103 protein-coding genes and 1 tRNA gene are annotated in these 115,343 nt (G+C 37.9%); 38 read left to right on the forward strand and 66 right to left on the reverse strand.

Going from position 1 to position 115,343, the window contains the following annotated elements; translation table 11 throughout:
- Positions 1 to 280 precede the first annotated feature (280 nt).
- The 7 genes from AC106K_RS25735 to AC106K_RS25765 all read right to left on the reverse strand — a co-directional run bounded on the left by AC106K_RS25735 (position 281) and on the right by AC106K_RS25765 (position 12,522).
- Positions 281 to 658, reverse strand: a complete 378-nt coding sequence (locus tag AC106K_RS25735) for a VanZ family protein (RefSeq protein WP_482448453.1) — start codon at positions 656 to 658, stop codon at positions 281 to 283.
- On the reverse strand, positions 633 to 1,010 hold the full coding sequence (gene gcvH / locus AC106K_RS25740; RefSeq protein ID WP_047098621.1) for a glycine cleavage system protein GcvH: 378 nt from the start codon (positions 1,008 to 1,010) through the stop codon (positions 633 to 635). Before gcvH ends, AC106K_RS25735 begins: the two co-directional genes overlap by 26 nt.
- Positions 1,011 to 1,116: 106 nt before the next feature.
- Complete coding sequence (sov, locus tag AC106K_RS25745; protein ID WP_482448455.1) at positions 1,117 to 8,196, reverse strand: T9SS outer membrane translocon Sov/SprA; 7,080 nt, start codon at positions 8,194 to 8,196, stop codon at positions 1,117 to 1,119.
- A gap of 6 nt (positions 8,197 to 8,202) precedes the next feature.
- On the reverse strand, positions 8,203 to 8,787 hold the full coding sequence (ruvA, locus tag AC106K_RS25750; protein ID WP_047098619.1) for a Holliday junction branch migration protein RuvA: 585 nt from the start codon (positions 8,785 to 8,787) through the stop codon (positions 8,203 to 8,205).
- Positions 8,788 to 9,016: 229 nt separating this feature from the next.
- Positions 9,017 to 11,305 (reverse strand): NADP-dependent malic enzyme, encoded by a 2,289-nt coding sequence (locus tag AC106K_RS25755; RefSeq protein WP_482448457.1) that lies wholly within the window; start codon positions 11,303 to 11,305, stop codon positions 9,017 to 9,019.
- A gap of 16 nt (positions 11,306 to 11,321) precedes the next feature.
- The gene (locus AC106K_RS25760) at positions 11,322 to 12,173 is read right to left on the reverse strand and encodes a BadF/BadG/BcrA/BcrD ATPase family protein (RefSeq protein ID WP_482448459.1); all 852 of its coding nucleotides are present in this window, start codon (positions 12,171 to 12,173) and stop codon (positions 11,322 to 11,324) included.
- Between the two features lie 85 nt (positions 12,174 to 12,258).
- A complete protein-coding gene (locus AC106K_RS25765) occupies positions 12,259 to 12,522 on the reverse strand; it encodes a hypothetical protein (protein WP_047098616.1) in 264 nt (87 codons plus the stop codon).
- Between the two features lie 363 nt (positions 12,523 to 12,885).
- Between AC106K_RS25765 and AC106K_RS25770 the strand changes: the two genes are divergently transcribed.
- The 4 genes from AC106K_RS25770 (at position 12,886) to AC106K_RS25785 (ending at position 16,937) form a co-directional block, all read left to right on the forward strand.
- Positions 12,886 to 13,344 carry a GtrA family protein gene (locus tag AC106K_RS25770; RefSeq protein ID WP_482448460.1) on the forward strand — a complete coding sequence of 153 codons (459 nt, stop codon included), beginning with the start codon at positions 12,886 to 12,888 and terminating at the stop codon, positions 13,342 to 13,344.
- A 3-nt stretch (positions 13,345 to 13,347) separates the two neighbouring features.
- Positions 13,348 to 14,076: a lysophospholipid acyltransferase family protein gene (locus AC106K_RS25775; protein ID WP_482448462.1), complete on the forward strand. Its 729-nt coding sequence runs from the start codon at positions 13,348 to 13,350 to the stop codon at positions 14,074 to 14,076.
- Positions 14,077 to 14,116: 40 nt separating this feature from the next.
- Entirely contained in the window at positions 14,117 to 15,886 is a 1,770-nt protein-coding gene (locus AC106K_RS25780) for an MFS transporter (RefSeq protein ID WP_047098614.1), read from the forward strand.
- Between the two features lie 91 nt (positions 15,887 to 15,977).
- A complete protein-coding gene (locus AC106K_RS25785) occupies positions 15,978 to 16,937 on the forward strand; it encodes a DUF3810 domain-containing protein (RefSeq protein ID WP_482448599.1) in 960 nt (319 codons plus the stop codon).
- 797 nt (positions 16,938 to 17,734) lie between these two features.
- Here the strand turns inward: AC106K_RS25785 and AC106K_RS25790 are convergent.
- The gene (locus AC106K_RS25790) at positions 17,735 to 19,918 is read right to left on the reverse strand and encodes a prolyl oligopeptidase family serine peptidase (protein ID WP_482448464.1); all 2,184 of its coding nucleotides are present in this window, start codon (positions 19,916 to 19,918) and stop codon (positions 17,735 to 17,737) included.
- Positions 19,919 to 20,192: 274 nt separating this feature from the next.
- Here AC106K_RS25790 and AC106K_RS25795 point away from each other — a divergent pair, with 274 nt between their 5' ends.
- The 4 genes from AC106K_RS25795 to AC106K_RS25810 all read left to right on the forward strand — a co-directional run bounded on the left by AC106K_RS25795 (position 20,193) and on the right by AC106K_RS25810 (position 25,629).
- A complete protein-coding gene (locus AC106K_RS25795) occupies positions 20,193 to 21,707 on the forward strand; it encodes a vitamin K epoxide reductase family protein (RefSeq protein WP_482448465.1) in 1,515 nt (504 codons plus the stop codon).
- Between the two features lie 95 nt (positions 21,708 to 21,802).
- Positions 21,803 to 21,967, forward strand: a complete 165-nt coding sequence (locus AC106K_RS25800; RefSeq protein WP_482448466.1) for a bacteriocin-like protein — start codon at positions 21,803 to 21,805, stop codon at positions 21,965 to 21,967.
- Between the two features lie 82 nt (positions 21,968 to 22,049).
- Entirely contained in the window at positions 22,050 to 24,242 is a 2,193-nt protein-coding gene (locus tag AC106K_RS25805) for a peptidase domain-containing ABC transporter (protein WP_047098610.1), read from the forward strand.
- Positions 24,243 to 24,330: 88 nt separating this feature from the next.
- A complete protein-coding gene (locus AC106K_RS25810; RefSeq protein ID WP_047098609.1) occupies positions 24,331 to 25,629 on the forward strand; it encodes an HlyD family secretion protein in 1,299 nt (432 codons plus the stop codon).
- Between the two features lie 626 nt (positions 25,630 to 26,255).
- Here AC106K_RS25810 and AC106K_RS25815 read toward each other — a convergent pair.
- From AC106K_RS25815 to greA, 7 genes are all read right to left on the reverse strand, one after another.
- Positions 26,256 to 26,329: transfer RNA gene (locus tag AC106K_RS25815), tRNA-Met, on the reverse strand.
- Between the two features lie 44 nt (positions 26,330 to 26,373).
- A complete protein-coding gene (locus AC106K_RS25820; protein ID WP_482448467.1) occupies positions 26,374 to 27,666 on the reverse strand; it encodes a TlpA family protein disulfide reductase in 1,293 nt (430 codons plus the stop codon).
- 61 nt (positions 27,667 to 27,727) lie between these two features.
- Positions 27,728 to 27,955 (reverse strand): signal peptidase, encoded by a 228-nt coding sequence (locus AC106K_RS25825; protein ID WP_482448469.1) that lies wholly within the window; start codon positions 27,953 to 27,955, stop codon positions 27,728 to 27,730.
- A 4-nt stretch (positions 27,956 to 27,959) separates the two neighbouring features.
- Positions 27,960 to 29,927 carry a T9SS type A sorting domain-containing protein gene (locus tag AC106K_RS25830; RefSeq protein ID WP_482448470.1) on the reverse strand — a complete coding sequence of 656 codons (1,968 nt, stop codon included), beginning with the start codon at positions 29,925 to 29,927 and terminating at the stop codon, positions 27,960 to 27,962.
- A gap of 74 nt (positions 29,928 to 30,001) precedes the next feature.
- Entirely contained in the window at positions 30,002 to 31,189 is a 1,188-nt protein-coding gene (clpX, locus tag AC106K_RS25835) for an ATP-dependent Clp protease ATP-binding subunit ClpX (protein ID WP_482448472.1), read from the reverse strand.
- A gap of 64 nt (positions 31,190 to 31,253) precedes the next feature.
- On the reverse strand, positions 31,254 to 31,643 hold the full coding sequence (locus tag AC106K_RS25840) for an HIT family protein (RefSeq protein ID WP_047098137.1): 390 nt from the start codon (positions 31,641 to 31,643) through the stop codon (positions 31,254 to 31,256).
- 59 nt (positions 31,644 to 31,702) lie between these two features.
- Positions 31,703 to 32,173 (reverse strand): transcription elongation factor GreA, encoded by a 471-nt coding sequence (gene greA / locus AC106K_RS25845; RefSeq protein ID WP_047098138.1) that lies wholly within the window; start codon positions 32,171 to 32,173, stop codon positions 31,703 to 31,705.
- 109 nt (positions 32,174 to 32,282) lie between these two features.
- On the opposite strand from greA, the gene AC106K_RS25850 reads away from it, so the two are divergent.
- The 4 genes from AC106K_RS25850 to AC106K_RS25865 all read left to right on the forward strand — a co-directional run bounded on the left by AC106K_RS25850 (position 32,283) and on the right by AC106K_RS25865 (position 35,709).
- Positions 32,283 to 32,738 carry a Rieske (2Fe-2S) protein gene (locus tag AC106K_RS25850; protein WP_482448473.1) on the forward strand — a complete coding sequence of 152 codons (456 nt, stop codon included), beginning with the start codon at positions 32,283 to 32,285 and terminating at the stop codon, positions 32,736 to 32,738.
- An 8-nt stretch (positions 32,739 to 32,746) separates the two neighbouring features.
- A complete protein-coding gene (gene dtd, locus AC106K_RS25855; RefSeq protein ID WP_482448474.1) occupies positions 32,747 to 33,199 on the forward strand; it encodes a D-aminoacyl-tRNA deacylase in 453 nt (150 codons plus the stop codon).
- Between the two features lie 11 nt (positions 33,200 to 33,210).
- Positions 33,211 to 33,804: a hypothetical protein gene (locus AC106K_RS25860; RefSeq protein ID WP_482448475.1), complete on the forward strand. Its 594-nt coding sequence runs from the start codon at positions 33,211 to 33,213 to the stop codon at positions 33,802 to 33,804.
- A gap of 240 nt (positions 33,805 to 34,044) precedes the next feature.
- Complete coding sequence (locus tag AC106K_RS25865; RefSeq protein WP_482448476.1) at positions 34,045 to 35,709, forward strand: S8/S53 family peptidase; 1,665 nt, start codon at positions 34,045 to 34,047, stop codon at positions 35,707 to 35,709.
- 210 nt (positions 35,710 to 35,919) lie between these two features.
- Here AC106K_RS25865 and AC106K_RS25870 read toward each other — a convergent pair whose 3' ends face one another.
- The 11 genes from AC106K_RS25870 to AC106K_RS25920 form a co-directional block, all read right to left on the reverse strand.
- Positions 35,920 to 36,432, reverse strand: coding sequence for a hypothetical protein (locus tag AC106K_RS25870; protein WP_482448478.1), 513 nt, complete (start codon positions 36,430 to 36,432; stop codon positions 35,920 to 35,922).
- Between the two features lie 146 nt (positions 36,433 to 36,578).
- Positions 36,579 to 37,118, reverse strand: coding sequence for a hypothetical protein (locus AC106K_RS25875; protein ID WP_482448479.1), 540 nt, complete (start codon positions 37,116 to 37,118; stop codon positions 36,579 to 36,581).
- Positions 37,119 to 37,231: 113 nt separating this feature from the next.
- The gene (locus tag AC106K_RS25880) at positions 37,232 to 38,602 is read right to left on the reverse strand and encodes a DUF4153 domain-containing protein (RefSeq protein WP_482448481.1); all 1,371 of its coding nucleotides are present in this window, start codon (positions 38,600 to 38,602) and stop codon (positions 37,232 to 37,234) included.
- 17 nt (positions 38,603 to 38,619) lie between these two features.
- Positions 38,620 to 38,937 carry a hypothetical protein gene (locus AC106K_RS25885; protein ID WP_482448483.1) on the reverse strand — a complete coding sequence of 106 codons (318 nt, stop codon included), beginning with the start codon at positions 38,935 to 38,937 and terminating at the stop codon, positions 38,620 to 38,622.
- A gap of 10 nt (positions 38,938 to 38,947) precedes the next feature.
- Positions 38,948 to 39,433, reverse strand: coding sequence for a Coq4 family protein (locus AC106K_RS25890; RefSeq protein ID WP_482448484.1), 486 nt, complete (start codon positions 39,431 to 39,433; stop codon positions 38,948 to 38,950).
- An 11-nt stretch (positions 39,434 to 39,444) separates the two neighbouring features.
- Positions 39,445 to 39,738: a hypothetical protein gene (locus AC106K_RS25895; protein WP_482448486.1), complete on the reverse strand. Its 294-nt coding sequence runs from the start codon at positions 39,736 to 39,738 to the stop codon at positions 39,445 to 39,447.
- A 5-nt stretch (positions 39,739 to 39,743) separates the two neighbouring features.
- Positions 39,744 to 40,583, reverse strand: coding sequence for a metallophosphoesterase (locus AC106K_RS25900; protein ID WP_482448487.1), 840 nt, complete (start codon positions 40,581 to 40,583; stop codon positions 39,744 to 39,746).
- A gap of 61 nt (positions 40,584 to 40,644) precedes the next feature.
- Complete coding sequence (locus tag AC106K_RS25905) at positions 40,645 to 40,935, reverse strand: winged helix-turn-helix domain-containing protein (RefSeq protein ID WP_482448489.1); 291 nt, start codon at positions 40,933 to 40,935, stop codon at positions 40,645 to 40,647.
- Between the two features lie 166 nt (positions 40,936 to 41,101).
- Positions 41,102 to 41,734, reverse strand: coding sequence for a hypothetical protein (locus AC106K_RS25910; RefSeq protein WP_482448490.1), 633 nt, complete (start codon positions 41,732 to 41,734; stop codon positions 41,102 to 41,104).
- On the reverse strand, positions 41,734 to 42,351 hold the full coding sequence (locus AC106K_RS25915) for a hypothetical protein (protein WP_482448491.1): 618 nt from the start codon (positions 42,349 to 42,351) through the stop codon (positions 41,734 to 41,736). The genes AC106K_RS25910 and AC106K_RS25915 overlap by 1 nt, the downstream gene beginning before the upstream one ends.
- A 145-nt stretch (positions 42,352 to 42,496) precedes the next feature.
- On the reverse strand, positions 42,497 to 43,261 hold the full coding sequence (locus AC106K_RS25920; protein WP_482448492.1) for an enoyl-CoA hydratase/isomerase family protein: 765 nt from the start codon (positions 43,259 to 43,261) through the stop codon (positions 42,497 to 42,499).
- A 366-nt stretch (positions 43,262 to 43,627) separates the two neighbouring features.
- On the opposite strand from AC106K_RS25920, the gene AC106K_RS25925 reads away from it, so the two are divergent.
- Positions 43,628 to 44,173, forward strand: a complete 546-nt coding sequence (locus tag AC106K_RS25925; RefSeq protein WP_482448493.1) for a phage tail protein — start codon at positions 43,628 to 43,630, stop codon at positions 44,171 to 44,173.
- Between the two features lie 38 nt (positions 44,174 to 44,211).
- Positions 44,212 to 45,033 carry a T9SS type A sorting domain-containing protein gene (locus tag AC106K_RS25930; RefSeq protein ID WP_482448494.1) on the forward strand — a complete coding sequence of 274 codons (822 nt, stop codon included), beginning with the start codon at positions 44,212 to 44,214 and terminating at the stop codon, positions 45,031 to 45,033.
- An 86-nt stretch (positions 45,034 to 45,119) separates the two neighbouring features.
- On the opposite strand, the gene AC106K_RS25935 is transcribed toward AC106K_RS25930, so the two are convergent.
- The 3 genes from AC106K_RS25935 to AC106K_RS25945 are packed head-to-tail and all read right to left on the reverse strand — an operon-like array spanning position 45,120 to position 49,318.
- Entirely contained in the window at positions 45,120 to 47,804 is a 2,685-nt protein-coding gene (locus AC106K_RS25935; protein ID WP_482448495.1) for a DEAD/DEAH box helicase family protein, read from the reverse strand.
- A 53-nt stretch (positions 47,805 to 47,857) separates the two neighbouring features.
- Positions 47,858 to 48,544, reverse strand: a complete 687-nt coding sequence (locus AC106K_RS25940) for an SMUG2 DNA glycosylase family protein (RefSeq protein WP_482448497.1) — start codon at positions 48,542 to 48,544, stop codon at positions 47,858 to 47,860.
- Positions 48,545 to 48,586: 42 nt separating this feature from the next.
- On the reverse strand, positions 48,587 to 49,318 hold the full coding sequence (locus tag AC106K_RS25945) for a DUF4241 domain-containing protein (protein WP_482448498.1): 732 nt from the start codon (positions 49,316 to 49,318) through the stop codon (positions 48,587 to 48,589).
- Positions 49,319 to 49,579: 261 nt separating this feature from the next.
- On the opposite strand from AC106K_RS25945, the gene AC106K_RS25950 reads away from it, so the two are divergent.
- The gene (locus tag AC106K_RS25950) at positions 49,580 to 50,266 is read left to right on the forward strand and encodes a CPBP family intramembrane glutamic endopeptidase (protein WP_482448499.1); all 687 of its coding nucleotides are present in this window, start codon (positions 49,580 to 49,582) and stop codon (positions 50,264 to 50,266) included.
- A gap of 48 nt (positions 50,267 to 50,314) precedes the next feature.
- Here AC106K_RS25950 and AC106K_RS25955 read toward each other — a convergent pair whose 3' ends face one another.
- From AC106K_RS25955 to AC106K_RS26060, 22 genes are all read right to left on the reverse strand, one after another.
- Positions 50,315 to 50,476: a bacteriocin-like protein gene (locus tag AC106K_RS25955; protein ID WP_482448500.1), complete on the reverse strand. Its 162-nt coding sequence runs from the start codon at positions 50,474 to 50,476 to the stop codon at positions 50,315 to 50,317.
- A 98-nt stretch (positions 50,477 to 50,574) separates the two neighbouring features.
- Positions 50,575 to 51,210 carry a transposase gene (locus AC106K_RS25960; RefSeq protein WP_482448501.1) on the reverse strand — a complete coding sequence of 212 codons (636 nt, stop codon included), beginning with the start codon at positions 51,208 to 51,210 and terminating at the stop codon, positions 50,575 to 50,577.
- Between the two features lie 125 nt (positions 51,211 to 51,335).
- A complete protein-coding gene (gene paaZ, locus AC106K_RS25965) occupies positions 51,336 to 53,831 on the reverse strand; it encodes a phenylacetic acid degradation bifunctional protein PaaZ (protein WP_482448502.1) in 2,496 nt (831 codons plus the stop codon).
- Between the two features lie 63 nt (positions 53,832 to 53,894).
- Positions 53,895 to 54,116, reverse strand: a complete 222-nt coding sequence (locus tag AC106K_RS25970) for a hypothetical protein (protein WP_482448503.1) — start codon at positions 54,114 to 54,116, stop codon at positions 53,895 to 53,897.
- A gap of 23 nt (positions 54,117 to 54,139) precedes the next feature.
- Entirely contained in the window at positions 54,140 to 54,733 is a 594-nt protein-coding gene (locus AC106K_RS25975; RefSeq protein ID WP_482448504.1) for an acyltransferase, read from the reverse strand.
- A 101-nt stretch (positions 54,734 to 54,834) separates the two neighbouring features.
- Positions 54,835 to 56,040, reverse strand: coding sequence for a 3-oxoadipyl-CoA thiolase (pcaF, locus tag AC106K_RS25980; RefSeq protein WP_482448506.1), 1,206 nt, complete (start codon positions 56,038 to 56,040; stop codon positions 54,835 to 54,837).
- Positions 56,041 to 56,150: 110 nt separating this feature from the next.
- Positions 56,151 to 56,564 carry a PaaI family thioesterase gene (locus tag AC106K_RS25985; RefSeq protein WP_482448601.1) on the reverse strand — a complete coding sequence of 138 codons (414 nt, stop codon included), beginning with the start codon at positions 56,562 to 56,564 and terminating at the stop codon, positions 56,151 to 56,153.
- 5 nt (positions 56,565 to 56,569) lie between these two features.
- The gene (locus tag AC106K_RS25990) at positions 56,570 to 56,881 is read right to left on the reverse strand and encodes a hypothetical protein (RefSeq protein WP_482448507.1); all 312 of its coding nucleotides are present in this window, start codon (positions 56,879 to 56,881) and stop codon (positions 56,570 to 56,572) included.
- Between the two features lie 98 nt (positions 56,882 to 56,979).
- Positions 56,980 to 58,113: a 3-hydroxyacyl-CoA dehydrogenase NAD-binding domain-containing protein gene (locus AC106K_RS25995; RefSeq protein ID WP_482448509.1), complete on the reverse strand. Its 1,134-nt coding sequence runs from the start codon at positions 58,111 to 58,113 to the stop codon at positions 56,980 to 56,982.
- A gap of 80 nt (positions 58,114 to 58,193) precedes the next feature.
- Positions 58,194 to 58,994, reverse strand: a complete 801-nt coding sequence (locus AC106K_RS26000; RefSeq protein ID WP_482448511.1) for an enoyl-CoA hydratase/isomerase family protein — start codon at positions 58,992 to 58,994, stop codon at positions 58,194 to 58,196.
- Between the two features lie 196 nt (positions 58,995 to 59,190).
- On the reverse strand, positions 59,191 to 60,990 hold the full coding sequence (locus AC106K_RS26005) for a right-handed parallel beta-helix repeat-containing protein (protein WP_482448512.1): 1,800 nt from the start codon (positions 60,988 to 60,990) through the stop codon (positions 59,191 to 59,193).
- A gap of 157 nt (positions 60,991 to 61,147) precedes the next feature.
- Positions 61,148 to 61,612 carry a 1,2-phenylacetyl-CoA epoxidase subunit PaaD gene (gene paaD / locus AC106K_RS26010; protein WP_212650433.1) on the reverse strand — a complete coding sequence of 155 codons (465 nt, stop codon included), beginning with the start codon at positions 61,610 to 61,612 and terminating at the stop codon, positions 61,148 to 61,150.
- A 3-nt stretch (positions 61,613 to 61,615) separates the two neighbouring features.
- Entirely contained in the window at positions 61,616 to 62,425 is an 810-nt protein-coding gene (locus tag AC106K_RS26015; protein ID WP_482448514.1) for an alpha/beta hydrolase, read from the reverse strand.
- A 6-nt stretch (positions 62,426 to 62,431) separates the two neighbouring features.
- On the reverse strand, positions 62,432 to 63,181 hold the full coding sequence (paaC, locus tag AC106K_RS26020) for a 1,2-phenylacetyl-CoA epoxidase subunit PaaC (RefSeq protein WP_482448516.1): 750 nt from the start codon (positions 63,179 to 63,181) through the stop codon (positions 62,432 to 62,434).
- Between the two features lie 90 nt (positions 63,182 to 63,271).
- Positions 63,272 to 63,553: a 1,2-phenylacetyl-CoA epoxidase subunit PaaB gene (gene paaB, locus AC106K_RS26025; protein WP_002981782.1), complete on the reverse strand. Its 282-nt coding sequence runs from the start codon at positions 63,551 to 63,553 to the stop codon at positions 63,272 to 63,274.
- Positions 63,554 to 63,664: 111 nt separating this feature from the next.
- Complete coding sequence (gene paaA, locus AC106K_RS26030; protein WP_047098169.1) at positions 63,665 to 64,603, reverse strand: 1,2-phenylacetyl-CoA epoxidase subunit PaaA; 939 nt, start codon at positions 64,601 to 64,603, stop codon at positions 63,665 to 63,667.
- 86 nt (positions 64,604 to 64,689) lie between these two features.
- Complete coding sequence (locus AC106K_RS26035; RefSeq protein WP_482448518.1) at positions 64,690 to 65,775, reverse strand: 2Fe-2S iron-sulfur cluster-binding protein; 1,086 nt, start codon at positions 65,773 to 65,775, stop codon at positions 64,690 to 64,692.
- Positions 65,775 to 67,091 carry a phenylacetate--CoA ligase gene (locus tag AC106K_RS26040; RefSeq protein WP_047098171.1) on the reverse strand — a complete coding sequence of 439 codons (1,317 nt, stop codon included), beginning with the start codon at positions 67,089 to 67,091 and terminating at the stop codon, positions 65,775 to 65,777. Before AC106K_RS26040 ends, AC106K_RS26035 begins: the two co-directional genes overlap by 1 nt.
- A gap of 288 nt (positions 67,092 to 67,379) precedes the next feature.
- Positions 67,380 to 68,123, reverse strand: coding sequence for a hypothetical protein (locus tag AC106K_RS26045; protein WP_482448519.1), 744 nt, complete (start codon positions 68,121 to 68,123; stop codon positions 67,380 to 67,382).
- Positions 68,071 to 68,649, reverse strand: a complete 579-nt coding sequence (locus AC106K_RS26050; RefSeq protein WP_482448521.1) for a TetR/AcrR family transcriptional regulator — start codon at positions 68,647 to 68,649, stop codon at positions 68,071 to 68,073. Before AC106K_RS26050 ends, AC106K_RS26045 begins: the two co-directional genes overlap by 53 nt.
- 5 nt (positions 68,650 to 68,654) lie before the next feature.
- Complete coding sequence (locus AC106K_RS26055) at positions 68,655 to 70,100, reverse strand: hypothetical protein (RefSeq protein ID WP_482448523.1); 1,446 nt, start codon at positions 70,098 to 70,100, stop codon at positions 68,655 to 68,657.
- Positions 70,101 to 70,105: 5 nt separating this feature from the next.
- Positions 70,106 to 71,239: an ABC transporter ATP-binding protein gene (locus AC106K_RS26060; RefSeq protein WP_482448524.1), complete on the reverse strand. Its 1,134-nt coding sequence runs from the start codon at positions 71,237 to 71,239 to the stop codon at positions 70,106 to 70,108.
- A gap of 277 nt (positions 71,240 to 71,516) precedes the next feature.
- Here AC106K_RS26060 and clpB point away from each other — a divergent pair, with 277 nt between their 5' ends.
- The 8 genes from clpB to AC106K_RS26100 all read left to right on the forward strand — a co-directional run bounded on the left by clpB (position 71,517) and on the right by AC106K_RS26100 (position 81,205).
- Positions 71,517 to 74,111: an ATP-dependent chaperone ClpB gene (gene clpB, locus AC106K_RS26065; protein WP_482448525.1), complete on the forward strand. Its 2,595-nt coding sequence runs from the start codon at positions 71,517 to 71,519 to the stop codon at positions 74,109 to 74,111.
- 344 nt (positions 74,112 to 74,455) lie between these two features.
- Entirely contained in the window at positions 74,456 to 74,995 is a 540-nt protein-coding gene (locus AC106K_RS26070; protein WP_482448526.1) for a hypothetical protein, read from the forward strand.
- A 26-nt stretch (positions 74,996 to 75,021) separates the two neighbouring features.
- Positions 75,022 to 75,666, forward strand: coding sequence for a hypothetical protein (locus AC106K_RS26075; protein ID WP_482448527.1), 645 nt, complete (start codon positions 75,022 to 75,024; stop codon positions 75,664 to 75,666).
- Complete coding sequence (locus AC106K_RS26080; RefSeq protein ID WP_482448528.1) at positions 75,645 to 76,430, forward strand: sensor histidine kinase; 786 nt, start codon at positions 75,645 to 75,647, stop codon at positions 76,428 to 76,430. The genes AC106K_RS26075 and AC106K_RS26080 overlap by 22 nt, the downstream gene beginning before the upstream one ends.
- On the forward strand, positions 76,427 to 77,068 hold the full coding sequence (locus AC106K_RS26085) for a response regulator (protein WP_482448529.1): 642 nt from the start codon (positions 76,427 to 76,429) through the stop codon (positions 77,066 to 77,068). Before AC106K_RS26080 ends, AC106K_RS26085 begins: the two co-directional genes overlap by 4 nt.
- A gap of 249 nt (positions 77,069 to 77,317) precedes the next feature.
- Positions 77,318 to 78,331 (forward strand): zinc metalloprotease, encoded by a 1,014-nt coding sequence (locus AC106K_RS26090; protein ID WP_482448530.1) that lies wholly within the window; start codon positions 77,318 to 77,320, stop codon positions 78,329 to 78,331.
- Positions 78,332 to 78,721: 390 nt separating this feature from the next.
- Positions 78,722 to 79,726, forward strand: coding sequence for a M43 family zinc metalloprotease (locus tag AC106K_RS26095; RefSeq protein WP_482448531.1), 1,005 nt, complete (start codon positions 78,722 to 78,724; stop codon positions 79,724 to 79,726).
- 93 nt (positions 79,727 to 79,819) lie between these two features.
- Positions 79,820 to 81,205 carry a phosphatase PAP2 family protein gene (locus AC106K_RS26100; protein WP_482448533.1) on the forward strand — a complete coding sequence of 462 codons (1,386 nt, stop codon included), beginning with the start codon at positions 79,820 to 79,822 and terminating at the stop codon, positions 81,203 to 81,205.
- Positions 81,206 to 81,243: 38 nt separating this feature from the next.
- Here the strand turns inward: AC106K_RS26100 and AC106K_RS26105 are convergent, their stop codons facing one another.
- Both AC106K_RS26105 and AC106K_RS26110 read right to left on the reverse strand, forming a co-directional pair.
- Positions 81,244 to 83,109: a M1 family metallopeptidase gene (locus tag AC106K_RS26105; protein ID WP_482448535.1), complete on the reverse strand. Its 1,866-nt coding sequence runs from the start codon at positions 83,107 to 83,109 to the stop codon at positions 81,244 to 81,246.
- 108 nt (positions 83,110 to 83,217) lie between these two features.
- Entirely contained in the window at positions 83,218 to 85,587 is a 2,370-nt protein-coding gene (locus tag AC106K_RS26110) for an outer membrane beta-barrel family protein (RefSeq protein WP_482448537.1), read from the reverse strand.
- A gap of 205 nt (positions 85,588 to 85,792) precedes the next feature.
- On the opposite strand from AC106K_RS26110, the gene AC106K_RS26115 reads away from it, so the two are divergent.
- On the forward strand, positions 85,793 to 87,121 hold the full coding sequence (locus AC106K_RS26115; RefSeq protein ID WP_482448539.1) for a sensor histidine kinase: 1,329 nt from the start codon (positions 85,793 to 85,795) through the stop codon (positions 87,119 to 87,121).
- Positions 87,122 to 87,178: 57 nt separating this feature from the next.
- Positions 87,179 to 87,877, forward strand: coding sequence for a response regulator transcription factor (locus AC106K_RS26120; protein ID WP_482448540.1), 699 nt, complete (start codon positions 87,179 to 87,181; stop codon positions 87,875 to 87,877).
- On the opposite strand, the gene AC106K_RS26125 is transcribed toward AC106K_RS26120, so the two are convergent.
- The 9 genes from AC106K_RS26125 to AC106K_RS26165 form a co-directional block, all read right to left on the reverse strand.
- Entirely contained in the window at positions 87,872 to 88,699 is an 828-nt protein-coding gene (locus tag AC106K_RS26125; RefSeq protein ID WP_482448541.1) for an endonuclease/exonuclease/phosphatase family protein, read from the reverse strand. The genes AC106K_RS26120 and AC106K_RS26125 overlap by 6 nt on opposite strands.
- A 66-nt stretch (positions 88,700 to 88,765) precedes the next feature.
- Positions 88,766 to 88,969 (reverse strand): hypothetical protein, encoded by a 204-nt coding sequence (locus AC106K_RS26130; RefSeq protein WP_482448542.1) that lies wholly within the window; start codon positions 88,967 to 88,969, stop codon positions 88,766 to 88,768.
- 2 nt (positions 88,970 to 88,971) lie between these two features.
- The gene (locus tag AC106K_RS26135) at positions 88,972 to 90,228 is read right to left on the reverse strand and encodes a S8 family peptidase (protein WP_482448543.1); all 1,257 of its coding nucleotides are present in this window, start codon (positions 90,226 to 90,228) and stop codon (positions 88,972 to 88,974) included.
- Positions 90,229 to 90,240: 12 nt separating this feature from the next.
- Positions 90,241 to 90,819 carry a hypothetical protein gene (locus AC106K_RS26140; protein ID WP_482448545.1) on the reverse strand — a complete coding sequence of 193 codons (579 nt, stop codon included), beginning with the start codon at positions 90,817 to 90,819 and terminating at the stop codon, positions 90,241 to 90,243.
- The gene (locus tag AC106K_RS26145) at positions 90,819 to 91,517 is read right to left on the reverse strand and encodes a hypothetical protein (RefSeq protein WP_482448546.1); all 699 of its coding nucleotides are present in this window, start codon (positions 91,515 to 91,517) and stop codon (positions 90,819 to 90,821) included. Before AC106K_RS26145 ends, AC106K_RS26140 begins: the two co-directional genes overlap by 1 nt.
- A 15-nt stretch (positions 91,518 to 91,532) precedes the next feature.
- Entirely contained in the window at positions 91,533 to 92,420 is an 888-nt protein-coding gene (locus AC106K_RS26150; RefSeq protein ID WP_482448547.1) for a DUF2589 domain-containing protein, read from the reverse strand.
- 177 nt (positions 92,421 to 92,597) lie between these two features.
- A complete protein-coding gene (locus AC106K_RS26155) occupies positions 92,598 to 94,535 on the reverse strand; it encodes a M1 family metallopeptidase (RefSeq protein WP_482448548.1) in 1,938 nt (645 codons plus the stop codon).
- 83 nt (positions 94,536 to 94,618) lie between these two features.
- Positions 94,619 to 95,500: an SDR family oxidoreductase gene (locus AC106K_RS26160; protein WP_482448549.1), complete on the reverse strand. Its 882-nt coding sequence runs from the start codon at positions 95,498 to 95,500 to the stop codon at positions 94,619 to 94,621.
- Between the two features lie 165 nt (positions 95,501 to 95,665).
- Positions 95,666 to 96,076 carry a DUF1573 domain-containing protein gene (locus tag AC106K_RS26165; protein WP_482448550.1) on the reverse strand — a complete coding sequence of 137 codons (411 nt, stop codon included), beginning with the start codon at positions 96,074 to 96,076 and terminating at the stop codon, positions 95,666 to 95,668.
- A 168-nt stretch (positions 96,077 to 96,244) separates the two neighbouring features.
- Between AC106K_RS26165 and AC106K_RS26170 the strand changes: the two genes are divergently transcribed.
- The 3 genes from AC106K_RS26170 (at position 96,245) to AC106K_RS26180 (ending at position 100,572) form a co-directional block, all read left to right on the forward strand.
- Positions 96,245 to 97,492: a sensor histidine kinase gene (locus tag AC106K_RS26170; RefSeq protein WP_482448552.1), complete on the forward strand. Its 1,248-nt coding sequence runs from the start codon at positions 96,245 to 96,247 to the stop codon at positions 97,490 to 97,492.
- A gap of 15 nt (positions 97,493 to 97,507) precedes the next feature.
- Positions 97,508 to 98,188, forward strand: coding sequence for a response regulator transcription factor (locus tag AC106K_RS26175; protein WP_482448554.1), 681 nt, complete (start codon positions 97,508 to 97,510; stop codon positions 98,186 to 98,188).
- Between the two features lie 89 nt (positions 98,189 to 98,277).
- Entirely contained in the window at positions 98,278 to 100,572 is a 2,295-nt protein-coding gene (locus tag AC106K_RS26180) for a GH92 family glycosyl hydrolase (protein ID WP_482448556.1), read from the forward strand.
- Positions 100,573 to 100,797: 225 nt separating this feature from the next.
- On the opposite strand, the gene AC106K_RS26185 is transcribed toward AC106K_RS26180, so the two are convergent.
- The gene (locus AC106K_RS26185; RefSeq protein WP_482448558.1) at positions 100,798 to 102,132 is read right to left on the reverse strand and encodes a dihydroorotase; all 1,335 of its coding nucleotides are present in this window, start codon (positions 102,130 to 102,132) and stop codon (positions 100,798 to 100,800) included.
- Positions 102,133 to 102,319: 187 nt separating this feature from the next.
- Between AC106K_RS26185 and AC106K_RS26190 the strand changes: the two genes are divergently transcribed.
- The 8 genes from AC106K_RS26190 (at position 102,320) to ribA (ending at position 109,402) form a co-directional block, all read left to right on the forward strand.
- Complete coding sequence (locus AC106K_RS26190; RefSeq protein WP_482448559.1) at positions 102,320 to 103,774, forward strand: lipopolysaccharide biosynthesis protein; 1,455 nt, start codon at positions 102,320 to 102,322, stop codon at positions 103,772 to 103,774.
- Between the two features lie 151 nt (positions 103,775 to 103,925).
- Positions 103,926 to 104,942, forward strand: a complete 1,017-nt coding sequence (locus AC106K_RS26195; RefSeq protein ID WP_482448560.1) for a sugar phosphate nucleotidyltransferase — start codon at positions 103,926 to 103,928, stop codon at positions 104,940 to 104,942.
- Positions 104,943 to 105,052: 110 nt separating this feature from the next.
- Positions 105,053 to 105,898, forward strand: a complete 846-nt coding sequence (gene lolB1, locus AC106K_RS26200; RefSeq protein ID WP_482448561.1) for a lipoprotein insertase outer membrane protein LolB1 — start codon at positions 105,053 to 105,055, stop codon at positions 105,896 to 105,898.
- Positions 105,895 to 107,457, forward strand: coding sequence for a murein hydrolase activator EnvC family protein (locus AC106K_RS26205; protein ID WP_482448562.1), 1,563 nt, complete (start codon positions 105,895 to 105,897; stop codon positions 107,455 to 107,457). Before lolB1 ends, AC106K_RS26205 begins: the two co-directional genes overlap by 4 nt.
- Positions 107,458 to 107,488: 31 nt before the next feature.
- Entirely contained in the window at positions 107,489 to 107,701 is a 213-nt protein-coding gene (locus AC106K_RS26210; protein ID WP_482448563.1) for a Sec-independent protein translocase subunit TatA/TatB, read from the forward strand.
- A 15-nt stretch (positions 107,702 to 107,716) separates the two neighbouring features.
- Positions 107,717 to 108,331, forward strand: coding sequence for a DUF4254 domain-containing protein (locus AC106K_RS26215; RefSeq protein ID WP_482448564.1), 615 nt, complete (start codon positions 107,717 to 107,719; stop codon positions 108,329 to 108,331).
- Entirely contained in the window at positions 108,328 to 108,786 is a 459-nt protein-coding gene (locus tag AC106K_RS26220) for a hypothetical protein (RefSeq protein WP_482448566.1), read from the forward strand. The genes AC106K_RS26215 and AC106K_RS26220 overlap by 4 nt, the downstream gene beginning before the upstream one ends.
- A gap of 19 nt (positions 108,787 to 108,805) precedes the next feature.
- Positions 108,806 to 109,402 carry a GTP cyclohydrolase II gene (ribA, locus tag AC106K_RS26225; protein WP_482448567.1) on the forward strand — a complete coding sequence of 199 codons (597 nt, stop codon included), beginning with the start codon at positions 108,806 to 108,808 and terminating at the stop codon, positions 109,400 to 109,402.
- 361 nt (positions 109,403 to 109,763) lie between these two features.
- Here ribA and AC106K_RS26230 read toward each other — a convergent pair whose 3' ends face one another.
- Positions 109,764 to 110,312, reverse strand: a complete 549-nt coding sequence (locus AC106K_RS26230) for a hypothetical protein (protein WP_482448568.1) — start codon at positions 110,310 to 110,312, stop codon at positions 109,764 to 109,766.
- A gap of 115 nt (positions 110,313 to 110,427) precedes the next feature.
- Between AC106K_RS26230 and AC106K_RS26235 the strand changes: the two genes are divergently transcribed.
- Together AC106K_RS26235 and bshA are read left to right on the forward strand one after the other, a co-directional pair.
- Positions 110,428 to 112,131 (forward strand): glycoside hydrolase family 3 protein, encoded by a 1,704-nt coding sequence (locus AC106K_RS26235; protein ID WP_482448569.1) that lies wholly within the window; start codon positions 110,428 to 110,430, stop codon positions 112,129 to 112,131.
- 26 nt (positions 112,132 to 112,157) lie between these two features.
- Positions 112,158 to 113,306 (forward strand): N-acetyl-alpha-D-glucosaminyl L-malate synthase BshA, encoded by a 1,149-nt coding sequence (gene bshA / locus AC106K_RS26240; protein WP_482448571.1) that lies wholly within the window; start codon positions 112,158 to 112,160, stop codon positions 113,304 to 113,306.
- A gap of 135 nt (positions 113,307 to 113,441) precedes the next feature.
- Here the strand turns inward: bshA and AC106K_RS26245 are convergent, their stop codons facing one another.
- Both AC106K_RS26245 and AC106K_RS26250 read right to left on the reverse strand, forming a co-directional pair.
- The gene (locus tag AC106K_RS26245) at positions 113,442 to 114,302 is read right to left on the reverse strand and encodes a hypothetical protein (RefSeq protein WP_482448572.1); all 861 of its coding nucleotides are present in this window, start codon (positions 114,300 to 114,302) and stop codon (positions 113,442 to 113,444) included.
- Between the two features lie 57 nt (positions 114,303 to 114,359).
- Complete coding sequence (locus tag AC106K_RS26250) at positions 114,360 to 115,232, reverse strand: hypothetical protein (RefSeq protein WP_482448574.1); 873 nt, start codon at positions 115,230 to 115,232, stop codon at positions 114,360 to 114,362.
- Positions 115,233 to 115,343 lie beyond the last annotated feature (111 nt).

Consider the following 115,343-nt stretch of genomic DNA (forward strand, 5'->3'; position numbering starts at 1 on the left):
TTTCGATTTTAGCAGAAATCCGGATCACTATTATTGATGATTCACCATTTATTACTTAATACTCATTGCTTATTGCGCATTTTACTAGCCCCGATAGGAGCGGTTACCCCACAGCATGGGTTGGAAAACTCAAAGGCCGAAGCACTGGAGCGCGCGGGAGCGAGGAGTATGAGTGGATAGCGGGAAATAGCTCTGAAATAAATTAGAAATGATGAACGGATGAGAGGCTTGTCTATTGAAAGGGAGAACATGAAACTTTTCAATAGTCCGAAAAGCATGATCAGAAAAAGCGTTTGATCAATATTTTGTAAGTATAGTAACCGATAAGGAAACCTATAGTATCAGCTACTACATCCAGAGTTTCCATAGATCTTCCCAGCCCCATCTCTTCCTGAAGAATTTCAGTAAGGAATGCATATATAAGTATGATCTGGAAAAAGTATGAAAATTTTATTTTGGGAAATGCAGCCATAAAGGAAAACCCGAGTGCTGCAAATATACTTAGGTGCAGAACTTTATCGATGCCGCTGAACATGAACCAATATTCATGGTTCTCTTCTCCGGGCTTGAGAAGCATATAAGTAAGAAATGCCCAATAAATGGGCAATATCTTACTAAATATTTTTGAAATCTTATCCAATGATAGCTTTGTAATCATCTGCAGAAAGTAACTCTGACTGATCTGCCCCATCAGCAATTTCCAATTTAATGATCCATCCGTCTCCATAAGGGTCTGTATTCAACAGCTCCGGCTGATCTTCTAATTCTGAATTAAATTCAATAACCTTTCCTGAAATAGGTAAGAATAAATCTGAAACAGTTTTTACCGCTTCTACACTTCCGAAAACATCTCCTCCATTCAAGTCATCATCTACTGTATCTACATCTACATAAACGATGTCTCCAAGTTCTCCCTGAGCAAAGTCTGTAATACCGATTGTAGCCACATTACCTTCAATCTTGATCCATTCGTGATCTTTCGTGTACTTTAATTCTGATGGTGTGTTCATTTTTTAATTTTTATTTTTACAAATGTATTCAAAAATATACTAGCTTCAAATATTGTATATAAAAAAAGTCCTTCAAAACTGAAGGACTTTTAGGTTTGTATCATTTTTAGAATCCACCACCGGAATCTCCGAATGTAAATGTTGCAGAAATCCCTGCTCTGATAGTAGATAATGGGAATGCTGTTGAGATCTTATACTTTGAGGTCATCTGTTCGTAGAATATTCTCAGGTTCAGATTCTCGGAAACATTGTAATCTGCAGAAAGTTTGATATTCATGAGTTTCTGCCCTCCTGTTACCTGGGAATCATTCAGCAGGATATTCATAATGGAAGTTTTACTGTCTCTTAATGAAATATCTCCTCTGATGTTAAGATCACTTCCTTTTCCTCTTGTTCCCCTACCTCTGATATTGGCTGTACCTAATCTGAAGTTTCTGACAATATATCCAAGTCTTACTACATATTCTGTATTGGAATCTTCGGTCAATGTCTGGTTTACCAATCCCAATACCATCATTCTGGTCTTGTTGTACTGCAACCCGAACTGCATATTGTTTCTCATGGTAACATCTATTCCGATCAATGGTGAGAATGATTCTACATATCCTACCTGAGCAAATGTATAAGGATTGATCTTATCTCCTCCATCCTTCAGAACGTTTCCAGCATTATCCACAGACTGGTAATATCCGCCCGCATTACCGTGGTAATCTATATTGCTCTGAATTCCTGTAGCTGTATACGTCGCCGTATAGCTATGAAGTACATCAAACTTCGTAAACTGCCCGCTGATAATCGGGATATTTTTCAACCCTGAATAGGTAATTCTCCAGTTTGGTAATGGGAATCCAGATTTTTTAGGGTTACCCATTGGTGTTACTGATTTTCCTTCCATAGCGGCTCTGAAAGCAGGAATCAATACATAAGCATTTCCAATACTGTAATGCTGAGCAAATCCATTATTATCTAATGCAGCCCCTGGCCCTCCTAGCTGTTGTGAAAGTGCTCTTGCATTTTCTCTCAGCGCCTGGTATACAGCCTGCCCCTGTTTGAATGATGTTCCCAACAACATGGTAGAGTTGGAATAGGTCACCATTTCATTAGCAAATGTAAAATCAGGATTCGGAACTCCACCATTGGTATAGTTGAACCCGGTATGGGTAAAGTTGCTGTTGTAGGTATGCAACACATTAAGATCAATTCTGAAATCATTAAGTGGCATCATCTGTAAATCGGCCCTCAATTCTTTGGTTGACATTCTTACATATGGATCTGTCATATATGGGGAATCGCTTACCCAACCGTTTTCCATCACTGTTCTTCTGATGTCCGCCTGCGATCCTAACAGGAATCCCATTGTAGGCCCTCCTAATGTCTGACCGTAACCATACCAGTTTGGTGCAGAAATTAACCCAGGAAGTACGGTACCATTGTTTTCATTATACGTTACATTCAGCTGCTTAAAAGAAGTCAGGAAGAATGCTGCGCTCTGAGGAATAGAAAGTCTGTTTTTGAATTTATACTTTTTATATCTGTATCTGTTTTTATCCCACTGTTTTGTATAAACATTGTTCAGGGAATCCATCTCCTGCTTACGCTTCTGAAGTTTGGCATTGATATTTTTAAAATATTTAAACTGTCCAAAGAACTTCGGAAGATCTGCTGATGCTGTAGCCATGATCACATTGGTGTTCTGACCTACAGATCCCAAACTCACCGGTCTGTTGGTCCCCGGCTCTACAAAGTTAAGCAATGAAGTGGATCTTGCATTCCAGTTATAGGTGAATCCATATCCCGCTTCAGCTTCAATGAAGTCTAAATAAGGTAAATACTGGAACGGAAGTTTATAATTCAACTGTACTCTGTGGTTATACAATACCGGTCTTCCTGATCTGAATACGTTTCCGAAGATCGATTTGCTATCCATTAAGTTGGCATCCAGGTTATCATTAAGGGTTCTGGTTGCAGAATTAATTTCAAGTTTTAATGATTTTGTGAAATTGAATCCTAACCCATACTGCCAGCCAAAAAAGAAGTTTCTGTTTCTGATAGCATCAAAATCTCCACCTGCATTTCCACTCAAAAGAGCTTCCACATTTCTGAATTCAAGCTCGTTGTAATTCCTGTCGATCTCCGTTCTGAAAGATAGTCTTGTAGGAATTGGGTTGATATTGAACTCTTTCACCCATCTCAGGTATTTTGCAGATTTTGCCGTATCACTGATCATCTTATTGAAAGGCTTCACCACCCACGGCTTGAATGTATAATTGTAATCAACAAACCCTCTCAGATATTGTCTGTAGTTTCTCTTGGTATAAATATCTCTGAAATAATCATCGTTATAAATAGCCGTTACCGAAACGTTTTCAATATCATAGAATTTAGGTTTTTTATTAGGATTTACTCTTTCCTTACGCATGTTCACTACTCCAATACTTCTCTGCTGAGTGTAAGTTCTTGCCACTTTCTTCAGCTGATCTCTGTTTGGAGCTTTGCTAAACTCAACATCGGTATCCAGAGGGTTGTACTTCGGATCTTCAATGGTCTGCGAGTAAGAATAATTCAATGGAATCTTCACCCCTGTTTTTTCAGGAAGGAACTTATCTACATTGATTGCAGTATTGATACTGAACGCAGACTGTGTAGACTGATTTCTCTCTGCCGGTTTTGAATCTATATTTCCAAAACCAACCGATGTATAGGACGCATTGGTATTAACGGTTGCAAAATCTCCTAAGTTGAAATTCAAGCTTGCGTTACCCGCGTACCCACCGTCATTTTCAATTTCAGAAAGACGGATTTCATTTACCCAAAGAACTCTGTCGATTGCTTTTACTCTATCTGCATTTCGAACCCCAATCATGATGGTTGTGATATTCCCTAAGCTCGGGCGCCCTTTAATGTAAATATTTTTATTAGGAACGTTGTATACAAGGTCTTGTGTTCTGTCTGTAATTTTTACCCCAGACTTATCTCTCCTTATTTTAGCATCTACGAAATCCTGAACATCAAATTCTACATTATTTTCCATCGGCCAGATTTCCATTGGAGCTGTTGCTGTAGATTTAGTCAGTTGCAAAGAGCTTTCATATTCATAATAGTTATCTGTAGCATCTGTACCAAAACGGATAAAGAATTTGGTTTTAGGATCCAATGTACCATCATCAGGATCTCTCTCGTTAGCATGAGCATGTACAAAAAGTTTCAATTTCTTGTATCTTCTCATATCCAATGTTGTATTCTTAAATACTCCTCTTGCTTCTCCTTTCAAACTCTTTACACTCATGTAAAGAGAGGCTTCATTCTGTCTCTGTGCTCCCGCATTTCCGCTTAACACCTGTCTGTCAATTCCCGGAGGCAATACATATGGAGGTTTATTTAAAGCATTCTCCTCAATGTTTACACTTCCTACTTCAAAAGTAGGATCTTCTACGGTTCCAGTTCCTTCTATATCTCCAGGAACATTAAAGCTGGAAATCTTACTGGTATATTTTCTCCAGTCTGATCTTACAAGATCCATCGTTGCAAATCTTAAAGTAGAAGTCTGCTCGAATCCTGTCAGCATTAATCTTGCAAATCGCACATTATTTAAAACAGATAATTCATGGGTTCCTTCACTTTTATCAAAATTAGAAACCGGAATTCTGAACAGGTACCATTTTACATCAGCAGACTGCCCATTCTGGAAATTTGCTTTTACTGTTTTAACGTCAACAATACCATTGTCTGAACCTATTGTAAGGCTAGCCTGATCCAGCTTGATCACATACTGGTTGTAGCTTTCTGTCTGATCAAGGTTATAATCCTTGTTTATATCTTCTGCATCCGGAGTCTGTGAAGCTACATTCAGTGAATTGGCTTCTGAGTTTCCTTCCGGGTTTCTGAAGTATTTGTAACGCTCAACTACAGAGGCCGCCTGACTTCCTGTAAATTTATCAGAAAGATAGAATACAAAGTCATCCACTGCCGGGTCTACGATATTGGTCACAGGGTTTACGAATGTATTCCCAAATTTCATCGCTTCCTGATCTGAGCTCAGACCATCATATCCCACATCCTGTCTTTTTCTATCATCTCCTTCTGTAGAGAATGCATACAAGATAGGTGGTTGTTTTGGCTGTGTACCCCAATTTGAAGTAGTGGTTGAAGATGGTGATCCCGGTGTTGGAAGCCCATTTTCATATAGCATTTTCCCGTCTTTCAGAATGTCTTCGGAAACGTTTCCTAAGTGTAATAAAAGTTTCGGGTCATTTCCTAATGTTTTACCGTCGGCATATGGATCCATCATCCAGAATTCCACATATTCGATATTGGAGGTAATAAAGTTCGGTACACTGATAGGTCTCATAATCCCCGCCCATCTGCTTTGTGCCAGCTCTGTTGCCGCATTTACGTTGTAAGGCCCTCTTTCTTTAGGGAAGTAAGAAATATCAAAGGTATTCGTAAAGGTTTGTTCTCCTGCTACGAAATCCCTGTTGTTATAGATCTCCGAATACTGAACTCTTCTTGATGCGTGGTTAGATACCGACTGTGGAGTAATACCTGAAGGCGCTTTTCCTCCTACTCCCCAGAATCTAGGGTCAATATTATACCATGACAATAGTCCTCTTCCATAGCCACTCGTTATATCGTCATTATTTGGAACGGAATTGAATGGTGGCAATGTGTTTTTCTCCGGTTTTGAAGCAAGACTCCATGCTGCCGGCTCTTTTAAAGAGATCTTAGATGTTGTCTGTTCGAAGTCGTCGATATAAGACTGGTTATTGGTTCCTTTATTCAGTCCCGGCAATAGGTAAGCTGCTTCCATCTTAAAGTTTAAGTTGGATGGAGCTTCTGTTTTTACCATTGGAAGTTTATTCGTCAATCTTGTAAGGAAAGGAGCCTGGTTGTTGTACATCAAATTGATCCCAGCCATTGTATTATTCACTGCTTCCTGCCCGAAATTCACCTTCTGGGTAAGCGGAGACTCTGAATAATTGATTACGGTTCCTCCTAAAACGAAGTTTTCATTAAATCTTCTTTCTAAGTTTAATCCTAAGAATCTTTTTCTTTGGGTATTAAAGGTCAATTGGTTTTCAAGTGAGATATTGATGGCCTGGCCGGACTGCTTCACATTTTCATTAATGATCGTCACCGTTCCAAGCATATAATCTACGGTATAGTCTACCCCTTCGGTAAGCTGTACTCCGTTTGCGGCTACTTTTACAGATCCTTGCGGAACGTTTACTGCTCCCAAAGAAATTCCCTGCCCCTGTACTCCTTTATAACGACCTTCTATGGTGTACCATTGAGGCAATGGTGACTGAGGCAGTTTTTGCTTATCATACAGGTCATGAAGAACATATTTAGGATTATTTCCTACGAGAGACTGCATATAATCTCCAAAAGGCTGTACTTTGGTGAAGATGATTCTACCCGTTTCCGGTCTTACTGTAATACCGTTTACAAAGTCAAAAATCCCGTCTCCTTTGCTCCCATCTTTATTATTCTGAATATCTCCGTTCATATTGAGACGGTCCCAATTCAGCAATTTCAATAGGTTAATATCTTTTACAGCAGGATCTGGAAGATAATTGATTTTACCTCCACTCTGTTGATCTCTATAGTATACATTCAGAATAAATCCATCCTGAGACACCTGACCGGCGTCTATAGAATAGATGTTCTTCATCATCAGCTTCCACATCGGAGAATCTGTATTTACCTTATTGTTTACTCTAAGTACTTTGGTAATCAGAACCGGGCTTTCTTCAGAAAATTCCCCTACTTTGTATACCTTACTGCTTCCATTCATTGTATATGAATATGAAACAGCCAAAAGCTGGTTGTCATTTAGCTTTTGATTTAATGAAATGTATCCTAACTGAGGCTGATATGTAAATTCATTGGCATTAAGCTTTCTGGCTTTTGTATTGAAAATAAACTGTTCTCCGTTATCGTATGGAGCACTCCCTGCAAAAGATTGTCCCTGAAAAATAGTTCCATAGTTTTTTCCCGGTTCTCTGGTTCCTGCAGCTTTGGATATTTCCTCATACAAATTATTTAGTGAGTTATCCGGAAAAGGTGTAGTTCCGGCAGGACCTTCTCCCAGGTCTCTGATCCCTATGATACTTTTCTGGTAAGCCAAATTACTGTTCCCCTGGTCCAGTACCCATACTTCCAGTCTGGTAATATTGATGGTAGAATTGATCTGTGGATAATTGAGTAAGGCATCGTCATATTTATTCAGGAAGTAATGTCCTAAAAAGTAGTGCTGATTATCTTCGTAATCAATCGCATTAACTTTAAAGTTATTGACAGCACCACCACCCTGTACTACAATATTCCGGGCCTCTCCCTGTTGCTGGGAAAGTACAACGGTACCAAAGGTTTTTCCAAGCTGGAATTCTGTTTTAACCCCGAATAGTGACTGAGAACCACGGATCAAACTGGTTGAAAGCGGCATATTTACGTTACCGAATTCTACCCTTTTGATGATTTTATCTTCTCCTCCGGCATTGGGTTTATCTACATCTCCAAGGCCTTTCTGCTGAAGATCTTTCCAGCTTCCTTTTGCCTGCCATACAAGATTCATCCTGTTTTCAAAAGCAAAACCACTCTGGGTATCATAATTAGCCTTCAACTGAAGGTTTTCCCCTACTTTCCCCAATAATCCCAATTGAATTCTCTGATCAATATCAAATGTAAAACTGGTCCTGTTCTGTGGCAGGATCATTGGGTTATCTATTTTCTGGTAAAGTCCGGCAAAATCAAGGGAGGCGTATCCTGAAGGAATGATTTCAATTTTGTTTCCTCCAAAGATGGTTTCGAAAAGCTTGTTGTTGATCATCAGAGAAGGAATAAGTCCTTTTTTCCTTGCATCTGATCTGTCTTTTCTGAACAGAAGGTTGTACTTATCAGATTTCTCCTTATAGTACGCTTTTGTCTGGGTGGCGAGCATATATTCTTTATACTCTTCCGGAGACATTGCGGTAGGAGGACCTGTAATGGTATTTCCTATTTTGGGATATACATAGTACATCCCGGTTTTTATATCGTAATAGGCATCATACCTCGTAGGGTCGGCCACTTCATATTGTTTTCTTATGATCAGTGTATCATTTTTTCCCTGCTGTGCAAAGGCACTTACAGACATACACAGGAACGACAGGAACAAAAATATGTTAAAATGCTTATTATTCGCCACCAAATGTTAAATGTTTTTTAAAATTTGTTTAACCAATTCTTCTACGGAGATGCTTGGATTTTGTTTTATGATTCTATCCGCAATCTTCTCACTGGTACGTTTAGGAATCCCTAAAACTTCTAATGCAGATAACGATTCTTCCTTGATTTTATTATCCGCCAGGACAGAAATATTCGCAGCCGGATCGCTGAATTTCTGTACTTTATCTTTAAGGTCGACAATAATTCTTTCGGCAGTTTTAGCACCGATTCCTTTAGCCTTCTGAATCAATGCACTGTTTTTGGAAAGTATTGCCAATGCAATCTCATCAAGGCTTAATGTAGACAGCAGAATAAGGGCAGAAACAGCTCCTACTCCATTAACGCTTATTAACAGATTGAACATTTCTTTTTCTGAACGTGTGTTAAATCCAAAGAGAAGATGAGCATCTTCACGGATGATCTGCTGAATAAATAAGAAGGTCTGCTGATTCAAAACCAACGTCTGTGAGGTCATTAAACTGATTCCCACATAGTAACCAACTCCTTGTACATTAATAACAGCGTAGGTAGGCGTAAGTTCTTGAACTGTGCCTTGTAAAGAAAATATCATTATTAATTTTTAAAACTCCCAAATATAGCAATTTAAACTAATTAATATTTTCATTTCACGCACGAATGCCTTTTAACTTAAATTTTAAATAAGAATTCAATGAATTAACATAAAAACAAAAGACTCCAAAATATGGAGTCTTTTTGTATATCAACACTGTATAAAGTGTCTTTTTCTAAATGAAAAGAAACTGAACCAAAATCACTGATTATCAGTTCTTCTCTTTTTTTTAAGCTTTTTTCTCTCTTCTCTGAGCATCAAGCACTGCAATGGTAGCAAGGTTTACAATCTCGTCTACGCTTGAACGCATCTGAAGTACGTGTACCGGCTGCTTTAATCCCATAAGGATTGGCCCGATCACTTGTGCCACTTTCATTCCTCTCAAAATTTTGTAAGAAAGGTTTGCACTTTCCAGATTCGGGAAAATGAAGGTATTGGCAGGTGTTGTTCCCAGTTTTGAGAAAGGATAATCGCTCAGGTGATCTGCATTCATGGCAAAATCCGGCTGAATTTCCCCGTCAACGATCATTTTAGGATATTTCTCGTGAAGGATGCTCACTGCTTTCGCTACTTTTTTGGAAGTTTCAGAGATTGCTGCAAAGTTTTCGAATCCAAGCATCGCAATTCTCGGCTCAATAGCAAAAGATTTTACTGTAAATTCTGCCATTTTAGCAATATTCACAAGATCTTCTGAGGTAGGGTTCTGATTGATGGAAGTATCTGCAAAGAAAATAGGTTTCTTTTCAGACAGGATCATCATCATCGCTGCTACTTTGTCTACTCCTTTGTCTTTTTCTATCACCTCTAAAACAGGACGCAATACGGAAGTATAGTTTTTAGAGAATCCTACGATAAGACCATCTGTATCTCCGTGTTTTAGCATCAAAGGACCGAAGTAATCTCTCTGACGAACGTATCTCTTCGCTTTGTACTCGTTCATTCCTTTTCTCTGACGAAGTTTCCAAAGGGTTTCTCTGTATTTTTTTCTGTTTTCTTTCTGATCATCATCGCTTGGATCAATGATTGGAACATCCAGACTGATTCCGTAACGCTCCATTTGCTCCTTGATGTATTTTTTATCACCTAAAAGGCTTGGATAAGCGATTCCTTCTTCATAAAGGATCTGAGCAGCTTTCAATACATTGTACTCTTCAGCATTTCCAAGGGTGATTCTCTTCGGATTAGATTTTGCACGACTCTGCATCATTCTCACCAATCTCTCATCTCTTCCCATTCTGTCTAAAAGCTGGTGCTCATACTCTTCAAAGTCAGTGATGGTTTTTCTTGCCACACCACTTTCCATAGCAGCTTTTGCCACAGCACTTGATACTTTGGTGATCAATCTGTTGTCGAATGGTTTTGGAATGAAATATTCTCTTCCGAACTGTAGATTCTGAACGTTGTATGCTAAGATTACAGCTTCCGGTACCGGCTCTTTTGCCAGATCAGCAATAGCGTGTACAGCAGCCAGTTTCATCTCTTCATTGATTCCTGTAGCCTGTACATCCAATGCTCCACGGAAGATATATGGGAATCCTAATACGTTGTTCACCTGGTTAGGATAATCACTTCTTCCTGTTGCCATGATAACGTCTTTACGGGTTTCAAGTGCAAGGTCATAAGCAATTTCCGGATCCGGGTTCGCTAAAGCAAATACGATAGGATTTTCGTTCATGCTCAGTAACATTTCCGGCGTCATCACATTTCCTTTTGACAATCCAACGAAAACATCAGATCCTTTCACAGCATCTTCTAATGTTTCAATATCGGTCTGAGCAATGAAATCTAATTTTTCAGGAGTAAGGTTTTCTCTCTTGTGATTGATTACCCCTTTACTGTCGCACATCAGAACGTTTTCTTTTTTCAATCCCAATGAGATATAAAGTTTGGTACATGCAATAGCAGCCGCTCCGGCTCCATTCACAACCATTTTCACTTTATCAATATCTTTATTGGCAATCTGCAATGAGTTGATCAAGGCAGCAGCAGAAATAATCGCTGTACCATGCTGGTCATCATGCATCAAAGGAATATTCAATTCCTCTTTCAGTCTTTGTTCTATATAGAAAGCTTCAGGAGCTTTAATATCTTCAAGGTTGATTCCTCCGAAAGTAGGGGCAATTCCTTTTACAATTTCAATGAATTTATCAGGATCTTTTTCGTCGATTTCAATATCAAAAACATTGATGTCCGCAAAGATCTTGAAAAGAAGTCCTTTTCCTTCCATTACCGGTTTTGAAGCTTCTGCTCCAATATCTCCCAATCCAAGTACAGCAGTACCGTTAGAAATTACCGCTACAAGGTTTCCTTTTCCTGTGTAATCGTAAACCGTTTCAGGTTTATCATGAATTTCCATACAAGGAACAGCTACTCCCGGAGAATACGCTAATGACAAATCTCTCTGAGAAGAGTGTGGCTTTGATGGAATGACTTCAATTTTCCCTTTGGGTTCTGCTTTATGGTAATCCAGCGCTGCCTGGCTAAAGTTTTTTTCGTCACGATTGTTGTTACTTGACATAAAATTTCATTTTTTGTTAAAGAATATATTTAATGTGGTAATCTACTAAGCTTTCAATTGGTTTCTGAACTACATGTCCCACATTTAAATCAAGTTCTGCGGCTACAGAACGGAGTATATTTTCATAATAATAAGCGATTGAACCGATGAAATTGATCTCGGCAGTTTTGGCTTCCTGATAAGGGAGTACCTGATATTCGAAGAAGTTTTTCATTTCCTCAAAAACCATATCCCTGAAGTAAGGATGATCTTTTCTTTCGATCACAAATTTGGTAAAGTTGGCCAGATAAGCATTCGGTCTCGGAGTGTGATACATGTTTTTCAGTGCATCTTCTACGGTAAGCTGATAGTCTGCTTCAAATTCACTGTGTAGATCTGCCGGCAGTTTTTTCATAAAATACCTGCGTACCAGTTGTTTTCCGATCGCACTTCCACTTCCTTCGTCCCCGATCAGGAAACCGAGTGAAGGCAGTTCTATCTTCAGATTTTCACCATCAAAAAAACATGAATTTGATCCTGTGCCCAGAATGCACACGATCGCAGGTTTTCCGCTGTATGCCGCATATGCCGCAGCCATCAGATCTTCTTTTACGATGATCTCAGCTTTCCCAAATACTTTTTTAAGTTCCTCTTCTATGGTTTCGCAGTTTTTTTTCACCCCGCATCCTGAGCCATAAAAAAAGACCTTGGTAATAGAGTTCTTTACCGATATAAGATTGCTATTTTTCTGTATCTCCGGAGCTATAAGCTCTCTGTTGATAAAATTCGGATTGAAACCGATCGTTTCTGTTTTCAGAAAAACTTTCTTGAAGTCATCAAGGATCACCCAATCCGTTTTAGTAGAACCACTATCTACAATAGCAACCATATTTTAGATTTTAATTTAAGGGTGCTAAATTATGAATTTATCTTCAATTAGCATTTAAAAACAACCTGGAAGCTGTCTAAAATCATTAATGTTTGATCTTTGTTTTTTTTTCGTTGAACTGCAGAAGCCAATCTTCAATTTCATCTTCCAGATAGGAAGCCTGCAGTACCATTGCATTGATAAAATCATCGGGAACGGGTTCATCGTTTGAGTTTTCAAGATTCCAAAGTTCATTGGACATATTTTCATACTCAGAATACACTCTTTTGAAGCGGGAATTTTCTTTCTCAAGAGCTTCAATATTTTTTTGCTGAAGCTGGAATTTTCTGTATTTGTTTTGAGATTTCATACAAATATTATTATCAATTAGGTCATAAAATGTCGGAGTATACGCTCTTAAATGCGCATTACAAGATAGAAAAAACCATCAACACAAGGAGTTGAAAATGAATTTATTATCAGGTCTTTATTACATCATTCTGAATATTAAAATTAGACATAATTTTTATTTAAAAAAATATTTTAACAACTTTTTTCAGTGTTTAACATATAGTTATAAATTTGCATACTCATATTGTAAAGTCTTCCCATTTTTAATGATTTAAAATCGTTATTAATAGTCGGAATACAACAGATTAGTTTCTTGTTTTAAATAAAACCTTCTAGTCTTCAGTACAATATGTGATATATTTTCAGGTTTTATATTAATTGAATGAAAGAAATACTCATACGCCAGAAACAGGTCCTGTTCTTCATTATCGCAGGAGGACTGAGTGCCATTGTAGAAATCGGCAGCTTTAAGGTATTCAGTACCTACCTTCCTCAGTTTTTCGCAAGAGAGACCAATTTTTATGGGGTACATTATCCTTTAAGTAATATTTTCTCCACCAGCTGCGGGATCATCACCAATTACTTTCTGAGCATCTGGTTTGTTTTTGAAAGAGGAAAACATTCCAAGAAAAAGGAATTTGCTTACTTTATGGTGGTTTCTTTTTTCTCCACTTTACTCAGTTTAGGATTCTTCCAGGTATTTTATAGTTTTATATTTAAGGATAATATCAATTTAATTTTTTATACCTTGAGTCCGGAAATGATCAGTAAAATTGCGGCAATCTTACTGGTATCCATTTTAAACTATTCGGTAAAGAAGAAAGTAATTTTTAACGGTTAGGCTGTGACAAAAATTTTAAATTATCTCTGGAGGTTCTGGCTGCTGCTATTGGCATTTGTTTTAACAATCACTCTCGGAATCCCCGTTTATATCCTGTCTTTTAATAAAAAGCATTACAAATTTGCTTATAAATTTGTCAGGTTATGGTGCTTCGGAATGTTTTACGGAATGGGCTTCCGGTATGATCTCATCAAACTTTCGGAACAGGAAAAAGACAAGAGCAAGGAATATGTTTTCATCTCGAATCATACTTCGATCATGGACATTATGCTGACCTGTATTCTTTTCCCCCACCACCCGATCTGTTTTGTTGGAAAAAAGGAACTTGTTAAGATTCCTATCTTCGGAACTATTTATAAAAGGGTATGTGTCATGGTAGACAGAGCCAGTGCGAGAAGCCGTGCAGATGTATACCGCAGATGTGCTGAGAAAATGGAAGAAGGAAACAGCATTGCCATTTTCCCTGAAGGCGGTGTCCCGGATGATACCTCAATTATTTTAGATGATTTTAAGGATGGAGCATTCATCCTGTCTTCGAAACACAAGTCTCCTATCGCTGCCTATACTTTTATCGGACTGAAGGAAATGTTTCCTTTTGACAGCTCTAAAGGCTACCCAGGAAGAGTAAAGGTCTATTTCAATGGAATTATAGAACCTACCGACTCCCCAAAAGACCTTAAAGAAGAGGCTTACCAACTTATTAAAAAAACGCTCACAGAGCACTCTATTTAAAAGAATTAATTATATTTGTTTGCGAAATTTTCAATAAAATATGTCAAAAACCAACCAGCCGACTAATTACCCGGCACTGTACACGCTTGTACTTGTATTTTTTTTCTGGGGATTCATTGCTGCCGGCAATAGTATCTTCATCCCTTTCTGTAAAAACTATTTCTCTCTCGACCAGTTTCAGTCACAGTTAATAGATTTTGCTTTTTATACGGCTTACTTTCTGGGAGCATTGCTGCTCTTTATTGCCAGTACCATAAAAGGCATTGATATTATCGGTAAATGGGGGTATAAAAAGAGTATTGTCTACGGACTGTTACTCTCTGCCATTGGAGCTGCTATTATGATTCTCGCTGTAAAGAGCAATGTTTACTACGGAATGCTGATCGGGCTTTTTGTGGTTGCATTAGGTTTTTCTATCCAGCAGACTGCTGCCAACCCTTTTGCCGTGCTTTTGGGTGATCCTAAAACCGGAGCGAGCAGACAGAATCTTGCAGGGGGAATCAACTCTTTCGGAACATCCATTGGGCCTATTATCGTAGGACTGGCTCTTTTCGGGACTACTGCTACGGTAGATGATGATCAGATCAAACATCTGGCTCTGGATAAAGTAATTTTACTGTACACTGCAGTAGGAGCTTTATTCCTTATTGCCGCAGGGATTTTTTATTTTTCAAAAAAATTACCTGACGGAATTTCTACTGAGCCTATGGAAAAGGCAGGAAAAGCAAGAAAAACACTGATTGCTATGACCGTGCTTGTTATTCTGTTTTTCATTCCTGTATTCAACAGTTACAATTCTGAAGAAGCAAAAGATATTGAAAAACTGGGCAATGAAATAACCATGTTTGAAAAACTGGCAAAGGAAGAAACCAAGCCGGCAAACGCTGCTGCTTATGAAGCTCAGATTGTGAAGACAAAAGCCAAGCTGGAAACCATAAAACATCCTTTGGAAAAAAAGAGAATGGTGTATCTGGGTGGCGCTTTACTTGCTGTAATCATCTGTCTTGTATTTGCCAATTCCAGTGCTAAGAAAAACTCTGAAGGATGGGGTGCTATGAGATACCCGCAGCTTGTATTGGGGATGATCGCTATCCTTGCGTATGTAGGGGTGGAAGTTGCCATAGGAAGTAACCTGGGAGAGCTTCTCAGTATGCCTGAATTCGGGGGCCATCAGTCTTCGGACCTTGCTCCTTATATTTCTATGTATTGGGGAAGTTTAATGATCGGTAGATGGACAGGAGCTATTGCTGTTTTCAATCTGAATAAGCAACAACAGACGATTGCTACAATCATTGTTCCTTTTATCGCATTTTCCGTAATTATCGGGATCAATACGATTGCGCAGAAAGACATGTCTCACCTTTATTTCTATGCGGTATGTGTGGCTATCCAGGTGATCTTATTCCTGATCAGTAAAAATAAACCGGCGGTCACGCTTATTATCTTCGGATTGTTTGGAACAGCGGCCATGATTACCGGACTATTGACTACTGGAAATGTTGCAATCTATGCTTTCCTTTCGGGAGGTCTTGCCTGCAGTATTATGTGGCCTTCTATTTTCACCCTGGCGATTACAGGATTAGGAAAATATACGGCTCAGGGATCTGCATTCCTTGTAATGATGATCTTGGGAGGAGGTATTATTCCGCCGCTTCAGGGTAAGCTTTCAGATATTATCGGTATCCACAGTTCTTACATTATTCCTGTATTATGTTTTGTTTACATTACATTATTTGCATATCTGGCTAAAAAATCTTTATTTAGACAGGGAATTAACGTTGACGTTTTAGAATCCGAAGGTGCTCACTAAGAATATACTACATATATATAAGAAGAAGAGATTTTGGGCAGGTTTATTACTTGCCCAATTTCTTTTATTTTACTTTTTCTCAAAGTCAAAACTGATGATTTCTTTCTTCGAAAGTTTTTTTGAAATCCAAAAGAAAATTCATCAGATGCTGTTCAGTTGGGTCTCCTTTTCTATGGGAGATGTTATCTATATTCTTTTGGGTATTTTTCTGTTGTTTTGTCTTATTTCTTTATTCAGAAAGAACAGCAGAAACAAGGCTGTGTTCAGACTTTTGGTAACGGTAAATATTTTCTATTTTATTTATCAGATATTCTGGGGTATGCTCTACTTTCAGACTCCTATCATCAAGAAACTCAGAACTCAGGAAGAGCCGAAAGTTGCCAAAGCTAAAGAATTGGCCCTCCGCTATCTCGAAAAGTGTAAAACTTCCAGAGAAGCCGTGCATGAAGACAAGAAAGGGGTATTTATGATTACAGACCTTAGATCTATACAGCAGGAAATTCTTCACCAACAGAGAAAACTGCCATCCTATATTTCAAGCAAAAAAGCACCACAGGTTTTAGCGATCAAACCTAGTCTGTTCAGGAATGTCATGAGTTTTACAGGTATTCTGGGGTATTACAATCCTTTCACTGCAGAAGCTCAATATAATTCTGAACTTCCTTCCACTTTTATTCCTTTTACAACGGCTCATGAAAGTTCTCATCAGCTTGGATTTGCCAGAGAACAAGAGGCTAATTTTGTGGGATATTTAATCGGGATCAGATCCGGCAACCCGGAATTGAAATACAGTACTGAATTTTTTACTTTAAAAAGTCTTTTAAGGTTTATTGTGGAAGAGGATCCTAAGTTCGTAAAATCAGTTCTTAACAGCTATTCTCCTGCCATGAAAAGAGACCGTGCTTATGAAAAGGCTTTCGTCTATAGCCATCAGGGCTGGCTGGATGATTTCTTCGGATTCACCAACAATCTGTTCCTGAAAAGTAACCAACAGGAAGGTTCTGTCACTTATTCCTATTTCATCGATCTCCTTCTGAATTACGAAAAATAGCTGATCAGCCTCAGCAATTGGGCGGCGTTCAGTTTTTGAATTAATATACTTTAAATCTCACACGAAAATTTTACAAACAATGACACACATGGCAAGGAAGCTAAGGTGGGATTGATCGTTTCTAAACTTACCCATAACTCTACAACAAAATTTCTCTCTTTTTCCCGCTGAAAATAAAGCACTGGGATCAATATCATTTTGTGTGAATAAAAAATCAGGATATAATTCGGAAAGGAGAAAATAATAAGTGTTTTTATCTTCAGATGACGGTTCTTTTACTTAATCATTAGGTATTGGACCTGGTACAAAATAGTCATAAAAAAAGAATCGTATCAGGCGATACGATTCTAAAAACACAAATGATGAAAAAAAATTTATTACCTTGACTTGTTCCCTCATTCAAGGCGATGTAAAAGTACAACATATTTTATAAATACAAAAACATTTATCTCCTTTTTTAAAACTTTATGAAAACTTTATGATTTTTTAAGTTTTTTTGAGTTCAGCACCCCCTCCCTTCAACTACAACCATTTTCCATATATCGTAGAATAATTATGTTAAATTCATATTTAACATAAAAATACAATACAGAAACAGTCATTTAATTGCAAAATAAACATTTTCATTTCCCCTTATTTTCCATAGTTGAAAAATTAGAGTTATCTGCATTTTATGATGACATATTTCTAAAATTTGTATTCTTTTAATTCCCCTCAAAATAGAGTCATTTTTCTGATTAAAAAATAATCATGTTATGGGGAAAATAGGGTATAAAAAAGCTTCATCTGAAAAGTTTTCATCTGACTTTAGCTTTAGGCTGGTAATCGGGATGTCCCAGTTGCCATAATGCGAATGTAAACATATCTCCTATATTGGCATACCGTTGTGCAATAGGTACATTGCCTGCATGGCCACCTTCAAAATCTATTTTCAATAATACAGGATTATAAGAAGTATTCGCTGCAATTAATTTGGCGGCAAACTTTGTAGGCATCCATGGTGTTACTCTCTGATCATTCAGACCTCCTGTTATAAAGGTGGCAGGATATTTAGTCCCTTTCTGGATATGCTGGTAAGCGTCCATTTCAAGTAATCCTTTAAATTCTTCCGGATTTTTCACAGAGCCAAATTCTTTAGGCTGGCTATTGACGGCAGATTCATCTCTCAGCATATTCGTAGCTCCTACTTCTACAATAACAGCTTTAAAAAGGTCCGGTCTTTCGGTCATTGCTCTTCCTACCGTAATCCCGCCTGCACTGGCTCCCCAAATAGCGACTTTTTCTTTTGAGGTATATTTTTCATTGATCAAATATTCCGTACAGTCTATCAGGTCTCTCCAGGTGTTCGGTTTTGTTGTTTTATAGCCTCCTAAACGCCATTTCTCTCCTTTTTCTCCGCCACCTCTTACGTGTGCAATAGCAACCAAACCTCCTTCACTCGCCCATAATAAGTACGTTCTTGCAAAAAAAGGGGTACTGCTTACTCCATAAGATCCATAGCTATCTATCAATAATGGATTCTGACCATCCTTCTTTATATTTTTATTATATATTAAAGAAACGGGAACTTCTTCACCATCTCTGGCTTTTATGGTAATTTCTTTAACTATGATGTTTTTAAATTCCGGGTATTCAGCAACAGGAGCAAGATTTTCAGGTTTAAACTTGTTGGTTTTTACATCATATCTAAAACGTTGTTCATCGTTCGCCCAACCGGAACATGTGATCCATATATCGGAGAACTCTCCGCCTTTGCTTTCCAATCTAATATTACCTGATGGAAAAGGAATCTGAATCTGTTGATCTTTCCCATCTTTGTATAAATACAGTTTGGCCTCTACTCCGTTTTTTGTAGTGGTATAATAAATTCCATCCTTCGTTATCCGATAGCTTTTAATTTCTTCCCCGTTTTTTTCCGGAATCAGAATCTCAGCATTTTTGAAATCCGGGTTTTTAACATCCGTCTTACAGAGTTTAATGAAAGGCGAATTATAGCCGGATTGGAAAATCACCTGATCTTTCTGTATGCTTAAGCTTTTTGCATTATCGCTTGGATCAGAGAATGGTTTCCAGTTATTCTTCCCTTCCACTAAATCTTTTTTCTTAATGATATACGTCTTTCTGTAAGTCTGATAGTCTACGATCATTCCTATATAATATTGCTGATCCTGATCAAAACTCAGGATCATAGGAAACTGATCCGCTTCTATCTTGAGCTCAGGGTTGTTTTTCGCAGAAAAGACCTCACGAATCGTGTTGGGATCTGTCCCTATTGTATAGAGAACCGTTCTTGTGTTTCTGTAGAAGTCCTTTGATTTAGGATCAGTCACCGAAAAAGCTACATAGATGAAGCCACTGTTGTCATCCAGCCATTTTATCCCATCAAAAGTAGCAGGAGCTGCATTGGTAATAATTTCGGGATGAATATGCCTTGTTTTGACATCTATAATAATGACATCGGCCATTTCATTCCCTTTTTCAGACATGGAAACCGCAATTTTATCACCATCCCAACTTGGGCTGATATGATTGATCACAAAACTGTGGTTAGGCTCATCGCTTTTGTATTCAGCAGGGTCGTACAATAATTTTTCATTTCCTGAAAAACCGTCCCGATAATAAAGTTTACTCACTTTTTCATCTCCGTTTTTCCTTAAATAGAAATACTTATTATTCTTAGATATTTCTAAGTCAGATACAGAATGTCCCTGCCTTTTATCTATTTCTAATCTTTTCTCTACATAATAATTCTTTTTAGGGATCAGATCAAGGACAGAATTGGTGTAAGCAGTCTGAGACTTCATCCATTCTTTTGTTGAAAGATTTTCCAGGTCTTCTAAATTTCTGTGTTCATCTGTGATCTTCATTCCAAAATATTCATCTGTCACAGGTTGGGAAGGCGCCGGATTGGTTTTTTGGGCATTGTAAAAAGCAGCAATAAGCAAAGGAAAACTCAAAAATAATTTTTGTTGATAACGCATCAATGTTTTTTTTATTTAATAATATCCTGTTTCAAGGATGATGTGACTGTAAAATTAAATATTTTCCTATCAAATAAATGCTAAGACCATAGAAAAACAGTCTATTCTTTAAAAACCAAACAACTTACAATTCTCCTTTTTTTTCATCAGATTCTGAAAAATAAAATATTGAAAGTCAAAACAAATCTACCAACTACCGTCTATATCTCACTAATAAAAGAAAAATTTTTTTGTATATTTAAAACATCTGTGTATTTTAGATAAAAATATTAATATGATTTTTGATAAACTAATTAACTACCTCAAACTTGATAAACAGGAGTTTATTTTCCAGTTTAATTCCCACCCCAATTATCCTTCTGCATTGGCATTTAGTGATACATTAAATTTTATGGGGGTAAAGAATGATGCTTATGAACTTGACAAAGAATATTGGGATGAATTGCCGGAAGAGTTTATCGCAATTGTAGAAAATGCTTTCTCATTGGTAAAAAAGTCAGGAAGTAGCTATGCCGTCTATTCAGAAAAAGCAAAAACTTTCGAAAAAGACGAACTTTATAAAAAATCTACAGACTTTGTTCTTTTGTTTGAAAAAACTGAAAAAGCAGAGACTAAATCGGTTTTCAATTTCAAGCCGGTTATGTATGGCATTTTTGTCGTGATCATTGCCTATTCTTTTATAAGCCAAACTATATTTGAAGCTATTTTCAATATTCTGTCACTGGCAGGGGTTTATATTTCGCTTGAAATTTTCAATCAGAAATTCGGAAATACCTCTACCGTGATCGGAAGTATATGTGGAGGCGGCGGAGCTGCTGCGGCCCAAAGCGTCAATTCCTGTGATAAGATCATCAAACAGGATAAAACCAGTATTTTAGGCCTGAAGTTCTCTGATTTTTCATTGATCTATTTTATCGGACTGGCTATTCTGGGATTATTTTTACCTGTAACCGCTTATATCGTTAAAGGTTTCGCTTTTGTTTCCGTGATTGCGATAGGATATTCAGTGTATATTCAGGCATTTGTAGAAAAAGCTTTCTGCAGAGTTTGTCTGTTGATCATCTCTATCCTTGCAGCTCAACTGATCTTAAGCATTGTATTCTTCCAGAATCTGTCTTTTGGAATCGGGGCACTTTTACTAACTGTTATTTTATGGGCTCTTATTTTCTCTTCTGTAAAATATTTCAACACCCTTCTTGAAGAAAAAGAAACGCTTCAGAAATCCAACGCCAAAAATCTAAGATTCAAAAGAAACTATGAGCTTTTTAAAAGCCAGATGCTGCAGAATGAAAAAATCGGGTTCCAGAATACTCAAACTTTCTCAGTAGGTCAGAAGGATTCGAAACTTCGTATTTCTATTGTATCAAACCCATACTGCGGCTTCTGTAAAGATGCTCATAAACTGGCAGAAGGTCTTCTGGAGAAATACCCTAATGATATTTCTTTGCAGATGCGATTCAATTATTCTCCAGAAAGAGCTCATCCAGAATATAATCAACTGATCTCTGATCTTACTCATATTTACCATAATAAACCAGAGAAAGACTTTCTGCACGCTGTAGAAACCTGGTTCGAAACAAAGGATGAAAGCAAAATCAATGCGCTGTCCGGAGGGAAACCTACCTCAGAAAACATGAATCCGCTGGTAGAAATGTCTAAAGAAAACAGTAATGCAGGTTTAAGCTTTACGCCGATCTTTATCATCAACGGATACCAATTCCCGGATAAATATGACCGTGAAGATCTTTTATTCTTTATCGATGAATTAATAGACGATGAGGAGATTTAACAAATAAATTCTTTCGTTTGAAAATTTCACTATCTTAGGAAAAACAAATCAATCGACGGAAAGATCTGTAACTTACAAACCAAAAACTATTTATTATGAAAAATTTAAAAAAACTTTCCAGAACGAGTTTAAGCACTTTAAAAGGCGGAATTACCGAAGAATGTGCAAGAATCCAAAGCGAAGCAAGCTATTGCGAATCTAAGATCAACCCACCCAAAGAAGGGGCGATCAATGCCTGCAACAAATGGTGCTATTACTAAGCAGCCATCCCTTGAGTTAGAATTTTGAATACAATTAAAAATGTCGTCATCTATTGACGACATTTTATAATGAATATTAGTTTTGAAGAAATTTCCTTTTTATAAGCAACCGGACACTAAAGACTGTGGGCCTACCTGTCTCAGGATCGTAAGCAAATATTACGGTAAAAGCATATCATTGCAGCAGATCCGTAACCTCTCTGAAACAACACGTGAAGGCAGCAGTCTCCTTGGGTTGAGTGATGCTGCAGAAAATCTTGGATTCCGTTCAATGGGAGTCCAAATCGACTTTAATACCCTCAAAGAAGAGGTTCCTTTTCCTTGTGTTCTACACTGGAACAAAAATCATTTTGTAGTCGTTTATAAAATTGATAAAAATAATAAGATCTATATATCAGATCCCAGCTACGGACTTATTACGTATACACGGGACGAGTTCATCAAATTCTGGATCGGTGAAAATGCCAATGAAAATACAGAAGAAGGGATTGCCCTGATCCTGGAAACAACCCCGGCATTCTTCCAGACCGAATTTGACAGCGAAGAAAGCAAAGCCAGCTTTACTTTCCTCTCCAAATATCTTTACAAATACAAAACACTTGTTATTCAGCTTGCCGTAGGACTATTGGCAGGCAGTTTACTTTCACTGATCTTTCCTTTTCTTACCCAAAGTATCGTAGACGTCGGAATACAGAACCAGGATATTAATTTTATTTATCTTGTGCTGCTTGCCCAGATCATGCTTTTCCTTGGAAGAATGGGAATAGAATCCATCCGAAGCTGGATCTTACTCCATCTTTCGGCCCGGATCAATATTTCGATTATCTCCGACTTCTTTATCAAACTGATGAGGCTTCCCATAAGCTTCTTCGATACCAGGATGACCGGAGATATTATGCAGAGAATTAATGACCATCACAGAATTGAACAGCTTTTGACCAGTTCTTCACTGAACACGCTATTCTCTTTGGTCAACCTTATTATTTTCAGTATCGTTCTCTTATTTTATGATTACAGACTTTTCATTGTCTATCTGGTAGGAGCGGTATCTTATATCGGCTGGATCATGTTCTTCCTGAAAAAAAGAAAAGAGCTTGACTACAAAAGGTTCTCTCAGGTTTCTCAGGAACAGAGTAAGGTGATCGAACTGATCAACGGAATGCAGGAGATCAAAATGCATAATGCAGAGAAACAAAAACGCTGGGACTGGGAATTTCTACAGGTAAAATTATTCAAAATCAGAATAAAATCTCTCTCTTTAGAACAATGGCAGTCTGTAGGAGGAAACTTTATCAACCAGATCAAGGATATTCTCGTAAGTTTCCTTTCGGCGAAACTGGTACTGAGCGGAAACCTGACCCTGGGGATGATGCTTTCTGTACAATATATCATCGGACAGCTGAATAGCCCGCTTTTACAGCTTATCGATTTCATCAAGCAAACTCAGGATGCTAAAATTTCTCTTGAAAGATTAGGTGAAATTCACGATAAAGAAGACGAAGAAGATAAGAACGAGCAATATGCTATGGAGGTTCCTCAGAAAGACATCGAAATTACTGATATGTCATTCAGATATATCGGGTCCGATGTTCCGGTTTTTGAAAACCTGAGTCTTACCATTCCTTATCGCCAGACCACTGCTATTGTAGGGGCCAGCGGAAGTGGAAAAACAACTCTATTGAAGCTTCTGATGAAGTTTTATGACCCTGATCAGGGAGAGATCAGAATTGGAAATACCAATCTGAAAAATGTATCGCCAAGATTCTGGAGAGATCATTGCGGAGTGGTGATGCAGGAAGGCTACGTCTTCAATGATACGATTGCCAATAATATCGCTGTAGGAGAAGATCATATTGACAAACAAAAACTGAGACGTGCCGTAGAGATTGCCAACATCAAAGAATTTATAGAAAGTCTTCCGCTAAGCTACAATACAAAGATCGGAAATGAAGGTGTGGGCGTAAGTGGCGGACAGAAACAAAGACTCTTCATCGCAAGGGCTGTATATAAATCTCCGGAATATATTTTATTTGATGAAGCCACATCAGCACTGGATGCTAATAATGAAAAAGTGATTATGGAAAACCTTGAACAGTTTTTCAAAGGCAAGACCGCAATAGTAATTGCCCACAGACTTTCTACTGTAAGGCATGCCGACAAGATCATTGTACTGGATAAAGGAAAGGTAGTAGAAGAAGGCAGCCACGCAGAGCTGGTAGACCTCAGAGGCGAATACTACAGACTGGTAAGAAATCAGCTTGAATTAGGAAGCTAGTTCAGTATCGCAGCATCTAGTGGGAAACTGCCTATTTAGTTAAATTATATTTTTCCTTAAACATTGGGGAAACTTTTACTTAAAAAAAATGAAAGAAGACGTTTTAGATAATATTGAACTTCGCTCAGAAAGTGTACAGGACATCCTTACCCAGCCTCCGCATTGGATGATACGCTGGGGAAACACGATTATATTTATTATTCTCCTGTTGATCCTTGTGATGAGCTACATTATAAAATATCCGGAATTTGTACCCGCTCCTATTGTGGTAACTTCTCAGAATCCGCCTGAAAAAATAGAGGCCAGAATCAATTCCAAGATTGAAAAAATATTCATTAAAGACCATCAGCAGGTCAAAAAAAATGAAGTATTGATGGTGATGCAGTCTGCAGCCAACTATAAGGATATTTTGGAACTGAAAGAGATAGTAGATTCTATTGCTCCCAATAAGCTGTATTCTTTCCCTATTTCCAGAACAGCCGGATTTAAACTGGGGGAAATACAGGGTGAATACAACAGCTTTGCAAAAGCATTTCAGGACGAAGAGCTATTTACCAGACTACAGCCTTATGCACCGGAGAACCTGGCTACCAATCAGAGTATTTCTGAATATAAAGTAAGAATGGCCACTTTAAGACAGCAAAAAAGCCTTGAGTCATTAAAGTATGATCTGACTAAGAAAAACTTTAACAGATCTCAGGAGCTTTTCAACCAGGGAGTCATCTCGGCCATGGAACTTGAAAATGAAAAAATCAAATATCTTCAGGCACAGCAAAACCTTGAAAATATCAATATTTCTATTTCCCAGGCAGAAGAAGGTATTTCTAATCTTAATAAAACAAGAAGCGGAACTGCCATCAATACAGAAAAAGATAAAATAACCTACTCTTCCCAGACTTTACAGCTGTTTGAGCAATTGCGAAAAACATTGAAACAATGGGAGCAGAATTATCTCGTAATATCTTCTACAAATGGCGTGGCCAGTTTCCAACAGTTTTTTGGAGAAAATCAGTTTGTGAAAAGTGGTGAACCTATCCTGTCTATTCTTCCGGAGAACAAAGAGAAGTTAGTAGGCAGAATGTCTGTCCCTACCATTAACTCCGGAAAAATCCTCCCTGGAGAGAAAGTTTTGATCAAACTTGACAACTACCGTTTCCAGGAATATGGTATCATAGAAGGAAAAGTTCAGAACATATCTCTGATCCCGGATGAAAAAGGAAATTATTATGTAGATGTTATCCTGCCGAAAGGATTAAAAACAAGCTACAATAAGAACCTTACCTTCGATAAAGAACTTAGAGGTACTGCAGAAATTGTAACGCAGGATTTAAGGCTTATTGAAAGGTTCTTCTATCAGATCAGAAAATTACTCGGTTATCAAAGCTAAATGAACACATCATAAAAAATAAACCCGCAGATTGCGGGTTTATTTTTTATTTATTTTACCGTGCGGTTTTCTTTGGAAGATGTTTTACTGGTTTTACTTTTAAGAATATAAAGTTCATACTTATTAAAATCCATACATTTCTTTTGCTGAGCGTAGATTTCCATGATGGTATTAGAAGTTTCTCGGATCAGTCTCAAAAGCTGTGGTAAAACAATTGAATACCGATTGATTATTCTAAAATTTATAGACACAAAGAATTAGTGATTCGAATACTTTATTTTAGGAAGCTAAGTAATGCAACTTCGTTGCTGATGAAGCTTTGTGACTATGCGCTCGCTTCTTCAGATCGATTGAACATCGATCCCTTTTTAGCTCACTTAAAATAAAGCATACACAAACATGAAGCTTTGCGTGAAACCCTATCTCCACAACTGTTGATTCTAATGGGTAAAGAATATAACATTTTTTCTATTCAGATGAACTCAATTTTTTGCTGGGTCCACAATCTTTGGTACTGATCCCTGATCCCCCTAAAATATGAGCTGGTTGAATAAATTTAAAGAATCAGTTTTCAAAAGGTATATAAAAGAAAAAAGGAAAAGCCGACATTGCTTTTCCTTTTATTGTAGCGAAGACGGGAATTGAACCCGTGACCTCAGGGTTATGAATCCTGCGCTCTAACCAACTGAGCTACCTCGCCGTTTTGGTGGTGCAAATATATAAAAATATTCTTTACCTCCAAAATTATTTTAACTTAAAATATTCTAAAACATCTCCAACATGATCTGGTTTGTTGATTATCTTATTGTTAGCATCTAAAATAAAATACGTCGGAGTTGCATGAACATTGTATGTATCTACGTAAGAACTGTTCCATCCTCTCAATTCTGAGTCATTGATCCAAGGAAATGCGGCAATCTTTTTAGTGTAAGAATTTTTATCTACATCTAAAGACAGGGCTACAACCTGAATATTTTTTGCTTTAAGCTCATTGTATTTTTCCAAAAGTTTCGGAAGTTCGCTTTCACAGTGTGAGCAGGTAGACGACCAGAAGATAATCACCTTTTTATCTGCTTTTACATCGTGAAGAGATTTCGCCGTTGTATTGACAGGTGACTGGAACTTATAATTAGGGAAAACAGCTCCCATTTCAATATTGGCATTAGACTTCAATGTAGAAGCCAGCCTGTCATTGATGGTACATTTAAGGTTCTTTGCCTGTGTCAGATATTTGTTTTTAAATTCATCCATCTGATAAACATCAAAAATATCGATCAGCTCTGATAAAACAGTCTGTCCTCTTGGGGTTTCTACTTTCAGACGATCCAGAAGTTTATCCACAGAACCTGCAACGTTGGTATTCCCTCCTGAGTTCAGGTAAGCAACCAGGATCGGTCTCAATAATGATGAAGATTCAAGCATATCTCCGGATTTGTCCAGAAAGTTGATTACTTCGTCCTGATTTATTTTTTTGGACGGATCGGATTGATTTCCCAAGAACTTGCTGTAATTCGTGTTATAATAGGCTATAAACGGATGTTGTGCCGGGTCAATAGCTGCAGAAGTACCGGAAAGTCTGTCAATCTCCGTTTTCAAGGCTTTTCCGAAGTCTGTATTATCTTTATAATATTCTTTGATCTGAGCCAATGCAGGCAGAATAAGTTCTTTTTTCTGAGAACCTTCCTGTTGTTTGCTCATCAGTTCATTGGCTTCATCCAGATAGATCACATCTTTTACTTTACTATTCTGAACATTCAGCTTAAAGTTTACATTTTTATTTTCGGAAATAAAGCTTACGGTATTATTGGAATCCGGGAAATAGACTTTCATCATTCCTACATAATTGCTGGGGTACTTGAATGTCCATGTACTGTTTTTACTTTGTTCTTTTGTAACAACAATATCTTTTGATCCGTTTAATGTATAGAGAATTGCATCCTTATCTTTAAAATCTGCCGGAGCCTGAATTGTGACTGTAAATTGAGCCTGCAATGCAAAAGCTGCTAAAAGCGCAGATAGTGTATAAATCTTTTTCATAGAGTAAAAATAAAAAAACTCTCTGACTAATCAGAGAGTTTAATATTATTTTAATAAAAATTTATGCTTTTATGCTTTTGTATTTTTTAGTATAGAAGAAAATGAATGCGATTGCTACAATTCCTAATACATATACATACATATCGATGGGTGATGCTGGAGCACCTGGTCCTCCACCTCCTGTTCCCGCTCTGCCTGCAGAATTAGGTGCAGGTGGAATTTCTTCTGCATATGCAAATGATATTACAAAAAGCAAAAGAGCCGATACTAGTTTATTTATAGTCTTCATATTATTATTTTAAGATTTTAGTGTTAACAATTACTCCTTTATCAGAAACCACTTTTACAACATAAGAACTCTTCACTGAACCATCAAGTTCAATTACAAAATCTCTGGATGTATTTACTGCTTTCTTAGAGATAATAAGCTTACCACTCATATCATAAACTTCAATATCTGCTTTTTTCCAGCTTGGATCAAATCTAACGATATAGTTGCTAACTGCAGGGTTATAAACAACCGCAGTTTTAGACACTGCACTAGTCTCCTTAGTGATCAGAGTACCTTTACTTGGCTCTCCGTAATATAAATTATAAGTCTTAGAGCTTACAGGAATCACAGCTCCTTGTTTAGCTTCTTCTGCGTTTCCGTTAGAAGACATATAATAGAAACCAGTTCCTGAAGACAACTGATGTACTCCTGCAGGAATCAACTCAGCGTTCTCTCTGATTTCAAATTTATAAGATGTTATTCTCTGACTTGCGGTACCGTAATCGAAGTTATCCATTACGATATTTTTTCCTAAGAAGTTATTTTCATTAGCTTCATTAATGTATAACAGATACTGCCCTGCATAATTAGGATCCTGTCCTCCGGTTAAAGCTTCTTCATAGGTAACAAGGCTATTGCTTTTATCTGTAGCTGCCTGTACTGAGGTATCATTAGAAATCTGGTGACCTGTAGTAGCGTTTGGAGTCACTACATAATATGCTCTTGCTACTTCATTACCATTGGCATCTAAACCAATCACTCCTAATTGTTTTACAGTTCCGCTAGTCGTCTTTTTAACTGCAGATTTGTTAGCTGTTACACTATAATCTACACCAGCTGCTCTGGCTGTACCGCTAAATCTTCTAAGGGTGTTAAAATTCAAAGTCTGGGCAGAGTTATCTCTTAACTTCATAATGAAGGTTCCCATTGGTTTTACAACCAAATTATTAACGTCCCCAATAGGAATATGTGAATTCACATCAAAAGTCATCGTAAGCGGGTTGGTAAATGTACTTCCTACTCCGTTTACATATTGTACTTCTCCTGGTGAATACTGAACTCCCCAGATATTGGAAATGGCGTTACCATCACTTACTCCACCTTCATTATATCCGATTCTTGACAAATCGATGTTGGTTAAGAAAGGGTTTCCAAATTCGTAGATGTTTTTACCAAAGGTTCCCGCCCAAAGACTGTTGGTTTCTTCAAATTGGTCCCAAAGATAGGTGTTGTATTTTTCGTTATACCCATTCTTATTAGTACCATTTGCACCAAAATCAATATTGGCACCAGCATTTGTCAGGTTAGCAGTAGCTAAAGTAGAATAAGGTTTACCGTTAATTGAATAAACCCCGCTGGCAGAAGGAGGATTACTAAGATCTAAATTATTACCTTTTGATCCGAGCATGTAATACCCGTGGGCTGTAGTGACATCAGTAGCTGATGCAACAGGTTTGGTATCCGATACAACAGAAGCATTATTCCACATTAAGATTTCATTTTTAGAATATCTTGCTCCTGTGAAAGTTTTGTTAAGTTCTCCAGAAAGGGATGATAATACCTTTTCATTGAAAGGCAAAGCAATCTGTTGGTAAAAATCACCATTACCATGTTTGGCATTTCGGTATTCTTTAGTTACAATACCAGTAACGTTGGATTGGGATAATCCATCGATGTAAAGCTGTCCGTAAGTAGAAGTAGCATACGAGCCCGGAGTATTCATCTTTAAAACGATATTGTTACCAGTGGTTTTATCTGCACCGCCGGCATCAATTGTTTTAAAAGCATCCGCACCTGTTCCTACAACCATTACGTTCCCGTGTACCTCCACTAGACCGTTGTCTCTTGTTTGTACACCGCCACCGCTATAAACTAGGGTGCCTTCGCTCACATACATATTAGCGTTAGAGTCTACGTGACATAAAACATTCTGCGCCTGAACAGAATAGCTAACGGCTAAAAGACCTATAGCAAATAAACTTTTTCTCATTGTATAAATTATTTGTGTGTTAATACAATCTTCACCCGCAAAGGTATTATTTTTTTCTTTAAAAAAAAAACTTTTTATCTATTAATCAAAATATTATCTTCCGTCAAGGTAATTTTTTTCTCCTCTCCTATTGAAAACATATAGTCTTCCAAAACCTTTTCTGTGGTACCTCTCAGACCTCTTGCCCCCAACCCTTTTTCAATAGTTTCTTCAACGATCCTTTCAATAGCTCCGTCTGTCATTACCAAATCTGTGCCATCCATTTTGAATAACTCCACAAATTGATTCACAATTGAATTTTTAGGTTCTTTCATGATTCTTACCAGAGTTTCTTTTGTAAGCTTGTCCAGATAGGTAATGATCGGAAATCTTCCTAAAAGTTCAGGAATTAGTCCAAAAGAACGAAGGTCTATCGCATTGATATTTGTTAAAATATATTCGTCTTCGTCTGTTTTATTTATTTTTTCAGAACTGAAACCAATCGCCTGCTTATTCATTCTTCTCTCGATGATTTCCTTGATTCCGTCAAAAGCTCCTCCGGCAATGAACAGGATGTTCTGGGTATTGACCTGAATATATTTCTGATCCGGGTGCTTTCTTCCTCCCTGTGGTGGTACATTGACGATGCTTCCTTCCAAAAGCTTCAACAATCCCTGCTGTACTCCTTCTCCTGAAACATCTCTGGTGATACTCGGGTTATCGGACTTTCTTGCAATTTTATCAATCTCGTCAATGAAAACAATCCCTTTTTCTGCTTTTTCTACATCATAATCTGCTACCATCAGTAGTCTTGAAAGGATACTTTCAACATCTTCCCCTACATATCCGGCTTCTGTCAGAATGGTAGCGTCTACGATACAGAAAGGTACATTAAGCTCTCTGGCAATGGTTTTGGCCAACAGGGTTTTTCCTGTTCCTGTCTCCCCTATCATGATGATATTAGATTTTTCAAGCTCTACTTCTCTGTTTTCGTCCTGAGCATGAAGCAATCTTTTATAATGGTTATACACGGCTATTGAAAGCTGCTTTTTAGCCTGATCCTGTCCTATTACATACTGATCGAGAAATTCTTTGATCTCTTTTGGCTTTTTAAGCTCTTCCAAGCTGTCTGCAGGAGAGTATCCTGTTTTGGAGGCACCATCTTTCACAATCGCATGGGCCTGCTCTATACAATTTTCACAAATAAAACCGTTCTGCCCAGAAATCAGCATCTGTACTTCACTTCTTTTTCTGCCGCAGAAAGAACATTGGTTAGAATTCATATTATTATATATATGTATATGTTAAAGAAAATCGTAAAAATTACTTTTTACGATTTTCTGGTTTTTAAGAATTAATAATTGAGTTTTGAATCTCTGTATATTCTTCGTTCGTTAATTTTAATCTTTCATTTCTGAAGTTCATGTCTTCCATCTTGTTCAAAGGGATAAGATGAATATGAGCATGAGGAACTTCCAGTCCCACTACCGCTACTCCTACTCTTACACATGGAATTGCAGTTTTGATCTTCTTGGCCACCTCTTGGGCAAATCCCCAAAGGTTTTTGTATTCTTCACTTTCAAGATCAAAAATCAAATCCACTTCTTTTTTCGGAACTACCAAAGTATGTCCCTTCACCAGCGGCATTGCATCCAAGAAAGCTATAAAGTCTTCGTTTTCTGCAATTTTATACGAGGGAATTTCGCCATTGATGATTTTTGTGAATATAGTGCTCATTTTTTAGAAGTTAGAGGTTAGATAATCAGAAGTTTTTAGAAATAGAAAGGGGTATCAGACTATAGAGAGATGTCTAATACTTCAAAAGAAAGCTTGTTTCCGTTCGGTAAAGTGATTTCCGCAGTTTCGCCGATAGCTTTTCCTAACAGTCCTTTTGCGATCGGGGTATTAACAGAAATTTTTCCTGTTTTAAGATCACTTTCGTTATCCGGTACCAATTTAAATACCTGCTCTTGTTTAGTCGCATTGTTTTTAAGTTTCACCGTTGTAAGGATAGAAACTTTTGACGTATCTAATTGGCTTTCATCTATAATTTTAGAAGTAGAAATAACATCTTTCAGCTTAGAAATTCTCATTTCAAGCATTCCCTGAGCCTCTTTAGCCGCATCGTATTCTGCATTTTCAGACAAATCACCTTTGTCTCTTGCTTCTGCGATCTGCTGAGTAATTTTTGGTCTCTCTACAGTTTCCAACTGTTCCAGCTCAGCTTTCATTTTATCCAGGCCCTCCTTAGTTACATAGCTTGCCATAATTTTCAAAATTTAGTTTTAGTATAAAAAAATAATCCGACATTTGCCGGACAATGTTTTCGTGTTGTAATCGTTTAATTTTTACAAATATATAAAAATTTAAATTGAAATGAAAAAAACTTTTTCAATCCTATTTATTTTCAGCTTATTGATTTTCAGTAATTTATCCATAAACTCATGCGGAAGTAGAGAAGATACCGTGAACTGCTTTCCCAATAGCCCGATCAATGTAACTTTAAATTTAAACCTGCCTGCCTACAACGCTTTGAATTATGACAGCGGCTGGATCTACGTCAACGAACAGCAATCCGGAACAAGAGGTCTGATCATCGTAAGAGTGGGAAACGGATTCAAAGTATACGACCGGAATGCTCCTCATATATGCCCGGATAATGATACAACCCTTGAGGTGAAAGACAACATCGCCATTATATGTCCAAAGGATGGTACGCGATGGATCTTAAGAACCGGACAGCCTGAGTCAGGTTCCAAAACGTCTCTCCCACCTAAAACCTATCCGTACAATTACGATCAGGCAAGCAAAACTTTAACTGTTTATTATTAGAATAAGAAATGAAAATCGTTATACAGAGAGTCTCTGAAGCCAGTGTAAAAGTAGACGGAAAAATTGTAGGGGAAATCGGAAAAGGATTAATGCTGCTGGTAGGTATTGATGAAAATGATGAAAAGGCAGACGCAGACTGGCTGGTACAAAAAATACTGAACCTCAGAATTTTCGGGGATGAAGATGATAAACTTAATCTTTCTGTAAAAGATATTTTAGGGGAGATCCTCTGCATCAGCCAATTTACCCTGATCGCAGATTATAAAAAAGGAAACCGTCCTTCGTTCATCAAAGCTGCCAAACCAGATAAAGCGGTTCCACTATTTGATTATTTTAAAGAGGAAATGGCCAACAAATCCGGACTTAAAACTGAAAGCGGAATCTTCGGAGCGGATATGAAAGTCGCCCTGATCAATGATGGTCCTGTCACAATTGTCATGGATTCTATAACCAAAAGCTGATAGCCGGGAAAATGAAGAACAGAAACATAACCATTCTTTACATAATCCTCTCCTTAGCCTTTCTGTGCGAAGCTGTTTTGAGTTTCAACAGATACAGTTTCAGTGGATATTATGTGGATAAGATCATCAATGGACTCTGGCTGCTGATGACAGTTTTTATGATCATCAGGTTCTGGAAGAAGAAAAGTACCAAAGCCATTTTCGCCATCCTGGTATTGATAGTGGTTTTAAGTATATTGCCTATGATGCTTCCATTCTTTGCCATGGTGTATTATTTTTCAACGGTGGATGATTATCAGCAAATTGAGCTTAATGATACCTACAGGCTTGAAAGAACCCGCCCCAGCGCCTTACAGAAACCTCAGATCTATATTTACAAAAAGCAGGGCATTATCGAAAAAGAGGTATACAGAACTCCTTATTTTTATGTGGTGGAAAATGTTCTTCAAAAGTCTTTCCTTGAACCTGAAGAAGCGCAACTGCCCGTTCAGAATGCCCGGATTATCAATATCAGTAAAGACAGCCTCGGAATAGAATACCAGATCAGGAATAAGAAGAAAATCTTTTATCATAAAAATAAACAAGATCAGTTTGATGACATCTAGGCTTAAACTGATATTTTTCTTACAATACAGCAATCCCTTTCAATACTACTGAGAGGGATTTTTTTTGACCTAAAACATCAATACTACCACAATATATCCTTCTCAAATTCAAGCCAATCGCCTGATAAAGGACAAAACAGAACATTTGAAAAATAAATTCACAAAAACGTGATTTGTTTTCATTTTATTATTATTTTTGATAACACCCAAACTTATTCACAACCATTTAACAAAAATAATATGAAAACAAAAATTAAACTTTTCGCATTGTTCACCTTCTGCGCATCCTTCTCTTTTGGTCAGAATCAAATGAATCAACCTCAGCAGGACATCGGTCAGAATGCTGTAGTCTATGTATGTTTTTCTAAAGGCATCAACTCTGAAAAAGCTGCTTTCAGCAGAAATTCTGATCTGGAAAGATTTACAAGGGAAAATAAAATCTCATTTGCCTATGATCTTGATTTCACAGATTCTAAACTGGATGAAATGGCCCGAAGCAGTAAAGCAATCGGAAATTCCGGAGAATCTGTAGAAAAGCTGAAGCGCATCTTCAAAGCAGACCTGCCGTTACAAAGCGAAGGGGCAATGCAAAAGCTCATTCAGACTCTTGAAAGATTTCCTGAGGTAGAATATGTATCCGTAATGAGCGGTACTCCTGTAGAACCTCCATTGGTAAACGCTTTCGTAGTTACTCCTGATCTGGAAAGCGTTCAGACTTATCTGAATGACAACCCGGGAATCAATGCAAAATATGCATGGTCAAGAGGCATCACCGGACAGAATATCCGGGTTCGGGATGTGGAATATGGTTTTTATAAAACGCATGAGATGCTGGCTAACCAAAACTCTATTCAACTGGAGCCGGGATATTCTCCTAATTCAGGATTATCCGGCAATAATTACAGGGATCACGGCACCGCAGTAGTAAGTATTTTAGGATCTGTAAAAGACAATATAGGACTTACAGGAGCAGCCTACAGTGCTTCCGAGATAAAAGGTTATATGGAATGGACCACGGTGGGATACAACAGAGCCTCTGCAGTAAGCAGATCCATCAATGCATCCCAGGCCGGAGATATTATCCTGTATGAAATGCAGACCGGCGGAAAAGACGGCCAATATTGCCCTGCCGAGTATGACAAAGTGATATGGGATCTTACCAAAGCGGCTACTGATTCGGGAATTATTATCATTGCTGCAGCCGGTAACGGGAATCAGAATCTGGATGATCCTTTTTATGCTCCTTACATGGCCAGAGGAAACAGTGGGGCTATTATTGTAGGAGCGGGATCGCCTAATACGACCCATTCAAAATTAAGCTTCAGTACTTTTGGAAACAGAGTGGATGTACAAGGCTGGGGAAGCAGTGTTCTGGCAGCCGGCTATGGATCTTACGCCAAATATGATAATGATAATAACAGAACTTACAATTATTTCAGCGGTACAAGCTCTGCAACGCCTACAGTAGCTTCAGCAGCCATCCTGATCCAGTCCTTCTACCGTCAGACAACAGGACAGTATCTGACTCCTTCTGCGATGAAGAATCTTCTGATCTCTACCGGAATTCCACAAGGTGGTACTGTTACAGGACAAAAAATAGGACCTTTACCTAATGTAAAAAATGCTATCCTAAAACTGGAAACCGGATTTAAGGGCAAAACTGAAAGCCTGCCTTCTTTGGCTGTAAAGATCTACCCTAACCCTTCCACCTCTTATATTGCCATTCAAAGTAATGAAGATAAAAAGCTGGATATTGAAGTTATCAATATTCAGGGAAGAAGTATTCTGAAAAATTCGGTTTCTTCTGATGAAAAGATTGATGTTTCTCAACTACCTAGAGGACAGTATATTATCAACATTAACGAGGGAGCGAGAAGGGTTGTGGAGAAGTTTACGAAGTTATAATGTATGCTGTGTAGACCACCCCGTCAAATCTTCGATTTGACACCCCTCCAGAGGAGGGGAATGCTCCTCTATTCAACAGATGATTACCGATTCAAGTGTAGATTTTGTAGTAACAGAAAGACTTAGCAGTGGGCTATGGTCTCTATAATAATCAAACCCACCTTCCAGAAATTCTGAAAGGTGGGTTTTCTTTATGGTCTTAACAAAAATTTATTTCGCGGGAACACTACTGAAGTTGAGTGCTACTTTAATGTTCATGTCTGAAGAGGTTTGATTTTTCAGTTCATAAACAGTTCTTACGGTAAGTCCAGAGCTTTTTACGATTTCATCCAGAAAACCGGTATCATTCAGATCCAGATTAAGGCTGGAAGAATTGGTAGAAATGTTGGAACGTGATGCAATCAGTCTTTCTCCTGTTCCGGCTGACGAAACATAGATTTTCACAGTTTTGAATGCGCTCAGATTTCCTCCTGAAGGTGATGCTACAGAGATTTTTGCCTCTGAAATTCTTACATCTTTAATCTTCGCATTATTATTTCCTCCGAACCACGTCTGCACATTGGTAGCCGTTGATGTGGAAGATACTTCTTTATCAGCAGGTACTCCTGTGGACACTAAAACATTCGCGGTATATGGAAAGGTATTCTGAACCAGCGACTGTACGGTTCCGCAACTTACAAGTACAGCTGAAGCGGCCATTGCTGTTAGAACTATATTTTTCATATGTTAACTATTTTATTGTTTTTAAGGTCATGTGGAACCGCATTATCTTTGATCATGCCTGTGTTTGCAGATCGTAGCGATTTCATCATTTTAAATTTTAAACTTCAATGTTTAGTTTGCAGAAATTGTACCAAATTGATTCGGTCTTACTCCACAGTTACCGTGAAACTTCCTTTGGTATTGCCGGAAGCCATGTTACTTTTACCGATAATCAGCCATACTTCTCCCTTTCCCGGAGTTTCATAAGTGATTTCTCTTCCAAAAGGTCCGTCGTAGTTCCCGTTAGGAAGCCTGATTTGATTGAAACGAATATTAAAGTCTTTCTCTTTTGTTGAAATTTTCGCTTTGATATTGGGACGGTCGTAACGGGTCAGTTTTAAAATAAAATCCTGATCATCCTTTGTAAATTCTTCTCCAATGGTAAAAGGCAGCTGGTTGGCATCTGCAGTTCTTATGATCTGACCATCTTTTTCATCTCTCATTACCCCTTTGCGTAATACTTCTTTAGTGACCGGAGCATTGTTAATAATTGAATCTTTTTTTCTCAATACTACAGAATCTGTTTTTACCACAGAGTCCGGCATTTCTGTTACTACAGTAGAATCTTTATCCTTAGTTACTGTCACAGCAGGTTCTTTTTTACAGGCAACAATAATCAAAGGAATTAACAATAAGCTTTTTTTCATAATAATTAATTTTAAAAATGGATCAGCATTTATTATGCTGAGCTCATTTAAATGCTAAAATTGTTCCAATTTACATCATGATTTTCCTTTCGGTCATCCGGTCTTCGGTCAACTTACTGAATCGTTTGATAATACATAATCTTTGAAAGGAATGTTTTGGATCTTTCATTTTTGATTTTTTCCTCTATCTCCTTTTGAAGCTCCCAGTCTCTTTTATCTGCAGCATATTCAAGCAACGCTTTTTCACTGAAGTTGACATCCGTAAGATGATAGTTCACATTAAAGTTTTTACGATCCATATTCTGCGAGGTAACAAGGCCTCCCCAATTGATATAACTGCAGCCCAAAATAATTCCGTAGAGATACCAGGCCATTGTATTGAACAGATAGGCATTTCTTTTTTTCTTTTGAATTTTAAGAAAAGTCAAAGCAAGCCCAACCAGTGACAGGAGCAGGAATGCGAAAACACCAAGCCTCTTGTAAGTAAAGCCATAACTGACAATATATTCATAGTTTTTCACCGCCGCCGAAAGGACAAGAACAGCATTCAGAAAAATCCAGATCTTTGCCAGAATTTTCATCAGCCCTGCCTTCGGATCAAAATTAAAGTCTGATTTGAAGTAAAACATAATCACCAAAATGGCCATGATGATAGACATGATCACTGCATTCACCCTCTCATGGGTTTCTTCTGAAAGCTGATTGGGCGTTTTTGAAACTTCATAAAACTGTTCGTAGTTATAGGTAATGATAAAAAAGACCAGCAGAATAGTGAGACAAAAGAAAGAGATGATTCCACTTGTCCTTTCTGTATCCAGATCAAGGAATGAATAAGTAGCTTTGGGAATCCGGGTATCTTTCCGAAAATCATTGTCTAAAACGTAGTGGCTTTTATAGATTAATCTTTCTACGGCAAAATTCCAGTAATTAAAAGCAATAAAAAATCCCAGAACGGAAAGACAGAATACCTGCCAAAGGTTGAGATCAAGTTCATAGTCTGTAAAAAGTGCGGCGAAATGATCACTCCCTGCAGAATAAATCCCGAAAAAAACAGAAACCAACACCAGCGGAATCAGGATAAATGCTAATGTTTTCTGCCATATTCCGGAAACATTTCTTTTGGGCAGCCACTGATCAAAACTGAAAATACGACAGATGGAGGTACAGCCATTCACTATAAAAACAGGAATAAGGAAGAGAATTTTCATTTTTCTGTTTCTGGATCTATATCCCAGTAAAAGCAGGGAGCTTACCACGGCAAGAAAGGAAGCAAAATCTCCATACCATGCAAATGCTATACTGGACAGGATGCTGGTGGCAAAAAGAATGTAGAATGTTTTGGTTTTATTTTTTCCCGGTGTTTTAAATAATGTCAGTACCGCGTAAATGACACCCAGAATTCCGAGGTTCAGCCCCATATCCTGATCATAAAATACCAGGACAAAAAGAAGGGCTGTGATCAATATATAGTGATGTGTTTTCATGATATTAAAAGTTAGAGTTAGAGTTTAAGCATGGCAGGCAGCCATGAAAATTTTGTCATAATAAAAAGGTACAGTAGAGTAACAGGAATATTAACCAGCAGAAGAAGTACAGAATTTCCAGAAGGTTTCTGCTCGGCAGCATCGGTCAGGAAGATGATCAGTTCATTCAAAAGAACAAACATATTGATCACTGCCGTTACGGTTACATAATAAAAACCAAGTTCGATCAGAAATTCTGCTCTGGTGATCCAGAGTAAGATCAACAAAAAGGTTCCTGCAAGGAAAGAAATGAGGAATGATCTTTTTCCTAATGGGCTGAATTGTATTTTGTTCATTATAAATATTTTAGTGAAGTACAACGGTCTCTTTCTGCTGAATAAAGTCTTTCACATGGTCAAAGTTCTGCCACAGCAGTTCTTCAAAATCCCAGTGGTGAAAAGCTCTCATATTTTGACCTTTTTTATAGGCTTTGATATAAATTTTCGCATATTCAGGCAAAATAATTGTTCCCAATATGATTGCTGCCAGCAAATGGGCATTAAGCTTTCCATTTCCTAAAAGAAGGTACTGCATGGCAATTTCATCTTCGAAGTTGGTACTGCAGCCTGTAATCAGATGATGAACATCGTGGTTCTCCATTTTTGGAATCATTGAAAACCCATGTTTTCTGTAGAATTCACCAAGCTTTCTCCCCAGAGAGTCTTCCTGAAATTCCAACAGTTGTTTTTCATTGAACTGCCATTGTCTCTTTTTCTTTTTAAAGTATTTTCTGTACAATTTTTGAGTTTTATCATACACAAAAAGCAGAAACTGAACACGTATTTTTTTCATGATATATGTATTTAAAGAAGATTAATTCCTATTATGGCATAAAGAACAGCAATGGGGATATTGATCAGCATCATACCAATCGCTCTAAGGCAAATATCAAATTGATTCCAGTTGATAAAACTATAGACCAGCAACCCTAATATAACAGCCAGATTTGATATAGCTCCAAAAATAATCACCATATACCCTGACATTGCAAACCAAATATCTCTGGAAATCAAATACCCAAATAGACATATATTTCCCAGCAAAAAGCAAAGGCCAAAAGTCGTTTTCCCAATGTTTATAATGTGTTGATCTTTCATCGTTATTAAGCTTGAGTTAAAGTAAAAACAGTAATTTCCGGGCGAACCATAAACCTGACCTGAAAAGAATGGCCTATGGCGCGGTTGATGTAAAGCATTCTTCCGTCTTCCAGGTCAATTTCACCTGAGATGTATTTTTTGTTCTTGACCGGGAGAACCGGTGTTATGATTCCGGGAATCCGGCATTGTCCGCCATGGGTATGCCCACTGAGAATCCATCCATGATAGCCATTCCATATATTCAGGTCACAGGCATCTGGATTGTGGCAAAGTACAATATTGGCTTTGGAAGGATCGTATTCTTTCATGATCTCTGATGGCTGAAATCTGGGTGACCACAAGTCATCAAAGCCTATAAAATTCAGACCCGCTGTTTCCTGCCTGGTATTTCTGAGCATGATGATTCCTCTGTCTTCTAAAATTTCGCAGATTTGGTCTGCACATTCAACATCTTTCCAGTTGTTACCATAATCATGATTTCCCAGAATTCCAAAAGTGGCCGTTGTTCCTAGTACGCAATTTTCCATTACGGTGGTAAGGGCGTTTTGTTCTTCTGTGGTTCCAGAATTGACATAATCTCCGGTGTAGACTACAAAATCAGGTTTAAAGCGTTTTGCTTCATGAAAAGTTTCAATCAGGAAATTCCAGTCGAAACGGTCTCCCACATGCAGATCGGAAATCTGCATGACGATTTTTCCTTCCAGACTTTTGGGGAGATTTTTAACGGGCAGCTTTCTCTGAACAAAGTCGACCCAGAATGGCTCTACTTTCCAGGAATATAAAGCCGGGAAAAGACCCAGAACAGAGATTTGTGCTACTCTTTTTAAAAATGTTTTTCTATTCATTTCATTTATTTTAAAACAAAGAACTTTGAAACACAAAGTGAATTTTCAAAAAAATATAGGACTATCGTCCCAATAGTTTTTCAAGGGCATTCAGATGTTCGGTAAAGGCCTGTCTTCCACTCTGGGTAACCCTGTAAGAGGTTTTTGGCTTTTTCCCGACAAATTCTTTCTTTACTTCAATATATCCTGCTTTTTCTAATGCATTACTGTGGCTGGCCAGATTACCGTCTGTGATTTCCAGCAATCCTTTCATTTCAGAAAAATCAACCCAATCGTTGACCATAAGAACGGACATAATTCCCAATCTTACACGGCTTTCGAATTCTTTATTGAGCTGATTTATTTTAATCATTTTAATCTTATCTTATTTATTCTGAAATAGTCATACAATGCAGCATCAATGGCTATTTTTTCTTTTGTTTCTGTATTTTCCAGGACTACAACATCGTGGTCTTTAACAAATGCTGAGGTGAGTACTGATTGATATTTGTATTCAAAAAATTATATTTCCATCAGTATCATTTTTTTAAAACTGCAAAAATAATCAGTTTCCAGATATAAATTGCTCCTAAACTTATCATCAGGCAAACAATCCCTATCCAGAAAGGCCACGAACCCATTATTTCACTTTTTCTGTCTGAATAAAAGTCATAGGCATTTACCAATTTAAGTGTCCTGTTTCCGATAGAAGTGACCAACTCTTTTTCTGTACTGAACTTTTTAACCTCATCTGTGTTTGTATCATAAGAAAAATATTGATTATCAAATGTTTTTCCTATTACCTGGCTTCTGTTTTCTTCTATTTCTGAAACTTCTGAAATAAATATCCGCCCATCTTCTTTAGCGATATGTGCCTGTTCCGGCAAATCAATAAATAAAAGCTGGCGGTCATTTTCTAAAGGGACATACCATGCATCTCCGATCCCCATATCTACTTTCTTCTTCTCTGCCACTATAGAAGCTCCGATAAGCCCTACAATATAGAAAGTATACAACCCTACAAAAGGGGCTACAGAGGCCAGTAAAATTTTTCTTCTTCTTCCCTCTTTCTTGGTGGTAAAATAGGTAATAAGGCTTCCTATCACAGCACAGACCAAACTCAGGATAAAGAGAATGACAAAATGGATCAATATGACAAATCCTATTCCCATTATTTATATTTCTTATGCATGATCAATCCATACACAATATGCAGCACTCCAAAACCAATTGTCCAGAAAACCAATCCCCAGCCCAGGAAAAATAAAGAAATTAATCCCAAGATAATCTCAAAATACCCTAAATACTTTACATCTGTAAGGGTATACCGCTCTGCACTTACCAACGCCAGACCATAAAAAATCAGCGTAGCCGGAGCAATGAAAACAAAGAGATGGTGGTAAAGCAGTGCCAGGCAAAAAAAGCCTCCTGCAACCAAAGGCACCGCAAAGGTAATCAACAACCGTTTGGTGGTTGCATCCCAGATCTTCAGACCTTTCTTTTTACTTTTACTGGCGGTAAAAAAATATCCGCTGAGGATCGCCGTAACTAAAATGGCGATTCCGATCCATACCAGTTCTCTGACCAGAGCCGGACCAAATATATTCCGGTCCCCATCAAAATAACTGATGCCCTCTCTTTTGAAAACAAAATACACATAGGTTGCCCCGATAATGGCTGCAAGCCCGGCAACAACACCGGATAATCCGCTCAAAGAAATAAATCTGGAAGACCGCTCCATCATGGAACGGATATGGGATAAGTCTTCGTGATAGTTTTTTGTCTCCATAAAAAGAACTTTGAATTACAAAGTTATAATTTTTTATGAACCTGCAAAATATTTTTTGAAAAATATAGCAATGTTTGAATGTCTGCTTTATGAATAAAAAAAGCCGTTGAATGAATCAACGGCCGGATATTGTTTAAGGTGAAAGTTATTTGGCTCTCAACCTTTCTTTGATCGCTTCAATATTCTTCTTTGCAGAATCTTCAAGAATAAGGCTTGCACTCATGTGAATTCTTGCCGGCATCAGCTCATTAAAATGGTCTGTACCTTCCCATGAGACTTTTTTGATCAATGCTAATGCTTCACTGCTTCTTGATGCCAGAGTCTGTAAGAATTTCTCCAGTTTCTCATCCATTTCCTGAATACTGTCTGAAACGGAATGATAAATATTGTGCTGCTCTGCCCATTCAGCGGATCTGAAATCTGCATCGATAGCCATTGCTGAAAACTGTGACTTTCCTATTTTTCTTTCAACGTAAGGGCCAATCACAAAAGGTCCTATTCCCAGATTGATTTCGGTAAGAGCTAATGCTGAATCTTTTGTGGCAAAGCAATAGTCTGCACCACAAGCAATTCCTACTCCACCGCCTGTTGTTTTTCCCTGAACTCTTACCACCACAATTTTCCCGCAATTTCTCATCGCGTTCAAAACTTTGGCAAAACCGCCGAAGAATTTCGTAGAAGCTTCCAGTTCTTCAATAGCCAAAAGCTCATCGAAGCTTGCTCCTGCACAGAATGCTTTCTCACCTTCACTTTTTACTAAAATGGCTTTTACTTCTTTTTTAGCTCCTTCTTCAAGGATCGTCTCAGCAAGTTTTTCCAGAATGGCTCCCGGAAGGGAATTACTTTTTGGGGTCCCGAATGTAATTTCGGCAATATTATTTTTAATTTCTGATGCTACGAATTCGCTCATTTTTATTTTTATTGGATTCTTACAAAAATACGAAATATGGTGTTTTTAGAGAAACGTAAAGAGGATTAATTGCTGGAAATTCAGGAGAAAAAGAAGCAGGAAGTTACTGATAGTCTACGAAACATCTGCAAATGCACTTTCTGATTGTGTACTGCTCATGATGGAGCAAAGTTTTTTATTGACAGCACTCCGAATCCCAGGTAGGCAATAGGTAGAAATACGTAATATTTAATTTGGTATTTTCTACGCTAGTATCACCTTGTTATTAATCGTTCCTTTGATCTGTTCAAAAAATAAAAACGATGGCGGTATCCGAAAAGCCAAAGAACAGAGTAGGAAAATATCAACTAAAAAAACTATTTTACCATGGACGAGTACATTGGAATTGTCAAATTATTTGCCGGAAATTTCGCACCTAGAGGTTGGATGTTCTGTGACGGAAGTTTACTTAGCATTGCCCAAAACAGTGCTTTATTCTCTATCTTAGGTACCACATATGGTGGAGACGGAATAACTACATTTGCCCTTCCTAATCTTAAAGGCCGAATGGCACTAGGAGCAGGAACTGTAGACTCTCGTCAAAGTTATACTTTAGGGGAGGCAGCCGGAACTAGTCAGAATACTATTTTGTCAAGCAATATGCCAAGCCTTGCCGGATTCCAGCTTAAAGTAAAGAATCAGAACGGGAACAGTGCAACTCCTTCAGCGACCTCTTCTATTGCGATTTCCGGAATTCCGAACGGAAGAGAATTCACTACGGTTGCGAGTTTTGTAGATGATACTCCTGACACCGCAATCAATCCGGCATCTATTACCTACATAGGACAAAATATTCCTGTCAACAATATGCCTCCTTATCTTGGGCTTAGTTATATCATCTGTGTTGAAGGTATTTACCCATCAAGAGGCTAATATAATTATACAACAACCTAACATTTAAAACAGAAATCATGAAAAGCACTACCTTTTTTACGATCTGTAGTCTGCTCATTTCAATTTTTTCATTCGGGCAGCCCAGTACAGAAACATTTGAAACCGAAAGTCCCGGAAGTACTAACTTTACCGATAATGGAGTAATATTTAATATCATTTCATATGCCTCAGTTTTTGATATAGGGAATTATCCCAATACCGGATGGAGTGGCACTGCCAATGACAACAGGTATATTGACAATTCCCATGGTGTAGGACCTGCTAATGCCTCATTCGGTATCAAGACTACTTCCAATCTGTTTAAGGTAAACCGATTCTGGGTGTATGTTGCTAATCAGCTTTCAAATCCTAATGTTACAGGAACTCTTACTGTAACAGGCAAGCTGAGTGGGGTAACTAAGTTTTCGACAATTAAGAGCAGTAATTTTACTTCCGGGCTGGGAACTACCAATGGCTATACACTTATTGATATGACGAACCTCAACGGGATGAATTATTCCAATATCGTCATCGATGAGTTGCAGCTGACTCTGGGAGGCAATTATTATTATCTTGGTGTTGATGCCTTCACCTGGGTAAAAGACAGCAACCTTGTATTGGGTACTGCAGAAGCAAAGGCTTCTAAAAAAGAGGTGACTATTTATCCTAACCCAACAAGAGGCCTCCTTACGATTCAGGCGGACAAAGCTTCAGAAGCTGGAATCTATAGCCAGGAAGGAAGATTGATTAAAAAAATAACCACTCAAAAAGGAACCAACCAAACTGATATTTCAGAGCTTCCGAAGGGAATTTATTTCATCCGGACAGGCAATGAATCGACCAAGGTTATTAAAGATTAATACCACGACAGTTCACATTCGTATTTGTTCTCATAAAGATTCTAATTCATGAATGACATCCCTTAGCAATAAGGGATTTTGTCATTTTATCTGGTCCATTTGTGAAGATGTTCTATTCGGGCATTTCTGTTTAATAAGGCCTGAAATCTTAATTTCAGTAAAATTTTGCGCCCTTCTATTGTTCTTGTAAAGATCAGCTCAGATTTTCCGATCATTTTATTCCAGAACTTATTAAAAGATTCAGCACTTTTCTTATTTTTTGCAAAAATTTCCGGTACCGGATAATAAAGGTCTTTCTTTAAAAATCCCATACTTTTTTTCTGTTTCAGCACATATCTGGGATTATCGATCTGAGATACCAGTTCCTGTAAGGTCTGGATAAACTGTCCGTTTTCGTACTGGCTTCCTCCTTCAAGATAGCAGAACGCATTTTTCTCCTTTTGAGAGGAGGTTACAATTTTCAGCTTTTCAATGGAGGTCCTGATTATTCTTTCGTGTATCAGGCTATTCAATACAACATCAGCGAGTGATTCCAACTGTCTGGCAAGGTTCTTACACCTGCTGTATTGTTTTACAGACCTGTATAATTTCCCTCCGTACACGATCATACCAGCTCCCCCGAATAAAGAGACCAATATAGAAAAACTTTTGACGGAACTAATATTATCTGCATTTTTGAGTAATCCCAATAAAAGATCCTGCCAGAACAGTAATACTGAAGAAACAATCACTTTGGCTAAGTTTCCTGTTGTACGGCTAAGGTAATCCATCTTCATTTCATTCATCGCCGCCATATTTGCTGTAGGAACCTGTATTTCTTCTACCAGTATATTTCCTTTATCGAGGGCTGTCTTCCAGCGTCGTGCAAGTCCTGTTCTGTCTTTTGCTACTGCAAATGTTGTCTGATTAACTTCTGAAATTTCATTTTTGTTTTCGATTATTTTAGTATTGAGCCTTTCAAAATTGTTCTCAATGGTAGGATCTTGTTTGTGTGAGATCCCCACAAAGGTTTTGAATCTTCTTTTCATGATATTCAGATCCTGCCCTCCATCCTGATCTTCGGAGTCAAAACATACCAGATGCCAGATATTTCCGGTTTTGTCCGGTTTATCTTTATCTGTTCTGATTACCCGTCCTCTCATCTGATTGGAAAGTACAAAAGAACTCACAAAACTTGCCAGAATTAATGTATTCATCCTGGGTGCATCCCACCCTTCTCCCAATAATGACTTTGTTCCGATCAAGACCTGGATACCTCCCGTCTGAAAAATTTCTGTGACAATATGGACAATATCATGTTTGATCTGCTCTGTAAGGCTGATCATAAAATAGTTCTGATCATAGGTAAGTGGAGAAAAAGAGACTCCTGATATATTTTTCCTGAGGCATAATGCATCGAAGCTCTCTTTTGCACTGGCAGGAATAATGACCAGACTTCCGGTGAGCACTCCCAGCTTCTTGCCCTGAGAATTTTCTCTTCGCAATTTTTCAAAAACCGGGACCGCGCCTATTTTATCAAGGTTCAGAACATTCTGCTCCTCGCTGTTCAGATATTCTTTTTTTATGAAATCGGTAAGAATCACCATTCTGAGCTCATCTTTAAGAACTGAAAACTCAAAATCTGCAATTTCTTTTATTCCCTGAAGTTTCCCGATACTTGAATTGAGAATCTGATTCAGGTTTTTATTATTGAAAAAACTGATCGTCTTCTGCTCCAGAAAACCGGACCTTTTTAATCTGTTTCCGAGATCTGTACGATGTTCTTCAAATGTTTTGAAATGGGTATCATCTAACAGAAGATAAAAGTCAAGAAGTTCTTCCATCCAAAAGAAGTCGAACTCGGGAACATATTTCTGGTGGTCTCCTATGATTTCGAAATGGACATCCGGAATTTCTTTCATCCTGAAATTGAGATAAACCAATCCGGAAGTATAAGAGGATATATTTTCATAGATCCAGTCGAGGTGTTCCATTGGGGTCTGATAAACAGGATGCTGCCCAATCGCATTGAGAAGTACCTCATCATTCTTTATTTCTTCAAAAAATGCGGAGGCCTGTGTATGGTAATATTCAATCTTTTTCTGTTCTTCCGGTGATGGCAGAGTAAAGTGAACGAGATCCTGATGCGGACAAAGGTCTCCTTCAATCATCAGCTCAGGAACGGATATTTCTGTATCAATAGAGCCGTTGAGCTGAATGTATTTTTGCCATTCTGCGCCTGAAACATCAAAGGGAGGAGTTGCCGTGAGGGCTACAACGGTAGGGTTGATTTCATCTTTCAACTCCATCAGAGTTTGCCACCAAGCATTTTTCAAATGATGGGCCTCGTCAAGAATCAGCGTACCTACTTTTTGTTTCTTCAGTCTTTTTATAATTTCTGCCACTGAAATTCTGGAAGATTTTGCCAGGGGCGATTCTTCATCATCATGTACATCAGAGGCAGAATGCAGCCCCTGGTAGGTAGTCACTGTAATAATTCCCGGCTTTTTAATATCTGAAGAGATCCAGTCCGGAACGGTTTCCGTATTCAGAAAAAGTTCACAAAATCTCTGAATCCATTGGTTTTTGATGGCTAAAGTTGGAGTAACGATCAGAGCTGGCTTCCCGAGTCTCAGCATCACTTCCAGCCCAAGTACCGTTTTTCCGGAACCTGGAGGTGCAGAAACATGCAAATGATTATCTGTAAGGTATTCGTCAAGATGGTCCAGAAATTTTTTCTGATAGGCCCGCCAGCTGTATTTGAAGCTTGTGTCTTTTGGAAAAACGTTCATAGGCACAATTTAATAAAAAACAGCCATTCCATCATGGAAAATAAAAGGCGTATTTATTTCTTCAGAGCCAGAATATATTTGTCGATATACAGTTGCTTCTCTTTTGATTTGTATTGCTGAATGTACCTGGGATGTTCCAGAACAGTCATTGTATCAAACAACCGAGCTTCTTTATTGAGTTTTGAAATAAAATCTGCATTCTTTTTACCAAGGATAAAAACTTCTGAAGTGTCCAGATTCAGGCTGATATGCTGTTTCAGAGAATCGATCATAAAATCTTTAACGCTTTCAAACAATTCTTTGTCATCGTAATAATTGGCATTGAGCCAGCCGTTTTTTGTTTTTCTTACGATAGCCAGCGGAAAAGGAGAATTGATGTAAACATCCTGATAAAAAAGATCTGCACCGCCATATTCTGCAATCATGTCATACATAAAAACAGAGGAAACTTCATGAGTACGGGCGGAATTCATTGTTATCTCACAGACAGTCTCCAGTCTTTTGGTATCGGTAAAAGGAACGCCTGTCACTCCTGCTCCATGCCGACTGGGATTGATCCCTACAATAAATTTCCTCTTGTTTGAATCGTCATAATATTTGTAATAAAACTTTTGCATGACCTCCATCGTTTCCGGATTATCCAGATACGGATTCAGAACGGCAAAACCTTCAGGCAGTTTTCCTGTATACGTAAGATCCCGGTTAAAATCTATTACCTGATCAGCAAAAGTCTTATTCATTAGAAAATTTTCTTTTAAAAATATAGAGTGATCAGGCTATTATTACACATCATCCTCATCTCCTTCCTCAGATAAAGCCATTTCTATATCAATAAAATGAATATAAACTCCGCTTATTTTTCCCTGAGCATCGTATCCGAAATACACTGGATACAACCCATCGCCAAAGCCACTCGCAAACATCGGGATATGATAGTCTGTACCGGGAATATTCCAATTGATCCAGTCGCCCAGATCTCTTTGGTTTCTTGGGTCCTCCTGATAGCTTTTCGCAAACAATTCTGCAAAATAGTCATCATAAATATTTTCTACATCAAGCTCTTCAATAAACTTATCCACATAAGGCACTACTTCAGGATCTGTGATGCACCCTAATCCAGCATCTACCGCAAAGCCGAAAATATCATCTTTTTGGATGCCTTCAAGTTCTTCTATTCCTATCAATGCTTCTCTGTAAACAACAGGTTTTTCTTTGGTAAATTCTACTTTTACAGCAGCATACCGATCTCCCCATTCTTCCATTTTTACCACGGCAATGGTTACAGGAAAATCTCCTTTGGGAACTTCGGTAAAATAAGGTTTTTCATCTTCATTCAAATAGACCAGCGGATCTCTTACGATCACTTTTCCTGAAGGTAGAGATACGTTTCCTATCGCCATGACTTCCATTTTCTGATCCAAAATTTCACTTGAAGTAAAATAGGCTTCAATGTCAACAGGAGAGGTCAGAATATCCTTTACTTCTTCCCATTTTTTCATCCATCTTTCGTTCATTATGATTTATTTTTATGATTGAAATTTAAAGATACTGTTTTTTTAAAAGAGAAACAGTACATCGCGAGAGACAAGCTATTGGAGTATTGCGAAATACAGCTTCTATTTTTATTGATCAAGGAAGGGAATAATCAAAATTTAGTAAACATAATAATAAATGATTATCATTATTTAATTCATATTGCTTTTTTTATTAACTTCGTTTTCAATGACATAAGATAAAATGCAGATTATTTCATTCACTTAAAAAACTCTTAACCCATGATTGGAATTATCATCGAGCTTATTATTTCATGGCTTCTGCTTCGGTTTATTGCTAAAAAGGATCTTTCTGTTTTGGGCTTTAAACCTCTACCGACAAGACTGATTCAGTGGAGCGTCGGTTTTCTTTTGGCCGCAGGAATCTGCAGTCTTTATCATATCATGACAACAGCATTTATCCATAACGGCTGGATATTGAACAAGTCGTTAACCCTATCAGCTGCATTTATAAGTCTATGGTGGGTTATAAAATCTGTATTGTTTGAAGAATTACTTTTTCGGGGAGCTCTGCTTTACCTGGCTATTGAAAAATGGGGAATAACCAAAGCCTGTCTTTTTTCTGCAGCCTGCTTTGGGATCTATCACTGGTTTTCTTATAATGCTTTAGGGAATCCTTTTCAGATGGGAATTATTTTCCTTATGACAGCCATCTTTGGGTATATGCTTGCCATCTCCTTTGCCAAAACAAAATCTCTATACCTTCCCATAGGACTCCATCTGGGCTGGAACCTGTTTAATATTGTCGTATTCTCCAATGGACCGTTGGGAAAACAACTTCTGATTAAAATGAACGAAAGTCATCTTGAGGGAATTCCTTCATTGCTTGTTTTTCTGTTTCAGATCGTGGCATTGCCTCTTTTGATGTATGGATATTTTAAGTTTTCCAGTAGCAGAAAGCCAGATTGAATATCAATCCCTGTCAAGGTTTGAAAACTTGACAGGGATTGGATGTCATTAAGAACCGGCACATATGACACATGCAGCAGCAAGGTCAGGCCATCTTCCAGGAATACAGCAAACTCCCGGAGGGCAGGAATGAGGAGTACATGACCAAATAGGTCCGGCTCCTTTAAGAGATCTCAACTCGTTTCTTGAAAGTTTTTTAAAATTTTTCATAGTAATCAGTTTTGATATTCTCTCCTACTCTATATGCTTTTCGGATTCCGCTTATTAAAGTTAATAATTTTTGGATAAACAACTGATAATATTAACGTTTACATTTGATGGTCATTTATATTAATCGCTTTTTGATGCGAAAGTATAAAATTTTCTCTATCGTGAAATAATTCAATAACCTCATCTCTTTTCAATAAGGTTTTTGTATCGCTCAGAATCAATTGATAAGAGGAATAATTATATTCTGAAAACTGACGAACAAAGGAATGATTTTGAGGATTCTGATGAATATAAATGATCACATTCATTAAATATCTGTCTGAAGTAATCAGTTTTCTTTTAAAGGGGGATTCAATAAGGGCACCATGCCTTTTGTTTTCTTTATTAAAAGCCTGGGAATAAGAGTTGAATATCCTGGCAAATTGTTTTGAGAAGATATTCTGGGGTGAGTGGAGTCCTGTACTCGTTGGATAGATCACCTTGTCAAGGTTCAAAGCCTTGACAAGGTGATCTAGTTCAAAATCAGACTTTATCTTGACTAAAAAATGAAAATGATTAGGCATCAGACAATATGCGTATATATCGCAGACGGGAATAAGAAATTCAAATATTTTATTGAGGATGAACGAATAATTCCGATCCGATTTAAAAATATTTTCACCGTTAATACCACGATTATAAATATGATAAAAACGATCTGCCTCAATGGGAGTAGTTCTGATGTCTTTCATCATGTTTTGTGCTTTTGAATAATCTTAAAGTTAAGAATTTCTTTTTTATAAACCATGTCAAGGTTTTGAACCTTGACATGGTTTATAAAAAAATCCCTTTCAATACTGAAAGGGACTATAATTTTGAATTAAATCAATCCGAATTGTTCAAAGTGATGGGTAAAATGCTTTTTGTGCATCAGTTCCCACATTTCTTTATTCAGCTTTCCGAATACGAAATTCATGTGTTCTGCCTGTGGATTTTCTTTGTAATAGATTACAAACCTCTTCAGATTATCAATAAATGATTGTTTTGCAGCCTCCAGATTCTTATGTACAGCCTCCGGTAGGGTGCCATCTTCCGGTAAGAACGGAGCGGTAAAGTCTTTTGGCATTTTCCTGTGGTTGTAAAGAGAATCCTGCCATTTTTCAAGCTGTTCTTCAGGTGTAAAGCATTTTTCTGCTTCCGGTTCTCCCAAACTTACCAATACTCCTTGTTCTAAATGCTCAATCATTTGCTGTGGAGACATTTTCCCCCAAAGAGCAGGAGTACTTTCCGTTAAACCGCTTAGTATTTTTTGAATATTTTTTACCGTCAGATCAATAAACGGAGATTGTTTTGCCACTAAGGTTAAGATGGTTGCCACACAAACTACTTCATCTCTTTGGTTAACTACCTCAACCAGCCATTTTACAACACCAGACGGAATGTTTCTTCCTTTTACGCCTCTGTTGATCTTTTCTTTTGCTGTCAGATAAACCGTAATCGTATCACCAGCATATACAGGTTTGAAGAAACTACATTCTTCTAATCCGTAATTGGCAATCACAGGTCCTTTTTTACCGGAAACAAATAGTCCTGCAGCCGCTGAAAGGATAAAATATCCGTGAGCCACTGTTTTATCAAAGATCGTTCCTGTTAAACTTGTAGCATCAGTATGAGCATAGAAATGATCCCATGAAACATTGGAGAAGTTGACAATGTCTGCATCAGTCACTGTTCTTCCTGCTGTTTCCAGGGAATCTCCTACCTCAACTTCTTCAAAGTATTTCTGGAAAGGGTGTTTGTCTGAGAATTTCTTCTCTGCTCCCTGCTGATAAATTTTAGTAATTGCTTTCAAAACATCCGGAGATCCCTGAATAGCTGTTTTCTGTAGGAAGAAGTGAAGACCGCTCAATCCGCCCATTTCTTCTCCCCCCCCTGCTCTACCAGGTCCTCCGTGCATCAAAGTCGGAAGAGGTGAACCGTGACCTGTACTTTCTTTAGCATTATCTCTATTCAGAACGAAGATTCTTCCGTGTTGAGAAGCCATTTTCCATGAGGTTTCTGCGATAAAGTTTTCATCGTGAGAAATGATAGATCCTACCAAACTTCCTTTTCCTCTTTTTGCCAACGCTGCGGCTTCTTCAGCATCTTTATACGGCATCAGCGTAGATACAGGCCCGAAAGCTTCTACATCGTGAGAGATATTTTTTTCGAAAGGCTTGTCATTCAGGAATAGTTTTGGACTCATAAATGCTCCGTTTTCGTAGTCTGCATCTACCAGTTCGTGTTTTCCGTCGTAAACAAGTTCTGTTTCTGTTTTTAAAATGTTAACTTTTCTCAGTACTTCTTCGTACTGCTGTCTTCCAACCAAAGATCCCATTCTGGTTTCTCTGCTTAATGGATTTCCGATCTTCGTCTGATCTAAAGCTTTAGATAAAGCATTCTGAACGTCACCAATCAAATGCTCAGGAACAATAATTCTTCTGATCGCCGTACATTTCTGACCTGCTTTTGTAGTCATCTCGTTACGAACTTCCTTGATGAATAAGTCAAACTCAGGAGTTCCCGGTTTTGCTTCCAGACCAAGAATAGAACAGTTCAAAGAATCTGCTTCCATATTGAAACGGACTGCATTTCCTGCAATGGATGGAAGGGATTTTAATTTTCTTCCAGTGTGTGCTGAACCTGTAAATAACACAGAATCTCCATCCTGAACATAATCCAGAATATTCCCCGGTTCGCCACATACCAACTGAACGGCTCCCTCAGGTAAGATTCCACTCTCAATCATATCATGGAATACGGCATTCGTAAGATATGAGCCGAAAGGAGATGGCTTAACAATAGATGGTACTCCTGCCAGCAATGATGTGGATAATTTTTCCAACATTCCCCAAACCGGAAAGTTATAGGCATTAATCTGCACAGAAACCCCCTCACTTGGTGTCAGAATGTGGGTTCCTAAAAAGGTCCCGTTTGCTGAAATTTTCTGTGTATCACCATCTACCCAGAAAGAAGTATTGGGAAGCATTCTTTTTGCCAATCCTGAATAGGTGAAGAATGTTCCGAAACCTCCTTCAATATCCACCCAAGAATCTACATGAGTAGCTCCTGTTTTATAGGATAATTCGTAGTATTTTTTCTTTCTTTCCAACAGGTAAAGTGCTACTTTTTTCAACATTTCCCCACGATCGTAGAAAGTCATTGAAGAAAGGTTTTTGTACCCTACCGCTCTACCATAGTCTAAAGCCTGTTCATAGTTTAATCCTTCTGTATCGGAAACAGCAACCTGTTCTCCTGTAACGGCATTATATAAAGGGACTCCGTTTCCGTTTCCTTCTACCCATTGGCCGTAAATATAGTTTTTCAGTTTTTCCATTGTTCTATTTTATTGTTTGAAGGGGCCTAACCGATTTTGAAAACCTGCTAAACTTATGTTTCATTAATTTTGAATCTTTTTCTTCCCTAAAAAAAGTTGTTTCCAAGTAACCTCTTTTGCTCCTATAATGAAATTTATTATAAAAATAATCAAGGACATGATCAGATTTGATTCCCAATTGATTTCATTTTTAAATAACATTCCAAACAGCCCGTACAGTATAAATGTTACAATTGCGAATACCAGTGCACGAACGAAATTTTTAATATTGAATAATTGCTCCATGATCCTTAGTTTTTAGTTTTATTTTACTTCACATCATCCCAAATGCTGTAATCAACAATTTTTGTTGGGATCTGCTGAACATATTCTGTAAAAGGTTCACAAGGAAGAATAGCTTCTTTTCCTTCCCTTGCCAGCTTCTGATATAATTTTGTTCCTTCTGTTTTCCAGTGAATCATTTCATCTGAAACATCGCGGATGATCTTTGCCGGACTTCCCACGATCAGTTTTCTTGGTTCGCATCTAAAATTGGCAGGAACAAAGGCCAAAGCGCCAACAATACTTTCATCACCAATATAGGCTTTGTCCATCACTACAGCATTCATTCCGATCAGACAGTTTTTCCCGATATGTCCGGAATGGATAATGGCACCGTGGCCGATATGTGCAGATTCTTCCAATATGGTTTCGATATTCGGAAAAACATGAAGGGTACAGTTTTCCTGAACATTGGCTCCGTCTTTAATGATAATTTTCCCCCAATCCCCACGAATAACCGCATTGGGCCCGATATATACTTCTTCACCAATCTCCACATTTCCTATGATGACCGCCTGCGGATGAATATAAGCAGAAGGTTTGATAATGGGACGGATTCCGTGATATGAATAGATGTTCATAAAATTTAAATTTAATGTACCAATTTAACAATGTAGCAGTCTGGCAATAGATGAATATTGTTATATTGGTAAACTGTTACATTGTTACATTATTTAAAAAGTTATACTTTTTCGATGACCATTGCATATCCTTGTCCTACACCAATACAAAGGGTACATAATGCATATTTTTTATCCTGTTTCTGAAGTTCCATAGCGGCAGAACCGATAATTCTTGCTCCGGAAACGCCTAGTGGGTGACCAATGGCAATGGCTCCTCCGTTTGGATTTATTCTTGCGTCATCATCTTGTAATCCTAAGCTTCTTGTCACAGCTAATGCCTGTGCTGCAAATGCCTCGTTTAATTCAATGATGTCTATATTATCTAATGAAAGATCAAGTCTTTTCAGGAGTTTCTGAGTGGCTTCTACCGGACCGATTCCCATGATCCTTGGTTCTACTCCTGCTACGGATGATCCTAAAATTTTAGCTTTTGGTTTTAAACCATATTTTTTTACAGCTTCTTCACTGGCCAGAATAAGAGCAGCTGCTCCGTCATTCATTCCTGAAGCATTTCCAGCCGTCACCGTTCCTTCTTTTCTGAAAGCCGGACGAAGTTTTCCTAAACCTTCCATGGAAGAACCAGGCTTGATAAATTCATCTTTTTCAAAAACAATAGGCTCTCCTTTTCTCTGAGGAATTTCAACTTTTACAATTTCTTCTGCCAGTCTTCCGCTTTCCTGTGCTTTTGTAGCTTTCTGCTGGGACCATAAGGCAAATTTATCCTGATCTTCTCTGCTGATCTGGTGCATATCCGCAAGATTTTCAGCGGTTTCTCCCATACCGTCTACCCCATACATCTCTTTCATTTTCGGGTTGATGAATCGCCATCCAAAAGTGGTATCAAACATCTGACTGTCTCTTCCGAAAGCAGCACTTGGTTTTGACATTACATAGGGAGAGCGGGTCATATGTTCTACTCCACCGGCAATATAAATTTCACCTTCTCCTGCTGCAATGGAACGGAATGCATTCGCAACTGCAGACATCCCCGAAGCGCAAAGCCTGTTTACTGTTTCACCACCAATTTTATAAGGAAGGCCCGCCAGTAAAAGTCCCATTCTGGCAACGTTTCTGTTATCTTCCCCCGCCTGATTGGCACATCCGAAGATCACATCTTCAATTTCGTCAACAGGAACTTCAGGGTTTCTTGCAACGACTTCTTTGATAACGGTTGCCGCCAAATCATCTGCCCTTACTTCTGATAATCCTCCCTGTAGTTTTGAAATGGGAGTTCTCACATAGTCTACGATGTATACGTTGTTCATAATTTTAATTTGAAAATGAGGCAATTTGAGAATTTGAAAATTTCAGGTAAGTAAAAATTAATGCAATACAATAACTTTCAAATTATCCCATTTTCAAATTTTCGAATTCTTTATAATTCTGTTACTTTTTTTCCTATTTTATAAACTGTCCCTACAAATTTGGCAATCAGCTCATTGTTTTGGTTGGTAATCTTAATATCATAAACAGCTGTTTTTCTGGTATCATTCACCAAAATACTTTCTGCTCTGAAAACATCACCTTCTTTTCCCGCTTTGGTAAAATTGATCACACAATTCAGAGCGACTGCCGCATCACCGGAATTGTTGGACGAAAATGCCAGTGCAGAATCTGCAAAAGCAAACGTAACGCCTCCGTGAACGGTTTTAAGCCCATTAATCATCTCCTTTTTGATGGGCATTTCTATCAGACAGTAATTTTCTTTTACTTCGATCATTTTAATATTCATCCATTGGGAAAAATAGTCCTGATCGAGCATATAATCTGCTACCTGTCTTGGATTCATTTCTGTCATAGTCTCGTTATTTCTTCATATAATTCATCAACCAGCTTATCATAGATATTCATGGTTTTCCCAAGGATCACCTGTTCATATGAAAGGGCTGTACCTGAATCTACAGCGCTGCTTTCATAGGAAGCACTGAGATCAATACCGTTCTCATTCGCCAGTCTTTTAATCAGCAGTCTGTATTTTTCATTAAACTTTCCCAGCAACTCCAGTCTTTCCTGAGCATCATCAATGGTTGAAGCCTCCTGAGTCAAATATTCTTTATCAATTAAAAGCCTTACCTCTAATTCAGCTCTGAATTCTTCTATATTCATTTATTTAATGTAGCAATTTAACAATCTATCAGTTTACCAATAAAACACCTTAACAAACTCAGCATTGGTATATTGGTAAACTGATACATTGGTACATTTTATAGTTTACGAAGTAAAGGGCTCTGTCTGTACCTTTCTTCCTGATATTCTTCGTAAAGACTCTGCAGGGTTCCGGAAATCTTTGAGTATCCGATTTCTTTACCCCAACTTAATAAGCCTTTGGGATAGTTTACCCCTTTCTGCATGGCAAGTTCGATGTCTTCGTCATTGGCAACGCCTAATCTTTTAGCTTCCACAGCTTCATTGATTAACATGGAAATGATTCTTAAAAAGATCTGTTGATAAAGAGCATCATCTTTCTGTGCTTCCGGTTTTACAGCTCCTTCGCTATAATCATAAAAGCCTTTTCCGGTTTTTCTGCCGTGAAGTTTTGCTTCAGACATTCTTTGCTGAAGTAAAGACGGTTTGTATTTAGGATCGTAGAAGTAATCTTTATAAACGGTGGTTGTCACAGCAAAGTTGACATCAACACCAATAAGGTCCATTAATTCAAATGGTCCCATTTTAAAATTACCAAGGGTTTTCATCGCTTCATCCACCTGTTCCGGAGTGGCAATATTTTCTTCAACAATTCTCAATGCTTCACCATAATAAGGTCTTGCAATTCTGTTGACAATGAATCCTGGAATGTCTTTAGCAATCACAGGAGTTTTACCCCAGTCTTTCATGAGGTGGTATATTTTCTCTGCTAAAGTTTTTTCTGTTAATAAAGAAGGAATCACTTCCACTAAAGGCATCAGCGGAGCCGGGTTGAAGAAATGAATTCCGATGAAACGTTCCGGCTTCTTGAGTTCTGCACCAAGAGAAGTAATGGAAATGGATGAGGTATTGGAACCGATGATACAGTTTTCAGAAACATAGGTTTCAAGTTCTGTAAAAACTTTGGTTTTGATGTCTTTGTTTTCGATAATCGCCTCAATGACCAGATCAGAATCTTTTAAATCCTGTAAAGCTTCACCTTTCAAGATATTATTTCTGATTTCTGCGGCTTTTTCCTGAGAAATCTTACCTTTTTCGGCTAATTTCTGAAGCGTTTTTTCTAAACCTGTAAGTGCTTTATCTATTTGTGGAGCATTAGCATCGAATAAAACGACCTTGCATCCTGCTGTTGCAGCGACCTGAGCAATTCCTACGCCCATGGTTCCTGCACCAATAATTCCAATATTTTTCATTGTTTTTAGATGTTAGAAACTAGAAGTTAGAAGTTAGACTTTTTACTAACATCTAACTTCTAATATCTAAATTCTATTATTTATTTTCCTTTATAATTAGGTTTTCTTTTCTGTAAAAAGGCATTTACTCCTTCCAGGAAGTCTTCTGTTTCTGCGGCTTCCTGTTGCAGATCACCTTCTAATTCAAGCTGTTCTTTTAATGTATTGGTGTAAGAATGAGCAAAAGCTTTTTTCGTCAGCTTAAGAGCTGCAGTCGGCATGTTTGCCATTCTTTCAAGAATTTCCATTGATTTCGGAGCGAACTCTTCTTCACTGAAGACTTCTGCGACCAGACCGTAAGATTTAGATTCGTCAGCAGACAGTTTTTTGCCTGTGAAAGCCAAATAGTTGGCCAATTGTCTTCCTAAAAGTTTTGGTAAAAAATAAGTTCCTCCTGTATCAGGAATCAAACCGATATTGGAGAATGCCTGAGCAAAGTATGCTTTTTCATGTGCCAGCACAAAGTCACTGATCAATGCCAGCATTGCACCAGCTCCTACTGCAGGGCCATTTACCAATGCGATAACCGGTTTTCTGCAACGGGTAACTTCCATTACCAATGGGTTGTAATAATCTACTACAATTTTTCTGATAATGTCATTATCGTGATGCTCTTTTCCTACCACAAAGGCTTCATCCAGATTCTGACCGGAGCAAAATGCTCTTCCTCTTCCGGAGATGGCAACGCATCTTACAGTTTCGTCCTCACTGCATTCTTTAACGAAATCTCTCAGATCTGCCAAAGCCGGCTTTGTAAGGGCATTCATCGTTTCCGGTTGATTAAGATATGCTATTTTGAGCTTCCCGTCAAAATGCGTTTCAATATCGAGTTGTGTATACATAAAAAAATCATTTTTAAATCAGATAAATATAGTCATTTAACAGTATATGCATGAACAATTCACAAATGAAAAGCTGAATATTTCAATGCAATACATTATTGATGCTGTTGTATTTTAATATTGTTAAATAAATATATGTATGATATAAACATTTTATAAGTTCGTTGTTCGTAATTTTCATCTATTCTCCTTTAATCTAAATAGGAGCGTTGTTGTAATAATTATCAAATTTAATATGATCAGTAATGCCATCATCATTAATAGCTGAACTACTACAATTAAAAAGAATATTATCTTTTGCTATGACTTTAGGAACTCTTAGATAAAGTCCTGTCAATAAATCATTAATTTCGTTTCCTGATACAGTAACTTTCCCCTCTAAAGAAGCTCCAACATTCACTGTAATTCCGCTTCCTAAACCCTTCCCATATATCAAATTGTCTGAAATCACAAATCTTTTGGTTAAATTTTGAACAGCTGTATTATTACCTGATTCCGAAGTAAATCCTTCAAGGAAAATACCACAATCAGAGTCATTCAATCTAAAATTATTCCCCTTTATCAGTACATTTCCAAGAGGTGCTTCCAGTGTATTAGTCTTTATAACTGTTCCATCAGTCAAGACAGTAGTTTTAATTGAATGTGCAATATATTCTATTGCCCTGAATTGTATATTCAAACCAATATTATTGCAAATATTAACATTAGTAATAGTCCCTGACATTATTACTGTTGTTCGAAGATTGTCAAAATTATTATTTTGAATACTAATATTATCCGCTATAATATCATCAACTGATGATTGTAAATTAATGCCATAACTTCCTTTAGCAACTGCTTCAAAAACATTGTTAGAAATAGAAATATTTTTAAATATTTTATCAAAACCTACAGTAGCCTTTGATGCTGCAGTAATCATACCTCCATCACCATTTTCACTAATAAGCTGATGAATTATATTATCACAGATCACTGCATTCTTTTTAGTCCCATCAAACCTGATCGCTCCCCAAGTTGTATTTCTAAAAACATTATTTGAAATAATGAAGTTATTAACATTGTCATAAAAATCTATTGCATATAACCTATGATGTCCGGTATTATCCCTTCCACAATAGTCAAAATTATTATTATTAATCAATACCGAACCATAATACCCCAGGTCAAATGCGAAAATACCGCACGGCGCCTTAGACGAGTCATGGTTTTCAGCATTTCTGAAAATATTATTTTCTACGATAACATTGGCACTATGAGATTGAGTAATCACCAAATGCTCCATCATATAGATCTGATCCTGGACACCACTGTCGAATAAGTTATCTCTAACTATAATATGCCCCTGACTACAACCATAAATACGTATAGCACGATTATATAAATCATGAAAATAACAATTTGTAATTTCTATGTTATATGAAAGGTAAGCTTCAAGATTCCCTTTAATTAAGATTCCTCCGTTAAATTCTTTTGAAAATGCATCATCCGCGGGACTATAAACCTCAATATTTCTTTTGTTCAGGTCAAATTGGAAACCTTCTATAATAATATTATTACAGTCTGTAAAACTGAAATAAAAACTTTCAAATCTCTTTTTAGTGTCTGATTTGATCCATGTATGCTGTCTGTCCCCCAACAGCTTGAAACAGGAAAGTCCCTGAAAATCCAATTGTTTGTTTACAATATACTCTCTGGCATCAAACCTTAATGTTGCTCCTAAATAAGCTGCAGTTTGAATAGCCTGAGTAATCATGGCTTCATCATTTGGATAGCTAGGACTACATCTGTACCATTCAATATTGATGGTATTCTCGTTCAAAATAGCTTTATAACATTCTCCATTTTGTTTGATGAAAACTATACCATCTTCAGGTAAATTACTTCCAGTGATCTTCTGATAATAAACCTCTTCACCCGTATGAGGAAAAAATTTTTTGAATCCATAATCTGCAGGATTACATGTTGAAGGAAATTTTTGGCTGTTACAATTTGTCATAATTAATGTTTGTGTTAGTTAATTTTTTAATTTGATCATTAAAGAATGATACTGTAACAAAACTAATGGCCATTAACGACAAAACTCGTCGTATTATTTTTTTAATAAAAAAATAAATTGAGATCTCACAGATCATAAATAGGCAGCAAGAATTATTCTAATGGCATTTAAAATAATCGAACGGTTCCAGACAGTCCAGACACTGATAAGATGCCTTACATAAAGTCGATCCGAATCTGCTGATCTGTTTGGTATGTTCAGAACCGCATCTTGGACATTTCTTCGGTTTTCCGATGTGATGTTCATCTGCTCCTTTTTCAGGAGGGGTAATTCCGTAGACACGGAGTTTTTCTCTCGCTTCATCCGTTAACCAGTCTGTTGTCCAGATCGGAAACATCTTGGTAACTACTTTTGCATCCCAGCCGTTTTCCTTCATCATTTTGATAATGTCTTCTTCTATGGTGAACATAGCGGGACATGCAGAATAAGTAGGCGTAATCGTGACTTCACAGGTATTTTCTCCCGTGATCTGAGCATCTCTTACGATCCCTAATTCCACAATATCAATCACCGGGATTTCCGGATCTGGGATTGTTTTTAATAAATCTAAAAGCTGATTCATATTCTATTTTTCATCAGAGTCAAGAACCATTTTCATTGAGTTCTGATAATCTAAATTATCTGTTATTCCATTATGATATTGCCCTTTTAAAGTAATCAGGCTATCTCCTTTTTTAAATTCATTTTTCAGTTTTAAAGATGCTTTATAGTGAATTACCTCATCTTTATCCCCATGAAAAATAATAACGGGAGATTCAACGGTCTTTAAATAGTTGTATGTCTCAAAATTATATTTCAGTAAAAATTTAGGCAGAAATGAAAACTTTTGCCCCATTTCATCTTCTATACTATAATAAGGAGCCTGCAAAATCAGTAATCTGGCATGGTGCTCCGAAGCTAGTTTTGCAGCAAGCCCTGTTCCTACGGAATATCCTAAAATAATAATCTTACTCTCCGGATACCTTTTTAAAAGGGTTTTATAGGCAAGTTCAATATCAGAAAATAATTGAATTTTGCCATTAATTGTACCTTCACTTTTTCCGTAGCCTCTATAATCAAGTATAAAAGTATCATAGTGCATACTGCTATACAATTGAGCAACTTCGCCCCATCCTTTTATTGAGCCTCCGTTTCCATGAAGGTAAAAGATAACTCCTTTAGGATTTTGAGTTTTAAATAATACCGAGTTTAAATGCTTATTATCTTGTGCTTTAACTGTTATTTCTTCAAAGTCACCATTAAAATCAAACTTATAGTTTTCCGGTAGTTTTTCAGGATAAAAAATAAGTTTTTCCTGATAGAAAAACACACCCACACAAAGTATTATATAGGCTGCAAGAAAAAATGCAAGTATACTCAAAAGCATTCTCTTCATGGTTTCTTACCACGTACACCCAGGATACGCTCTCTGCATATACTGAAGCTCACAAAGAATATATCCAAAGTATTCCGTATGATACCCTGTTCTTGATTTTGGCTGCATGAACGGATTTGTTGGATACTCTAATCCGAAAGTCTGGAAATCTTTTTCTGTAATGGCTATAAAATCTTTATATAGTTCATCAACATTCGGAACGATATTCAATACGGCAAGATCGTCTTCACCTTCTGATTTGGCAAAAAGACCTTTGGTGTATTCCCAGATATTTTCAATAGCATTCTCTAAACGGGTACGGCTTTCTTCTGTTCCCTGAGCAAAGATCTTCATCCAGGAAGAGGCGTGAGTATAATGGTATCTTACCTCTTTCAGTGATTTCTGGGCAATTGCAGAAAGTTCTTCATTTGCAGAATTTGATAATGCTTCATACATCAGTTTCTGATATACGGAGAAAACATATACTTTAAGAATCGTCTGGGCATAATCTTCATTGGGAAGTTCTGTCCAGTGAGCATTGATATATTCGTGCTCATATCTTAGAAAGGCAATGTCATCTTCACTTTTACCGTTGTCAATCACTCTTGAAGCATACACGTAAAAGTTATTAGCCTGTCCCAGTTCATCCAACGCAATATTGGTCAATGCAATATCTTCTTCCAGATAAGGACCTTCACCACACCATGCAGACAAACGCTGCCCCATAATGAAGCTGTCGTCTGCTAGTTTTAATAAATAATTATATAATGGGTTCATTGTTTAGTAGATTTCAGATTTCAGACATTAGATTTCAGATTGACAAAAGAGTCTGGTATCTGAGTTCTCCTATCTTAAAATCTTGATTAATTACATATTTTTTACGTCGTTAGGGATTTCGTAGAAAGTTGGGTGACGGTATAGTTTGTCGTCAGCAGGATCGAAGAACGCCTCTTTGTCTACTCCTTCTGAAGTCACAATGTATTTACTTGGAACTACCCAAACAGAAGTTCCTTCTTTTCTTCTTGTATATACGTCTCTTGCATTCTGCAAAGCCATTTCTGCTGTTGGTGCCTGTACTATTCCAACATGTTTGTGAGATAATCCCGGTTTAGTCTGAATAAACACTTCCCACATATCTAAATTTGCCATAGTCAAATTAATTTAACAATGTATCAATGTACCATTTTACCAATGAAATGCTTCGGCAAGCTCAGCATGACAATGATTGTTACATTTTTACATTGGTATATTGTTACATTATTATATTACTTCTTTTTGTTGTTTTTCTGCAAAAGCTATCGCCGCTTCTTTTACCCACGAGTTTTCTCTTTGAGCTTTTCTCTTCGTTTCGATACGCTTCTTGTTACAAGGGCCATTTCCTTTTAAGATTGCCATGAATTCATCCCATGGAAGTTCTCCGAAATCATAATGCTGTCTTTCCTCATTCCATTTCAGATCTTTATCCGGAATCGTCAATCCTAAGAATTCAGCCTGAGAAACGGTAACGTCAATAAATCTCTGACGAAGACTGTCGTTACTTTCTCTTTTTACTCTGTAATTCATAGAGATTTTTGAGTTGGGTGAACTGTCATCATTCGGGCCAAACATCATCAGAGCTGGCCACCAGAAACGGTTCAATGAAGCCTGAGCCATTTCTTTCTGCTGTTTGGTACCACGGCAAAGCGCCATCAGAATCTCATATCCCTGTCTTTGGTGAAATGATTCTTCTTTACAGATCTTCACCATTGCTCTTGAATACGGTCCATAAGAGTTCCCCATCAGCATTACCTGGTTCATAATAGCAGCACCATCAACCAACCAGCCGATTGCCCCTATATCTGCCCAGCTCAACGTAGGATAATTGAAAATACTTGAGTATTTTGCTTTTCCTTCCAGCATATCATCATAGGTAGCATCTCTGTCTGCTCTGATGCTTCCGTCTCCTAATGTTTCTGTTGCAGAATAAAGGTATAAACCATGTCCTGCTTCATCCTGAACTTTAGCCAAAAGCGCCATTTTTCTTCTCAATGAAGGGGCTCTTGAAATCCAGTTAGCTTCCGGCAGCATTCCGACAATCTCAGAATGCGCGTGCTGTGAAATCTGACGAACCAATAATTTTCTGTAATCATCAGGCATTACATCTTTTGGTTCTACTTTATTTTCTTCGTGAACGTATTGAACAAATTTTTCTAAGTCCATAATTTTTTCAATTTAGCAATGTATCAGTCTAGCAATATACCAATGATCGTTACATTGGTAAATTGTTATATTGTTACATTAAATTTTTAAACATCATAATTAAGCATCACCACATTGGTTGTAGGGTGACATTGGCAGGTCAGAACGTAACCTCTGGCTACTTCTTCTTCGGTAAGTGCGTAGTTTTTCTCCATGAAAACTTCTCCTTCCAGAACTTCCGCTTTACACGTACAACAAACTCCTCCTTTACATGCAAAAGGCACAGGAAGATTGTCTTTCAATGCTTTATCTAAGATACTCTCTTTTTTGGAATTGAGGTGGAACGAATATTCATCATCATCAATGATTACCGTTACCATACTTTCAATATTGGCAATCGCCTTGAATTCATCACTCATTTCCTCTGTATTTTCTTCGTCAGGGGCAGTGAAGTATTCAAATAAAACCTGGATAGCAGGTACTTTCTTCTCTTTTTTAAGATAGTCCGCAATTCCTTTGATCATTTCTGAAGGACCACAAATGAAATACGTCGCTTCTTTTACATCGATCTCTGTATATCTTTCAAACAGCTGCTCCAGTTTTTCTGCAGAAATTCTTCCTTCAAAAACAGGATCTTCATGTTTTTCACGGCTTACCAGGTAAATCACTTTTAGTCTTCCATTGAACTGTTCTACCAGTTTATCAATTTCCGCTTTTCTCAAAACATGGTTCATACTTCTGTTGCTATAGAACAGATAAGCATTACTGCTAGGCTCCTGATAAAGACTTTCCTTGATATTAGACAACACTGGAGTGATTCCGCTTCCTGCCGCCAAACCAATATATGTTTTTACATTGGTAGGGTGATAAGACGTATTAAACCCGCCCATCGGAGGCATTACTTCCAGCATTTCATCCATATGAAGATGCTCATTGAAATATCCTGATACTTTTCCGCCCTCCAATAATTTTACCAACACTTCCAAAGTATTACCTTTCTCGCTGGGAGCATTGCAAATGGAGTAAGAACGTCTCTCTTCGTTTCCGTTGATCATCATACGGAAATTAAGGTACTGTCCCTGTTTGAATCTGAACTTATCTTTAAGTTCTTCAGGAATTTCTACGGCAACATTTACTGCTTCCGGAGTATCTTTCTGAACTCTAACTGTTTTAAGTTTATAAAATGAATTCATTATTTTTTTAGTATTCTATTAATTTTTCCACCTTCGCACTTCGGCAAACTGTCCTGGGCATGAACTTTCACTTTTGTAGTGATCCCTACCCTTTTCTTGATTTCGTTTTCTATATTTTTTCCGAAGCTTCCGACAAAATTAAAATAATCATCGGTATCTGCTTCTATTTTTTGAGCCTTTACCCATTCATCATCAATTTCAACGTCAATATCTAAGGCTACACACATATGTTCTTTTTCAATCGGCGTCAGGTAATAGTTGGGAACTACTCCTTTTACATAAGAAAAAGCGTCTTCAATCTGACTTGGATACACGTTTACTCCTCTTACGATCAGCATATCATCTGCTCTACCAACAATCGGTTTCATTTTCACCATGGTTCTTTTGGCATTTTCATCGTAATAAAGGCTTGTAATATCATTGGTCCAGTAACGAAGAAGCGGCATTGCTTTTTTCGTTAAAGTAGTGATCACCAAAACACCTTCTTCTCCGAAAGGAACCGGCTGTTTGGTTACCGGATCTAAAATTTCGGGATAAAAATGATCTTCCCAGATGTAAGAGCCACCTTTTTCTTCAAAATCTTCCATGGAAACTCCCGGTCCGATAATTTCGCTCAATCCATAAATATTGGTAGCATGAACGCCTAATCTTTCCTCAATATGACCTCTTATGATTTCCGTCCAGGGTTCTGATCCCAGAACAGCATACTTCAGACTGATCTCTTCTGCAGAAATACCTCTTTTGGCAAATTCATCTGCGATCGTTAAGGCATATGATGGCGAGCAGCAGATCACTTCCGGTTTGAAATCCACAATCAGATCTACCTGTCGTGCCGTCATTCCTCCTGAAATAGGAAGCACACTCATTCCCAACTTTTCTGCACCATAATGAAGTCCCAGTCCGCCGGTAAAAATCCCATATCCATAGGCATTATGCAGCTGCATTCCCGGTCTCGCTCCGGCAGCATGTAAAGACCTGGCCACCACTTCACTGAAAAGTTCCACATCTTCCTGGGTATATCCTACGACTGTAGGTTTCCCTGTTGTTCCGCTTGAACAGTGAATTCTCTGAAGCTCACTTTTTGGAACGGTAAATAATCCGAAAGGATAATGATCTCTTAAATCCTGTTTGTAAGTAATCGGAAGTTTCGCAATATCTTCTATCGACCTTATTTCCTGTGGAGAGATCTGCAATTCATCAAATTTCTTCTTATAAAATTCCGACTTCTCCCCCAAATAATTGATCAGACTGATCAACCGGTCGGATTGAAGCTGTCTCAACTGACCCAGCTCCAGATATTCAACTGAAAAATCCATAAAACTAACTAACATTTGTTAGGTGTAAATTTAAAAAGATTTCGGAAGGTGACAAAATTTTTATGACTTTTGTCATATTTTGAATGATTCTAAATAACAAATCCAGCAACTATGGTTCTTTAACCGCAAAGTCATAAAATTGTTGAACCCTTGAACTGGTTTTAAAGTTGGAAAAATGTTGCTAAAAAGCCCCCCCCAATTTATTGAAAAGCTAACGATTATTAGCTCTGATTATCATTCGGAACGAAACCTCATGAAAATTGGAATTCATATCACATCCCGGATATTTTATGATACCGCAAAAAATACAGCAGGGATTGAATTATTAACAATATGCAAACCAACTGAATAGGAAAAACCATAGTTAAGCCTTGCAAAACTATACATCAATGCTGAAATAAAATGAGGGATTGTAAGAAGAAGATAAGCTAACAGAACATTGGAATCCAGATCATAATTTCCAATATGCATGACTGCAAAAATTAAGCTATAGGTATATACGATCAAGCTGAGATTTCTTCCGTAAAAAGGCTTTATATCATTGACATTTCTGTTACTGATCACCCAAACGATCCCACCCATCATAATGGCCATCATTATCCTAAGGAAGAAATAGTTTCCGGTATCAAACTGACTCTCAAGTACAAACAACCTGTTAATCAAATAAAAAGAGATAATACCGGATGAAAGCGATACATTCCGGGGTGAAAAAAGTAAGGGCAATCTAAAGGCGAGTTCTTCTATAATGGGAATCAATGAACAGGATAACAACAGAAATACAAGATCCGAATGGTTCATGTCTTCTTTCAAAGGACTGGAAATAAAAAATCCATTCATAAAAGAAAGCGCCATCCTCGCAATCAACACGATCAGAAACAGAAACAACAGCTTCAGTATCTTTCTTCCAAAAGAACCGGAAACCTTATCAGAGTTGGGCTTATAAATGAATGTGAGAAAATCCGGAAGTATTGAAAAAAAATTATCTCTTCTCATTCCCCAGCAAACCATACAGGATTTTATCCCTGATTTCATCGGTAATTTCGTCTGTAGAATCACTGTTCCTTTTGAACCAGAAATAAGAATTGTTCAGCGTATGAAGAATAAATCTTGTTGTAAATGACGGGGATTTCAGTTCCCAATTTTCAGCCTTATAAATTTCGGAGATCAGTTCTTCCACTTCCTGCTGGTAATTTTTTCTCAGCTCAACAAATTCAGGAAGTCTTTCCTCAAGATGCCGCCATTCATTGGAATAGATATGGGTAACGTCACGGTTTTTAAGAACAACTGACAAATGTTTATAGAGAAACAAATTCAGTTTTTCTTTGGGATCAATATCCGTACTCTTTACCTCCTGAAGTTCTTCAAAAAACTCCTGGGCAATCCCAAAGCAGATCCATTCCAGAATTTCTTCTTTTGAGCGGATATGGGCATAAAGTGAGGCGGCTTTGATGTTGAGCTTTGTAGCAAGATCTCTTACTGAGCTTCCCATGTACCCTTTCTCCTTGAAAAGTTCTACTGCTACCTCTAATATTTTTCTTTGTTTTTCTTTAAGTTCCATATGTCTCAGTTACCTGGAAGGGCTTTACGATTCCGTATTAATCTCAATAAAAGAAGCAGTACAATAAAAACCAATATAAAATTCACTATTGCTGCATCTCTTAAAAAACTGTTGTGGGAATAAAACTCCATGTGTCTGTAAGGTATTTCAAGCTCACGGTCCCGCAAATCTATAAACACTTTGTAAAAGGCAGCCGCCGAACAAAGGAGCACAAATGGAAAACCTAATACAAGTACACTTAATGCTATTGCAGACAGATTTTTCCGGTTTTTAGCCACAAAAACAAGCAACAGAAAAATGAGTAATTCCGCAAACAAAGCTATCAAAAAATTTTTAAAGTCTGTGAAATAGTCACCGGTAAGCCCTAAAAGCCCTGTATTCAAAACAGCGAGCAACAACACCGTAATCAGAGAAACCACCCACTGCTGTAAAGTAGAAACCCTGAATGCAATAATAACAGTAGATAAACTGAGCGCCAGATACATTAATACTAGAAGCTGCTCATCATCAAATATTTTCGATTTTCTTATATTAATGATCTTTCCGTAATAATCTTTCAGAATGTATGAATCTACATAAAACTGCTTTGTATCATAAAATTCTTCAGATGGATCGGATGCAGCATATCCACTGCGATCATCAATGTATATATCTGAAACAAACGAAGGTTCATTATAAAAATATTTAAACCATAACGAAGTCGTGACATTGGTTTTTAAATGATGTTCTTTGAGCAGAGAAAAATAGGCATCCAGTGTTTTTTTGATCTGTGCAGAATCACTTTTATAATAAAGCATTCTTACCTGATCCGTATATAAAGAATCAAGATCACTCCCGGAATAAAATATTTCAAAGTCATGATTAGCAATCATACTTTTCCATGGGAACAGCCTGCCTTTGTATTCGAAAACATCATTATTTACAGTATAAGTCATAGAGTCCGGCTGATCTTCCTGAGGAACGGTCTGCTGTATCTCTTTCGAATTGTCATCATTGAGCAGAAGCAGTCTTCCTTTATAGGCAATTTCAGCATTCTTTTTCAGTTCTTCCTTTGAAAAAACATTCATGGCTGCATACCTGCTCCCATACATCACGGTAAAAAAGGCCATTGTAAAAAAGACCATTATAATCAATACAACCAGCCATTCTTTGAAAAGGTCATTCTTCTTTTTAGGATAAAATGATTTGAATGCATTGTGCCTGATATAAAACATAAACCATACAAGAACAATGATACAGCCTATGATTCCTATTCCTACAGTAGCAAGATCCCGGTTCGTATAAAAATAAAAATCTTTGTCATGCAGGTCTTTTCCAAAATCCTGAAACCAGAACCCTGCAAGAAATGCCAATACATGAAATAACAGCCCTATCAGAATCATATAAGGAAGTTTGGTATTCCACAACAGTGGAAAACGAAGCAGTAGTGTGGTGTCTATTTTTTTTAACATAAAATCTATTTTAAGAAGAAAGCCCGGCTGGATTTTGAAATATCACGGAAATAAACAATATTGACTGCCTGTTCTAAACAAAACCTGATAAAATCTTCCCTTTTCATTTCTTTATCAAATACAGCTACAAAAGTACTTCCGTTCTGCTCCAGAGAATGAAAAGGAAGTTGGGAAAGTTTCCGTTTCAGATCAGTGATATTTTCATCGGTTTCGAATTCTATAATAAGAAATTTCACCTCTTCCCTGTTCAGATCCTGCTGTTTTCCATTTTTCAGGAAAATAATCTGATTGGAATTTTTTTCTACCTCGTAAAGCTGCTGAGAACTAAGTACAACCGCCAAAGGACGGAAAGGAGAATCTGCAATCTGTCTGAGATCTTCCAAAACCGTTTGCTGAGCAATAATATCGAGATTCGCAAGCGGCTCATCAATCAGAAGAATCTTAGGCTTTCTCAAAAGCATCCGGGCCAGCTCAAATCTCATTTTATACCCTGAACTAAGATTCTTCCAGGCATATTCTCTGAATTTTCTAAGTCCCAGTCTTGCAATGACCAGCTCTGTAATTTCTACGGATTCAGCAGGTGCATAGCCATATGATACTGCGGCAAATAAAAGATTCTGAAGAAGACTTCCTCTCCAGGACGGAGTACGCTGCGGAATGTAGATCAACTTGGAGCGAAGATCATAAGTATCTGTATAAGGAAAGAGAAAATAAAGTTCTCCCCGTGTTTCTTTCAGCTCACCGCACAAAGAACGGAGAAGCGTTGTTTTCCCATTTCCGTTTTCTCCTACCAGCCCTACCATTTCACCTGTCCTGATCTCGAGATTCAGGGGTCCCAATGTGAAAGCTTCAGAATATCTCTTCTCCCAGTTGTTCATGGTAGTCAGAATATGGCGGTCTGCCGGCTCTTTCTGTTTCAATTCAGTGGCAATTTCGGAGAACAGCTGAGTAAGTTTTTCGGGAACTTCTTCGGAATGCTGGTGGGAATCGTACCAATTCAGAAATGCATTGGTCTTCTTATAAAATATAATCTGTTCTGTATCAAGCGCGAAGTCTATGATTCGCTTTAATGTCTGATCATAGTTGCCGGAACTGATCTGATCCGTCACTTCTTCTGTATGTTCCTGAAAGGTTTTCATCGGTTTTTATTTCGGGGGAGAAGATATTAAATATTTGTTTTTCCTCCGCCATCATAAAATCGGAAATTTTGTCAAGTTAATTTTACGTTAAAAATAGCAAATCCGGAATTTTTGTCCTAATTTTTTGTAAATTTAATAATTGAACAGTTTTTGCGATAAGCTAATCGATTAAATGATTAAATAATTGATGGCATTAAGAAACTAAGCCTGAAAATTTAGTTTCTTGATGTTTTTAGGAAAATTAACCGAAACATATCATTACAAAAAATATAAAAATATGAACTTAAACCAATATACTGTAAAATCACAAGAAGCCATCCAGGCAGCACAACAGGTTGCAATGGAATTTGGCAATCAAAGTATTGAACCACAACATCTCCTTGAAGGAATCTTTCAGGTAGATGAAAATATATCGCCTTTCTTACTGAAAAAATCTGAAGCAGATGCCAATCTGGTAAGAGAGCGCAACCGTGAAAATCTGGAAAAACTCCCTAAAGTACAGGGAGGGAATATCTACCTTTCACAATCTGCCAACAAAGTTTTGCTGGACGCTCCCAATATCGCTAAAAAGATGGGGGACGAATATGTAACGATAGAGCACTTATGGTTATCTCTTCTGGAAACCACTTCTGAAGTATCCAAAATGCTCAAAGATATGGGCGTTACCAAAAACCTGCTGGAAGGAGCTATTAAAGAATTAAGAAAAGGAAGCAAAGCTACTTCTGCAAGTTCGGAAGAGACTTATCAATCCTTGAATAAATATGCTAAAAACTTCAACGAATTAGCAGCGGAAGGAAAACTGGACCCTGTGATCGGACGTGATGAAGAGATCAGAAGAGTACTGCAGATCCTTTCAAGAAGAACAAAAAACAACCCGATCCTTATCGGGGAACCCGGGGTAGGTAAAACTGCCATTGCGGAAGGAATTGCCCACAGAATCATCAGCGGCGACGTTCCGGAAAACCTGATGGATAAAACTTTGTATTCATTGGATATGGGCGCATTGATCGCCGGTGCCAAATATAAAGGAGAGTTTGAAGAACGTCTGAAGTCTGTGGTAAACGAGGTTATCAAATCTGACGGACAGATCATTCTTTTCATTGACGAAATCCATACCCTGGTAGGTGCCGGTGGTGGTGAAGGCGCGATGGATGCTGCGAATATTCTGAAACCAGCTTTAGCAAGAGGAGAACTGAGAGCCATTGGAGCCACTACTTTGAATGAATACCAAAAGTATTTTGAAAAAGACAAGGCTTTGGAAAGACGTTTCCAGAAGGTAATGGTGGAAGAACCGGATACTGAATCCGCAATTTCCATCCTTAGAGGAATCAAGGATAAATATGAGGCTCACCACAAAGTAAGAATCAAAGACGAAGCGATCATTGCAGCAGTGGAAATGTCTCAAAGATATATTTCAGACCGATTTTTACCGGATAAAGCCATCGACCTTATTGATGAAGCTTCTGCCAAACTGAGAATGGAGATCAACTCCAAACCGGAAGAACTGGATGTTTTGGACCGAAGACTGATGCAGTTGGAAATTGAGCTGGCCGCTATTTCAAGAGAAGGCAACCAGACTAAAATCGACCATTTAAAAGAGGATATTGCTAAAATTTCTGAACAGAGAAATGAGATCAATGCCAAGTGGCTGAAAGAAAAACAGAAAAGTGAAGATCTTACCCAGATCAAAAAAGATATAGAATCTCTGAAACATGAGGCGGAAAGAGCTTCCAGAGCCGGAGATTATGCAAAAGTAGCGGAAATCCAGTATGGAAAACTCCGTGAAAAGGAAGATGAGCTTGCGAAAGTTGAGTTGGAAATGCAGAACCATCAGAATGAGCTGATCAAGGAAGAGGTTACTGCTGAAAACATCTCTGAAGTGATTGCCAAATGGACAGGTATTCCTGTAACTAAATTATTGCAATCAGAAAGAGATAAATTATTGAATCTGGAAACCGAACTTCACCACAGAGTCGTAGGACAGGATGAAGCCATTGAAGCCGTAGCTGATGCGATCAGAAGAAACAGAGCCGGACTGAGCGACGATAAAAAACCTATCGGATCATTCCTGTTCCTGGGAACAACCGGTGTGGGTAAAACTGAGCTTGCAAAAGCTTTAGCTGAGTTCTTATTCGATGATGAAAACAATATGACCAGAATTGATATGAGTGAATATCAGGAACGTCACAGTGTTTCCAGACTGGTAGGTGCGCCTCCCGGATACGTAGGATATGACGAAGGCGGTCAGCTGACTGAAGCGGTAAGAAGAAGACCTTATTCTGTAGTGCTTCTGGATGAAATTGAAAAAGCGCATCCGGATGTTTTCAACACCTTATTGCAGGTTTTGGATGACGGACGTCTGACTGACAACAAAGGTCGTGTAGTGAATTTCAAAAACTCAATCATCATCATGACCTCGAATCTGGGCTCCCATCTGATTCAGGAGAACTTTGAGAATCTTACAGAGGAAAATCAGGATGAGATTGTGGATAAAACCAAAGACGAAGTTTTTGACTTACTGAAGCAGACTTTACGTCCGGAATTCCTGAACAGAATTGATGAGATCGTATTGTTCCAGCCTTTAAGAAAAAAAGAAATCGGAAAAATCGTTCAGTATCAGCTGAGAGGGTTCAATGATATGCTGGCCAAACGAAATATCATCATGACCTTCACTCAGGATGCGGTAGATTATCTGATGGACAAAGGCTATGATCCTGCCTTCGGGGCAAGACCTTTAAAAAGAGTGATCCAGCAGGAAGTACTGAACAAGCTTTCTAAAGAGATTCTTGCAGGAAACGTCAATGATGGAGACAGAATCACATTGGATTACTTCGTAGAAACAGGTTTGGTATTCAGACCTACTGAAAAATAAAATAGTTTTTTTCATATACATTAATTTTTGTAGATGAGTGCTGTAGAGAAATCTGCGGCACTCATTTTTTTTCTGTACTTTTAAAACAAAATTATATCAATATACAGCTGACCTGGTCTGCAGGGATCCTAAAAAATACGAATGCATTTAATATATAACAGAGATTGTTTTTCCATTTTTTCATACACAATGGTTTAGTTTTATTTATACTTTTTCACGAGTATACAATCCGTAAAATCACGGTAAAATTAACAGTATAATTCCCATTTAGTAAATGCATTTCCTAGGATATTTTTTACGAAATTTGCATATTAACTGAAATGTATACTATAAACAACTAAGCTATGAGTTCAGAATCAAACAACCCCCTACAACCAGGTGTAATGTCTAACAATCTTATCAAAGTTTTAGTAGATAACTATCGTCAGAATCACCTGCCAGCTATTAAAAATAATTTAGGAATAGAAGACGCTCATTCTATATGGTTTGATCTTCCTAAACTAAAAAGATTCATTGCTATAGTGGAAGAAGAAGCTTTAAAAACCAACCCTGAAGTTACTGAAGATGATTTAGGGATCAGATTTTATTATGCATCCTATCCAAAAGCTGAGAACTGGGATATTATGGACTCTCATCCCGTACCGAAAGAATATGCTGAAAAGCACACGTTAGTGATGATTCCCACGCTAAAAAGCACAAATGAAGAGGGAGATGTTCTTCACGCTGATTTCAATAGCCTTCAAGCCAGCGGTAAATCTTTAGGATTAAGAACAGCCAAAAAAGCAGGACCTCCCAATGGCGGACCTTCCGATGATGATGGAACCATTGGGGAAAATCAAGGACTACTGATCCCACCATCAGCGCCTATGGGGGAATCTTATTAATTACTATTTATATTCTAAAACACAATATGACCGAGTTCCAGGAATTTATCCAAAATAGCATGCTTTTCTCTGAGGGACTTGCTGCATTTGTTGCACTTTTGTATTATAACCGTTTAAAAGAAATACAGTGGAAGCTTTTTGCCATCTATCTGGTTATTATTTTTCTGGGGGAAGCATACAGTAAATGGGGGAACTTTATTCATTTTACTAAAGCTCAGTATTATAATTACCTTTTAATGCCTATCCAATTCATATTTTTTTATTGGTTATATGCAGCAAAATCTTTAGGAAAGCGCAAGCTGTTTTGGATATTATCCATTTTATATTTACTTTCATTTATTCCTAACGAATTGTATTTTGTAAAGAATAAGATAGTATTTGCCTTCAACTACACATTGGGATGTTTGATGCTGATGCTTTTGGTAATCATGGAGTATTATAAGCAAATTACCTCACAGGACATTCTCAATTTCTATAAAAACAAAATGTTTTATATTAATTTGGGAATTACATTGGCCTATATAGGAACATTACCCTTTATGACATTCATGTCACTGTTGGTAAAATACAAAGAAATCTGGGATATTTATTTTAGTTATTTCCTGATCTCTGGATTCGTGATGTATATTTTATTTGCAAGTTCATTCATATGGGGAAAACGGAACTCTTAATTGTCATTATTCTATTCAATATCCTTTTTGTAATGTTCATCGTTGCAGTGATGGTCTATATCATCAACTACAGACAGCGCAAAAAGGAATACCTGAACGAAATTGAGATGAAAAATGAACTTCATCAGAGGGAACTTCTGTCTACCCAGTTGGAGATCCAGCAAGCTACCATGCAGCAGATCGGTCGGGAACTTCATGATAATATAGGCCAGAAACTAACCCTGGTAAGTCTGTATGTACAGCAGATGCTTTACGAAAACAGAGCCCCGGAAGCCAGTGAAAGAATAGATCAGGTTTCACAGATCATCAACCAGTCTCTTCAGGATCTCCGCAGCCTTTCAAAAACCCTGACGGATGATAATATCAACCAGAAGGAAATCATAACTTTGATTCAGGAGGAAGTGGATAACACCAATTCTTTCAGAAAATGCAAGGTAAGTTTCGAGCATAATTTCAGCCAGCTGGATCTGGGATTTGTGCATAAAAATGTACTTTTGAGGATTACCCAGGAATTTATTCAGAACAGCATCAAGCATTCCGGCTGTCAGAATATTTTCATCAACCTGAATACCTCTGAGGATATTCTCTGGGAGCTTACCATTTGTGATGACGGAAAAGGATTCGATACTAAGAAGATAACTTCCAATGGTATTGGTCTTACCAACATGAAAAACAGAGCTGAGATCATTGGTGCCCAGTTCAGTCTTGAAAGTAAGGAAAACGAAGGCACCACTCTTCATATTATTTTAAAAAAACAGTCATGAAAAAATCTATTGTAATCGTTGACGACCATATACTTATTGCCAAAGCCCTGGAAGGGATCATCAGTAACTTCAGCGAGTTTGAGGTCATCTATGTCTGTGAAAACGGCAAAGATCTGATTCAGAAGTTTGAAGAAGGCAACATCATTCCGGATATTATCCTTTTAGACATCAGTATGCCGATCATGGACGGCTTTGAAACAGCAGCCTGGCTTACCAAAAACCATCCTGACATCAAAATCATGGCTCTCAGCATGCAGGGAGATGATAACAGTGTCATCAAAATGATCAAAAACGGAGCAAAAGGCTATCTTCTGAAAAATACCCATCCCAAAGATCTGGAAACAGCACTTTCCAGACTGAACACTGACGGCTTCTTTTATCCTGAATGGGCTTCAAAGATCATTTTTTCCAATCTCGGAAAAGATCAGGAATCTGAAGCTTTGGTAAAAATCTCTGAACGGGAAAAAGAATTCCTGAAGTATACGGTAACCGAACTCAGCTACAAGGAAATTGCAGACAGAATGTGCTGCAGTCCGAGAACTGTAGAAAGCTACAGAGATCAGCTTTGTGAAAAACTGGATTTAAAAACCCGTGTAGGACTTGCTGTTTTTGCCATCAAAAATGGTTTTGCCAATTAAACCCAATATAAAATTATTCTCCAAAAAGAGAATTTTAACGATAATTTTTTATTCAAAACAAGCATGACAATAAAAAATAAAAAACACAAATAGTAAAATTGGTTAAAATTCAATATAATTCAAATTAATTTAAAGTAAAAACAAACAAAACACTGATAAAATAAGAATAATTTAAACAAATTGCGAAATAATTTGCATATCAATTTTAAATAATATAATTTCACATCCTCAAATCCAAAATTTAATGATATGAAAAAATTCTTATTTGGAGCCCTCGTTCTGGGCTTAATGTCAGCGTGTAATACCGACAGCGTGACTAATCAAAACGATCCTCCGGTGAGTCAGGAAGTTTCTCCAGGAAGTGCTATGAAAAGAAGCTGTCCTTCTGAAGAGATAAGAGCAGAAATGCTTCAGAAAAATCCTGCCCTGAGACAAAAAATGACGGAGATCGAAGCCGGAACGGAGAGGTATGTCAACAACCTTGCACTAGGCAAAGTTCTTGCCGATGGTACCGTTGAAATCCCGGTTGTCTTCAATGTTATCTACAACACTGCCGCTCAAAATGTTTCTGATGCCAGAATCGCAGAACAAATTGCCGTTCTGAATGCAGATTATGGAGCGACCAATACTGATATTGGGAATATCCCTGCCGCATTCAAACCTTCTGCAGCAGGTGATGTAAAAATCCGTTTCAAACTGGTGGCTACCAATCGTAAACAAAACTCAAAAACAGGTTGGAAATCTAATCTGGAAGAAATGAAAAAAGCGAGCACCGGAGGTATTGATGCCACTGATGTTACTAAAAATATGAATATCTGGATAGTGAATTCTATTCTTGATCAAAACGGACAACCTGGAACATTGGGTTATGCTTATTATCCGGAAAATGCCGGGCAATGGTATGACGGTCTTGTAATAGGCTATCAGTATATCGGTAAAACAGGGGCTTCTGCACCATTCAACCTGGGAAGAACGGTAACTCATGAAGTAGGACACTACCTGAATCTTCCACACCTTTGGGGATCTTCTGATGCGGGATGCCAGACAGATTATTCTAATGATACACCGGTTTCCCCTGGTCCAAACTATGGAACACCTACCTACCCTCTTAACAGAGTATGCGGAGGGGTAAGCCGTTCTCAGATGTTCATGAACTATATGGACTATGTAGATGACAAAGTAATGATCATGTTCTCTGCCAATCAGAAAACAAGAATGCAGGCTGTAGTAGCTGCTTCAGGCCCAAGATCCGGACTTAGATAACCTATCACTTCAAATTTGATTACTAAAAAATATAATCTATCTCTACTCAGGGATAGATTTTTTATTTCTTTAATGCTATCAGTATTAAAAATAACACTGCACTCCTATAACACCTGTTTATTATAAAACAAAATTTATAAATATTTTCAAGCTATTATTTAAATTAAAAATATTCCAAAAAATATCAAAAACATAAAATTATATACATTAAAAAATATTATCAGATTTAAAAATAAACAATTTCACTCTATTTAACCAAAATTCAACACAAACTAAAAACAACAATAATAAACGCAAATAAAACCGGAATAAAATAAATATTATAAAATTATTTTGCTGATTAATTAAAAATTAAATAAATTAACACTCTCACAATTCAAAATAACGATTATGAAAAAACTTTTTTTTGGAGCACTTATGCTCGGCCTAATGTCTGCCTGTAACAGTGACAACATTAACAATCAAAATGAAACTCCGGTTGACGAACCCTCTCTTTCCGCAGGAATTGCCCAAAGAGGATGTGCTTCTGAGGAAATACGACAAGAAGCTTTAAAAAACAGCCCTGAACTCAGACAACGATTGGTAACATTGGAAAATAATACCGAAAAATTTGCCAACAACCTGGCTTTAGGAAAAGTTCTTGCTGATGGCACCGTTGAAATTCCGGTTATAGTGAATGTTTTATACAAGACTACAGCAGAGAATGTTTCCGATGCAAGAATCGCAGAACAAATCAGTGTCCTGAACGCTGACTATTCCGGTACAAACAGCGATGCCAGCAAAATCCCTTCAGAATTTAAAACTATTAGTTCCGGTGACACGAAGGTAAAATTCAGGCTGGTAAATACCGTCAGAAAATCGACTTCAAAAACAAGCTGGGCAACAAATGATGACATGAAAAAAGCTTCCAAAGGAGGTATTGATGCTACTAATCCCACGAATTATCTGAACATCTGGGTAGTTGGTAAAATGACCAGCCAGGGGAGAACTATTCTTGGATACGCTACATTTCCTGAATCTGCCGGATTATGGAATGATGGCGTTGTCATCGGAGCTCCCTATTTTGGAAAAACCGGAGCTTCATCTCCTTTTAACTTAGGAAGAACAGCAACTCATGAAGTGGGACATTATCTAAACCTAAGACATATTTGGGGAGATGCTAATTGTGGAAATGACCTGGTAAGCGACACTCCTACACAGACAACAGCTAATTATGGTAAACCGGCTTATCCTCTTTACAATACTTGTGGAGGTGTCAACCGATCTGTGATGTTTATGAACTATATGGATTATGTAGATGATGGTGCCATGTTTATGTTCTCTGCAGGCCAAAAAACAAGAATGCAGTCTGTGGTGGCTTCTTCTGGCGCAAGATCCGGATTAAGAGTGTATTAAATTATACTATTTTTAAATATTTAAAATCTATCTCATCTATGGGATAGATTTTTTTAATATTTTTACGCCACTAAAATTTCATGGTCACTAAGGATGAAAAAATTAGCATTAGCATCAGCAATACTGTTGCACTTCCATTGTTATAAAGCACAGGACACCATTCACACCAGAAATCTAAAGGCAGATCTTGCCATGATTCACCCTGATAATCCCTTTCAGGAAAAAACACCTTTCTTTAAAAAGGAATGGGTGAAGAAATCTGTGGCGCCTGCCATACTTTTCACGGCCGCCGCCGCAACCTGGGGAGAAAAAGAGAATATCCGCGAGGTAAGAAACCGATATTTGCCCAATTTCAAGGTCAAATACGACGATTATCTTCAGTATGCCCCTGCGGCTACCGTTTATGGATTAAAACTCGCCGGAGTAAAAGGGCGAAACAATATAGGAAGAGCTACCTTGTCTTATGGTACCAGTTTAGTCATTATGGCCATTTTAGTGAATTCTATTAAATATACTGCTAAAGTGGAACGTCCGGACGGTTCCAAAAATAACTCTTTTCCATCAGGGCACGCTGCGATGGCATTCACCAATGCGAGTTTTCTACATAAAGAGTATGGTATGGTAAACTCAGCCTATAGTATTGCAGGATATGGTTCTGCCACCCTTACAGGTCTTGGCCGAAACCTGAATAACAGACACTGGGTTCCGGATATTCTTGCCGGTGCCGGTATCGGAATTATATCAACAGAGCTTGGGTATTTTTTCATCGATAAAATTTATAAGAATAAGGGAGATAATTTAAGCATCTTATCCAGAATACAAGGAAATGATTATCCTTCATTTCTTGCTCTGAAAATGGGTACAGCATTAGGTACCACCAACTTCCTGAGGGAATCTGAACTGGATGACAAGAAGCAAGTCGGTTTTGAAGGCGGATTGGAAGGCGCCTATTTCTTTTCAAAAAAATGGGGTGTGGGAGCGGATATAAGTTTCAGCAGCTTCCCTATTAAATCTCAAAGAATCACCTTTGATGACGGACAGGGTTTTGGTGACCACGAAATCAAAACGCAATCTCTGGGATTCCTGGCTGCAGGGATAGGCCCTTATTATTCTCATGAATTTTCTGATAAATGGCAGCTTACTTTAAAGGCAACGGCAGGATATTCAGCGACCGCGAGTGGAAAAGTATTTGTAAAAGGAGATGGTATAGACACTCCTACTCATGAGCTTCAGATAGCCCGATACAAACCGAAACCAGCTTTCCGTTGGAATACCGGAGCTTCTATTACCTATAAATTCAATCCGGGATTAGGACTTACACTGTATTCTGACTACAACCAGATCAACTCTACCATCCGTTATCACTTCAGTGACGACATTAAAGAAAGTGAAGAACTTGATCAGGAACTTAACCACATGATTGCTAAAGAAAAAATCAATTATGTTACCTTAGGCTTACGGTTAACGGCCTATTTTTAAAATAAAAAAGCCTTCAGTATTATTGAAGGCTTTCATTTTTATAATGTTTTAGTGTTATCTTCCGGAGTATAATCCATGAAAAGATCACCGTCCAGCTTCACCGATTTTACTTTTTTCTTGATAGGAATCACAAGATCGGTCATTTTCTGATCTTTTTCCCAAACAGAAGGTGAAAAATGCAGTTTCTCGGTTGTTCCGTCTTCATAAGCCAATAAAGCATCAAACGGAATCGCAAAACCACCTACGTTCACTACGTTTACAGTAAGCAAATCATTCATTTGTGAAACTTTCCCCACTTTCAAATCAATATAATTATTGGTATAAAACCAATTATGGAAAAACCAGTTCAGATTTTTTCCGGAACCTGTATTCATTGAATTAAAATAATCCCATGGCACAGGATGCTTCCCGTTCCAGTTATTCATATAGTGATGCAAAGCCTTTTTGAATAAGTCATCTCCCAGATAATCTTTCAGAGCCAGATAGGACAGAGAAGCTTTCACATAAGAATTGTTTCCGTACCCTGCACCGCTTACCTGAGTACTCATGGTAATCACAGGCTGATCCTGTTCTGCTGAAGGATCATTGATCCATTTTTTAACCCTGAAGTTTTTATAAAACTCTTTGGCAGCTTCTTCTCCGTTTTCATCAATTCCGATAAGGTATTCCAGGGTGGTGGCCCAACCTTCATCCATAAAGGCATATCTCGTTTCATTGATTCCCATATAAAAAGGGAAATAGGTATGGGCAATCTCATGATCTGCCGTAAGCCTGGCATCCCTCAGGTCATCAGGAATACTGCTATCGTTGATCATCATTGGATATTCCATATCAGCATATCCCTGAATGGCAGTCATGGCATTGTAAGGATATTCTACGCCCGGCCATTTTTTGGAGAACCAATCCAGGTTATAGCGCATCCAGTCTACATAATGTTCAAAATCTTTTGCCCCGTTTTTATACCCGGCCTGCACACTTGCTCTTTTAGTTTTCAGCTGTACACTTGCGGCATCCCAAACGTAATGGTTGCTCATGGCAAAGCAGAAATCTGTAATATGATTGGCTTTAAATTTCCAGACGTTCCATTTATTCTGACGGGTTACTTTCCCGGACTTCATTTCCTGCTCTGTTGCAATGTGCATTACTTTATCACTCTTCAGCGACGCTTTATATCTTTTCAGATATTCCGGCTGAAGGACATCGTCAGGGTTCAGAAATTCACCGGTTGACCAGACTACATAATTTTTGGGGGCTGTAATCGCAAAGCTGTAATCATTGAAGTCGTTGTAAAACTCCTGTCTGTCTGAATGTGGAAGCATATCCCATCCGTTATAATCATCGTAAACTGAAATTCTGGGGAAAGAATAGGCTACATAAAACGTTTCAGGATCTATCTGCCCTTCTCTTCCACTCTGTACAGAAAGAGGATATTCCCATTCTATTTTTACCTCAGCTTTAGCTCTTGATTTTAAAGAGGATTTTAGTTTTACTTTTTCAACAGTTCCCCAGTCATCACTGTTAATATCATACTTCTCCCCATTCACGATGAAAGATTTGATCTTCAGTCCAGAGGAAAGAAAATCCTTAGATACAATCCCTGATCTTGGTGATTGTGGCTTGTGCAGATTATTTACAAATCTTATAGCCAGTTCATTCAGCTGATCCGGGCTGTTATTTGTATAAACAATCGTTTCTTTTCCGGAAACCATCTTTGTACCGGCATCCACTTTTACGTCTACATTGTAAATTCCCTTATTCTGCCAATAGTTTTTGCCCGGTGCTCCTGATATATCTCGCGTTCCTTTATCATAAGCTTTTCTGATATTTCTCGGCATATACAAGTCCTGTGCAGAGAGCTGCATCAAAGAAACCACCATCAGCATTCCGGAAAAAATTTTCTTCATAACGATCCTTTTTAAAGATAGGTATCAAAAATAGCGAAAATGTAACACTGGACGGTAATTTCTTTTGTAATAATGTTTTATGACAGATTATTTTTTGTTTAAAATATTCTATAGCCTATCCTGCTCTGCTGCCTTTTTGATCGTTTTTACATTCTTCACGGATTGATTTCCAAAATTGAACTTCAATGAAAGTGTAAAGCCTTGTGCATCTGTATAATCAAGGAAATAATTATCCTGGTTCGCATATTTCGTACTCACTTTCTGGCCTGTTGTTCTGAAAATATCACTGACGATAAGCCCCGCTTCAAGCTTTTTATTAAAGAACTTCCTATTCATCACAAAATAAGCAGACCATGTACTGGAAATTCTGAAAGGCCCCTGAATTCCCGGAGAGTAATAACGGTGTCCCATCTCCATTTTCCAGTCGCTGGCTTTATCTAAAGTAAAGCTTGTAGAAATATTGGAATTCAGATTCCATACTTTATTCTGACGCAGGATTCCGTCAACACCGTTGAAATAGTTTTCATTATGCTCCAGATTTTCAGACACAATAATATTCCACCATGGTTTTACCTCGAAATTTTTGTATAAACTCAAGCCAAAAGCCTGTCCTTTCTCGATATTGGTAAAATGGTACACCACATTGTTCGTCGCCGGTACCTGATACGAAATCTCCATAGCCGGATACTGATCTTTACGGTAATACAGATCCACATTCCAGTTTTTCCAGGAGTAGCTCAGGTTCAGATTATGCGTAATCGTTGCTTTTAGCTGGGGATCTCCCTGGAAATATGAGAACAGGTTATAATAAGATTTTGCCGGATTCAGCCATGAGTAAGAAGGTCTGCTGATTCTTTTGCCGTAGGAAAATCCGAATTCCTGTTTATTTTCTGTGGTATACTGGGCATAAAAAGTGGGGAAAAATTTCCAGTAATTGCTTTTATTAAGTTCATAAGGTTCAGAGACGATTCCTTCAAGATTGGTCATTTCAGCACGCAACCCACCTTTGAAGTTCCATTTTCCGATGTTGTAGGAAAGTGAAGAATACAGGGCAAAATTATGTTCCTTATAGTCGAAGATACTGCTCTTTTCAGGTCGGTACTCCAATACTCCATTTTCATTATCTGAAAAATTCAAAATACTGTTCGTCTTTACAAAGCTGTATTTTGCTCCGGATTCAAGTTCCAGTTTGTCGCCTTTCCACTGATAATCCAACTGCGTAGAATACAATTGTACATCTGCTTTATTCTGCGTCATGAAATTTTCTTCTCTTGGCAATTGGCCTGCAAAATTCAAGTGGGTTGCTACATTCTGATATTTGCTTGCATTGTTCCCAGTAAAGTAATTGATCCAGGACAAACTGCTTTTCTTATTCAGTTTCCGGTCTATCTGAAAGCTTAAAGAATTATTGATGGAACGGGAATGATGATCATTGATCGTCCTGTAATCAGACTCTACAATATCCTGTGCATTGTAGATCAGAGTGGGAACATTGTAGGTTCCAAAAGATTTCGGAGCAAAAAAACCTGAATAATTGAGGCTTAGGTTAGTGAGACTGTCTATCTCATACTCCACATTGAAATTCAGGGTGTTCTGGTTATTGTTTTTATCCTTTCTGTTCATGGTACTGATCCATCTGGTCTGACTTTCCTGATAATTGACAAAGTCTGTTCCTTCCCGGTAGTAGGTCCCTAAGCCTCTGTAATAGCTTGCCATTACGGAAAGCTTATCTTTTTTATAATATTGGGAAAGGCCAAAGACACCTTTCGCATATTGAGTCTGTACATATTTGGAAGAGAGAATTCCCCGGTAGCCTTCGATCTTGTTCTTTTTCATAACAATATTCAGCACGGCACTTCCGGAGGCTTCATATTTGGCGGGGGGATTGGTGATGACCTCCACAGATCTGATCTCATCTCCCTGGGTATTTTCCAGGAGGTTCTTGAGCTCATCTCCGGTCAGCATTACTTTTTTATCATTGATCGTCACCAGGATTCCTGCACTTCCTTTTACGGTAAGCACGTTATTGTTTACACTTACATTGGGCGTATTCTTTAAGATCTCCCAGGCATTCAGTGAAGAAATATTGCTGTTTTCCACATTAAATTCCAGACGGTCTACTTTTCTTTTCACCAACGGCTTTCTTTTCGTCATGACCACTCCTTCTATTTCCTGAGATTCTTTTTTAAGGATGATCTGTATGGCGTCAGCACTTTCCAGGTCCAACATCTTTTCATACAAAGAATATCCTTTCCCCATAGCTACCAGTTTTATATTCGGCTCTGAAATACCCTCCAATATAAAACTTCCGTTGCTGTCTGTTTTCAGCTCTTTGATCAGCTCATTTTTTGAATTGAAAAGCTCAATCTTCACGGCTGAAATTTTTTCATGTTCCAGATTTTCAACCGTTCCGCCAATCTTTTGTTTCTGAGCGAGGGTTAGTATCGGTAAACACAGGAAAAGAATAATCTTGTTCATAATCATATGGTTTTTTTGATGTAAAACAATACTGCTCTTGTTCTACACCACAAAATTCTATATTGGGCAGGAGAATTTCGGTTAATGGAAGGTTAATGATGGGTTAATGTCTGTTTCTCTTTTAAAACTGAAATTCTACAGTTAACGAAAGGTTAATGCCCTGATAATATTTCAGGAAAATGGTTAAAACTTTATCTTTGTTTCGATGATAACCAAGAGCAAAAATCTGATCTTCCTCTTTGCCACCTTATTCCTTCTTCTGTTGGGAATACAGGTGTATTTTCTGTACAAAACCTATCAGGTAAAGGAAAGAGACATCTACAGATCAGCCAGCGATGGCCTTGCGAGCTTTACGGACAAGCTTGAGAACATCCATGATGCCAAGGAAATGAAAAGTGATACACTTCAGAGAATCATCAGCAGATATTATAATAAGGAGATCAGTCAAAAGGAATTCATCCATCATTTCATAGAAGACAGGAAGGCTTCCAGAAAAAGGCTCAATGATTATATAGACAGCCGCCTGAAAAAAGACGGGTATAAAATCTCCGCAAGAATTGAATACACTTCTATCATTCATCTTCCGGACAGTACAAAGCTGATCAATCAGCCCATCATCATTTATGAAACAAAAGACAAGGTCAAAAAGCCCAAGGTAACCAGTACCGGAACCTGGAGAACCTCTTCTACCAAGGAAACCAAAGAAAAAGAAAACAACCGGGAGAGGGAAACATTTTTCGTCACCAGCAAGACCGATTTTGAAATAAAAAATATAAAGGCTCTTGTCTTCAAAGAGCTTACTTTATTGATTATCTGCTGCATTATCCTGCTTGCCAGTGTACTGCTTTTATACATTTTCACCCTCAACAACCTCATCAAACAGCAAAAGCAGGTTGAAGTTCTCCACACCGTTGTGGATAATATTTCCCATGAGTTTAAAACGCCTATCGCAACTTTAAAAATAGCGTCCAAAACATTGAAGAAAGGCTGGAATCCTGATACGCTTCCTCTTATTGACCGACAAATTTCGCGGCTTGAAAGTTTAATGTATCAGCTTCATAACGATGAACCCCCTAAAGAAATCATTGCTGTAAAACCGGAAGACTGGGACTTTTTTATTCAGGATCTTGTTTTTACTTATCCTCAAACAGAATTTAAATTCGAAAATAAAGTCACTGAAAAGCTTCCTTTTGACAAAAACCTCATGGAGACGGTCATTAAAAATCTTTGTGAAAACAGCATCAAATATGGTGCTTCCATGGTCCGGGTAAACACCAACAGCTCCGCTCAGCATCTCGAGATCGAAATTTCAGATAATGGGCACGGTATGGAAAGTAAGGAACTTACCAACATTTTTGAAAAGTTCTACAGAATACAGTCTAATAACATCCACAATAGCAAAGGGCTCGGGCTTGGACTTTATTTTGTAAAAAAAATAATTACTTCTTATGGAGGCAAAGTAAGTGTTTCCAGCCAGCCCGGTGTAGGAAGTACTTTTAAAATATCGGTTCCCTATGAAGGTTCTGCCTTGTAAAATCAATGAATACACTTTCAATCCTACAACAGGACAGTTTGAAAAATATAAATAATAATGAGTAAAAATAAAATCCTTCTGGCAGAAGACGATCCGGATTTCGGAATGATCCTGAAACAATATCTGGAACTGGAAGATTTTGAAGTCACCTGGTTTCAGAATCCTGAAGAGATTATCCCTATTGTTTCTTCAGACTTTCCGTTTCACATTGGCATTTTGGATGTCATGATGCCTAATATCGACGGCTTCTCTCTGGCTAAAATCATTTTAAAGGAAAGAAGTAATTTCCCACTCCTGTTTTTAACGGCAAAAAACCAGAAAATAGACAGACTGACGGGGCTAAAAATAGGCGCTGATGACTATATTCCCAAACCCTGTGATCCGGAAGAGCTGGTTTTAAGAATCAAAAATATACTGAAGAGAACTTTACCAGCCATTACAGAAACTCAGATCAGGATTGGAAATTATCACCTGGATACTCAAAAGCTGCAGCTTTCCCATCCCAATGGCAATATAAGGCTTACGGCCAGAGAACAGGAACTTCTTTTATATCTTCTGAGACACAATCATTCTATGATCACAAGAGATAATATTCTGGATAACCTCTGGGAAACCAATGATTATTTTACAGGAAGAAGCCTGGATGTATTCATCAGCAGACTCAGAAAATATTTCAGTCATGATCCGGAAGTAAAAATCCAATCCCTGAGAGGAATTGGATTTGAAGTGGATTTTCCAACTGATGGTTCTTTATAGTGAAAGGTTCACGATAACCGGAAAATGATCTGACGGATACAACAGATTTTCCCTTCTGTCATTGATATGACGGTGAGATCTGATTTTAAAACCTTTGGTAAAAATATAATCAATTCTTTCTTTCGGAACTTCATTGACATTGAATGCCGTGAAGGTTCCTACCGGACCGTAATGTTTGGTTTCGGAATGATAAAAAGTATCTTTCATGTTTTGAGAAAGGATCTTAATTGGTTCTGAATCATCGGTCAGATTAAAATCTCCGCTCAAAGTTACAGGCAGATTCTTCGGATTTAGTTCTTTGATTTTTTTCAGGATCAGTTCAGAAGATTTTACTCTTGCTACATTTCCTACATGATCGAAATGAAGATTCATAGCCAGAAATTCTTTTTTCGATTTCTTATCTTTAAAAACGGCATAAGTACAGATTCTGTTCAGGGCGGCATCCCAACCTTTTGAAGGTTTCTCAGGGGTTTCGGATAACCAGAAAGTCCCTGACTTTACCACCTCAAGTCTGTTTGTATCATAAAAAAGAGCAGAAAATTCTCCTTTTTCTTTGCCATCGTCTCTTCCTACACCGATATAGTCATAATTCTTCAACCCGGCCTTAATATCTTTCATCTGTTCCGGAAGTGCTTCCTGTACTCCGAAATAATCCGGGTGATAATAGGTCAGCAGATCTGCCACATCCTTCTTTCTCTGCGGCCACGCATTTTCTTTATCTGATTCCACATTGAGCCTGATGTTGAAACTCATTACGGTAAGGTCCTGTGCAAATCCCAATACCGAAAGCATCAGGAACACCATTGAAAATCTGAAATTCATAGTTTATTTTATCAATTAGAGACAAAAATAAAACTTCTCCGCGACAGAGAAGCTCCATTGGTATGATTATATTGTTAAATTATCTCTTTCTTCTTCTACAGATATAAAATACTCCTGAAATTCGGACTCAGAAACCGGAACCGGGCTTTCAAGTTTTACCACGCCTATTGTTTTATAGTGGGCAGCCAGCCTGATTTTTTTAGTTTTGAGAAACTTTTCAAGCTCTTCTAAATTTATATCTTTTTTTAAAACGGCTAAGTAAGTCATCATGTTCAGATTTGTATTAAACCGTTTCCTATATCTCTGTATTTCATGCCATCGATGGGCCTCGCTTTATTCTCAATAAGTTCCCAGATCTCTTTTGCTGACTTCTCAGGAAACTGTTCCATATACAATGCAGCAAGGCCGGAAACATGGGGAGCAGCCATACTGGTTCCGCTCATCGCGTAATAAAAAAACTTTTTATTCTTTGAATTTTTAGGATAGGTACTGATAATGTCTACTCCGGGAGCGCAGACATCTACATTTCCTCCCGTGGAAGGGTTGAGACCGGCATTTGAAAACCTGGCAACCCTCATTTGCCCATCTACTGCTGCCACAGCCATTATTGATTTTGAATTGGCAGGCATGGAAACAGGTTGTGGAATCTGTGGCCTATTGCTGTCATTTCCTGCTGCTGCAATAATAAGGCAGTTATTTTCCAGCGCCCGTTCTCCTATGGTTTCAAAAAGAACCGAAGGCTGATCATTCAGTTTTACCGGAGAAGCCAGTGAAAGGGACAGGATTCTGAATTTTTTCGTAATCGCCCAGTCTATCGCATCAATCACACTGCTTGTAGTACCTCTGCCGCTGTCCGAAAGGACTTTGGCAACCTTAAGATTACAACCATTCGCAATTCCAAATCGTTTTCCGGTGTCACTTCTGATATTTCCTGTAGCAATCCCGGCACAATGAGTTCCGTGTCCGTTGGGATCTCTGTTCCAGTCTTCACCGTCAATGAAAGATTTCCCTTCTATTTCTTCAGACGAGAAATCAGGATGGGAAGTTTCAAGCCCTGTATCCAGAATGCAGATGTCAATTCCTTTTCCTGTATATTGAGCTCTTTCCATTCCGATCGCTTTCAGCCCCCACTCCATTTCAACCATTGATTTTTGAGGCAAGGGTTTAGTGGTCAGAAATTTTTCAAGTTCAGAAATTTTTTCGGAAAGTCCTGCTGACTGTTTTTTGAGTTCGGTGATCAGTTGTAATTCATCGGCGGAGAAAAACTCCCGTTCTTTTTCATAATATACAATAGGATTCGATTCATTCTTCATAGCACTTTTCAATTGCTCTTCATCCATGTTTTCCACTACAAGCACTCCAAGGTTTTTGTACAGAACCCCGTTATCCTGATCAATGATCTGATAAGAGCGGTTTTCTTTGGAAAGAAATTCTGAGGAAGTAATACTCACTTCCAGCTCTTTCTCTACTTTTTTAAGGGAAGTTTTCTGCTGATCCTGCAGCAGAACAATATATCTTTCGGTTTCCATAATGATATTTTTTTAAATTAACTTCAGAAACACTTCTTCCAGAATAAGGAAAATATCTTCCGGAATGACCATCAGTCTCAGTTTTTTGTTAACTCCGGAAATAGCCGTGTTTTGTGTAGTCAGTGAAGTCCAGAAACTTTCAATTTTGGATACAGAGTTCAGTTCTTTCAGTTTTTCATCATCCAGAATACCGTTCTGATACAGAGATACGATGATTCCTGAAATAAGCTCTTCTGCCTCTTCCAGCTTCCTGGTCTCTTTGGTATAGATGTCCATCAGAATATCATAAATACTTTCTATTCCATTGAATGAAAATCCCCAGAGAAGATCCCGCCTGCCCGTGGTTATTTTTTCCATTTTTATAGGATTAAAGCCTCTTTTGACTGTTGAAACCATATTCATAATCTTCAAAACTTCAGATTCGTGGCTGGTATTACCTTTGGTCTTAAAGTACTCCAGAACATTATTCAAAAAGGTATCAAACCTGGAGTCAAAATCAAACGATTTTGATAAATATAAGGTCTGGACTTCATTGAATTCTTCCAGAAGTTCCTTAATTTTCTGTACTGTATAATGAATCAGTTCCTGCATTACTCAAATGTTATCTGTTCTATTTCATTACCATCCTTATCTTTGTATGACACAATCCTTATTCCCTCTTCCTCCATTTCCACATGAAGGTTGATGAATAGCTTATCTTTATCTTCTGCCGCTGAGGTATTGGGATCGATGTAAATATTGTTCAGCTTGGCATTTACCAAGGTATATTTATTCAGCAGCACCCTTGAAAAGATTTCTTTCAGCTCGTCAATTTCTTCTTCATTAGTTCCTTCCTGAGGCCGGAAGATTCCGGAATTAAAAAGTCTGATCTTATTTCTGAGGTCCAGTTTCAATACTTCATTGGTAGGAAGTCTCCCAAACTTCTGATCGTTTTTTTCCAGTCTGCTGATCAGTGATCTGAATTCTTCGGTCTGGATCTGTTTTCTTGAAATCTCAGGAATATTGAGCTTTTTCTCTTTATTGGCCAGACGGATTCTTTCATTCATTTCTAAAACAAACTGATCCTGATTCAGCTTAAAGTTGTATTTAGGGGATGAATCTATATCCGTAATCTTGATCGGGATGTCCATTTTTACGCTGGGAAGAGCATACCGGGGCACTTTAAAATATTTAAGGTACTCGTGGCGGGCATATTCTTTGGCAATAAGAACGGCATTCTCATCAGCTTTTTTACGAGCCTGAATTATCTCGTTGTTGAGATAATCCAGGTAATCTGATAATTTAATCATGTTTCGTAAAATGTATTATTGTGAAAGAAGTCCGAGCACTTTTTCAAGGCCTGCAGGCATTTCGTCATTGGTAGCCCGTACTTTTACGCCAAGAGAGTATTCTTTTTCCACTTTGATCCCTGTACTGGAAGTTCTCTTGTAAGAAACATCCACTTTGAATTTTACAGGCCCAAATCCGCCGGATGCCCCTGCATTGATTCCAAATTCATCACTTACGTCTTTAGTGTACGTGGAATTCAATTTAACATTAAAGTCTACTTCACAGGTTTCAATTCTGAAACTTGGGACATTCAGTAATGCAATAAAAGGAACTGAAATTTCCACATCATCAGGAATGGTCTTAGAATTGTCTGCACTTACTGGCTTATCTGGATCAAAATCCGGGTTAGGAATATTTTTTTTGTATTTGAATTCCGCCATTCTCAGTTTTTTCGGGCTGGCTGCATTAGCAGGATCTGTAAGCTCAAACCCTACTTCATTGATAAAGTTGACTGTTGCAATAGAGGCATTAGACTGCGCTTTTACACAGGCATCCAAAGGTCCGCCGATAATAGTAGCAAAATCAATACTTCCAAGTTCTGCAGCAAAATCGGCACTGGCAGCATCAGAAGTTCTGAAAATTTCGTCATCAGCAGCCATTTTTCCTGCAATCAGCTTCATAATCTCTGAAGAGGCACCGGAAAAGGATTTTTCCCACTTTTCATCATAGTTCTTTTTGAAATCGTCTACGATGCTTAGCAGTTCTTTATTGGTCAATGTTCCCAACTCTGAAGGCTCAATTCCTGATACTTTTTCGTAGACTGCAGGGGTAAGCACTTTTTCTACTCCTGATAAAAGGTCGATCAACTCATTTTTTGTTTTTTTAGCGTGGCTTGCTTCAAGCACTGACTTTAATGTTTCCATGTTTTTTTTGTTTTTAATTAATATTGTTCAGCAAAACTATCTCATTAGCCATCAAAATTCCACAGGAGAACCCCTTCACTTGCCCCGGAAAAACACCCTAAAAATAAAAAGCCTGAACTTATTTGAAGTTCAGGCTTTCCCTATTAAATTTGTTGTACCGCTATTCGCAGCAAAATTTTACGCCGGTGTCAGACTATTATTTTTAAGGTTTACATCCGGAACTACGGAATCCGGATCCAGTTTCACCTCGTTTATTTCTTTATTTGAATCGATGACAAAAGTCCATTCTGTGTTTCTCTTCCAGACCTCAACAGGTATTTTCACCGTTTTTGATGTTCCATCTTTGAATTTTACCTGCACTGTAGTAGGCATTGGCATCTGTCCCAGATTTTCCACAGTAACCTGAACTCCTTTTTTAAAGTCTCCATTGACGTAGCTTACATTCTTTATTCCCTGGTCTATTTTCCATTTATTAAAGAACCAGCCTCTCCAGAACCAGTTCAGCTCTTCTCCGGAAACATTTTCCATCGTATGGAAAAAGTCCCATGGTGTAGGATGTTTAAAAGCCCAACGGTTAATATAGGTTCTGAATGCCTTGTCAAATTTCTCCGGCCCAAGAACAGCTTCTCTTAAAACAGATAGCCCTGCTCCCGGTTTATAGTAAGCCAGAGCTCCTATATTTCTTTCTCTCATATTATCCGGTCCTACCATGACAGGTTCCAGACTGTCACTCATCAGATACATTCCGGATCTGGCAAGGTTACCCTTTTTATAATATTCACCTTTATTAAAAGCCTCTGTGGAAATCCCGTTGATAAAGGTATTGAACCCTTCATCCATCCATGCAAACAACCTCTCGTTTGATCCTACAATCATAGGAAACCAGTTGTGTCCAAATTCATGATCTGTTACTCCCCAAAGATCCTCTCCTTTGGAAGTCATATGACAGAATACAATTCCGGGATATTCCATTCCGCCTTCGTTTCCTGCAACATTAGTGGCTGCCGGATATGTATATTCATACCATTTCTGCGAATAATGTTCTATAGCAGCTTTGGTATATTCTGTAGATCTGCCCCACGCTTTTTCACCTGCACTTTCAACAGGATAGGCAGAAATAGCCAGAGACTTCTTCCCGCTTGGCAGGTTGATTCTTGCCGCATCCAGAATAAATCCTGCGGAAGATGCCCATGCAAAGTCTCTTGTCTGTGTGATTTTAAACTTCCAGGTCTTTGTACCGGTGGCGTTATTTTTACCAATTTCAGATTCAGAACGGATCATTACCGTCTTATCACTGTTTCTCGCCTGGTTCCATCTGTTGATTTCATCTTTGCTGTATACTTCTTTCTCATTAAGAAGTTCTCCTGAAGCCACTACATAATGATTGGCAGGTACGGTAATATTGGCCGTGATATTTCCATATTCCAGGTAAAACTCTGAAGCCCCAAGGTAAGGCAGGGTATTCCACCCCATGACATCATCGTATACACACATCCTTGGATACCATTGTGCCATCGTAAAGATCTTCCCATTTTTCGTTTCCTGTACTCCCATCCTGTCTGATCCGTATTCCGGAGAGATAAAAGAGTATTCAATGGTAATTTTGGCAACTCCTCCTTTTGATTTCAGCTCTTTAGGAAGGTCAATCTGCATTCTTGTATCTGTGATGGTGTATTTTACAGCTTTCCCATCCAGTTTCACAGACTTAATTGTATAGCCTCCTTCCAGCTCTTCACCATGGGCTCCATTTCTGCTGCCATCTAAAGGAACAACTGCATTTCCCCGTGAATCTTTAGCAAACAGATTCTGATCCAGCTGCAGCCAGAGAAAGCTTAGGGCATCCGGACTGTTATTGGTATAGGTAATTTCAGCAGCTCCTGTAATTTCTTTTTTATTTTCATTCAGGCTTACGTTCAGGTGATAGTCTGCCGAGTTCTGCCAATATGCATGACCGGGCTGTCCACTTGCAGAACGGGTTTCTGATCCCATCTGTGGATAAAAGAACGGCTTAAATGCTTCTACATAATCATATTTTGGAGTTTCCTGTGCATATGCGGGGCCTGAAAACATCAAAACCGCAACAGCCGAAACCAGAGTTGGAAGTTTAAAATTCATTTTTAAATTATTATTTAGTACATAGTTATAAAAAAACTCCCGGAATTGTTACATATCCGGGAGCTTTTTATCTGTAAGTTTTATTAATTCGATTTTTTTGCTTTGATCATCGCTTCCAACGCATCCCACATTTCTTTCGGAATCGCTTCAAGCATATTGAATTCTCCAGCTCCCTGAAGCCACTCACCTCCATCGATGGTTACTACTTCCCCATTCATATAAGCAGAATAATCTGAAACCAGATAAGCGGCAAGGTTAGCCAATTCCTGATGTTCTCCTACTCTTCTCAACGGAACTTTCTTTTTCATATCGAATTTTTCCTGAAGGTCTCCCGGAAGAAGTCTGTCCCACGCTCCTTTTGTAGGGAATGGTCCCGGAGCTATCGCATTGAAACGGATACCATATTTCGCCCATTCTACTGCCAGAGATCTGGTCATTGCCAATACTCCTGCTTTTGCACAGGCAGATGGTACTACATACGCAGATCCCGTCCAGGCATAGGTGGTTACAATATTCAGAACAGTTCCCGGAGTTTTAGAGTCTATCCAATGTTTTCCTACGGAAAGGGTACAGTTTTTTGTTCCTTTTAAAACAATATCCAAGATGGAATCAAAAGCAGAATGAGTCAGTTTTTCTGTAGGAGAGATAAAGTTTCCGGCAGCGTTATTCAACAGAATATCAATTTTACCGAATTCTTTTAAGGCTGCTTCTTTCATCGCTTCCACCTCATCCCAGTTTCTCACATCACAAGCTACACAAAGCACTTTTCCTCCAGTCTCCTCTTCCAGTTCTTTAGCAGTGGTTTGCAGTTTCTCCAGATTTCTGGAAGTGATCACCACATGGGCGCCCAATTCTAGAAAGTATTTGGTCATCGCTTTTCCAAGACCGCTTCCGCCTCCTGTTACAATCGCTACTTTATCTTTCAGTGCTCCTTCACGCAGCATCGGTTGTGTATATAGACTCATAAAATATTTTTTCTTAAAAATAATAAATATTAAAATGCAAAGTTTTAAAATACATTGAGAAATAATGTTATAAATAATTATTCTTTACATCAGAAGCCTACCAATAAGTAAAAAAACAACCCGACCATCAATGATCGGGTTCTTATTTATCTGGTTTTAATATTCCTATGAAGCAACCACCCCTTTGAATGAAAGTGTCTTAGGTGTTTTGCTGTCGCTTGTTGTAACATTTACTGTTTTCATGAATGGTCCTACCGCTGCTGCGTTATAACTAGCCTCTACAAATCCTTTTTTTCCAGGAAGGATAGGCTCTTTTGTATAGTCAGCTGTTGTACATCCACATGATGGAGCTACATTTTCTATGATAATCGGTTTTGAAGAGGTGTTTGTAAACTCAAATCTGATTATTTTCGGTTTTCCCTGAGGGATTTTTCCCACATCAATGGATTCTGAATTCCATTTGATGGCATCTGCCACAGTTTTTACAACAGAAGTATTTTCGACAGGAAGTACACCTGCGTAAAACGGAGAGAATGCCATAACGGCTAAAAGTGCAGTGATCTGTAATTTTTTCATGAGTACAAATTTTTGTTAATAGTTAAAAGGAATCGTAATGATCTTTTCTGATATAACAAATGTAAGGGGATTATTGATACGGCTTGTTAACCGCTATCAAACATTTGTTAATAAGTTGTTAATGACAAAAAATAAATAGATATTTTTGGATAATATTGTTTCTCTAAAATGGAAATCAAAAAGCTTAATATTATTATCAGCCTTGGGTTTGTCGCTATCATTGGGATTTTGATAGCTCAGCTTCTCTGGACCCGGCAGGCTTATAATCTTGAAGATAAAAAATTTGATCAAAAAGTTAATCTCGCTTTATTGGAGGTGGTGGAAAAGCTTTCCGGAGATAAGACGTCCTTCACAGAAAATCCCATACAAAACATTTCCAATGATTATTATGTGGTAAATATCAACAATGATTTTCATCCTGCGGTACTCGAACATTATTTAAAGACAGAATTCAATCGTTTTCAGATCAATACCAATTACGTTTATGCATTGTACAATTGCCATAGCGACAGGATGATCTACGGAAAGTATATTTCTACACATCAGGAAAGTTCCAATAATAAAGTCATTCAATTTCCGAAACATAAGAACCTGGTCTACTATTTTTCTATACGTTTTCCTGATAAAGCCACTTATCTGATAAGCTCATTGCGTTTCTGGTATATCCTCACGTTTGCTCTTATCATCATTCTCCTTGTCTATGTATATTCTATTTATACCATCATTCAGCAGAAAAAATTCTCAGAACTTCAAAAGGATTTCATTAATAATATGACCCATGAGTTCAAAACTCCACTGTCCTCTATTCTTTTAGCATCGGAAGCCCTCACAAAGCAGGAATTAGTAAAGGAAAATCCAAAACTCAAAACCTATACTTCCATTATTACCGATCAGAGCTATAAGCTTAATAACCATATTGAGAAGATTTTAAATATTGCAAGAAACGATGCTTCAGGTCTTTCTTTAAAACTTCAAAGAATTGCTTTATACCCATTCATCACGGAAATTGCAGATTCAATGATGCAAAAGAATGAACATCTTACGATCCGAATAGCAATTGAAAATACAGCAACCCTCATTGCCGATGAATTCCATTTTACCAATATCGTTTATAATATTCTCGATAACGCGGTAAAGTACTGTGATACTCAACCGGAAATCCTTATATCTTCTTTTAAAGATTCAAAAGGATTATATTTACAGTTTAAAGACAACGGGATTGGAATTCCCTCTAAAAATATTCCTCATATTTTTGATAAATTTTATCGGATAACGACCAAAAAGAGTGATGAGGTAACAGGCTTTGGTTTAGGGTTATTTTATGTGAAAAAAGTTGTCCAGCAGCACAACTGGAAAATTTCAGTTGAGAATAATCCCGACAAAGGAATTACCATTACCTTATTTTCACCTTTCTAAATGAATGTGCAAGACATGGAAAAATCTAAAATTTTATATGCTGAAGATGACAAAACAATAGCCTTCCTGGTTCAGGATAGCCTTGAGAGCTATTATGAGATTTCCTGTTATCCGGATGGAAGATCTGCACTTGAAGCGTTCAACACCCAAAGTTTTGACATTTGCCTCTTAGACATCATGATGCCTGAAATCAACGGATTTGAACTGGCAGAATATATTCGCAACCAAAACACTGAGATTCCTATTATTTTCATCTCTGCAAAAGCTTTGAAAGAAGACAGAATCAAAGGATTGAAAATAGGGGCAGACGATTACATCATAAAGCCGTTCAGTATTGAAGAACTGATCCTGAAAATTGAAGTTTTTCTAAAGCGTTCAAAGAAAACCAGCCCTCAGCCGTCACAATACAGAGTCGGAAAATATAATTTCGACCCTAAAAACTATACCTTACAAGATGTGAATCATACCATTACTCTTACTCAAAGGGAGTCTGAACTGCTCCTTTATTTTATCCGTCATAAAAATACGGTAGTAAAAAGGCAGGATATTCTGAAGGCGATCTGGGGTGATGATGATTATTTTATGGGGCGGAGCCTGGATGTATTTATTTCAAGGCTGAGAAAAGTGTTTGCGCATGAAGAAAATATATCAATCGAAAATCTGCATGGGATAGGTTTCCGGTTTTCTGAAAAATAAAGCCTTGGGCATTTTTACATAAATTAAACGAAGAGATGATTATTCTTTGAATTTTTAATTAATTTTATCTTTTAAATAATCTACTTTTCATGAAAAATCCCGGGACTGCTATTTTTCTCTCATTTTTGTTTTTCACCTCATTTAAAGCCCAAAAGTTCGAAAAGCTTTATCAGTACGTCAATCCGATGATCGGAACAGAAAAAATGGGACACACCTACCCTGGTGCTACAGTTCCTTTTGGAGCCGTGCAGCTCAGCCCTGAAACGGACAGCCTTTCCTATGAACTCAATGGAAAATACAATGGAGATGTTTACAAATACTGTGCAGGCTACCGCTATGAAGATAAAACCATAGTAGGTTTCAGCTCAACCCATTTCAGTGGTACAGGCCATTCTGACCTTGGGGATTTTCTCGTTATGCCTACCGTAGGGAAACTACAGCTTAACCCAGGAACGGCTTCTCACCCGGAAAATGGCTACAGAAGTAGATTTTCACATCAAAATGAAATTTCAGAAGCAGGCTATTATAAAGTAAAGCTTGATGATCATCATATTCTTGCAGAATTGACAGCAACCCCCAGAGTGGGCGTTCATCGTTATACCTTTCCTAAATCTGATCAGGCTCATATTATTTTAGATCTGATGGCCGGAATTTATAATTATGACGGAAAAAACATATGGACCTACGTTCGGGTAGAAAACGGCAACACCATTACAGGGTATCGGCAGACCAATGGCTGGGCAAGAACCAGAACTGTTTATTTTGCCATGAAATTCTCAAAGCCTTTCAAAAATTATGGTCAGAAAAATTATGATGAAAAGCAAGTATACAAGGGTTTTTGGAGAAAATTTGACCAGACTAAAAATTTTCCGGAAATCGCAGGAAAGAATCTGAAAATGTATTTTGATTTTGATACTCAGGAAAACGAAGCAATCGAAGTAAAACTTGCTATTTCTCCCGTAAGCCAGGCCAATGCCATGGAAAACCTTGAAAAAGAAGCCGGAAGTTTATCTTTCGACCAGGTCAGATCCCAAGCACAGGAAAGCTGGAACAAAGAACTGAATAAAATCATCATCAAAGGTTCCGATACTGAAAAGACCAATTTTTATACAGCAATGTATCATACCTTTATCAATCCCACCGTCTATATGGATGTCAACGGAGAGTATAAAGGACTGGATCAAAACATTCACAAAGCATCAGGTTTTACCAATTATACTACTTTTTCTCTGTGGGATACTTACCGTGCACTCCACCCATTCTTCAATATTATACAACCTCAGCGAAATAACGATATGGTAAGGTCAATGATGGCCCACTACGATCAGTTTTCTATGAAAATGCTGCCAATCTGGTCCCATTATGCCAATGATAACTGGTGTATGAGCGGCTACCATAGTGTAAGTGTAGTGGCAGACGCCATTATCAAAGGAAACTATAACGGAGATCCTAAAGCAGCTTTGAAAGCCTGCGTAGAAACCGCCAACAAAAGGGATTATGAAGGGATCGGACAATACATTGATCTGGGCTATATTCCTGCGGAGAAAAACGGAACTTCGGTTTCAAATACTCTGGAATATGCTTATGACGACTGGGCTATTGCTCAGCTTGCAAAACATTTAGGTGAAACAGAAATTTATCACCAATTCATCAAACGTTCCGAAAACTGGAAAAATAATTTTGATCCAACGATGGGTTTTATGCGTCCCCGACTGACAGATGGAAGTTTCAAAAAGGATTTCGACGTATTGAGCACCCATGGACAAGGCTTTATTGAAGGAAATTCCTGGAACTACAGCTTCTTTGTTCCTCAAAATCCTGACGAACTGATCAAAATGATGGGTGGTAAAAAGAAATTCGCTTCAAAACTAGACGAATTATTCACCATGCATCTTCCTGATGAGTTTTTTGCAGATACCGAAGACATCACGCGGGAAGGAATCATCGGCGGCTACGTTCACGGAAACGAACCAGCCCATCATGTCGCCTACCTTTATAACTGGGCAGGACAGCCTTGGAAAACTCAGGCACAGATCCGACGCATTTTAGAAATGCAATATAAAGCTACCCCTGACGGATTGGGAGGAAATGATGATACAGGACAAATGAGTGCCTGGTATATTTTAAGCTCTTTAGGTTTTTACCCTGTAGCTCCAGGCTCTGAAGATTATGCTATCGGAAGCCCGGCTATTGATCATGCGGTTTTAAATCTGGAAAACGGAAAGACTTTTGAAATCGAAGCGATTAATCAAAATCCGAAAAATGTATATGTTCAGAAAATTCTTCTCAATGGAAAGGAAATTAAAGATTTCACCCTGAAGCATTCTCAGATTATGAATGGCGGGAAGCTTACTTTTTATATGGGGAGTAAGGAGAAAAGGTAAAATCGTAAAATCGTGCAAATGCATAAAGGCGGAATGAATATTCCCGGCCAAGGTAATTTTTCTGCTATGATGATATATAAGTTTTGGCTAAAGCCAATGGAAGTTTTAAAATAAAGAAAGCGGGCTAAAGCCCGCTTCTATTGAATTCTTATGATGACCTCCAGCTGTAAACAGGAGACTATTTTACGATTTAGCCGTTTTACATTTTCGCCTTTTCGCCCTAAATTACTCTACTTCAAAAAGCAAACGTTCTCCAAACTTCTCCTCAGCAATGACTCCGTTATCATATACCAGATGACCGTTCACAAACGTATGGGTTACCTTAGAATGGAAGTTCATTCCTTCTAATGGGCTCCATCCGCATTTGTACAGGATATTGTCTTTGGAAACCGTCCAGTCTGCATTCAGGTCTACCAATACAAGATCAGCTTTATATCCTTCTCGCACGAAACCTCTTTTTTCCACTCTGAAAAGGATGGCAGGATTGTGGCACATTTTCTCCACGATTTTTTCTAGGGAAATTTTACCGTTTTTATAATTTTCAAGCATTACTACTAATGAATGCTGTACCAATGGGGCTCCTGACGGGCATTTTGTATACACATTATTCTTTTCTTCCGCCGTATGAGGAGCATGGTCTGTAGCAATTACATCAATTCTGTCATCCAGAAGAGCTTCCCAAAGTCCGTCCTTATCTTTCTGTGTTTTTACTGCAGGATTCCATTTGATCAAACCACCTCTTGTTTCATAATCTTCATTAGTGAAAGTCAAGTGATGAACACAAACCTCAGCTGTGATTTTTTTATCTTTTAAAGGAATATCATTTCTGAAAAGTTCCATTTCCTTTGCTGTCGAAAGGTGGAAAACGTGAAGTCTCGCTCCTGTTTTCTGAGCAAGTTCTACCGCTTTGGAAGAAGATTTATAGCACGCTTCTTCACTTCGGATCAAATGGTGAAACTTTACCGGAATATCTTCTCCGTATTCATCGATGTACTTTTGGGTATTGGCTCTGATGGTTGCTTCATCTTCACAGTGAACGGCGATCAGCATTTTGGTGTTACTGAAAATATTTTCAAGGGTTTCCGGATTATCTACCAGCATATTTCCTGTGGATGAGCCCAGGAACAACTTAATTCCCGGAACATTTCTTGGATTGGTCTTTAAAACCTCTTCAAGATTATCATTGGTACCTCCCATCATGAAACCATAATTGGCATAAGCTTTTTGAGCTCCAATTTCATATTTATCAGCCAGCAATTCCTGAGTAACCGCATTCGGCACGGTATTGGGCTGATCGATAAAACTGGTGATCCCTCCAGCTATGGCAGACCTGGATTCACTTTCAATGTCTCCTTTATGCGTAAGACCCGGCTCACGAAAATGTACCTGATCATCAATCACTCCCGGAAGAAGATATTTTCCGGAACCATCAATGATCTGATCTGCTTCTTCAGAAATAGCTGTACCAATGGCAGCAATTACATCGTTTTCTATTAAGACATCGCTCTCAAAGACTCTGCCTTCGTTGACGATATTTACATTTTTGATAAGGATTTTCATTTTACTTTTTAGAAATTAGATTAGATACCAGAAACTAGAGCGATTTTAAGTTAAAAAATGAAATTATTAAATTCTAACATCTAATATCTAGCTTCTAAAAAGCAAAATTAAGGTTTATGAATGAATTTTAATATCACCCGTTACAAATCAATTTCTAAATATTTACATTTGCATAAAATTTTTCGAATTGTATAAGAAATTATTTGGGCAGACAGCGGTATATGGACTCAGTTCTGTATTGGTCCGTATCTTCCCATTCATTATTGCGCCAATCGTGACAAAGGCCTTCGGGCCGGCAGCTTCATCGCCATTTGTAGACTGGTATTCCATAGCGGGAGTGATCACCGTATTGCTCACCCATGGTATGGAAACTTCTTTTTTCCGATTTGCTCAGGAAGAAAATATTGATAAAAAAACATTAATTTCTACCTGTTCGGTGAGTATCATCAGCATGGGGCTGATCTATCTTATTCTGGGATACGTATTCAGGTTTCAGCTGGCACAGGCCTTTGAAACACCTGATCAGGTCAATTACCTTATCATCTTTCTCTTTATCCTTTCTTTGGATGCTTTTTCTACCATTCCATCGGCAATATTGAGGCTTCAGGGGAAACCTTTTAAATATATGCTGTCTAAGGTAGCAGGATCTCTGGTTTATTTTTTGCTGGTGATCTTTTTTATAAGATGGCTTCCCAATCATCCTGAAGGAATTTTAGGCTTAAAATATAATCCCGATTTTGGGGTAGGCTATGTTTTTGTGGCCAACCTTATTCAGAGTATCATCACACTTTTAATTGTGGGGAAAGAATTCTTCAGTTTCAGCATTTCGAAATTTGATTTCGGTTTATGGAAAAGAATTATGAATTACTCCTGGCCGGTTATGATTGCAGGACTTGCAGGGATTGTCAATCAAACGCTGGACAGACAGTTCCTGAAATATCTGTTGCCTGAAGAAGAAGCCCGCCACCAGATTGGAGTGTATGGAGCGGTATATAAAATCGCCACTTTTATTACAGTTTTCAGACAGGCCTATCAATTAGGAATTGAACCTTATTTCTTTTCAAGTTTTAAAAATAAAGATTCTCATAAGACCTATGCCGTCCTGATGGATGTTTTCGTCATATGCAGCTGTATCATTTATATGGGGCTGATGGTCAATCTTCAGTGGATCTCTGAAAAATATCTGAGGAATCCTCTTTATTATGAAGGAATTGAAATCATTCCTTTTGTAATGCTGGGAGCTCTGTTTCTGGGAATCTATCTTAACCTTTCCATTTGGTATAAACTATCCGATCAGACACGCGTAGGACTGTATATTTCAGTAATTGGTGCTTGTATTACGATCCTGATCAACTTCCTGTTTATTCCAACCTATGGATATTGGGCAAGTGCTATGGCAGCTCTGATCACCTTTATGTCTATGATGGTTATCTCCTATGTCTGGGGCCAGAAGCAATACCCTATTCATTATAATACGGGTAAGATTGCCATGTATCTGGTTTTCACGATTACTTTTTCACTCCTTTCTTTTTATGAGTTCAGAACCAATTATCTGGTAGGAAATCTATTCCTGATCTTATTCCTTGGTCTTGTCGCTTTTAAAGAAAAAGCCATCGTATCCAAAATCCTGAAAAGGTCATAACCTTTGGTCCCTCTTTTGATAATAATTATACCTTACAACAGCAAACAAAGACTCTAACCATGATAAGTATTATGTCTTAAAGGCATTTAAATTACTATATTTAGCAAAAAAAATAAACTACATTTAAACAAAAAACATCGTTATATCATCTATGAAAATTATTGTTCCTATGGCTGGACGCGGATCCAGACTACGTCCACATACATTGACCGTTCCAAAACCACTTATTCCTATCGCTGGTAAACCTATTGTACAGAGATTGGTGGAAGATATTGCTAAGGTTGCAGGAGAAAAAATTGAAGAAGTAGCATTTATCATCGGAGACTTTGGACCTGAGATCGAAAGATCCCTTATTCAGATTGCTGAAAAGCTTGGAGCAAAAGGAAGCATATATTATCAGAATGACCCTCTTGGAACTGCCCATGCCATCAAGTGTGCCGAGCAGTCTATGCAGGGAGATGTGGTGATTGCTTTCGCAGATACCTTATTCCGTGCCGATTTCCAATTAGATAAAAACTCAGATGGAGTGATCTGGGTAAAAAGTGTGGAAGATCCTTCTGCATTCGGGGTTGTAAAATTAGACAACTACGGTTTCATCACTGATTTTGTTGAAAAACCGCAGACTTTCGTTTCTGATCTTGCCATCATCGGAATCTATTATTTCAACAGCGCTGAAAAGCTGATGGATGAGATCAACTATATTATGGAAAATAATATTAAAAACGGAGGCGAATATCAGCTGACTACTGCTTTGGAAAACCTGAGAGCAAAAGGAGCTAAGTTTACTCTGGGAAAAGTAAATGACTGGATGGACTGTGGTAACAAAAATGCAACAGTAGAAACCAACAGCAAGATTCTTGAATATGAAAGAGAGGAAATGACCCACTACCCAGCTTCGGCAGTAATTGAGAATTCTTTGATCATCCAGCCTTGTTTCATCGGGGAGAATGTAAAGATTTCCAATTCTAAAGTAGGACCTGGTGTTTCATTGGGTAACAATACTACGGTAGTAAATTCTAATATCGAGAATTCCCTGATTCAGGAAAATACAAGAATCAATCATGGAAACCTTTCCAATTCTATGATCGGTAATTCTGCTCAATATTTCGGGGTAGCCAGAGAAATTTCTTTGGGAGACTACTCTGTTTTAGATTTTCTTTCTAAATAAATAAGACCGGAAATTCTTTAACTTAAACAAGATATAATCAAACCACACAAAACAATTTGTGTGGTTTGGCGTTAATATTGCACGATTTTTTTAAATCAAAAGATAAATACATGAAAAATTGGATACCACTCTTTTTATTGCTTCTTGCTTTATCATCCTGTAAAACCCGCACCGGTGCCAAAAATGACACTACCAATACACGGGACAGCATCAGAACAGCAGAAGACAACAGAAATCCAAAAGATGTAAATGAACCGGTGAGAGACAAATTCACTTTCTTCGAACATGTAGTGGTTCCTCCAAAATTTGACCAGATCAAGATTGACAGTAAAGTACGTGTAGAAACAGGAAGCTATGTTCCCACTCTGGATGCTACCATCTATATTGAAAACGACAAAAAGGTATGGATGAATCTGAGAGCCCTTTTCATCAATGCTGCCAGAGGAATTGCAACTCCGGAAGGCATAAAGGGACAAGATAAAATCAACAAGACTTATATCGATTCTGATTTTGATTACCTCAACAATTTACTGAATGTCAATTTCATTGATTACAAAGCACTCGAAAAAATCTTACTGGGGCGAACATTTGTAAAGATCAATGATTCACAGTTTACTCTGACTCAAAATGCTCAGGGGTATAAAATGGTTTCCAACGTCAATCAGAAAATTGTAACGGATGAGAAACAGAGAGAGTATAAAATCGTCCTGCAATATGATACCAATTACGATTTATTAAGTGTCAATCTGAAAGATATTCTTTCTTCAGACGAACTGGAAATTTCTTATAGTGACTGGGAGGAGTTCAACGGAATACGTCTTCCAAAAAATGTTAAAATAATTATAAAAGGTTCAAAATCTAGTCAAATCTTACTGGAAAATACGAAATTTGACTTTTCGAGGATGGAAACACCTTATTCTGTACCATCCAGTTATAAGAAAATAGAGATTAAATGATTAAAAAATTTAGCTTTTTAATAGGTGTTCTTATGTTCGGACTGCACCAGGGACAGCAGAAGAAGGAACAGCTGCAGAAGCAGAATGCCGAACTTAAAAAACAAATTGCACAAATAAATACAGATTTAGCTAAAACAAGAAGCGAATCTAAACTTTCTATAGCCTACCTTACCAGCGTTAATCAAAAGTTAGTCTTAAGAGAAAAGGTCTACAACAATACTCAAAAAGAAAAGAGATTTATTGAAGATGACATCTATCTGAAACAACTTGAAATTAACCGCCAGAATAAAGAACTGGCAGTTCTGAGAAAGAACTATGCTGAGGTCCTGGTAAATGCTTATAAAAATAAAGGGGTACAGAACAAAGTAACCTTCATCCTTTCAGCTAAAAACATGGGCGAGGCGATCCGAAGAGTACAATATCTAAAACAGTATTCGGATTATCAGGATAAAAAAGCCGCTGAAATTTCCAATGCAGCCAATCAGATCAAAAAAACAATTTCCCAAAGACAGAGCTCTGTAAAGGAGAAGGAAAATCTTTTGGTCAATCAACAGAAAGATCTGGCTACCATCAATGCAGAAAGGGCACAAAAAGAACAGCTGGTAGCTGATTTTAAAAAGAATGAGTCTAAACTTACTGCTGAATTAAAGCAGAAACAGGCACAGAATAAAGTTATTGAAGGCCAGATCAGAGCGATCATCGCTGAAGAGATCAGAATAGCAAAGGCAGAGGAAGAAGCAAGAAAAAAGGCAGAAGCTGAAAAAATCCGTTTAGCCAAAATTGCTGCTGAAAGAGAAAAAGCAAGAATTGAAGCTGAGGCCAAAGCAAGAGCAGAAGCTCTTGAAAGAGAAAGAAAACTGGCTGAAGCTGAAGCAAAAAGAGCTGCTGAGCTGGCTGCAAAAAGAGCTGAAGAAGAAAGAAAACGTAATGAAGAGGCTGCCAGAGCAGAAGCTAATGCCCGAGATGAAGCCAGAAAACTGGCTGCTAAGAAAGCCTCCGATGAAGCCAATGCCAAGGCTAAAGAAGCTGCTGATAAATTAGCTGCTGCAAGAGCCGCAGAAGCAGCCCTTGCCAAGAGAAAAGAAGAAGAGAAAAAAGCTGCTGAAACCAAAGCCATGACAAGCTATGGGGTTTCTACAGCATCTGGGAACAACTTTGCCGACAACAGAGGTAGATTGGGGTACCCTGCAGACAGAGCGGGACAGATCACTCACCGTTTCGGAAGACAGCCGCACCCGGTATTCAAAAATATTACGGAAGAAAATAACGGTATTAAAATTTCCGTGCCTTCAGGGACAAGAGCAAAATCTGTGTTCCCGGGATCAGTATCTTCTGTATTGGCCAATAATGACGGAACAAAGACCGTTATCATCAAACATGGAAGCTATTTTACAATCTATTCCAACTTAGGAAGTGTAAGTGTTTCCAAGGGACAGCAGGTTTCTTCAGGAACTCCTGTGGGTACAGTAGCTCAGGATTTTGACGGCGCTTATACCCTTGATTTCCAAGTATGGAACGGAAGTACCCCTGTTGATCCATTAGGTTGGATTTCATATTAAAAAAAGTGTAACTTTGCAAAAATTTTAAGAGATGAATACACTAACAATACTTGCCATATCTTGGCAACACATCCTTATCGTAGCGATCGTTTTAGTGATGCTTTTTGGAGGAAAGAAAATCCCTGAATTAATGAGAGGAGTAGGTTCAGGAATCAAGGAATTTAAAGATGCTGTAAAGGAAGAAGACAAACCAGGTTCTGAAAAGAAGACATCTTCTACCGACAATAATTCTTCAAGCAACTAAAATTACCGAGAATTAATGAAATTTACTGAGACTGCATGGAAAGTCTTCAATCAATCTATTGAAGACTATCACGTGTCTGATGACGTTAACACTCTAATTAATAACCCGTTCGAAAAAGACAGTTTGGAACGGATTTTGTATGCAAAGAACTGGATTGATACCGTTCAATGGCATCTGGAAGATATTATTAGAGATGAAAATATTGATCCGGCTGAAGCTCTTCAACTCAAGAGAACAATAGACGCCTCCAATCAGAAAAGAACTGACCTGGTGGAATACATTGACAGCTGGTTCCTTAATAAGTTTGAAAATACAACTCCAAAACCTGAAGCAAAGATCAATACGGAAACTCCCGCCTGGGCAGTGGACAGATTATCAATTCTTGCACTAAAGGTTTATCATATGTCATTAGAAGCCAATAGAGAATCTGCTTCTGAAGAACACAGAAACAACTGCCAGGCTAAACTGGATGTACTGCTTACTCAGAAAGAGGACCTATCAACTTCTATAGATCAGTTGCTTGCTGATATTGAAAACGGTAATGTTAAGATGAAGGTATACAAACAAATGAAAATGTATAACGATGAAAGTCTTAACCCAATCCTTTATCAAAAAGGGCAACAAAAATGAAAAGACTAGTTTTTTTTGGAGTACTTATTATACTAACATCTTCCTGCGCAACGGAAAAGCTTAACCTTTCTCCGCTGTCAAATAACTTTTATAGTGATACTAAGGGTTCTGATTCTGACCGAAGTTCAAAAAAGAATTTTAATATCAATATCAAAGAGAATGTAAATGCTTCTGAAATTTCAAACATCATCTCTACTTTTCCCAAGTTTAAAAACAACGGGCTGAATGATGAGATTACCAATTTGAAATATAGCCTTCAGAATTATTTATATGCTATTGATGCCAACAATTCTACAGGAAAGAAAAGGGCACTTACAAGCTTCGAAAAATCGTACAAGAAAATTCAAAAGCAAAGACAAAGTCTGGGCAAAGATGACGACGAAGTTCTCAACAGGTATTTGGTTCGTTTGAAAACCAACATTTCTGTTATTGAAGATGCTTTACCAGGAAGTTAAAAAACTAATTGAACAATCAATGATTAAAATTCAGGCGGAAGCCAATGTTCCCACAGAACACGGTACTTTCCGAATGATAGCTTTCTCCGAAAATGAAAACGACTGGATGCCCCACATGGCTATTGTCGCAGAAAATACGGATTTTACAAAACCTGTGAACGTCCGTTTCCATTCTGAATGTATTACCGGAGAAGTTTTCCATTCAAAAAAATGTGAATGCGGTCAGCAGCTTGATGCTGCCATGAAATACATCCATGAAAATGGCGGGATTATTATCTATCTCCGTCAGGAAGGAAGAAATATCGGGATCATCAACAAGCTTAAGGCTTACTCTCTACAGGAAAAAGGACTGGATACAGTACAGGCTAATCTCGAACTGGGACTTCCTGCTGATGATAGAAACTTTGGAGTAGCAATCGAGATCCTTAACCTATTGGATGTAAAAGACATCAATCTGCTTACCAATAATCCCGAAAAGGTAAAATATGTAGTAGACAGTAACATTCACCTCAATTCAAGGGTACCGCTACAGATTCCTGCGAACGAAATAAGCAAAGGATACCTGCAAACAAAAAAAGATTTCTTTGGACATCTGTTGGATGGCAATGATAACTAGATAAAACAAAAGCTTCAGATTTTCTGAGGCTTTTTTATTTGCATCCATCCGCCATAAGACAGGGGCCAATCCTACAAAATATATAATATAGGTTTTGGCTGAAGCCAATGGATTTTTTATATATGAATGAACGGGCTAAAGCCCGTTCCTATTGATAATAATGGAGATCAATAATTCAATACCACTATTTTCTATTTCATTTTAATTCAAAAAAATATTTCACCTCCCTCTGATCAGCTATTTATTATAATCTTTACTAGCTCCTGATCATTCCGGCTACCTATTTATCAAAAAATCAAAAGCCCCGAGGTTTCCCCCGGAGCTTTCTTTAATTATAAAAAACTGAAAAGATATTTCTTAATTATTTCACATTGACTGTCTGTACCTTACTTTCATCAAGATTGTAATATTTTGCTACTGCATTGTAGTCACTGTAATCTATATTAGGCTTAGCTGCAGCTGCATTTTTACCTGCTGTCTTACCAGCATTAGCAAAAACCAAAACAATTCTGAAAGTCTGGTTATTTAAATAGGTGTTAGCTTCCGCAGAAGTTAAGGTAGCCGGAGCCACTCCTTCAGTGAAGATCTCTACTTTCTGAGAATTGAATAGGAAATTATATTCTAATTCTCTGTTATTAGCAAGGTAATAAGTCTTAGGAACCAATTGCCATGCATTATTTGCAGTAGGGTCTTTTCTGTAAACCAGTACTACATCAGTAGTGTTAATGTTAAGTAATTCAACGTGTGCATAATTATTTGAACTGTTTAAAGAAACATTCACGTCTTTCATCAACGGAACAGTATCACTATCTGTACCTGGATTTTGTACAACTACATCATCACTTCTGTCACAGCTATAAGATAAGAAACCGATACCGGCGAGTAATATAAATGGAAGAATTTTTTTCATTTCTATAAATGTTTAGTTATTATTTATATTGCGTATTCAAATCATATACCAAAAATCTCAAAAACATTGTTTTCGTCATTTTTTTAATCGTATTTTTGTTCTTATTCAAAAAGTCATGAGGAAATTAGTATATACTTCACTCTTTATTGTTGCATTGATAAGTCCTAAGGTGAACGCTCAGTATCAACCTAAAAATGCTTCCAAAGAAGATTTAAAAAAGGCTCAGCAATGGGTTGATAAAACTTATAAGAATCTTTCTCAGGAAGAAAAACTAGGACAGCTTTTCATTGTTGCTCTGTATACCAATAAGGGAGAAGACTATATCAGCCAGGTAAGAAATATTGTTACAAATGATAAGATCGGGGGTCTTATTCTGATGCAGGATGATGCGGCAAGGGAAATCAACCTGGTCAATGAATTCCAACAAAAATCAAAGATTCCTTTGATGATCGGGATGGATGCGGAATGGGGACTGTTTCAGAGAATTGCTAAGGCTCATAAATTTCCGTGGGCGATGACGTTAGGTGCTATTCAGGATAAGAATCTCGTGTACCAGATGTCTGCAAAAATAGCTGAAGACTGCCACAGAATGGGAATCAATTGGGATTTTGCACCTGTAGTAGATGTCAATACCAATCCCAACAACCCTATTATCGGAAACAGAAGTTTTGGTTCTGAGGTAGATAATGTGATCAGTTCGGCCCTATCCTACTCTAACGGGTTGCAGGATAACAATATTTTAGCCGCCATCAAGCATTTCCCGGGGCATGGTGACACAAGTACAGACTCTCACCTGGATCTTCCGGTGGTTTCCCACAATATGGACAGGCTCAACACAATAGAACTGGCTCCATTCAAAGCTTTGATGAATAAAGGAATCGGTGGAGTAATGGTGGCTCATTTATATGTTCCTAGTTTAGAATCAGGAAAAGGAATTCCGGCTTCTGTTTCTAAAAACATTATTACAGGATTGCTGAAAGAGAAATTAGGCTATAAAGGTTTGATCATTACAGATGCCCTAAACATGGGCGCTGTAGCAAACAAGTACAAACCCGGAGAACTGGATGCTATGGCCTTTAAAGCAGGAAATGATATAATGCTTTTCTCACAGGGTGTTTCTGAAGGAAAAAAACTGATTCAGAAAGCTATTGATAACAAAGAAATTCCCCAGTCAAGAGTGGAAGAAAGTGTAAAGAAAATTTTACTGACAAAATATTTCCTGGGACTTACCCAATACACTCCAAAAAATCCGGACAACATCAATGCTGATCTGAATAACGATTCTCATAAAGTATTGGTTCAGAATCTTTATGCAAACGCACTAACTCTATTAAAGAACGATAAAAAATTGCTTCCTATATCTGGAAAACAGGTTTATTATGTTCCTTTGGAAGAAGCACCTTATCAGACTTTTGCCAACAGACTGGGAACGAATGTAACCCTTAAAAAAGCTAATGAGATCAATACAATTCCTTCCGGCTCTACTGTCCTCGTAGGTTTCCATAAGGATAACTCAACAGCTTACAAGCCTTATAAGATCTCTCCGGAATCTAAAAAAGTACTTGCTGATCTGGCTAAAAATCAAAATGTAATTCTAAATGTATTCGGAAGTGCATATGCATTAAAAGATATTGACATCTCCAAAGTGTCAACCGTTCTTGTTTCTTACGAAAACAACGATGATTCTATGAATGCAACAGCTGACGCATTAAATGGTAAAACAAAAATATGGGGAAGACTTCCCGTATTGGTCAATGAACAGCTGAAGCCAGGAATAGGAATGGATCTTAATGCAGCTCCCTCAGCAAATCCCCAATAACACAACATCAAAACAACAATAATCTAATGAAAATAGGCATACTTTGCTATCCAACCTATGGAGGAAGCGGAATTGTAGCAACAGAACTAGGAATGTCCCTTGCCAATAAAGGGTATGAAGTTCACTTCATCAGCTCTGCACTTCCGGCAAGGCTGGACATTACCAATCCTAATATTTTCTTTCACCGAGTGAATGTTCAGACCTACCCTCTTTTCCAGTATCAACCTTATGATATTGCGTTAAGTTCTATGATCTACAGGGTTGTCAATCTTTATAAACTGGACCTGTTACATGCCCATTATGCCATCCCTTATGCGTATGCAGCATTTACAGCAAAGCAAATGCTTAAGGAAGATAATAACGACATTCCGCTGGTAACCACTCTACACGGTACGGATATTACTCTTGTAGGTCAGCACCCGAGTTATAAGCATGCGGTAGAATTTTCGATCAACCAGTCTGACGCTATTACTTCAGTTTCTGAAAGTCTGAAAAAAGATACACTTCAGTTTTTCAACATCAAAAAAGAAATTCAGGTGATTACCAATTTCATTGATAATTCTGAATTTGACGACTGCTCTGAGTGCCAGAGAACACAGTTTGCCAATCCGGATGAAAAAATCCTGATTCACGTATCCAACTTACGTCCTGTAAAACGTGTGGATGAAGTTCTTCAAATCTTTAAAAATGTAGAGAAAAAGGTAAAATCTAAATTGATCATCATTGGTGAAGGTCCTGATATGGAAAAAGTGAATCAGTTTTTGGAAGAAAATCCTGAGCTTATTTCAAAAATCCGTCTTCTGGGGAAAGTCAATGATCTTTATAAAATTTTGCAGCTTTCGGATGTATTTCTTCTTCCATCGGAACAGGAAAGTTTCGGCTTGGCAGCATTGGAAGCGATGGCCGCCTACACTCCTGTGATCAGCTCGAATGCAGGGGGAATTCCTGAAGTAAACATTCAGGGCGAGACCGGTTATCTTGCAGAAATAGGAAATGTGGAAGCTATGAGTAACTATACCATCAAACTATTGAGCAATGATGAACTTTTAGTCAAAATGAAGCAGAATGCGAAAGATCAGGCTATAAAATTCGATTTGAAAAACATTCTTCCTATTTATGAGAAGATGTACAGAACAACTATAGAAAATTTTAAGAATGAGCTTACGAAAGCATAATTAATCATTATAGCAAATTTTCAAAAAAAACGGTCTCATTACAATATAATGAGACCGTTTTTTATATCTGTATAAAAGATGAAGTCATAAAATTATAGTTCTTTATAAATAATATGATCTCATGAGACTTTTAGATTAATTCAGGTATACCGCATCAAAATTAACGGAAAGTGTTCCAAGACTTTGATTGGTTGAAGCCCCTATACCACTATTATACCATCGTATGATTCTTGCGTCAATAGTATGCTCTCCTGCAGACAATGTACGTACTCCTGAAATATTAAACCGTAACTGAAACCCGTCGGAAAATTCCTGTACAATTTGATAAAGTCCTGTTGCTACCCCATCAATAAACAGTTCACAACGAAGATATGGAGTTCGTCCGGAACCTAACCCTGATTCATCTATTCCCAATCCAAAACTTAAGAAGATAGGCTTGGATACAGGCAAAGTAAATGTACTGCTGCTATTAGAAACTACTGCATAAGCATTACTGTTTACATTGAAATAGGTCACTGGGGCGCTTCCTTTAGTTACTGAATAGGGAGTACCGGAAACCTGTAGAATTGCATCCATTTTTCCTTTTGTGAGCATAAATACTTCCCATGTACTGCCAGTAGCAGTACCTTTACTTATAAGTTTCAAATGATAGCCAGGGGGTACTATAATAGAAGGTATATCAGAAGTTCCGTCATCAAGCAGTTCTGCCCCGCTTGCTGAAACAGTAAGTGCTGAATTACTTGTATTTTTAATACAGTATATACGTCCCTTGAAATTCCCTACACCGTTAATAGCTGCAGGAAGACTGATGGTTCCTGCATTATTTCCATTATAGGTTGTATAATAATCAGAAATACCTAAGGTGGTATTGGCTGTTACAATTTTATAATCAGCGGCAAAGGAACCATTAACGGTCATTATGCTTCCCGGATTTTGAGTATTTATCCCCACATTCTGAGCTTTCCCTACAGAAAAAGCCACAGCCGTTGTAAGCAATAGTATTAAATTTTTTATCAATCTTAACATCATTTACTGTTTTATGGTTTATGGCGATTAGTTAATATATACAGCATCTAGAACTTGGGAAAGAACTCCAAAATTTTGGTTTGTGGATGCCCCTATTCCATTATTGAACCATCTGATGATCCTTACATCAATAGTGTGGGGGCCTGCTGAAAGGCTTCGCACTCCTGAAAGGTTAAACTGCAGCTGGCTGCCTACACTCACTTCCTGCACAATTTGAAAAAGACCTGTAGCAACTCCATCAATATATATCTCACATCGGAAATAAGGAGGTACAGAAGAGCCAGTGGTCAAATCATCCAGCCCAAGCGCATAATTTAAGAATATAGGTTTACCTCCAGACAGAACAAAAGATGCACTGCTTCCGGGAATTGTAGTATAGGTATTGCTATTGACATTGGTTGTTGCTGTAGCAAGAGCCGACTGTGGTGTTGCACTGTTAATACTTACTACATTTGTAATAGTAGGTATGGTAGTATTCACAAACATCGAAAGCTCCCAGGTAGTTCCTGTTGTGGTCCCTTTGCTGATAAGTTCTACATAATAACCAGGTGGCAAGGTTACCGCAGAGACATCAGTGGCTCCATCTATCTGCTCTGTACCATTAGCCATAATTGTGACAACCGAACTGCTTGAATTTTTAATTCCGTAAATACGGCCTTTAAAATTACCATTACCGCTAATGGCTGCCGGAAGAGTAAGAGTAGCATCGCTACTTCCTTCATAAGCTACATAACTATCGGAAATACTTAAAGTTGTATTAGTTGTTACTTCTCTGTAATTAGATGAAAAAGATCCGTTTACAGTCAGAATACTCCCAGGAGACACAGTATTAATACCTACTTGAGAAAATACAGAACCAGAGCACAATAGGGCCCCGAGAAGAATGATAATTCTCTTCATTTTATTATCCATTTTTTTGTGTTTTTTTAATTAAAAAATAAATTTCAAAATTACATCTTCAATTATTTTAAAAAAATACTACATATCTAGTAATTTTTCAATCCAATTAAA

It is taken from the genome of Chryseobacterium sp. FR048 (assembly GCF_056844665.1).

Coding starts and splice junctions, on each gene's coding strand:
- AC106K_RS25735 (WP_482448453.1), bottom strand. CDS start 658: ATGATTACAAAGCTATCATTGGATAAGATTTCAAAAATATTTAGTAAG.
- gcvH (WP_047098621.1), bottom strand. CDS start 1,010: ATGAACACACCATCAGAATTAAAGTACACGAAAGATCACGAATGGATC.
- ruvA (WP_047098619.1), bottom strand. CDS start 8,787: ATGATATTTTCTTTACAAGGCACAGTTCAAGAACTTACGCCTACCTAC.
- AC106K_RS25755 (WP_482448457.1), bottom strand. CDS start 11,305: ATGTCAAGTAACAACAATCGTGACGAAAAAAACTTTAGCCAGGCAGCG.
- AC106K_RS25760 (WP_482448459.1), bottom strand. CDS start 12,173: ATGGTTGCTATTGTAGATAGTGGTTCTACTAAAACGGATTGGGTGATC.
- AC106K_RS25765 (WP_047098616.1), bottom strand. CDS start 12,522: ATGAAATCTCAAAACAAATACAGAAAATTCCAGCTTCAGCAAAAAAAT.
- AC106K_RS25770 (WP_482448460.1), top strand. CDS start 12,886: ATGAAAGAAATACTCATACGCCAGAAACAGGTCCTGTTCTTCATTATC.
- AC106K_RS25780 (WP_047098614.1), top strand. CDS start 14,117: ATGTCAAAAACCAACCAGCCGACTAATTACCCGGCACTGTACACGCTT.
- AC106K_RS25790 (WP_482448464.1), bottom strand. CDS start 19,918: ATGCGTTATCAACAAAAATTATTTTTGAGTTTTCCTTTGCTTATTGCT.
- AC106K_RS25795 (WP_482448465.1), top strand. CDS start 20,193: ATGATTTTTGATAAACTAATTAACTACCTCAAACTTGATAAACAGGAG.
- AC106K_RS25800 (WP_482448466.1), top strand. CDS start 21,803: ATGAAAAATTTAAAAAAACTTTCCAGAACGAGTTTAAGCACTTTAAAA.
- AC106K_RS25810 (WP_047098609.1), top strand. CDS start 24,331: ATGAAAGAAGACGTTTTAGATAATATTGAACTTCGCTCAGAAAGTGTA.
- AC106K_RS25820 (WP_482448467.1), bottom strand. CDS start 27,666: ATGAAAAAGATTTATACACTATCTGCGCTTTTAGCAGCTTTTGCATTG.
- AC106K_RS25825 (WP_482448469.1), bottom strand. CDS start 27,955: ATGAAGACTATAAATAAACTAGTATCGGCTCTTTTGCTTTTTGTAATA.
- AC106K_RS25830 (WP_482448470.1), bottom strand. CDS start 29,927: ATGAGAAAAAGTTTATTTGCTATAGGTCTTTTAGCCGTTAGCTATTCT.
- clpX (WP_482448472.1), bottom strand. CDS start 31,189: ATGAATTCTAACCAATGTTCTTTCTGCGGCAGAAAAAGAAGTGAAGTA.
- AC106K_RS25840 (WP_047098137.1), bottom strand. CDS start 31,643: ATGAGCACTATATTCACAAAAATCATCAATGGCGAAATTCCCTCGTAT.
- greA (WP_047098138.1), bottom strand. CDS start 32,173: ATGGCAAGCTATGTAACTAAGGAGGGCCTGGATAAAATGAAAGCTGAG.
- AC106K_RS25850 (WP_482448473.1), top strand. CDS start 32,283: ATGAAAAAAACTTTTTCAATCCTATTTATTTTCAGCTTATTGATTTTC.
- dtd (WP_482448474.1), top strand. CDS start 32,747: ATGAAAATCGTTATACAGAGAGTCTCTGAAGCCAGTGTAAAAGTAGAC.
- AC106K_RS25860 (WP_482448475.1), top strand. CDS start 33,211: ATGAAGAACAGAAACATAACCATTCTTTACATAATCCTCTCCTTAGCC.
- AC106K_RS25865 (WP_482448476.1), top strand. CDS start 34,045: ATGAAAACAAAAATTAAACTTTTCGCATTGTTCACCTTCTGCGCATCC.
- AC106K_RS25870 (WP_482448478.1), bottom strand. CDS start 36,432: ATGAAAAATATAGTTCTAACAGCAATGGCCGCTTCAGCTGTACTTGTA.
- AC106K_RS25875 (WP_482448479.1), bottom strand. CDS start 37,118: ATGAAAAAAAGCTTATTGTTAATTCCTTTGATTATTGTTGCCTGTAAA.
- AC106K_RS25880 (WP_482448481.1), bottom strand. CDS start 38,602: ATGAAAACACATCACTATATATTGATCACAGCCCTTCTTTTTGTCCTG.
- AC106K_RS25885 (WP_482448483.1), bottom strand. CDS start 38,937: ATGAACAAAATACAATTCAGCCCATTAGGAAAAAGATCATTCCTCATT.
- AC106K_RS25890 (WP_482448484.1), bottom strand. CDS start 39,433: ATGAAAAAAATACGTGTTCAGTTTCTGCTTTTTGTGTATGATAAAACT.
- AC106K_RS25895 (WP_482448486.1), bottom strand. CDS start 39,738: ATGAAAGATCAACACATTATAAACATTGGGAAAACGACTTTTGGCCTT.
- AC106K_RS25900 (WP_482448487.1), bottom strand. CDS start 40,583: ATGAATAGAAAAACATTTTTAAAAAGAGTAGCACAAATCTCTGTTCTG.
- AC106K_RS25905 (WP_482448489.1), bottom strand. CDS start 40,935: ATGATTAAAATAAATCAGCTCAATAAAGAATTCGAAAGCCGTGTAAGA.
- AC106K_RS25910 (WP_482448490.1), bottom strand. CDS start 41,734: ATGGGAATAGGATTTGTCATATTGATCCATTTTGTCATTCTCTTTATC.
- AC106K_RS25915 (WP_482448491.1), bottom strand. CDS start 42,351: ATGGAGACAAAAAACTATCACGAAGACTTATCCCATATCCGTTCCATG.
- AC106K_RS25920 (WP_482448492.1), bottom strand. CDS start 43,261: ATGAGCGAATTCGTAGCATCAGAAATTAAAAATAATATTGCCGAAATT.
- AC106K_RS25925 (WP_482448493.1), top strand. CDS start 43,628: ATGGACGAGTACATTGGAATTGTCAAATTATTTGCCGGAAATTTCGCA.
- AC106K_RS25930 (WP_482448494.1), top strand. CDS start 44,212: ATGAAAAGCACTACCTTTTTTACGATCTGTAGTCTGCTCATTTCAATT.
- AC106K_RS25935 (WP_482448495.1), bottom strand. CDS start 47,804: ATGAACGTTTTTCCAAAAGACACAAGCTTCAAATACAGCTGGCGGGCC.
- AC106K_RS25940 (WP_482448497.1), bottom strand. CDS start 48,544: ATGAATAAGACTTTTGCTGATCAGGTAATAGATTTTAACCGGGATCTT.
- AC106K_RS25945 (WP_482448498.1), bottom strand. CDS start 49,318: ATGAACGAAAGATGGATGAAAAAATGGGAAGAAGTAAAGGATATTCTG.
- AC106K_RS25950 (WP_482448499.1), top strand. CDS start 49,580: ATGATTGGAATTATCATCGAGCTTATTATTTCATGGCTTCTGCTTCGG.
- AC106K_RS25955 (WP_482448500.1), bottom strand. CDS start 50,476: ATGAAAAATTTTAAAAAACTTTCAAGAAACGAGTTGAGATCTCTTAAA.
- AC106K_RS25960 (WP_482448501.1), bottom strand. CDS start 51,210: ATGATGAAAGACATCAGAACTACTCCCATTGAGGCAGATCGTTTTTAT.
- paaZ (WP_482448502.1), bottom strand. CDS start 53,831: ATGGAAAAACTGAAAAACTATATTTACGGCCAATGGGTAGAAGGAAAC.
- AC106K_RS25970 (WP_482448503.1), bottom strand. CDS start 54,116: ATGGAGCAATTATTCAATATTAAAAATTTCGTTCGTGCACTGGTATTC.
- AC106K_RS25975 (WP_482448504.1), bottom strand. CDS start 54,733: ATGAACATCTATTCATATCACGGAATCCGTCCCATTATCAAACCTTCT.
- pcaF (WP_482448506.1), bottom strand. CDS start 56,040: ATGAACAACGTATACATCGTAGACTATGTGAGAACTCCCATTTCAAAA.
- AC106K_RS25985 (WP_482448601.1), bottom strand. CDS start 56,564: ATGAATCCAAGACAGGTAGCAGATTATATGCTCGATCAGGACTATTTT.
- AC106K_RS25990 (WP_482448507.1), bottom strand. CDS start 56,881: ATGAATATAGAAGAATTCAGAGCTGAATTAGAGGTAAGGCTTTTAATT.
- AC106K_RS25995 (WP_482448509.1), bottom strand. CDS start 58,113: ATGAAAAATATTGGAATTATTGGTGCAGGAACCATGGGCGTAGGAATT.
- AC106K_RS26000 (WP_482448511.1), bottom strand. CDS start 58,994: ATGTATACACAACTCGATATTGAAACGCATTTTGACGGGAAGCTCAAA.
- AC106K_RS26005 (WP_482448512.1), bottom strand. CDS start 60,990: ATGACAAATTGTAACAGCCAAAAATTTCCTTCAACATGTAATCCTGCA.
- paaD (WP_212650433.1), bottom strand. CDS start 61,612: ATGAATCAGCTTTTAGATTTATTAAAAACAATCCCAGATCCGGAAATC.
- AC106K_RS26015 (WP_482448514.1), bottom strand. CDS start 62,425: ATGAAGAGAATGCTTTTGAGTATACTTGCATTTTTTCTTGCAGCCTAT.
- paaC (WP_482448516.1), bottom strand. CDS start 63,181: ATGAACCCATTATATAATTATTTATTAAAACTAGCAGACGACAGCTTC.
- paaB (WP_002981782.1), bottom strand. CDS start 63,553: ATGGCAAATTTAGATATGTGGGAAGTGTTTATTCAGACTAAACCGGGA.
- paaA (WP_047098169.1), bottom strand. CDS start 64,603: ATGGACTTAGAAAAATTTGTTCAATACGTTCACGAAGAAAATAAAGTA.
- AC106K_RS26035 (WP_482448518.1), bottom strand. CDS start 65,775: ATGAATTCATTTTATAAACTTAAAACAGTTAGAGTTCAGAAAGATACT.
- AC106K_RS26040 (WP_047098171.1), bottom strand. CDS start 67,091: ATGGATTTTTCAGTTGAATATCTGGAGCTGGGTCAGTTGAGACAGCTT.
- AC106K_RS26045 (WP_482448519.1), bottom strand. CDS start 68,123: ATGAAATCAGGGATAAAATCCTGTATGGTTTGCTGGGGAATGAGAAGA.
- AC106K_RS26050 (WP_482448521.1), bottom strand. CDS start 68,649: ATGGAACTTAAAGAAAAACAAAGAAAAATATTAGAGGTAGCAGTAGAA.
- AC106K_RS26055 (WP_482448523.1), bottom strand. CDS start 70,100: ATGTTAAAAAAAATAGACACCACACTACTGCTTCGTTTTCCACTGTTG.
- AC106K_RS26060 (WP_482448524.1), bottom strand. CDS start 71,239: ATGAAAACCTTTCAGGAACATACAGAAGAAGTGACGGATCAGATCAGT.
- clpB (WP_482448525.1), top strand. CDS start 71,517: ATGAACTTAAACCAATATACTGTAAAATCACAAGAAGCCATCCAGGCA.
- AC106K_RS26070 (WP_482448526.1), top strand. CDS start 74,456: ATGAGTTCAGAATCAAACAACCCCCTACAACCAGGTGTAATGTCTAAC.
- AC106K_RS26075 (WP_482448527.1), top strand. CDS start 75,022: ATGACCGAGTTCCAGGAATTTATCCAAAATAGCATGCTTTTCTCTGAG.
- AC106K_RS26080 (WP_482448528.1), top strand. CDS start 75,645: ATGGGGAAAACGGAACTCTTAATTGTCATTATTCTATTCAATATCCTT.
- AC106K_RS26085 (WP_482448529.1), top strand. CDS start 76,427: ATGAAAAAATCTATTGTAATCGTTGACGACCATATACTTATTGCCAAA.
- AC106K_RS26090 (WP_482448530.1), top strand. CDS start 77,318: ATGAAAAAATTCTTATTTGGAGCCCTCGTTCTGGGCTTAATGTCAGCG.
- AC106K_RS26095 (WP_482448531.1), top strand. CDS start 78,722: ATGAAAAAACTTTTTTTTGGAGCACTTATGCTCGGCCTAATGTCTGCC.
- AC106K_RS26100 (WP_482448533.1), top strand. CDS start 79,820: ATGAAAAAATTAGCATTAGCATCAGCAATACTGTTGCACTTCCATTGT.
- AC106K_RS26105 (WP_482448535.1), bottom strand. CDS start 83,109: ATGAAGAAAATTTTTTCCGGAATGCTGATGGTGGTTTCTTTGATGCAG.
- AC106K_RS26110 (WP_482448537.1), bottom strand. CDS start 85,587: ATGAACAAGATTATTCTTTTCCTGTGTTTACCGATACTAACCCTCGCT.
- AC106K_RS26115 (WP_482448539.1), top strand. CDS start 85,793: ATGATAACCAAGAGCAAAAATCTGATCTTCCTCTTTGCCACCTTATTC.
- AC106K_RS26120 (WP_482448540.1), top strand. CDS start 87,179: ATGAGTAAAAATAAAATCCTTCTGGCAGAAGACGATCCGGATTTCGGA.
- AC106K_RS26125 (WP_482448541.1), bottom strand. CDS start 88,699: ATGAATTTCAGATTTTCAATGGTGTTCCTGATGCTTTCGGTATTGGGA.
- AC106K_RS26130 (WP_482448542.1), bottom strand. CDS start 88,969: ATGATGACTTACTTAGCCGTTTTAAAAAAAGATATAAATTTAGAAGAG.
- AC106K_RS26135 (WP_482448543.1), bottom strand. CDS start 90,228: ATGGAAACCGAAAGATATATTGTTCTGCTGCAGGATCAGCAGAAAACT.
- AC106K_RS26140 (WP_482448545.1), bottom strand. CDS start 90,819: ATGCAGGAACTGATTCATTATACAGTACAGAAAATTAAGGAACTTCTG.
- AC106K_RS26145 (WP_482448546.1), bottom strand. CDS start 91,517: ATGATTAAATTATCAGATTACCTGGATTATCTCAACAACGAGATAATT.
- AC106K_RS26150 (WP_482448547.1), bottom strand. CDS start 92,420: ATGGAAACATTAAAGTCAGTGCTTGAAGCAAGCCACGCTAAAAAAACA.
- AC106K_RS26155 (WP_482448548.1), bottom strand. CDS start 94,535: ATGAATTTTAAACTTCCAACTCTGGTTTCGGCTGTTGCGGTTTTGATG.
- AC106K_RS26160 (WP_482448549.1), bottom strand. CDS start 95,500: ATGAGTCTATATACACAACCGATGCTGCGTGAAGGAGCACTGAAAGAT.
- AC106K_RS26165 (WP_482448550.1), bottom strand. CDS start 96,076: ATGAAAAAATTACAGATCACTGCACTTTTAGCCGTTATGGCATTCTCT.
- AC106K_RS26170 (WP_482448552.1), top strand. CDS start 96,245: ATGGAAATCAAAAAGCTTAATATTATTATCAGCCTTGGGTTTGTCGCT.
- AC106K_RS26175 (WP_482448554.1), top strand. CDS start 97,508: ATGGAAAAATCTAAAATTTTATATGCTGAAGATGACAAAACAATAGCC.
- AC106K_RS26180 (WP_482448556.1), top strand. CDS start 98,278: ATGAAAAATCCCGGGACTGCTATTTTTCTCTCATTTTTGTTTTTCACC.
- AC106K_RS26185 (WP_482448558.1), bottom strand. CDS start 102,132: ATGAAAATCCTTATCAAAAATGTAAATATCGTCAACGAAGGCAGAGTC.
- AC106K_RS26195 (WP_482448560.1), top strand. CDS start 103,926: ATGAAAATTATTGTTCCTATGGCTGGACGCGGATCCAGACTACGTCCA.
- lolB1 (WP_482448561.1), top strand. CDS start 105,053: ATGAAAAATTGGATACCACTCTTTTTATTGCTTCTTGCTTTATCATCC.
- AC106K_RS26205 (WP_482448562.1), top strand. CDS start 105,895: ATGATTAAAAAATTTAGCTTTTTAATAGGTGTTCTTATGTTCGGACTG.
- AC106K_RS26210 (WP_482448563.1), top strand. CDS start 107,489: ATGAATACACTAACAATACTTGCCATATCTTGGCAACACATCCTTATC.
- AC106K_RS26215 (WP_482448564.1), top strand. CDS start 107,717: ATGAAATTTACTGAGACTGCATGGAAAGTCTTCAATCAATCTATTGAA.
- AC106K_RS26220 (WP_482448566.1), top strand. CDS start 108,328: ATGAAAAGACTAGTTTTTTTTGGAGTACTTATTATACTAACATCTTCC.
- ribA (WP_482448567.1), top strand. CDS start 108,806: ATGATTAAAATTCAGGCGGAAGCCAATGTTCCCACAGAACACGGTACT.
- AC106K_RS26230 (WP_482448568.1), bottom strand. CDS start 110,312: ATGAAAAAAATTCTTCCATTTATATTACTCGCCGGTATCGGTTTCTTA.
- AC106K_RS26235 (WP_482448569.1), top strand. CDS start 110,428: ATGAGGAAATTAGTATATACTTCACTCTTTATTGTTGCATTGATAAGT.
- bshA (WP_482448571.1), top strand. CDS start 112,158: ATGAAAATAGGCATACTTTGCTATCCAACCTATGGAGGAAGCGGAATT.
- AC106K_RS26250 (WP_482448574.1), bottom strand. CDS start 115,232: ATGAAGAGAATTATCATTCTTCTCGGGGCCCTATTGTGCTCTGGTTCT.